This window comes from Acidovorax sp. Root568, from assembly GCF_001427445.1.
GTDB classification, from domain to species: Bacteria; Pseudomonadota; Gammaproteobacteria; order Burkholderiales; family Burkholderiaceae_C; genus Acidovorax; species Acidovorax delafieldii.
On record NZ_LMGP01000017.1, the window covers coordinates 111,083 to 223,485 of the forward strand.

At 65.3% G+C, this 112,403-nt stretch carries 104 protein-coding genes, 2 tRNA genes and 1 pseudogene (2 of these 107 running past the window's edge); 63 read left to right on the forward strand and 44 right to left on the reverse strand.

What is annotated here, in order from left to right; genetic code table 11:
* On the forward strand, window positions 1-73 hold the 3' portion of the coding sequence (locus ASD75_RS16695) for a phosphatidylserine/phosphatidylglycerophosphate/cardiolipin synthase family protein (RefSeq protein WP_056747207.1). The gene continues 1,190 nt to the left of window position 1, outside the view; 73 of the gene's 1,263 nt are visible here — the last part of the coding sequence; its start codon lies off the left edge, out of view; the stop codon is at window positions 71-73.
* A gap of 152 nt (window positions 74-225) precedes the next feature.
* Here the strand turns inward: ASD75_RS16695 and ASD75_RS16700 are convergent, their stop codons facing one another.
* The gene (locus ASD75_RS16700) at window positions 226-474 is read right to left on the reverse strand and encodes a hypothetical protein (RefSeq protein ID WP_056064732.1); all 249 of its coding nucleotides are present in this window, start codon (window positions 472-474) and stop codon (window positions 226-228) included.
* 353 nt (window positions 475-827) lie between these two features.
* Between ASD75_RS16700 and ASD75_RS16705 the strand changes: the two genes are divergently transcribed.
* A complete protein-coding gene (locus ASD75_RS16705) occupies window positions 828-1,613 on the forward strand; it encodes a transporter substrate-binding domain-containing protein (RefSeq protein ID WP_200947614.1) in 786 nt (261 codons plus the stop codon).
* Window positions 1,614-1,653: 40 nt separating this feature from the next.
* Here ASD75_RS16705 and ASD75_RS16710 read toward each other — a convergent pair whose 3' ends face one another.
* From ASD75_RS16710 to ASD75_RS16730, 5 genes are all read right to left on the reverse strand, one after another.
* Entirely contained in the window at window positions 1,654-2,127 is a 474-nt protein-coding gene (locus tag ASD75_RS16710) for an SRPBCC family protein (protein WP_056747056.1), read from the reverse strand.
* A gap of 166 nt (window positions 2,128-2,293) precedes the next feature.
* Complete coding sequence (locus tag ASD75_RS16715; protein ID WP_056747057.1) at window positions 2,294-2,611, reverse strand: DUF2322 family protein; 318 nt, start codon at window positions 2,609-2,611, stop codon at window positions 2,294-2,296.
* Window positions 2,612-2,763: 152 nt separating this feature from the next.
* Window positions 2,764-3,093, reverse strand: a complete 330-nt coding sequence (locus ASD75_RS16720) for a hypothetical protein (protein ID WP_015014990.1) — start codon at window positions 3,091-3,093, stop codon at window positions 2,764-2,766.
* 45 nt (window positions 3,094-3,138) lie between these two features.
* A complete protein-coding gene (locus ASD75_RS16725; RefSeq protein WP_056747058.1) occupies window positions 3,139-4,137 on the reverse strand; it encodes an FHA domain-containing protein in 999 nt (332 codons plus the stop codon).
* Window positions 4,134-5,561, reverse strand: a complete 1,428-nt coding sequence (locus ASD75_RS16730) for a serine protease (protein ID WP_056747059.1) — start codon at window positions 5,559-5,561, stop codon at window positions 4,134-4,136. The genes ASD75_RS16725 and ASD75_RS16730 overlap by 4 nt, the downstream gene beginning before the upstream one ends.
* 224 nt (window positions 5,562-5,785) lie before the next feature.
* Here ASD75_RS16730 and ASD75_RS16735 point away from each other — a divergent pair, with 224 nt between their 5' ends.
* Window positions 5,786-6,727: a M14 family metallocarboxypeptidase gene (locus ASD75_RS16735; RefSeq protein WP_056747060.1), complete on the forward strand. Its 942-nt coding sequence runs from the start codon at window positions 5,786-5,788 to the stop codon at window positions 6,725-6,727.
* A gap of 56 nt (window positions 6,728-6,783) precedes the next feature.
* Here the strand turns inward: ASD75_RS16735 and ASD75_RS16740 are convergent, their stop codons facing one another.
* Together ASD75_RS16740 and ASD75_RS16745 are read right to left on the reverse strand one after the other, a co-directional pair.
* Entirely contained in the window at window positions 6,784-7,083 is a 300-nt protein-coding gene (locus tag ASD75_RS16740; protein ID WP_056747061.1) for a hypothetical protein, read from the reverse strand.
* A 115-nt stretch (window positions 7,084-7,198) separates the two neighbouring features.
* Complete coding sequence (locus tag ASD75_RS16745; protein WP_056747062.1) at window positions 7,199-7,738, reverse strand: DUF924 family protein; 540 nt, start codon at window positions 7,736-7,738, stop codon at window positions 7,199-7,201.
* Window positions 7,739-7,784: 46 nt separating this feature from the next.
* On the opposite strand from ASD75_RS16745, the gene ASD75_RS16750 reads away from it, so the two are divergent.
* Window positions 7,785-8,534, forward strand: a complete 750-nt coding sequence (locus tag ASD75_RS16750; RefSeq protein WP_235511647.1) for an NYN domain-containing protein — start codon at window positions 7,785-7,787, stop codon at window positions 8,532-8,534.
* Between the two features lie 253 nt (window positions 8,535-8,787).
* Here the strand turns inward: ASD75_RS16750 and ASD75_RS16755 are convergent, their stop codons facing one another.
* The 3 genes from ASD75_RS16755 to ASD75_RS16760 form a co-directional block, all read right to left on the reverse strand.
* Entirely contained in the window at window positions 8,788-9,078 is a 291-nt protein-coding gene (locus ASD75_RS16755) for a nucleotidyltransferase family protein (protein ID WP_056747064.1), read from the reverse strand.
* Window positions 9,079-9,327: 249 nt separating this feature from the next.
* Complete coding sequence (locus tag ASD75_RS23770; RefSeq protein ID WP_156401040.1) at window positions 9,328-9,951, reverse strand: hypothetical protein; 624 nt, start codon at window positions 9,949-9,951, stop codon at window positions 9,328-9,330.
* 233 nt (window positions 9,952-10,184) lie between these two features.
* Complete coding sequence (locus tag ASD75_RS16760) at window positions 10,185-12,020, reverse strand: glutamine--tRNA ligase/YqeY domain fusion protein (protein WP_056747065.1); 1,836 nt, start codon at window positions 12,018-12,020, stop codon at window positions 10,185-10,187.
* A 171-nt stretch (window positions 12,021-12,191) separates the two neighbouring features.
* Between ASD75_RS16760 and ASD75_RS16765 the strand changes: the two genes are divergently transcribed.
* From ASD75_RS16765 to ASD75_RS16790, 6 genes are all read left to right on the forward strand, one after another.
* The gene (locus ASD75_RS16765; RefSeq protein ID WP_056064701.1) at window positions 12,192-12,527 is read left to right on the forward strand and encodes a hypothetical protein; all 336 of its coding nucleotides are present in this window, start codon (window positions 12,192-12,194) and stop codon (window positions 12,525-12,527) included.
* Window positions 12,528-12,719: 192 nt separating this feature from the next.
* On the forward strand, window positions 12,720-13,193 hold the full coding sequence (aroQ, locus tag ASD75_RS16770; RefSeq protein ID WP_056064698.1) for a type II 3-dehydroquinate dehydratase: 474 nt from the start codon (window positions 12,720-12,722) through the stop codon (window positions 13,191-13,193).
* A 27-nt stretch (window positions 13,194-13,220) separates the two neighbouring features.
* On the forward strand, window positions 13,221-13,634 hold the full coding sequence (gene arfB, locus ASD75_RS16775) for an alternative ribosome rescue aminoacyl-tRNA hydrolase ArfB (RefSeq protein WP_056747066.1): 414 nt from the start codon (window positions 13,221-13,223) through the stop codon (window positions 13,632-13,634).
* 170 nt (window positions 13,635-13,804) lie between these two features.
* Window positions 13,805-14,635: a class III extradiol ring-cleavage dioxygenase gene (locus ASD75_RS16780; protein ID WP_056747067.1), complete on the forward strand. Its 831-nt coding sequence runs from the start codon at window positions 13,805-13,807 to the stop codon at window positions 14,633-14,635.
* Between the two features lie 58 nt (window positions 14,636-14,693).
* Window positions 14,694-15,365, forward strand: a complete 672-nt coding sequence (locus ASD75_RS16785) for an alpha/beta hydrolase (RefSeq protein WP_056747068.1) — start codon at window positions 14,694-14,696, stop codon at window positions 15,363-15,365.
* 161 nt (window positions 15,366-15,526) lie between these two features.
* On the forward strand, window positions 15,527-16,417 hold the full coding sequence (locus tag ASD75_RS16790) for a DUF3014 domain-containing protein (protein WP_056747069.1): 891 nt from the start codon (window positions 15,527-15,529) through the stop codon (window positions 16,415-16,417).
* A 14-nt stretch (window positions 16,418-16,431) separates the two neighbouring features.
* On the opposite strand, the gene ASD75_RS16795 is transcribed toward ASD75_RS16790, so the two are convergent.
* The gene (locus tag ASD75_RS16795; RefSeq protein ID WP_056064679.1) at window positions 16,432-16,899 is read right to left on the reverse strand and encodes an Lrp/AsnC family transcriptional regulator; all 468 of its coding nucleotides are present in this window, start codon (window positions 16,897-16,899) and stop codon (window positions 16,432-16,434) included.
* Between the two features lie 102 nt (window positions 16,900-17,001).
* Here ASD75_RS16795 and mdeB point away from each other — a divergent pair, with 102 nt between their 5' ends.
* Window positions 17,002-19,668 (forward strand): alpha-ketoglutarate dehydrogenase, encoded by a 2,667-nt coding sequence (gene mdeB / locus ASD75_RS16800; RefSeq protein WP_056747070.1) that lies wholly within the window; start codon window positions 17,002-17,004, stop codon window positions 19,666-19,668.
* A 142-nt stretch (window positions 19,669-19,810) separates the two neighbouring features.
* The gene (locus ASD75_RS16805) at window positions 19,811-20,044 is read left to right on the forward strand and encodes a hypothetical protein (RefSeq protein ID WP_056747071.1); all 234 of its coding nucleotides are present in this window, start codon (window positions 19,811-19,813) and stop codon (window positions 20,042-20,044) included.
* Between the two features lie 133 nt (window positions 20,045-20,177).
* On the opposite strand, the pseudogene ASD75_RS24310 reads toward ASD75_RS16805, so the two are convergent.
* From ASD75_RS24310 to ASD75_RS16860, 11 genes and pseudogenes are all read right to left on the reverse strand, one after another.
* A pseudogene (locus tag ASD75_RS24310) lies at window positions 20,178-21,167 on the reverse strand (pyridoxal-phosphate dependent enzyme).
* Between the two features lie 47 nt (window positions 21,168-21,214).
* Window positions 21,215-23,437 (reverse strand): hypothetical protein, encoded by a 2,223-nt coding sequence (locus ASD75_RS16815; protein ID WP_056747072.1) that lies wholly within the window; start codon window positions 23,435-23,437, stop codon window positions 21,215-21,217.
* Between the two features lie 148 nt (window positions 23,438-23,585).
* Window positions 23,586-25,751, reverse strand: a complete 2,166-nt coding sequence (locus tag ASD75_RS16820) for a hypothetical protein (protein WP_162251094.1) — start codon at window positions 25,749-25,751, stop codon at window positions 23,586-23,588.
* A gap of 696 nt (window positions 25,752-26,447) precedes the next feature.
* On the reverse strand, window positions 26,448-28,304 hold the full coding sequence (locus ASD75_RS23775; RefSeq protein ID WP_235511653.1) for a hypothetical protein: 1,857 nt from the start codon (window positions 28,302-28,304) through the stop codon (window positions 26,448-26,450).
* Between the two features lie 426 nt (window positions 28,305-28,730).
* The gene (locus ASD75_RS16830) at window positions 28,731-30,836 is read right to left on the reverse strand and encodes an SBBP repeat-containing protein (protein ID WP_056747075.1); all 2,106 of its coding nucleotides are present in this window, start codon (window positions 30,834-30,836) and stop codon (window positions 28,731-28,733) included.
* A gap of 269 nt (window positions 30,837-31,105) precedes the next feature.
* Window positions 31,106-31,951: a zinc-dependent peptidase gene (locus ASD75_RS16835; RefSeq protein ID WP_056747076.1), complete on the reverse strand. Its 846-nt coding sequence runs from the start codon at window positions 31,949-31,951 to the stop codon at window positions 31,106-31,108.
* Window positions 31,952-31,997: 46 nt separating this feature from the next.
* On the reverse strand, window positions 31,998-32,798 hold the full coding sequence (locus ASD75_RS16840; protein WP_200947615.1) for a UDP-2,3-diacylglucosamine diphosphatase: 801 nt from the start codon (window positions 32,796-32,798) through the stop codon (window positions 31,998-32,000).
* Window positions 32,799-32,880: 82 nt separating this feature from the next.
* On the reverse strand, window positions 32,881-33,387 hold the full coding sequence (locus ASD75_RS16845; RefSeq protein ID WP_056064668.1) for a peptidylprolyl isomerase: 507 nt from the start codon (window positions 33,385-33,387) through the stop codon (window positions 32,881-32,883).
* Window positions 33,388-33,416: 29 nt separating this feature from the next.
* Complete coding sequence (locus ASD75_RS16850) at window positions 33,417-33,998, reverse strand: peptidylprolyl isomerase (protein ID WP_056747078.1); 582 nt, start codon at window positions 33,996-33,998, stop codon at window positions 33,417-33,419.
* Window positions 33,995-35,302 carry a L,D-transpeptidase family protein gene (locus ASD75_RS16855; RefSeq protein ID WP_156401042.1) on the reverse strand — a complete coding sequence of 436 codons (1,308 nt, stop codon included), beginning with the start codon at window positions 35,300-35,302 and terminating at the stop codon, window positions 33,995-33,997. The genes ASD75_RS16850 and ASD75_RS16855 overlap by 4 nt, the downstream gene beginning before the upstream one ends.
* 70 nt (window positions 35,303-35,372) lie before the next feature.
* Entirely contained in the window at window positions 35,373-36,437 is a 1,065-nt protein-coding gene (locus ASD75_RS16860) for a tetratricopeptide repeat protein (protein WP_056747080.1), read from the reverse strand.
* A 218-nt stretch (window positions 36,438-36,655) separates the two neighbouring features.
* Here ASD75_RS16860 and cysS point away from each other — a divergent pair, with 218 nt between their 5' ends.
* The 7 genes from cysS (at window position 36,656) to ASD75_RS16895 (ending at window position 44,504) form a co-directional block, all read left to right on the forward strand.
* Window positions 36,656-38,038, forward strand: coding sequence for a cysteine--tRNA ligase (cysS, locus tag ASD75_RS16865; RefSeq protein ID WP_056747081.1), 1,383 nt, complete (start codon window positions 36,656-36,658; stop codon window positions 38,036-38,038).
* Window positions 38,039-38,085: 47 nt separating this feature from the next.
* Window positions 38,086-38,760, forward strand: coding sequence for a DNA-3-methyladenine glycosylase (locus tag ASD75_RS16870; RefSeq protein WP_056747082.1), 675 nt, complete (start codon window positions 38,086-38,088; stop codon window positions 38,758-38,760).
* 79 nt (window positions 38,761-38,839) lie between these two features.
* Window positions 38,840-39,817 (forward strand): acetyl-CoA carboxylase carboxyltransferase subunit alpha, encoded by a 978-nt coding sequence (locus tag ASD75_RS16875; RefSeq protein WP_056747083.1) that lies wholly within the window; start codon window positions 38,840-38,842, stop codon window positions 39,815-39,817.
* A 199-nt stretch (window positions 39,818-40,016) separates the two neighbouring features.
* The gene (locus ASD75_RS16880) at window positions 40,017-41,867 is read left to right on the forward strand and encodes a methyl-accepting chemotaxis protein (protein ID WP_056747209.1); all 1,851 of its coding nucleotides are present in this window, start codon (window positions 40,017-40,019) and stop codon (window positions 41,865-41,867) included.
* A gap of 170 nt (window positions 41,868-42,037) precedes the next feature.
* Window positions 42,038-42,988, forward strand: coding sequence for a tRNA lysidine(34) synthetase TilS (tilS, locus tag ASD75_RS16885; protein ID WP_056747084.1), 951 nt, complete (start codon window positions 42,038-42,040; stop codon window positions 42,986-42,988).
* Between the two features lie 341 nt (window positions 42,989-43,329).
* A tRNA-Ser gene (locus ASD75_RS16890) sits at window positions 43,330-43,422 on the forward strand.
* A 395-nt stretch (window positions 43,423-43,817) separates the two neighbouring features.
* Window positions 43,818-44,504: a hypothetical protein gene (locus ASD75_RS16895; RefSeq protein ID WP_156401043.1), complete on the forward strand. Its 687-nt coding sequence runs from the start codon at window positions 43,818-43,820 to the stop codon at window positions 44,502-44,504.
* An 86-nt stretch (window positions 44,505-44,590) separates the two neighbouring features.
* Here ASD75_RS16895 and ASD75_RS16900 read toward each other — a convergent pair whose 3' ends face one another.
* Genes ASD75_RS16900 through ASD75_RS16910 form a run of 3 tightly spaced genes read right to left on the reverse strand, consistent with a single transcriptional unit; the run spans window position 44,591 to window position 47,159 of the window.
* Window positions 44,591-45,022, reverse strand: a complete 432-nt coding sequence (locus ASD75_RS16900) for an RNA-binding S4 domain-containing protein (RefSeq protein ID WP_056747086.1) — start codon at window positions 45,020-45,022, stop codon at window positions 44,591-44,593.
* 17 nt (window positions 45,023-45,039) lie between these two features.
* Window positions 45,040-46,479, reverse strand: coding sequence for a sensor histidine kinase (locus ASD75_RS16905; protein ID WP_056747087.1), 1,440 nt, complete (start codon window positions 46,477-46,479; stop codon window positions 45,040-45,042).
* Window positions 46,476-47,159, reverse strand: coding sequence for a response regulator transcription factor (locus tag ASD75_RS16910; protein WP_056065161.1), 684 nt, complete (start codon window positions 47,157-47,159; stop codon window positions 46,476-46,478). Before ASD75_RS16910 ends, ASD75_RS16905 begins: the two co-directional genes overlap by 4 nt.
* A 129-nt stretch (window positions 47,160-47,288) precedes the next feature.
* Here ASD75_RS16910 and ASD75_RS16915 point away from each other — a divergent pair, with 129 nt between their 5' ends.
* From ASD75_RS16915 to ASD75_RS16985, 15 genes are all read left to right on the forward strand, one after another.
* Window positions 47,289-48,248, forward strand: a complete 960-nt coding sequence (locus tag ASD75_RS16915) for a tripartite tricarboxylate transporter substrate binding protein (protein WP_056064618.1) — start codon at window positions 47,289-47,291, stop codon at window positions 48,246-48,248.
* A gap of 83 nt (window positions 48,249-48,331) precedes the next feature.
* Window positions 48,332-48,850 (forward strand): tripartite tricarboxylate transporter TctB family protein, encoded by a 519-nt coding sequence (locus ASD75_RS16920; protein ID WP_056064616.1) that lies wholly within the window; start codon window positions 48,332-48,334, stop codon window positions 48,848-48,850.
* A 12-nt stretch (window positions 48,851-48,862) separates the two neighbouring features.
* Complete coding sequence (locus tag ASD75_RS16925) at window positions 48,863-50,368, forward strand: tripartite tricarboxylate transporter permease (RefSeq protein ID WP_056064614.1); 1,506 nt, start codon at window positions 48,863-48,865, stop codon at window positions 50,366-50,368.
* 222 nt (window positions 50,369-50,590) lie between these two features.
* Window positions 50,591-51,229, forward strand: coding sequence for a DUF2325 domain-containing protein (locus ASD75_RS16930; RefSeq protein WP_056747088.1), 639 nt, complete (start codon window positions 50,591-50,593; stop codon window positions 51,227-51,229).
* 119 nt (window positions 51,230-51,348) lie between these two features.
* Entirely contained in the window at window positions 51,349-52,860 is a 1,512-nt protein-coding gene (locus ASD75_RS16935) for a sigma-54-dependent Fis family transcriptional regulator (RefSeq protein WP_056747089.1), read from the forward strand.
* Between the two features lie 151 nt (window positions 52,861-53,011).
* The gene (locus ASD75_RS16940) at window positions 53,012-54,205 is read left to right on the forward strand and encodes a substrate-binding domain-containing protein (protein WP_056064604.1); all 1,194 of its coding nucleotides are present in this window, start codon (window positions 53,012-53,014) and stop codon (window positions 54,203-54,205) included.
* A gap of 185 nt (window positions 54,206-54,390) precedes the next feature.
* Window positions 54,391-55,875: a PHB depolymerase family esterase gene (locus tag ASD75_RS16945; RefSeq protein WP_056747090.1), complete on the forward strand. Its 1,485-nt coding sequence runs from the start codon at window positions 54,391-54,393 to the stop codon at window positions 55,873-55,875.
* 82 nt (window positions 55,876-55,957) lie between these two features.
* Window positions 55,958-56,740: an ABC transporter ATP-binding protein gene (locus ASD75_RS16950; protein WP_056064596.1), complete on the forward strand. Its 783-nt coding sequence runs from the start codon at window positions 55,958-55,960 to the stop codon at window positions 56,738-56,740.
* Window positions 56,737-57,474 (forward strand): ABC transporter ATP-binding protein, encoded by a 738-nt coding sequence (locus tag ASD75_RS16955; protein WP_056064594.1) that lies wholly within the window; start codon window positions 56,737-56,739, stop codon window positions 57,472-57,474. Before ASD75_RS16950 ends, ASD75_RS16955 begins: the two co-directional genes overlap by 4 nt.
* Before the next feature lie 115 nt (window positions 57,475-57,589).
* A complete protein-coding gene (locus ASD75_RS16960) occupies window positions 57,590-58,576 on the forward strand; it encodes a branched-chain amino acid ABC transporter permease (RefSeq protein WP_056064590.1) in 987 nt (328 codons plus the stop codon).
* A 16-nt stretch (window positions 58,577-58,592) separates the two neighbouring features.
* Window positions 58,593-59,666: a branched-chain amino acid ABC transporter permease gene (locus tag ASD75_RS16965; RefSeq protein ID WP_056640192.1), complete on the forward strand. Its 1,074-nt coding sequence runs from the start codon at window positions 58,593-58,595 to the stop codon at window positions 59,664-59,666.
* A gap of 93 nt (window positions 59,667-59,759) precedes the next feature.
* Window positions 59,760-61,916 carry a D-(-)-3-hydroxybutyrate oligomer hydrolase gene (locus tag ASD75_RS16970; RefSeq protein ID WP_082565061.1) on the forward strand — a complete coding sequence of 719 codons (2,157 nt, stop codon included), beginning with the start codon at window positions 59,760-59,762 and terminating at the stop codon, window positions 61,914-61,916.
* 99 nt (window positions 61,917-62,015) lie between these two features.
* Window positions 62,016-63,182: an ABC transporter substrate-binding protein gene (locus ASD75_RS16975; protein WP_056747091.1), complete on the forward strand. Its 1,167-nt coding sequence runs from the start codon at window positions 62,016-62,018 to the stop codon at window positions 63,180-63,182.
* A 48-nt stretch (window positions 63,183-63,230) separates the two neighbouring features.
* Complete coding sequence (locus ASD75_RS16980; protein WP_056747092.1) at window positions 63,231-64,097, forward strand: alpha/beta fold hydrolase; 867 nt, start codon at window positions 63,231-63,233, stop codon at window positions 64,095-64,097.
* Window positions 64,098-64,142: 45 nt separating this feature from the next.
* Window positions 64,143-64,610 (forward strand): DM13 domain-containing protein, encoded by a 468-nt coding sequence (locus tag ASD75_RS16985; protein WP_056747093.1) that lies wholly within the window; start codon window positions 64,143-64,145, stop codon window positions 64,608-64,610.
* Between the two features lie 169 nt (window positions 64,611-64,779).
* Here ASD75_RS16985 and ASD75_RS16990 read toward each other — a convergent pair whose 3' ends face one another.
* Window positions 64,780-65,022, reverse strand: a complete 243-nt coding sequence (locus tag ASD75_RS16990) for a glutaredoxin (protein WP_056747094.1) — start codon at window positions 65,020-65,022, stop codon at window positions 64,780-64,782.
* Between the two features lie 116 nt (window positions 65,023-65,138).
* Between ASD75_RS16990 and ASD75_RS16995 the strand changes: the two genes are divergently transcribed.
* The 8 genes from ASD75_RS16995 (at window position 65,139) to ASD75_RS17025 (ending at window position 73,318) form a co-directional block, all read left to right on the forward strand.
* Window positions 65,139-65,705: a lipocalin family protein gene (locus ASD75_RS16995; protein WP_056747095.1), complete on the forward strand. Its 567-nt coding sequence runs from the start codon at window positions 65,139-65,141 to the stop codon at window positions 65,703-65,705.
* 11 nt (window positions 65,706-65,716) lie between these two features.
* Window positions 65,717-66,724, forward strand: coding sequence for an NAD(P)/FAD-dependent oxidoreductase (locus ASD75_RS17000; RefSeq protein WP_056747096.1), 1,008 nt, complete (start codon window positions 65,717-65,719; stop codon window positions 66,722-66,724).
* A gap of 23 nt (window positions 66,725-66,747) precedes the next feature.
* Entirely contained in the window at window positions 66,748-68,319 is a 1,572-nt protein-coding gene (locus ASD75_RS17005; protein WP_056747097.1) for a cryptochrome/deoxyribodipyrimidine photo-lyase family protein, read from the forward strand.
* A 3-nt stretch (window positions 68,320-68,322) separates the two neighbouring features.
* Window positions 68,323-68,496 (forward strand): DUF2256 domain-containing protein, encoded by a 174-nt coding sequence (locus ASD75_RS23450; RefSeq protein WP_082565062.1) that lies wholly within the window; start codon window positions 68,323-68,325, stop codon window positions 68,494-68,496.
* Window positions 68,493-69,809 carry a DASH family cryptochrome gene (locus ASD75_RS17010; RefSeq protein WP_056747098.1) on the forward strand — a complete coding sequence of 439 codons (1,317 nt, stop codon included), beginning with the start codon at window positions 68,493-68,495 and terminating at the stop codon, window positions 69,807-69,809. Before ASD75_RS23450 ends, ASD75_RS17010 begins: the two co-directional genes overlap by 4 nt.
* Window positions 69,806-71,368, forward strand: a complete 1,563-nt coding sequence (locus ASD75_RS17015) for a cryptochrome/photolyase family protein (protein ID WP_056747099.1) — start codon at window positions 69,806-69,808, stop codon at window positions 71,366-71,368. Before ASD75_RS17010 ends, ASD75_RS17015 begins: the two co-directional genes overlap by 4 nt.
* 52 nt (window positions 71,369-71,420) lie before the next feature.
* A complete protein-coding gene (locus ASD75_RS17020; RefSeq protein WP_056747211.1) occupies window positions 71,421-72,158 on the forward strand; it encodes an SDR family NAD(P)-dependent oxidoreductase in 738 nt (245 codons plus the stop codon).
* A 134-nt stretch (window positions 72,159-72,292) separates the two neighbouring features.
* Window positions 72,293-73,318: a phosphotransferase enzyme family protein gene (locus ASD75_RS17025; RefSeq protein ID WP_056747100.1), complete on the forward strand. Its 1,026-nt coding sequence runs from the start codon at window positions 72,293-72,295 to the stop codon at window positions 73,316-73,318.
* 43 nt (window positions 73,319-73,361) lie between these two features.
* Here the strand turns inward: ASD75_RS17025 and ASD75_RS23780 are convergent, their stop codons facing one another.
* The 3 genes from ASD75_RS23780 to ASD75_RS17035 form a co-directional block, all read right to left on the reverse strand.
* Window positions 73,362-73,529, reverse strand: coding sequence for a hypothetical protein (locus tag ASD75_RS23780; protein ID WP_156401044.1), 168 nt, complete (start codon window positions 73,527-73,529; stop codon window positions 73,362-73,364).
* Between the two features lie 128 nt (window positions 73,530-73,657).
* Window positions 73,658-73,906, reverse strand: a complete 249-nt coding sequence (locus tag ASD75_RS17030) for a DUF2805 domain-containing protein (protein ID WP_056747101.1) — start codon at window positions 73,904-73,906, stop codon at window positions 73,658-73,660.
* Between the two features lie 113 nt (window positions 73,907-74,019).
* Window positions 74,020-74,901: a LysR family transcriptional regulator gene (locus ASD75_RS17035; RefSeq protein ID WP_056747102.1), complete on the reverse strand. Its 882-nt coding sequence runs from the start codon at window positions 74,899-74,901 to the stop codon at window positions 74,020-74,022.
* A gap of 144 nt (window positions 74,902-75,045) precedes the next feature.
* Between ASD75_RS17035 and ASD75_RS17040 the strand changes: the two genes are divergently transcribed.
* From ASD75_RS17040 to ASD75_RS17055, 4 genes are all read left to right on the forward strand, one after another.
* Entirely contained in the window at window positions 75,046-75,744 is a 699-nt protein-coding gene (locus ASD75_RS17040) for a class I SAM-dependent methyltransferase (protein ID WP_056747103.1), read from the forward strand.
* 216 nt (window positions 75,745-75,960) lie between these two features.
* Window positions 75,961-76,386 (forward strand): hypothetical protein, encoded by a 426-nt coding sequence (locus ASD75_RS17045; protein WP_056747104.1) that lies wholly within the window; start codon window positions 75,961-75,963, stop codon window positions 76,384-76,386.
* A gap of 174 nt (window positions 76,387-76,560) precedes the next feature.
* Window positions 76,561-77,361 carry an alpha/beta fold hydrolase gene (locus tag ASD75_RS17050; protein ID WP_056747105.1) on the forward strand — a complete coding sequence of 267 codons (801 nt, stop codon included), beginning with the start codon at window positions 76,561-76,563 and terminating at the stop codon, window positions 77,359-77,361.
* Between the two features lie 71 nt (window positions 77,362-77,432).
* Complete coding sequence (locus ASD75_RS17055) at window positions 77,433-78,317, forward strand: alpha/beta hydrolase (protein ID WP_056747106.1); 885 nt, start codon at window positions 77,433-77,435, stop codon at window positions 78,315-78,317.
* 176 nt (window positions 78,318-78,493) lie between these two features.
* Here ASD75_RS17055 and ASD75_RS17060 read toward each other — a convergent pair whose 3' ends face one another.
* Window positions 78,494-78,826 (reverse strand): hypothetical protein, encoded by a 333-nt coding sequence (locus ASD75_RS17060; RefSeq protein WP_056747107.1) that lies wholly within the window; start codon window positions 78,824-78,826, stop codon window positions 78,494-78,496.
* A gap of 174 nt (window positions 78,827-79,000) precedes the next feature.
* On the reverse strand, window positions 79,001-79,465 hold the full coding sequence (locus ASD75_RS23455) for a GFA family protein (protein WP_082565063.1): 465 nt from the start codon (window positions 79,463-79,465) through the stop codon (window positions 79,001-79,003).
* 329 nt (window positions 79,466-79,794) lie between these two features.
* Between ASD75_RS23455 and ASD75_RS17065 the strand changes: the two genes are divergently transcribed.
* Window positions 79,795-80,571 (forward strand): FRG domain-containing protein, encoded by a 777-nt coding sequence (locus ASD75_RS17065; RefSeq protein WP_056747108.1) that lies wholly within the window; start codon window positions 79,795-79,797, stop codon window positions 80,569-80,571.
* Window positions 80,572-80,746: 175 nt separating this feature from the next.
* Here ASD75_RS17065 and ASD75_RS17070 read toward each other — a convergent pair whose 3' ends face one another.
* On the reverse strand, window positions 80,747-83,230 hold the full coding sequence (locus tag ASD75_RS17070; protein ID WP_056747109.1) for a Lon protease family protein: 2,484 nt from the start codon (window positions 83,228-83,230) through the stop codon (window positions 80,747-80,749).
* Window positions 83,231-83,437: 207 nt separating this feature from the next.
* A complete protein-coding gene (gene hemH / locus ASD75_RS17075) occupies window positions 83,438-84,550 on the reverse strand; it encodes a ferrochelatase (RefSeq protein WP_056747110.1) in 1,113 nt (370 codons plus the stop codon).
* 202 nt (window positions 84,551-84,752) lie between these two features.
* On the opposite strand from hemH, the gene ASD75_RS17080 reads away from it, so the two are divergent.
* The 12 genes from ASD75_RS17080 to ASD75_RS17135 all read left to right on the forward strand — a co-directional run bounded on the left by ASD75_RS17080 (window position 84,753) and on the right by ASD75_RS17135 (window position 95,067).
* Window positions 84,753-85,424, forward strand: a complete 672-nt coding sequence (locus tag ASD75_RS17080) for an amino acid ABC transporter permease (protein ID WP_056064535.1) — start codon at window positions 84,753-84,755, stop codon at window positions 85,422-85,424.
* A gap of 12 nt (window positions 85,425-85,436) precedes the next feature.
* Window positions 85,437-86,090, forward strand: a complete 654-nt coding sequence (locus ASD75_RS17085) for an amino acid ABC transporter permease (protein ID WP_056747111.1) — start codon at window positions 85,437-85,439, stop codon at window positions 86,088-86,090.
* A gap of 61 nt (window positions 86,091-86,151) precedes the next feature.
* Window positions 86,152-86,958 (forward strand): transporter substrate-binding domain-containing protein, encoded by an 807-nt coding sequence (locus ASD75_RS17090; RefSeq protein ID WP_056747112.1) that lies wholly within the window; start codon window positions 86,152-86,154, stop codon window positions 86,956-86,958.
* Window positions 86,959-86,985: 27 nt separating this feature from the next.
* The gene (locus tag ASD75_RS17095; RefSeq protein WP_056638118.1) at window positions 86,986-87,765 is read left to right on the forward strand and encodes an amino acid ABC transporter ATP-binding protein; all 780 of its coding nucleotides are present in this window, start codon (window positions 86,986-86,988) and stop codon (window positions 87,763-87,765) included.
* Window positions 87,766-87,843: 78 nt separating this feature from the next.
* The gene (locus ASD75_RS17100; protein WP_056747113.1) at window positions 87,844-88,599 is read left to right on the forward strand and encodes a sugar phosphate isomerase/epimerase; all 756 of its coding nucleotides are present in this window, start codon (window positions 87,844-87,846) and stop codon (window positions 88,597-88,599) included.
* The gene (locus tag ASD75_RS17105; protein ID WP_056747114.1) at window positions 88,596-89,546 is read left to right on the forward strand and encodes a sugar kinase; all 951 of its coding nucleotides are present in this window, start codon (window positions 88,596-88,598) and stop codon (window positions 89,544-89,546) included. The genes ASD75_RS17100 and ASD75_RS17105 overlap by 4 nt, the downstream gene beginning before the upstream one ends.
* Before the next feature lie 2 nt (window positions 89,547-89,548).
* Entirely contained in the window at window positions 89,549-90,568 is a 1,020-nt protein-coding gene (locus ASD75_RS17110) for a D-glycerate dehydrogenase (protein WP_056747115.1), read from the forward strand.
* A complete protein-coding gene (locus ASD75_RS17115) occupies window positions 90,565-91,641 on the forward strand; it encodes a LacI family DNA-binding transcriptional regulator (protein WP_056747116.1) in 1,077 nt (358 codons plus the stop codon). The genes ASD75_RS17110 and ASD75_RS17115 overlap by 4 nt, the downstream gene beginning before the upstream one ends.
* Window positions 91,642-91,741: 100 nt before the next feature.
* Window positions 91,742-92,449: an HAD-IA family hydrolase gene (locus tag ASD75_RS17120; protein ID WP_015014902.1), complete on the forward strand. Its 708-nt coding sequence runs from the start codon at window positions 91,742-91,744 to the stop codon at window positions 92,447-92,449.
* 112 nt (window positions 92,450-92,561) lie between these two features.
* The gene (locus ASD75_RS17125) at window positions 92,562-93,425 is read left to right on the forward strand and encodes a DUF2189 domain-containing protein (RefSeq protein WP_056064512.1); all 864 of its coding nucleotides are present in this window, start codon (window positions 92,562-92,564) and stop codon (window positions 93,423-93,425) included.
* Window positions 93,422-93,634 carry a DUF2788 domain-containing protein gene (locus ASD75_RS17130; RefSeq protein ID WP_056064510.1) on the forward strand — a complete coding sequence of 71 codons (213 nt, stop codon included), beginning with the start codon at window positions 93,422-93,424 and terminating at the stop codon, window positions 93,632-93,634. The genes ASD75_RS17125 and ASD75_RS17130 overlap by 4 nt, the downstream gene beginning before the upstream one ends.
* Window positions 93,635-93,777: 143 nt before the next feature.
* Window positions 93,778-95,067 carry a hypothetical protein gene (locus ASD75_RS17135; RefSeq protein ID WP_156401045.1) on the forward strand — a complete coding sequence of 430 codons (1,290 nt, stop codon included), beginning with the start codon at window positions 93,778-93,780 and terminating at the stop codon, window positions 95,065-95,067.
* 46 nt (window positions 95,068-95,113) lie between these two features.
* Here ASD75_RS17135 and ASD75_RS17140 read toward each other — a convergent pair whose 3' ends face one another.
* The 10 genes from ASD75_RS17140 to hpnC all read right to left on the reverse strand — a co-directional run bounded on the left by ASD75_RS17140 (window position 95,114) and on the right by hpnC (window position 106,720).
* Window positions 95,114-96,163 (reverse strand): tripartite tricarboxylate transporter substrate-binding protein, encoded by a 1,050-nt coding sequence (locus tag ASD75_RS17140; RefSeq protein ID WP_056747212.1) that lies wholly within the window; start codon window positions 96,161-96,163, stop codon window positions 95,114-95,116.
* 35 nt (window positions 96,164-96,198) lie between these two features.
* On the reverse strand, window positions 96,199-97,587 hold the full coding sequence (locus ASD75_RS17145) for a sensor histidine kinase (protein ID WP_056747118.1): 1,389 nt from the start codon (window positions 97,585-97,587) through the stop codon (window positions 96,199-96,201).
* A gap of 3 nt (window positions 97,588-97,590) precedes the next feature.
* Window positions 97,591-98,259 carry a response regulator gene (locus ASD75_RS17150; RefSeq protein ID WP_015014896.1) on the reverse strand — a complete coding sequence of 223 codons (669 nt, stop codon included), beginning with the start codon at window positions 98,257-98,259 and terminating at the stop codon, window positions 97,591-97,593.
* 226 nt (window positions 98,260-98,485) lie between these two features.
* Window positions 98,486-99,496 (reverse strand): tripartite tricarboxylate transporter substrate binding protein, encoded by a 1,011-nt coding sequence (locus ASD75_RS17155; protein WP_056747119.1) that lies wholly within the window; start codon window positions 99,494-99,496, stop codon window positions 98,486-98,488.
* 169 nt (window positions 99,497-99,665) lie between these two features.
* Window positions 99,666-100,961: a hydroxysqualene dehydroxylase HpnE gene (hpnE, locus tag ASD75_RS17160; protein WP_056747213.1), complete on the reverse strand. Its 1,296-nt coding sequence runs from the start codon at window positions 100,959-100,961 to the stop codon at window positions 99,666-99,668.
* A gap of 51 nt (window positions 100,962-101,012) precedes the next feature.
* Entirely contained in the window at window positions 101,013-101,852 is an 840-nt protein-coding gene (gene hpnD / locus ASD75_RS17165; protein ID WP_056747120.1) for a presqualene diphosphate synthase HpnD, read from the reverse strand.
* Window positions 101,853-101,963: 111 nt separating this feature from the next.
* Complete coding sequence (locus ASD75_RS17170) at window positions 101,964-103,475, reverse strand: TRAP transporter large permease subunit (RefSeq protein ID WP_056747121.1); 1,512 nt, start codon at window positions 103,473-103,475, stop codon at window positions 101,964-101,966.
* A 10-nt stretch (window positions 103,476-103,485) separates the two neighbouring features.
* Window positions 103,486-104,019, reverse strand: a complete 534-nt coding sequence (locus ASD75_RS17175) for a C4-dicarboxylate ABC transporter substrate-binding protein (protein ID WP_056747214.1) — start codon at window positions 104,017-104,019, stop codon at window positions 103,486-103,488.
* 66 nt (window positions 104,020-104,085) lie between these two features.
* Window positions 104,086-105,495 (reverse strand): L-serine ammonia-lyase, encoded by a 1,410-nt coding sequence (locus tag ASD75_RS17180; protein ID WP_056747122.1) that lies wholly within the window; start codon window positions 105,493-105,495, stop codon window positions 104,086-104,088.
* Window positions 105,496-105,811: 316 nt separating this feature from the next.
* Window positions 105,812-106,720 carry a squalene synthase HpnC gene (gene hpnC, locus ASD75_RS17185; RefSeq protein ID WP_369817499.1) on the reverse strand — a complete coding sequence of 303 codons (909 nt, stop codon included), beginning with the start codon at window positions 106,718-106,720 and terminating at the stop codon, window positions 105,812-105,814.
* A gap of 243 nt (window positions 106,721-106,963) precedes the next feature.
* Here hpnC and ASD75_RS17190 point away from each other — a divergent pair, with 243 nt between their 5' ends.
* The 4 genes from ASD75_RS17190 to tig all read left to right on the forward strand — a co-directional run.
* Window positions 106,964-108,187 (forward strand): efflux RND transporter periplasmic adaptor subunit, encoded by a 1,224-nt coding sequence (locus tag ASD75_RS17190; RefSeq protein ID WP_056747215.1) that lies wholly within the window; start codon window positions 106,964-106,966, stop codon window positions 108,185-108,187.
* A gap of 8 nt (window positions 108,188-108,195) precedes the next feature.
* Window positions 108,196-111,378 (forward strand): efflux RND transporter permease subunit, encoded by a 3,183-nt coding sequence (locus ASD75_RS17195; protein WP_056747124.1) that lies wholly within the window; start codon window positions 108,196-108,198, stop codon window positions 111,376-111,378.
* Window positions 111,379-111,468: 90 nt separating this feature from the next.
* Window positions 111,469-111,555 (forward strand) — tRNA-Leu (locus ASD75_RS17200).
* 75 nt (window positions 111,556-111,630) lie between these two features.
* Window positions 111,631-112,403, forward strand: partial view of a trigger factor gene (gene tig, locus ASD75_RS17205; protein WP_056064489.1) — the 5' portion only. It continues 541 nt past the right edge of the window; only the first 773 of its 1,314 coding nucleotides appear in the window; its start codon is at window positions 111,631-111,633; its stop codon lies beyond the right edge, outside the window.

The following is a 112,403-nucleotide window of genomic DNA, read 5'->3' on the forward strand; positions in this document are numbered from 1 at the left end:
GGCCTGGCGGGACCGCCCGCTGCGCGAGAAAGTGCACGAGACCTTGACCGGCTGGATGCGGTCGCAGCTGTGACGATGTTTGAATGAAATCAGCCGCTGGCGCTGGTGAATAATGCGCCAGGCGCTATCAAAAGTGTAGTTGCTGGTAGTGGATGCGCGGCGGCGGTTGCGGTGCGCCGCCGGGGCAGTGTTTGCCCTGGCGGGCATCTCCGCCTTGCTTATGGATCAGTGCGTCACGAACTCGTAGGTCACGGCTTCGCTATCCACCATGTCGAGGATGTCGTCCAGCACGTCTTCGTCTTCGGTGCTGGCCCACAGGTCTTCGGGGTCTGTGGCAAACAGGGGTTCGATGGCGATGTCCATGAACTTGCCATCGGGCAGCTTGATGACCGGCGTGCCCTCAGAGGTATCGACCAGCTCCCAGTTGTCGGGCACGGTCATTTCGAGCTGGATGGTGACGTTGAGTTTTTTCATGGCGAATCCTTGTTGCAGAACCGGTCAGGGTAACCCAGTTTGGTGCCAGATGGATGTCTGGCGCCGAACGGATATGCCTAATGCGCTATAAAAATTAGAGCATCCGAAGAATTCTCCACTGCAGGCGCTCATGCCTGCGCCGGGCGAACTCCGTGCTCTCGCGTCTGGCATGGGCTTTGCGTCATGCAGGGCGCAACGTGTCGCGATGCGGACCGTGGGCCGCCGATGTGCCCTTGTACTGCGCGCCGTTTGTTGTAACGTGTCTGGCCCAAGCCCCTGTGCGTCCGCATTCGCTGCGGGCCGCGGAAATGCCTGTTCTTGTCCCATCTTCTGACCCACTGGAGAACCTGCCCATGATCATCAAGAAAACCCTGGCCCTTGCCGCAGCCGCCGCCGTGGTCGCCAGCCTCGCCTTCAGCCCGGCCGCGCAGGCAGGCCCCCGGCTCGACAAGATCATGGAGGCCAAGGTCATCCGCGTGGGCACGCCCGGCGACTACCGCCCGTTTGCCATCAAGACCGACGCGGGCTACAGCGGCCACGACATCGATGTGATCGAAACCATGGCCAAGGAGCTGGGCGTGAAGATCGAATACGTGCCCACCACCTGGCCCAACCTGGTGAAGGACCTGCAGGGCGACAAGTTTGACGTGGCCGTGGGCGGCATCACCCGCAACGTCAACCGCATGCGCATTTTTGACATGCTGCCCGGCTACGCCCCGTTCGGCAAAGTGGCCCTGGTGCGCGCGGCCGACAAGGCCAAATACACCAGCGTGGACGCCATGAACCAGCCCACCGTGCGCGTCATCAAGAACCCCGGCGGCACCAACGAAACCTATGTGCTGGCCAACCTCAAGGCCGCCCAGGTCAGCACGCATGACAAGAACGCCGAGATCCCCGCGCTGATCGCCGAGGGCAAGGGCGACGTGATGATCACCGAAACGTACGAAGCCCTGCACTACGCCAAGGCCGACCCGCGCCTGCACGCCGCATTTGTGGACGCGCTGCTCACGCCCAAGAACTACCTGGGCTTCATGCTGCCCACCGACGACGCCGACTACGTGCGCGTGATGGGCTTTGTGTGGGGCCTGGTGGACAGCCGGGGCACCATCAAGCAGGCCGCTGACAAGTGGTTGAAGTGACGGCTTCGAAGTAACGTGGGCTTGGCGCGGGGGCAGTGGGTTACTCGCCCGGAATCTCCGGCTCCACCAGCAGCGCCAGCAACTGCAGCGACTCCTGCCAGCCCAGGTAGCACATCTCGGTGGTGATCACCGCCGGGATGCCTGCCTGCACGATGGACACCTCGGTGCCCATCATCACTTTTTTGAGCTGGATGGTGGTGCGCATCTCGCCGGGCAGGTTCGGGTCGTCAAACCGGTCGGTGTGCACGATGCGCTCGCCCGGCACCAGCTCCACATACTCGCCGCCAAACGCGTGCGTGCCGCCGCTGCTCAGGTTGGTGAACTGCATGCGGTAGCTGCCGCCCACGCGTGCGTCCAGGCTCAGCACCCGGCCGGTAAAGCCATGGGGTGGCAGCCATTTGCACATGGCGTCGGCATCCAGAAACGCACGGTAGATGCGCTCGGCCGGTGCGCGCAGCACACGGTGCAGGGTGACGGTGCCGGTGGTGGCTGCGGAGGGGTTAGGGGTGGTCATGCAGGGTCTCCTTGCGGGAATCGGGGTGGATGGATGACAGCGTGCGCCCCAACGCCATGGCGGTCAATGGCCTGGGGCGTCAACGCGTTCACACCTCTACGACGAACGGGCCGGTGCGTTTTCGACAACCGGCCCTTTGCATCACCACTTTTTTTGCGGCGCTGGCTCAGACTGCGACGGTGCGTACCGCAAAGCGCTCACTGCCCTGCGCCCAGGCCAGCAGCCGGTCGATGTTGGGGTGCTTGCCCGGAAAGGCGCGCGCATCCGCCACATGCTCCGCATACCACTCCAGCCCCAGGCTGGCGGCTGCAGGCGTGATCTGCCCGCCATACAGCGCCGCCAGTGCGGCATACACCACCAGCGACCCGGTCTGGCCGTGCTTGTTCTCGATGGTGGCCTGCACCTGGCCGTCCGCGCCCAGCAGTTGCAGGGCGGCGAGGTGGCTGGCGGAGGGGAGTTGCTTCAGGCGGTCTGCGAAGTTCATGGCAGTCAAATTCAAGTGAAATGAGCCGCAAGCGCTAGAAGATCATGCGCGAGCAGCTATAAAAAAGTGAGTGAGTGAATCAGCGGGGCGGAATCTTAAAGGATGCGCGTGGGGCCCTGACTTTGAACAGGCGCCTCCCCTTGAGCAGGCGCTCACGCCTGCCACACCCCAAACCCGGCCGAGCGCAGGTCGATGCCAATCTCGATCTCCCGGTCCACCGCCTCCTCGTAGGTCATGGGGTTGAAGCCCTCGTACAGGTCCGGCAGCAGCCGCAGGCCGTACTGCGTCACAAACCGGTTGGCTTGGATGCCCGCCTTGTGCTTGTCAAACCGCACATCCGGGTCCAGCCCCGTCATGCCCACGTACACGCAGGGCTTGCCGTCGATGTAGCCGGGGTTGCACTTGCGAAAGCGCGGCTCCAGCAGCACGTCTTTGGAGAGTTCGACCACGTAGACGTGGTGGTGGGGCTTGCGGCGGCGCATGGGTAATGGTGGGGTGGGGCAGCTTTGCGCAGTCCGTCTGGCGGCCTACTCGTCGTCCTCATCCGCCAGCCCGTCATCCCGCAGGCGCCGGTCCAGCTTGCCGCGCAGCGCATCGGCGTCTTGCAGGAACTGGTCCACCGGCACCGCAGGGGCCACGCGCAGGGCGGGCGGGAACAGGCTGCTCATGTACAGCTCGTTGCCCAGCCGCATGCGGTTGAGCCACTGCGCGCCCAGCCACGACGGCACGCCCAGCAGCACCACAGCCGCCATGGCCCAGGCCAGGCCCACGCGGCGGCGGGGCAGCACGGTGGCCAGGTGGGCGTACAGCGCGCCGGCCAGCACCAGCACCATCAGCACCGGGGCAAACCGCGACAGCGATTCCAGCGAGAACGTGAACGCCGTCAGATAGCTCAGCAGCTGCACCGCGTCGGCCACCAGCACTGCGGCGCACGCGATGCGCACGTGGCGCCAGAACCGCAGCTGGCTGCCAAACAGCTTGTTGGCCACGGACCACAGACCCGCCCAGGCCCCCACCACGGCCAGCGTGGTCAGCAGCAACAGGGGCAGCGACTTCAGGTATTGCGCGGCGTCGCGGGCCTCCAGCCACGACTCTCCCAGCCCGGCCAGCAGCACCAGCACCGCCAGCGCGGCCGTGGTGCCCACGGTGCGCCACGGAAACTGCGGCAGCGCCTGCTCCTCGGCAATGGGCGCATCGGCCAGGCGCAGATGGATGTGGGTGTGGCCCAGGTCGATGGGCATGCCATCGGGCCAGTCAAAGCGTTCGCCCTGGGCATGCTGCTTGCGCTGCAGGCGTGCGCCGTTGCGTGTCTCCAGCACCTCGACCTGCACGGTGCGGGGCTCGTCCACCGCGCGGTCAATGCGCAGGTGCCGGGGCGCCACAAACGGGTCGTCCAGCACCAGGTCGCAGTCCAGCGCGCGGCCCACCGTCACGGGCCAGCGGGTGATGGGCGCACGCGCCAGCAGCGCGCCGTGGCGGTCAAACGCCTCGATCAGCCCCAGGGTGGTGGTTGGCATCGCGCTCATGGTGCGGCCTCCCAGCGAAAGGCCTTGAGGTAGTGGCTGGCGAGCTTCATGCCGTTGTCAAACGCAATGCCTTGCACATCCAGGCGGCCCAGCACGCCCCGTGTGGGCTGGTTGACCGAGGTGGCCAGCACCGTCATGTTGTACAGGCCGGTCAGCTTGCGGTAGGCGGACAGGCACACCACCGCCCGCAGCGGCACGGTGCCGGGGTCCACAAACCGCTCGGTGCACTCGGCCGCCGTCTGGTGGCGGTTGCCGCGTGTGGGCAGGCGCTCATTGGCAAAACTTTGCGAGTACATGCGGGCAAACCGGGCTGCGCCCAGCGTGGGGGCGTTGTAGGCCTCATAAGACAGGCGCACCGCGCCGGTACTGAAGTCGCCCGCCACCACATCGCTGTCGGCCTGGCACTGCGTGCGCTCCAGGTTCAGCCCCGGGAAGGCCGGGTCACGCCCCGATCCCCAGCACCGCGCCAGCGCATCGTCGGGCACGGGCAGGCGGTAGTTGCCGTGGCGCTGCTCGCGAAACGGCGCTTTCAAGAACCGGTCCGTCAGCAGTTGCTGGTGCTCCATCAGCTGCCGCGTCATCTCGGCGTGCGCGGCCTGCGTGATGGGCTGGGCGTTGGCTGCGCGCTGCACCAGCGCCTGCGCAAACTCGGCCGGTATCAAGAAGCTCACCTGCTCGCCATCCAGCCGCTTGGCGACGTTGACGCCCAACACCCGACCTGCGTCGTCCACGGCGGGGCCACCGCTCATGCCTGGGTTGAGCGCGCCGCCAAAAAAGATGCGCGGGTAAAAGCTGCGCTTGACCAGCCCGTTGTAGGTGCCCTCGGTCACGGCAAAGCCAATGTCCAGTGGGTTGCCCAGCGAGTAGATGCGCTCGCCCTGCGCCAGTGGGTCGGTGGTGGGCCGAAAGCCCAGCACCGGCGCTGCTGCCGTACGCCCCTTGGCGCGCAGCACGGCCAGGTCGCGCTGCACGTCAAACGCCAGCAGCTCCACCTCGCCCTCCTGCCCCTCCATCGTCACGTACACGCCCCGGTAGCGCTCGGGCTCCAGCGCGAGCTGGCTGGCCACGTGAAAGTTGGTGACGATCAGCCCATCGGCCGACACAAAAAAGCCCGAACCAATCGACGCTTGCGTGTTGGCGTTGCGCAGCAGCGTGCGGATCTGCACCAGCTTGTCGCGCGACAGCTCGTAAATGCGCCGCGCATCGCGCGACAGCAGGGCCGCATCGGCCGCTGTGGGCGCGGCGGTTGTAGCGCCCCCCGGTGTGGGTGTTGTGCCATCCACAGGGGCACTGCCTGCCGGGCGCGTAGCCGGGGTGCTGGCAGTTGCGGGTTGGGGGGCGGGCTGTGCGTGCGCCAGCGCACACAGCAGCAAGAGCAGCGACGAGGTCGCCAGCCGCAAGGGCCGAATCGAAGGGAAGGGCATCGCGGTATTCTATGAACGCCCTGCGACAAGCCTTAGAGCGGCTAACAAAACTCTTCTGGCGTCGTTGCTGTGTCTTGTCGTACTGCTCGTACTGCCTGCGACACAGCGCCTAGCCAGAACCGCTTCGCTGAGTTTTGTTAGCCGCTCTTATTGGCGTTGTACGTTCCGTCGGCCCCGTTTGCCGCCGGGCCTGCCATTCACCTGCCACTCCATCCCAAGCACCCATGCAACCCACCTCCACCTATCCCATCGGCACACCCGGCCAGCCCTGGGGCGCGGCAGAACGCGACCAGTGGCGCGCACGCCAGGTGCGCCAGCGCAGCTACGCCGACGACGTGCTCACGGCCATCGAGGCACTGCGGGGCCGGTTTGACGTGGAGATGTATGGCGACGTGATTTATGGCGACGCCCAGCACCCGGCAGAGCGCTTTCCCCTGCGGGCCCTGCGCAGCCGCGATTGGCAGCCCGGCCTGCCCACCGTGCTGGTGACCGGGGGAGTGCACGGCTACGAAACCAGTGGCGTGCACGGCGCACTGCGGTTTGTGGACACGCACGCCGAGCGCTTTGCCGGCCGCGCCAACCTGCTGGTGGTGCCGTGCGTGAGCCCCTGGGCGTACGAGCGGTTTCAGCGCTGGAACTTTGACGCCATCGACCCCAACCGCTCGTTCCGCGACGGCTCGCCTGCGCAGGAGTCGGCGGCCCTCATGCGCCTGGTGGCGCCACTGCACGGCCAGTTTGCCGCCCACATCGACCTGCACGAAACCACCGACACCGACGAATCCGAATACCGCCCCGCCGTGGCCGCGCGCGACGGCAAGGTGTTCGAGCCCGGCAGCATCCCCGACGGCTTTTACCTGGTGGACGACGCCGACAACCCGCAGCCCGCCTTCCAGCAGGCCATCATCGAGGCCGTCAGCCGCGTCACGCACATTGCGCCAGCGGACGAGAAGAACGAAATCATCGGCACGCCCGTGGTGGCGCCGGGCGTCATCCACTACCCGATGAAGCAGTGGGGCCTGTGCGCGGGCATCAGCCGCGCGCGCTACACCACCACAACGGAGGTCTACCCCGACAGCCCCCGCGCCACGCCCGAGCAGTGCATTGAGGCGCAGGTGGCGGCGGCGTGTGCGGCGGTGGAGTTTGTGCTGGCCGACGCGCAACTCTGAGAGTTGCGGCCCTGTGCGGCGCGGCTTCGTATTTTTTGGTGCTTTCTTGGCGCTCGTTACCCAGCGCTTCCCAAAGCGCCCAGCAGCCGGGCGCTCACCTCGGCCTCATCCAGGGCCGCGAACGCCATGTTGTGCTGCTCCGTCAGCGGCCCATGGCCCGGCTCCATGCGGCCTGCGGCGTCGTAGCCCATGGCCTTGAACTTCCACACCCCGCCGACCAGCTTGAGCGAGCCCACATGCGCGCCATCGGCCGTGTGCACGGACACCACGGCGGCGTTGACGGGCAATAGCTGCAATGGCCCTGCCAGCGGGCCGGGCGGGATGTGGGCGAAGGTGGGGGTGAACGGAGGCTTCATGGATGGGCTTTGCTGCTGCGGGAGCACTTTGGGATGAAATTGACCTGTAGCGATAGAAGGATATGCGCTTGCAGCTATCAATAGAAGAGCGTTTTGGGCCGAGATAGCGCCCGAGTCAGAACGACGACCCCGGCTCGTTCAGAAACGCCAGTTCTTCGGCCGTGGAGGTGCGTCCCAGCAGCGCGTTGCGATGCGGGTAGCGCCCAAAGCGGTCGATGATGGCCTTGTGCCGTCGCTCAAAGTCCAGGTTGTTTTCCATGCCCGGCTGCGCGAACAACTCCAAGGCTTGCTCATGAATCACGGCAGATTCGCTGTGCATGTACGGCATGTAGGCAAACACGCGCTGCGCCGTAGGCAGGCTGCGGTCCTGCCCGCTGGCCACCAGCTCTTGCGCCAGGGCGAGGGCCAGTGCGTCTTGCGCAAAGGCGCGGGCGGTGTCGCGGTGCACATTGCGCGAGAACTGGTCCAGCACCAGGATTTCTGCCAACCGGCCTTCTGGGGTAGCGCGCCAGGGGAACAGTTCACAGCGGGCTGCTGCCTCCAGCGTGGGGCCGAAGCGGGTGCGGATGGATTCGTCGAGGGCAGCGTCTTTGGCGAAGTGCTGCTGGGGAGTGAGTTCGGTGAACCAGAAATCGAGGACGCTTTGAGGGTGCATTCCGCGAGGATAGCGCTGTAGCATGCGATCCAGGAGGGACAGTTCATTGGCTAACGGCAACAATCAAAAACTCGCAGTTCTCATTGATGCAGACAACGCGCAAGCGTCCGTCATCCAGGAGCTTCTGGCAGAAGTGTCTCGTTATGGCACGGCCACCATCAAGCGGGCTTATGGCGACTGGACCACGACCAACTTGAAGGGGTGGAAAGAAGTGCTCCACAAGTTGGCGATTCAGCCCATCCAGCAGTTCAGTTACACCAGCGGTAAAAACTCCACGGATGCATCGCTCATCATCGACGCGATGGACGTGCTGCATGACAACACGGCTGATGGTTTCTGTTTGGTCAGCAGCGATAGCGATTTCACCCGCCTTGCTACCCGCATCCGGGAGGAGGGCAAGGTGGTCTACGGATTTGGTGAGCGCAAGACGCCTGAAGCGTTTGTGGCTGCGTGCGACAAATTCATTTACACCGAAATCCTCAGGACAGAGCCCACGCCAGCCAAGGATGCACCCAAGGCAGAGGCTGTTGCCGTGGCAGATGTGCGGACCCTACAGCCCTTGATCATTGCGGCCATCGATGCCAACGCACGTGAAGACGGCTGGGCCGCGTTGGGTGGCGTAGGAAGCCACATCAGCAAGATCAACTCCGCTTTTGACGCCCGCAACTACGGCTTCAAAAAACTCAGTGAGTTAGTACGTTCGCTGACCTATCTGGAGGTCAAAGAGCTACCAATGGTCAGGCCGGACGGGGTGACCGTGTCGAATGTGCAAATCCGGATCAAACGGGTTACGTAACGGTTTTGGAGAGTTGCTTTGCGTGGACGCTCGGGCCGATGAACTCCTCGCGGAGCGCACCGCTATGCACAGCCAATTCACCGCCACAGACCAAATCGGAATCTAGCGCTTGATGGATAAGCGCTACCAGCTATCGAAATGAAAGCAAACTAAAGCGAGATTGCTTCTACTTGCGCTCGCAGCGCAGGCAGGTCGTTCTGCTCGTTTCGCCAGCCGATGCCCAGGTCTAATGTGAAAAAGCCTGGCGCCCGGTTCAAAGAGCGATCGCCTCGCGCAGCACGTGGTCCCGAATGGCGGCGGGCAGGCTGTTGGGGCTGAGCACATCCACCTCCACGCCCAGTAACTGCTTCAGTTCAAACCGGATCGCGCCAATGTCCATCAGTGTGGTTTGCGCGGTGGGCTCTACCAACAGGTCGAGGTCGCTGTCGGCTGTGTCGTCCCCATGCAGCGCCGAGCCAAACAGCCGCACGCTGCTCACGCGGTGGCTCAGTGCAATCTCGCGGATTTGCGAGCGGTGTAGGGACAGGGCTTCGGAGGGGCGCATGAATTGGAGTTTAGCTGCGCAGCGTGCTTACTTATCGGATTGGCTGATAGCGCGCTTGTACAGCCGCTCAAGTAGTTACTAGAGTGTAGCTAATCGACGAAAAAAGCTTTCGTGGCTGCTGTCGCTGTTTGCGGACACGCAAGGATTTCGAGCCTCTTCCCGTTCCATTAAGCCCGAGGTGATATACGCAAAATTCCAGACCTGACTTCCAATGTACGCACTTCAGCGAGGCGCACGCATGATGTCAAGCTAGGTGACAATCGAGCATAAGCCTGTACGAAAAGCATTTCGAATTTCATTCAAAGAGAAGGTTACGTGTGATTCAACTTCTCCGGCTGGAATAAATGCCAAGCGAAACTCTTGGTCACCCTGAAAATTTGATGACTTAAAAAATGGATCTGGTTCTATGCCAGGGTGGTTCATTGCGGCGTACACTTGCTCTTTGTAATTAACAAGGCCAGAGTGGTAGCCGTTAAAAAGGTCTCTTCGACAATCCACTATGATGCGGCCAAACAACTCAATGTCTTCAATGCGAATTATGGTGTCATATTGAGGAAAGCGTCCAGGGGCGTTAATCAAGGTTGTGGAGTAAATGTATACAGGGGGTAGTGCTCTGATGAATGAACTATTTGACACGTCAATTGTTCCTCCCGTGTCGGTAACAAATTTTAGACCTGCAACAATGGTTTCTTGGTATGTGGCTGAGGTTATTACGGCATCATGCGTCAGTCCTGTGGTTATTCCCTCATGTTCATCTCGGATAGATGCATGGTGCTCAGCGTCGCGATAGTATGAGAATGATCCAATGCGTATTTCTCCTCTGGATAGTCGCTGTGCATTTTCTAGTGTCATGTGTTTGAAAACAGTCGTCATGATTGTTTTTGAAATAAAATTCCTGAAAAATTAATATGCCTTTAAATTATGTTCGGCTGCATGTAAATTAAAAACACTCACGCCGCGTATCCGTTTTTTGTTAATTTATGTGTCACAAAGGCTGTTTTAGAGAATTTTTATTCAGCTGTTCATGATTGCGGCATAACTAGCAATCGCAAGCAAAAAGGCCAGCAAACCTCACAGTTCGCTGGCCTTTTTTATATAGTGAGAAGTTACTTCCCCCAAGAATCCTTCAACCCCACCGCCAAGTTAAACACCGGCTTCTCCGCCTTGTGGTCAATACGGTCCGCCACAAAGTACCCGTGCCGCTCAAACTGGAACTTGTCGTCCGGTTGGGCGTTGGCCAATGACGGCTCCACGATGGCCGTCACCACCTTCAGGCTGTTCGGGTTCAGGCTTTCGATGAAGTCCTTGCCGCCCGCATCGGGCTGGGCGTCCAGGAACAGGCGGTCGTACATGCGCACTTCGGCGTTCACGCCGTCGGCCACGCCCACCCAGGTGATGGCGGCTTTCACCTTCACGGAGTCGGCGCCGGGGGTGCCGCTCTTGGTGTCGGGCACCACGGTGGCCAGCACTTCGGTGATGGTGCCGTTGGCATCCTTGGTGCAGCCGGTGCATTCAATGACGTAGCCGCCCTTCAGGCGCACCTTGTTGCCGGGGAAGAGGCGCTTGTAGCCCTTGGGGGGCACTTCTTCAAAGTCTTCGCGTTCGATCCACACTTCCTTGCCGATGGTGAAGTGGCGCACGGGGCTTTCCACGCCCTCAGGTGGGTGGGGCAGGGCGGGCAGGCTGCAGGGTTCCAGGTGGCCTGCGCCCATCACGTCGTCCCAGTTGGTCAGCACCAGCTTGACGGGGTTGAGCACGGCCATGCCGCGGTGGGCCTTCAGCTCCAGGTCTTCGCGCAGGCAGCCTTCCAGGGTGCTGTAGTCGATCCAGCTGTCGGATTTGGTCACGCCAATGCGTTCGGCAAAAGTCTGGATGGCGGCGGGGGTGTAGCCACGGCGGCGCAGGCCGACGATGGTGGGCATGCGGGGGTCGTCCCAGCCGCTGACCTTGTGGTCGTACACCAGCTGGGCGAGCTTGCGTTTGCTGGTGATGACGTAAGTGAGGTTCAGGCGCGCAAATTCGTACTGGCGGGGGGGGGGGCTGGCCAGCAGGCCGCCTTCGGTCAGCCGCTCCAGCAGCCAGTCGTAGAAGGGGCGCTGGTCTTCAAACTCCAGCGTGCACAGGCTGTGGGTGATTTGTTCCAGCGCGTCCTCGATGGGGTGCGCGTAGGTGTACATGGGGTAGATGCACCAGGTGTCGCCCGTGTTGTGGTGCGTGGCACGGCGGATGCGGTAGATGGCCGGGTCGCGCATGTTGATGTTGGGGCTGGCCATGTCGATCTTGGCGCGCAGCACCATCGATCCGTCTTCGTGCTGGCCGTCCTTCATCTCGCGGAAGATGCGCAGGTTCTCTGCAGGGGTGCGGCTGCGGAAGGGGCTGTCCACGCCGGGCTTGCTGAAGTCGCCCCGGTTCACGCGCATTTGTTCGGCGGTCTGTTCGTCCACGTAGGCGTGGCCGGCTTCGATCAGGTATTCGGCCGCGCGGTACATGAAGCCGAAGTAGTCGCTGGCCTGGTAGGGGGCGGCGCTGCCGGGGGCCTGGCCGATCTGTGTCCAGTCAAAACCGAGCCATTTCACGGCGTCGATGATGCTGTTGACGTATTCGGTGTCTTCTTTTTCGGGGTTGGTGTCGTCAAAGCGCAGGTGGCACACGCCGCCGTAGTCGCGCGCCAGGCCAAAGTTGATGCAGATGCTCTTGGCGTGGCCCACGTGCAGGTAGCCGTTGGGTTCGGGCGGGAAGCGGGTGCGGATCTTGGCGGGGTCGGGCTGGCCTGCCGTGTGGTGGGCGGCGTCGCCGGGGGTGCCAGCCCAGCGGCGGGTGGCGTAGGTGCCTTTGTCCAGGTCGTGTTCGATGATCTGGCGCAAAAAATTGCTGGGCTTGACGGTTTCAGGGGCCGCAGAGGTGGCAGTGGCGGCGGTATTGGCGGGGGAGGGGGTGCTCATCCAGCCATTTTAGGCGGCGGTTTCGTGACGGTTTACGCATTAAAACCAGCGGGTGTACGTTCAGACACAACGTAAAGACGATTTTGTGCCATCCTTTTAGGCACTTGGTGCGTTGTGTACCGGTGAGGCGTGTCCTTTTGGCTGGCCGCCCTCATTCACTAGGAGATTTCCATGACGAAAACCCGTTCTGTTTCTACTGCGGCCGCTGTGGCGGGTGTGGCGCTGGCCCTGTTGGCCGGTGCTGGCTCCGCCCAGGCCCGCGATGTCAATTGGTCTGTGGGCATTGGCGTGCCCGGCGTGGTGGTGGGGGCCAGCAATGGCTACTACGCCCCCGCCCCGGTGTATGTGGCACCGCCCCCACCGGTGTACTACGCTCCCCCTCCACGCCCTGTGTACTACAACGCTCCCCCGGTGTACTACACGCCTCCCCCAGCGGTGTACTACGGCGGTTATGGTTACGGCCACCGCCACCATGGGCACGGCCACGGTCGCCACTGGGACCGTTGATCAGCCCCCAGCGGCTGGTCTGTCACCAACCTCTTGGGCGCGAGTCGCTCACAGGCAGCGTTGCACAGGCTGCCTTTTACAGCGGTCCTTCGGGGCCGCTTTTTTATTGGGGCGGCCCCTGCGCTGGGGCGCCGCATAATCCCGCACTCTGGCCTGCCAGCGTGGCAGGCGCATTGCCCCGGAGACTTGTCTGTGACTGCCAATAAAACCGTTTTTGTCCTCAATGGCCCCAATCTGAACCTGCTGGGCACGCGCGAGCCTGCCGTTTACGGCGCGGCCACCCTGGCCGATGTGGAAAAGCTCTGCACCGACGCCTGCAACCGCCACGGTTTTGCGCTGCGTTTTCACCAAAGCAACCACGAAGGCGCGCTGGTGGACTGGATTCACGAGGCGGGCCGCCTGCACGCAGCGGGCGAACTGGCGGGCGTGGTGATGAACGCCGGGGCCTACACCCACACCAGCATTGCGCTGCACGATGCCATCAAGGGCACAGGCATCACCCTGATCGAGCTGCACATCAGCAATGTGCATGCGCGTGAGGCCTACCGCCATCATTCGTACATGGCTGCCGCCGCCAAGGCGGTGATGTGTGGCTTTGGCGTGCTGGGCTATGGCCTGGCGATTGACGGGCTGGCGCAGTTGCTGGCCCAGCAACCAGCGGCCTGATGGCTGGGCGCGGGGGATTCCACGGCCATGGCCCCGCTGCCCCTGCAGGTCTCTGAGGACGAGGTTGAAATCACCGCCATGCGCGCGCAGGGCGCGGGCGGGCAAAACGTCAACAAGGTGTCCAGTGCCGTCCACCTGCGGTTTGATGTGGTGGCGTCGTCGCTGCCCGAGGGCGTGAAGGAGCGCCTGCTGGCCCTGCGCGACACCCGCATCACGCAAGACGGTGTGCTGGTCATCAAGGCCCAGCAGTACCGTAGCCAGGAGCAAAACCGTGCCGATGCCCTGGAGCGGCTCAATGCGCTGGTCAACAGCGTGGCCGTGCCGCCCCGCGTGCGCCGGGCGACCAAGCCCACCTATGGGTCGAAACAGCGGCGCTTGCAAAGCAAAACGCAGCGGGGCGAGACCAAGGCGCTGCGGGGCAGGGTGCGCGACGGCTCCTGACCTTCGGGCCAGAGCAGGCCTGCGTAGGGGCTGGAGGGCGTTGCTTGCTGTGCGCCAAGGGGCTGTCAATGTTTGATTGGCATCATCCGTAGAACAATCTGTCTGCCTTGCAGGGCTTGGTATCACGGGCTATCAGTCCTACATTCATGGTGTTCCTTGTTGGAGTTGTCATGTCTGCCTCTGCCCAAGCCCCGGTTCCAGTTTCTGCCGCAGTCCCCGCGCTGTTTGTGTCGCATGGTGCGCCCTTGTTTGCGCTGGATGCGGGCACCACCGGCCCGGCGCTCACGCAATGGGGCGAGAGCCTGAAGTCGCAGTACCCCGGCCTGCGTGGTGTGGTGGTCATGTCGCCACACTGGATGGCGCGCTCGGCGCAGGTGATGACCGGGCCGCAGCCTGCCACATGGCACGACTTTGGCGGATTCCCTCCCGCGCTGTACCAGCTGCAGTACCCCGCTCCAGGCTCGCCCGCTTTGGCGCAAGAAGTTCTGGGTCTGTTGCAGGCCGCTGGCGTGGCGGCCCAGGGCGATGCCGCGCGTCCCTTTGACCACGGCGCCTGGGTGCCGCTGATGCACTTGTTCCCGCAGGCCGACCTGCCTGTGGTGCAGGTGGCGCTGCCCGTGGGCGCGGGCCCGGCCGATGTGTATGCACTGGGCGCCGCCTTGCGCAGCCTGCGCAGCCAGGGCGTGCTGGTGGTGGGGTCGGGCAGCATGACGCACAACCTGGCCGAGTTTTTTGGCGGCGAGCGCGCGCCCGCGCCCTATGTGCTGGAGTTCAGCCGCTGGATCGAGGACGCTCTGGCCCGTGGGGACATGGCAGCACTGCTCAACTACCGCAGCCAGGCGCCTCACGCCCACCGTGCGCATCCGACCGAAGACCACTTTTTGCCGATCTTCTTTGCACTGGGTGCAGCAGGCGACGACCTTCACGCAAACTACTTGAGCCGCGAGGTGATGTACAGCATGCTGTCGATGGACGCTTTTGCCCTGGAGCCGGCGCACTGACACGGAGCTCCTCGCATTCCACCCGTTTTTGGCCCTAAACCATTCGAGGCGCACATATATGCTTACCTTGCCGCTCACATTTTTGCAGCGTCCCGCTGCCTCCACCGCACCCCGGCCCTGGCTGCTGGTGCTGATGCATGGCGTGGGCAGCAACGAGCAGGACCTGTTCAGCCTGGCCCCGCAGATCCCGGACCGGTTTCATGTGCTGAGCCTGCGGGCGCCGTTTCGCATGGGGCCGGGCTCACACGCGTGGTTTGATTTCTCCATCGAGCCCAGCGGCGAGCGCACCATCAACGAAGAGCAGGAGGCGCAAAGCCGCGCCCTGGTGGCCCAGGCGGTCGAGTCTGCCGCCGAGCAGCTGGGCATTCCGCCCGAGCGGGTGGTGGTGGGCGGCTTCAGCCAGGGCGGCATCATGGCGCTGTCGCTGTTGCTCACCCGGCCCGCGTTGATGCATGCAGGCCTGGTGTGGCACAGCCGCCTGCTGCCGCAGGTGGTGCCGCTCACCGCACCTGCCGATGCGCTGCGTGGCAAGCAACTGTGGCTGAGCCACGGTACCCACGACAACGTGATCCCGCTGGCCAACGCCCAGGCCATCGCCCACCACATGGCGCCACTGCCGGTGACGGTGACGTACCGCGAGTTCCCCAGCGCACACGAGATTCGCCCCTCCGAGCTGGCCGCCACGGTGGCCTGGCTGGAGTCGCTGTCCACCACGCCCACGGCGTTTTAGGCAGATTTGTGGGCGGGCCAGCCCGATGCTGGCTACATCGCGTTACCAGGTCCTGGGCGCATGACGATCCAATCGTGCAAGCCGCCCTTGGGGGGCTGGCAGGGAACGCCTGACGCTGCATAGGCTCGGACAAGGGTTGTTCCTGTGTTGAAGGAGAGTCCATGCCCGATCAAGACACCGCAGAATTCCGCCCCGCGCCAGAGCGCACCTCCGCCGCACTCTGGGTCTTGCTGGCCGCGCTGGTGTGCGCCGTGGCGGCTGGCGCGGCATGGTGGTTCTGGCTGCGGCCGGTGGAGCTCGCATTGGCGCCACCCCCTGTGGAGGCCGCTCCACCAGCACCGGCAGCGCCCACGCCCGCTCCCGAGGCGTCGGGGCCGCAGAACCCGGTGGATGTGCTGGCACCGCCTGACGCTGCCTTGCCTGCGCTGGCCGAGTCCGACGCCAGGGTGACAGAGCTGTTGGCCGAGCTGCTGGGCCGCGACAAGCTGGCGGTGTTTCTGCAGACCGATGGTTTTGTTCGCCGCGTGGTGGCCACCGTAGACAACCTGGGGCGTGCCCATGCCCCCTCGCGAATGTGGCCCGTGCAGCCCACGGCGCAGCGGTTTGTGGTGGATCGCACTGGCAACGCGCCCACCACCATCGCGGCGGCCAATGCCGCGCGCTACAGCACCTTCTTGGCGTTTGCCGAAGCGGTACCGATGGAGGCCGCCGTTGCGCTGTACGCGCGGCTGTACCCGCTGTTTCAGCAAGCGTATGAAGAGCTGGGCTATCCCCGGCGCTACTTCAACGACCGCCTGGTGGCGGTGCTGGACCAGCTGCTGCAAGCGCCCGAGCCCGCGGGCCCGCTCCAGGTCAAGCTCACGCCCGTGAACACCGAAGTGCCCAACCTGCGGCCCTGGGTGCGCTACGAGTTTGTGGACCCCGCGCTGGAGGCGCTGCCCAGCGGTCAGAAGATCCTGCTGCGCATGGGCCCCGCCAACGAGGCGCGTGCCAAGGCGCTGATCCGCGAGCTGCGCAAGCGCGTGGCGACGAGCGACGTGGCGCGCAAGTAAGGCCCTCTAGCCTGTCATGGGGTGGGAAGTGGCAGAGCCGTCTTGTAGCGCACCTGCTTGAGTGCGAAGCTCGACCGGATCTTCTCCACGCCCGGAATGGGCGACAGCTGCTCCAGAATGAAACGCTCCAACGCCCCAATGTCGGCAAGCGCTACGCGGATCAGGTAGTCGCTGTCGCCGCTCATCAGGTAGCACTCCATCACCTCATCGTGCTCGGCGATGCGGCGTTCAAAGTCGGCCAGGGCTTCCTTGCTTTGCGCCTTGAGGCTGATGCTGATGAACACATTCAGGCCCAGCCCCAGCGCCGCCGCATTGGCCAGCGCCACATAGCGACTGATGACGCCTGCTGCCTCCAGTGCCTTCACCCGCGCCAGGCAGGGCGAGGGCGACAGGTGCACGCGCCGCGCCAGTTCCACGTTGGACAAAGATCCATCGGCCTGCAGCTCGGCCAGAATGCGCAAATCGAGGGTATCCAGTTTCATATGCCGCAGTTTATGACTTTGGCGGCATAAAGTGCTATAGACGCGCGTTGCGAAAGGCAAAACGGCAACTCATTTGGAGCCAGCCTCGCTACAGTGGCCTCCATGAACGCCCTCACCCCCCACGCCCTGCTGCAACAAGCCACCGGCGCCCCCCTGGACGCCGATCCCGAAGAAACCGCCGAGTGGCGCGATGCCTTCCTGGCACTCGTCGCCACCGAAGGCCCCGAGCGAGCGCGGCACATGCTGCAGGAGCTGGTGCGGGTGGCGCGTGCGCAGCGCATTGGCTGGCAGCCCGACCTGAACACGCCGTACGTGAACACCGTGGCGGTGCAGGACCAGCCTGTGTTCCCGGGTGACCTGGCCATCGAGGAGCGCGTGGCTTCCATCGTGCGCTGGAACGCGCTGGCGATGGTGGTGCGCGCGAACCAGGCGTATGGCGAGCTGGGTGGGCACATTGCCAGCTACGCCAGTGCTGCGGATCTTTTCGAAAGCGGGTTTAACCATTTCTTTCGTGCCCGTGAAGGCCTGGGCGAAGGGCAGCACCGGGGCGATCTGGTGTTTTTCCAGCCGCACAGCGCGCCCGGCGTGTATGCCCGCGCCTTCCTGGAAGGGCGCCTGTCCGAGCAGGACCTGATGCACTACCGCCAGGAACTGACGGCGCCGGGTGCAGGCGCGCAGGGCCTGTCGAGCTACCCGCACCCCTGGCTGATGCCCGACTTCTGGCAGTTCCCCACGGGCTCGATGGGCATCGGCCCTATCAGCAGCATCTACCACGCGCGCTTCATGCGCTACCTCACGCACCGCAATCTGCTCGATTGCACCCACCGCAAGGTGTGGGGTGTGTTCGGCGATGGCGAAATGGACGAGCCCGAGAGCATGAGCGCGCTGACCCTGGCCGCGCGCGAGGGCCTCGACAACCTGGTCTGGGTGGTCAACTGCAACCTGCAGCGCCTGGACGGCCCGGTGCGTGGCAACGGCCGCATCATCGACGAGCTGGAGCGCCTGTTCGCCGGCGCGGGCTGGAACGTGGTCAAGCTGGTCTGGGGCAGCGACTGGGACGGCCTCTTCGCCCGCGACCTGACCGGCGCGCTGGTGCGCACGCTCGAAGGCACGGTGGACGGCCAGATGCAGACCTTCGCGGCCAAGGACGGTCGTTTCAACCGCGACAACTTCTTCGGCCAGAACCCCGAGCTGGCCGCGCTGGCCCAGGGCATGACCGACGAGCAGATCGACCGCTTGAAGCGCGGCGGGCATGACCTGGTGAAGATCCACGCCGCCTACGCCGCCGCTGCCGCCCACCAGGGCCAGCCCACCGTGATCCTGGCCCACACCAAAAAGGGCTACGGCATGGGCACTGCCGGCCAGGGCAAGATGACCACGCACAGCCAGAAGAAGCTGGACGAGACCGACCTCATCGAGTTTCGCAATCGCTTCAACCTGCCGCTCAGCGACGAGCAGGCCACCAGCCTGGCCTTCTTCAAGCCCGCCGAAGACAGCTCGGAGATGCGCTACCTGCGCAGCCACCGCGACGCACTGGGCGGCTACCTGCCGCGCCGCGAGACGGCGTGCGACGCGCTGCCCGTCCCATCCATTGATAGCTACGCGCAGTTCGCGCTGCAGGCCGATGGCAAGGAGATGAGCACCACCATGGCCTTCGTGCGCATGCTGGGCACGTTGCTCAAAGACGCCACGCTGGGCCCGCGCATCGTGCCCATCGTGGCCGACGAGGCGCGCACCTTCGGCATGGCCAACCTGTTCAAGCAGGTCGGCATCTACAGCAGCGTGGGCCAGCGCTACGCGCCCGAGGACATCGGCTCGGTACTGAGCTACCGCGAGGCGCTGGACGGCCAGATCCTGGAAGAGGGCATCAGCGAGGCCGGCGCCATTGCCAGCTGGACGGCTGCTGCAACGAGCTACAGCGTGCACGGCCTGGCCATGCTGCCGTTCTACATCTACTACTCGATGTTCGGCTTTCAGCGCGTGGGAGACGCCATCTGGGCGGCTGCGGACCAGCGTGCGCGGGGCTTCCTCTTGGGCGCGACCTCGGGCCGCACCACGCTGGGCGGCGAGGGCCTGCAGCACCAGGACGGCAGCAGCCACCTGGTGGCCGCCACCATTCCCAACTGCAAGGCCTACGACCCGGCCTATGCGGGCGAGATGGCCGTCATCATCGACGCCGGCATGCGCGAGATGGTGACCGAGCAGCGCGACGTCTTCTACTACGTCACGCTGATGAACGAGAACTACGCACAGCCCGACCTGCCCGCCGGTGCGGCAGAAGGTGTGCTGCGTGGTTGCTATGTTTTCAGGAGCTATTCAGGCAATATGCACCAGCGCGACAGCGCGATTTCGTCCCAAAGCGTCACCCTGATGGGCTCTGGTGCCATCCTGACCGAGGTGGTTAAAGCCGCAGAACAACTTGTCAGCGAGGGCGTGGATGTGACTGTGCTCAGCGTTACCAGCTGGAGCGAACTGGCCCGCGACGGTGTGGCCTGCGAGCAGCGCTGGCTGGCGGGCGATGCCCAGCCTGCACCCGCATGGCTGACTCAACAATTGGCCACGACCCGTGGACCAGTGATCGCCGCCACCGACTACGTGCGCGCCGTGCCGGAAACCGTGCGCGCCTTGGTGCCGGAGGGGCGGCGGTTCGTCACCCTCGGCACCGATGGTTTTGGCCGCAGCGACACCCGCGCGGCGCTGCGCCAGTTCTTTGGCGTGGATGCGCAGGCCGTGGCGCACGCAGCGCGACGCACACTGTCTGCGGGCTGACGGCCGCACGGGACACCCGCGCGCCGCGCCAGCGCCACCTTGCAGGCCCACGTTGTGGCGCTGGCGCTGCTGCCAGGTGATGTCCCTGTTGCGCAGCGGCATCCCCTTCCTACAATGGGTTACATACTGATTGGAGGGCGCCATGGCCGACATCACCTGGGACCACAGTCCCCCGACCACCTGGAACGCCATGGTCAACGGCCAGGCCGTGTGCTCTGTCAAACGCAAGGACATTGGCGGGTGGACGGCTGCCTGGACGGACGACCGTCTGTGGCCCGCGCCCACCCACCTGCCCAGGGCGACGCCGCAGCCCACGCGTTTTTTTGGCAGCCTTGAAGAAGCCAAGCTGGCGGTGGAGCAGGTGCTGGCAGCCTGAAATTGGCCACGGCTGCGGCCAGGGTGCCGCAGTGTGAACCAATGCTATTTGTTTGATAGCTTATTGCGCAATACCAGCAAGCGCTGGAGGCTGAAAATTGCCAAAGTATGGCGCGTGAGGCATGGAGTTGCCTTCAGCCGACCAGCAACGCGCCCAGGCGTGCCAGGTTCACGCCGCCGCTGCTGATGACCACGCCCACACGCTGGCCGCGCAGCTCGACGCGCATCGCGCTTGCCGCTGCAAAGCCCAGGCACCCTTGGGTTCCACCACCGGGTGCATGCGCTCGGCAAAAAATGGACATGCCGTCCACCAGTTGCTCGTCCGTCACCGTGAGGATGTCGTCCGTATCGCGCCGGATGATGGCAAAACTGATTTGCCCCAGGTGCTACGTCTGCGCGCCATCGGCAATCGTCATGGTCGTATCGATGTGCGCGATGGCCCCGGTGCGCCAGGACTGTTGGCCGTCGTTGCCCGCAGCGGGCACTACGCCGTAGAGCTTGCAGCGGGGTGGCAGGGCCCGCGTGGCCAGCGCCGTGCCCGACAGGAACCCGCCGCTGTCCAGGCACACGAACAGCGCGTCGAGTGCGCCGACTGCCTCGAACAGCTCCTTCGCCGCCGTGCCGTGCCCTGGCCTGCCAGCACGTCGGCATGGTCGAACGGGGGAATCACTTTGAGGCCGTACTGCGGCGCCATGGCGCGGGTGCTCTGTTCGCGGTCCTCGATGTAGCGGCCATAGAGCACCACCGTGGCGCCATACCCCTGAGTGGTGGCGACCTCGGCGGCGGGCACCTCCCGCGGCATGACGATGGTGGCCGGAATGCCCAGCTCTCGCGCTGCGAGAGCGAAGCGCTGGGCGCGGTTGTCGGACGAAAGCGCCACCACACTCGCCTTGCGCTGGGCTGCATCGAAGTGATAGAGCACGGTGAACGCCCCCCGGAACTTGAAGGCGCCCATGCGCGGCATGGTTCTCGCACTTGGAGAGCACCTGCGCACCCCATTCCGCGTCGAGGCTGCGCGAGGCGAGCATGGGGCGGTGGGCGTGCCCTGCGATGCGGCCGGCTGTGGCCACCACGTCGACGTAGGTGTGCAGGGCCGTGGGGGCGCGATGGGAGTCTTCGTTCAGGGGGCTCAGCGCGAGTGAAGAAGGCGTTGGCGGCCGCGCCTAGCGTGTCAGGGCAGCTTCACGGCCGCCAATGCGTTTGAGGTGGAGAGGTACAGCGTAGACCCATTCACTGCGATGCCCGTGGGTTCGTCGATGAAGCCCGGCAGCGGGCCGGCCGCGAAGCCCTTGTTCCAGCGCTGGCCTACTAGGGTGCTCACCTGGCCGTCGGCGCCGATCTTGCGCACCACGCGGTTGCGCGGATCGGTCACGTAAACGTTGCCGCTGGCATCGGCGGCCAGCCAGGCGTGGGAGTCCGAGATGGCTGCGCCGGTGTCCACGGTCAACTGCGCCGAGGCCACCGGACCGTTCACCAGCGCTGGCGGCAGGTCCGGGCGCCCCGCAATCGTGCTCACCACCCCGGCGGGCGTAATCTTGCGGACGGTGGGGCCGATGCCCGTGATGTTGTGATAGCGGCCGTCCACCACATAGACGTTGCCCGCGGCATCGATGGTCATCTGGCCCAAGGCCGAGAACTGCGCCGAGGCTGCCGGACCATCCGCGTGTCCGCGCGCGTTGGGATTCCCCGCAAACACGCTGACGGCGCCGGCCGGGGTGACCTTGAATACCACGCCCTGCAGGGAAACCGCATAGACGGTGCCGCCAATGTCGGTGACCATGCCAGTCAGTCCCTGCAGCAGAAAGCCCGGTATCGCGTCTAGCTGGGCGGAGAGGTCGGCATGCACAGTAACGTTGCCTGCAGGGGTTGTCTTGAGGATGCGCTTGAAGTCGAAAGAATAGATGTTGCCCGCTCCATCGATGGACAGCGGAGCCGAGCCGCAGAAGGCCACGTCGTTGATCGGACCTGTCATCTGTGCGCACGGGTTCTTGGCGCGGCCGAGGGTGGCCACCGTGCCATCGGATGTGACGGTGCGCAGCGCGGCGTTGTTGCGGTCGCGCACGTACAGCGTGCCTGCCTTGTCCACCGCCAGTGCGCCAGGGCTGTCAAAGCGCGCGGCGCTGCCGCGGCCATCAGTGTGCCCTGCCAGCGAGGCGGTGCCCACCTGCAGGTCGGGCGCGCCGGCGCGCGGAGTGCGGTAGACAACCGCATACGTTCGATAGGCGTCGGAGGGACCGTTTTCCGTGACGAGGAAGCGGCCTTCGGCGTCCACCGCCAGATGTTTGCCCGCACAGAAGGGTTGGGGCAGCATGTTGGGTCCAAAGCTGCAGTTGTCCGCGCGCCGCACGGTTGTGACGGAGCCATCGGTCGCGATCTCGCGCACGGGCGTGCCCTCATAGCGGTCCAGGACGAACACTCGGTTGGAGCGGTCTATCGCGATGGCCTGCAATGCACCAAATTTGGCCGCGCTAGCCGCTCCATCCACGTAGCCCGCGTTATTGAGAGCCACCGTGCCCGACAGCACAGTGGCCTGTCCGTTGGGCGCGTACTTGCGCACCACATGATCGTTGGGGTCTGCAGCGTACAGGGTTCCTGCAGAGTCGGTCGCCAGGTTGACGGGGTACAGGCGGTCTGGGTTGTAGCTCCCGAAGCCCGGAGTTGCGTACTGGCTGGCCCTGAAGATGACCGTTGTGACCACCCCTGCGGGCGTGATTTTGCGAATGGGATTGCCTGTCGGCGTCTGGGAGATGTCTTGCAAGGTTGGAGCCCATTCGGACACAAACACATTGCCCTCCCGGTCCACCGCAATGCTGGTCGGGCTACACAGCGTGGCCGCCGTACCGGTGCCATCGGCGTTGCCGCACACGCCCACCTTGCCGGCCAGCGTGGTGACGTTGCCCGCGGCATCGATCTTGCGCACCAGGTGGTTGCCGGCGTCTGCCACGTAGGCGTTGCCGGCCGCATCCACCGCCACCGCCAGAGGGACATTAAAGCGGGCTGCAGTGCCCGCGGCATCCAGGTAGCGCGGCCCTTCGCTGCTGGCGTCGCTGCGGGTGGGACCACCGCCCGCCCAGGTGCTGAGCTGCCCGGTGGGCGCTAGCCGGCGAATAGTCTGGTTTCCCGGGTCGGTAATGAGTACATCGCCGTTGGGTGCCAGTGCCATGCCGCCGCTGTCGGTACTGATCTTGGCCGCAGTGCCCAGGCCGTCCTGTGTTCCTGGCCCCTCGGTAGTGCCAGCCAGCAACGCCAGGGGCGTGGCGGGCGGAGGCGGAGGCGGCGGCGGCGGCGCATCACCCCCTGACCCTCCACCGCACGATACCAGCGCAGACATGGCCAGCGAGGCCCAGAGCGAGCGGGGCAGCCGACGGCGGCTGCACATGGATGCATCGGGCATGGTTGCGTACCTCAGGAATAACAATGAACGGGTGGGGCGCCGCCGCTGGCTAGCGTGCCGCAGCGATACTGCACAAGGATTGGCGGTGGCGCCATGGCTGCGGCACGCCCAGCGCGAGCGCGGTGCACGGCAGCTGGCTGCGGGTTGATCACGGCAACTGCACCTGCACCACAGCGTTCGGCATCGATATGTACATCATTGAATTGCGCACCGCGATTCCGGCCGGGCGATTGATGATGCCGGGCAGATCGCCTGCTGCAAATCCGTTCTTCCAGAGCTGCCCCACCAAGGTGCTGACCTGACCGTCAGGGGCAATCTTGCGGATCACGCTGTTGACCGGATCTGTGACATACACGTTGCCCTTGCTGTCCACTGCTAGGCTGGCTGTCTCACCGGACGATGTGGAGCCCACCGTGAATTGCGCAGTTGCCGCGGGGCCATCAGCGTAGCCAGCAGCGGCGTTGGGATTGCCTGCCAACGTACTGACCAGCCCGGCTGGTGTGATCTTGCGGATCGTGGGCCCCACTTTGACGTTGATATCGGACAGGCCGTCGACCACATAGAGGTTGTCTGCCGCATCGATGGTCATGTAGCCCGGCGCCGCAAATTGTGCTGCGGCCCCTTGCCCGTCAACATGGCCTACCGTGGCAACTCTACCTGCGAACAGCGTGACCGCGCCATTCGTGTCAATCTTGAAAATCGCGCCCCTGAGCGTGGAAACGTAGACATTGCCCTTGCTGTCCGCCGCAATTCCGGATGCGTTGTAGCCCATGAATATGTAAGTGGACGTTGTCAGCAGCGACGTCAGGTCTGCCAGGAGGGTCACCTCGCAATTGCGCATCTTGAGGACGAGCGTCTCATGGACGGTATACAGATTGCCAGCACCGTCGGTGGCCAGTGGGCCACTGTTGTACCCCAAGGACCCACTGGTCGGACCTGAAAGGGACAGAAATTCGCTGGCCAGGCCGGTGACTGCCGTGCAATGCCCGCCCGGTTTGCCCAGCGTGCGAACCAGGCCGTCTGCTTGCACTGTTCGGATGTTGTTGGTTCCTTTGTCCCGCGTCCACATGTTGCCGTTGTCCCGTACGTACAGAGATCCAGATGGGTTGAAGGCCAATGCACCGGGCCGGTCAAAGCGAGCGCTACTACCCTGTCCATCTTCAGAACCTTCGGCGGAAGGCCGTCCCGCGACCATGGTGGAAGTGCCTTGCGGTGTGTAGCTGCGCAGCTGTGCGTACCTGTACGAGCCATCGTGGTACCCATATTCGGTGACGAGAAACTCGCCGCTGGCCTTGACGGCCAGTTGGGCTGCAGTACACAGAGTTCCTGGGGCGCCCACAGCTAAACCAGTTTGGGTGGTGCAAGACTTCGCACGAAAGAGCGTCGTCACAGCGCCATCGCTTGCAATACGACGGATGGTCGGGTAGCCCGTGTTGTCGGGGCCCAGGACGTGCAGGTGGTCTGCGGCGTCGAATGCCATGGCGCGGAAGGTGCGGAACTGCGCGGCAGAAGCCGTGCCGTCCGAATCCCCTTCATTGCTCTGAGTTGCGTTACCAGATACCAAGGTGGCTTGCCCGTCGGCTGTGTACTTGCGGATTACGTGGTCGTTGGGGTCTGCGGCGTACAGCGTTCCCGTCGAGTCGGTCCCCAAGAGCACAGGGTCGTAGTAGTAGGTCGGTCCCCAAGGACCGGGCCGGGCGGTTGCGTACAAACTGGCTTTGCTGACCAACGTGCTCACTTCCCCTGCGGCAGTAATCTTGCGAATGGCGTTGGCTGCGGAGTTACCTTGTGCCACAAATACATTGCCAGCCTTGTCCACAGCGATGCTGCTGGGATTGCACAAGGTCGCGATGCCAGTGGGGCCATCTTGGTTGCCGCAGACGCCCGGTTTACCGGCCAGCGTGGTGACTTTGCCCGCTGCACTGATTTTGCGGACCAGATTGTTTCCTGTATCGGCAACATAGGTGTTTCCTGCCCCATCGACGGCGACTGCCATGGGTCTGCGGAAACGTGCGTCAGGGCCGTTACCGTCGGCAAAATTGACGCCAACCTCAGGTGCTGGACCTCCACCACCGGCCAAGGTGCTGATCTGGTCCTGGGTGGCACTCAGTTTGCGGATGCGATGGTTACCTGTGTCCGCTATGACGACGTCGCCTGATGTGGTCACCGCCATCCCACCCATGTCGACGTTGAAACGGGCTTCGCTGAGCGCTGCGCCATCCTGATTGCCGTCGCCATTGGGATCTCCAGCCAGGACTGATAGGGCTGTAGCCGGAACGGCTGGCGGCGGTGGCGGCGGTGCAGGCGTTTCCACGGAGCCGCCAGAGCCCCCCCCGCAAGCGGTGACAGTGGTGGCTACCAACGCAACCAGCAGGCTGATGCGTCGCAGTCGTTCGTTGGATCTGATGTGCCCCATGAATCTCCCGTGGATGAATATTGATTGCTGAAAAAATGTAATGAAGCGAGTCTATGGGGCTTGTATTACTACTGCCAAGTAACAGTTGGTTAGTGCATATCGTTCACCAAGACTTGGCATGCCTGCAGCGGGTCGTTGCCCTATGTGCCATCAACGGTGCAGGCTTCGCGTAGCGCGCTGAAACGGGCCAGCCCAGGGGCTAGTGGCTATCGGTAGCGTTTGCAGCTGTGTCATACCTGCGTCGGTTGCGTCTGCGACTGGCCCACCCAACGCATCCATGATGCGCACGGGCAATGCCCGAGGAGATGAGGCCACAGGTACCCGAAGGTCGCCCTCGCATAACCTTAGGCACCGGAGGCTGGCGCCAAAGCTGTGCATGGGCGGCCGCGTGGGAGTCGATGAGGCAGGCGACTGTGGCCTGTCTGCTCGCTTATCGCCAAGCCCGCTTCCTGATGGCGGTATGGCCCCGCAATGGCATCAGGGCAGCTTGATAGCGGCCACCGCGTTTGACGTTGTCACGTAGAGTGTGGAGCCTTGCGCCGCAACCCCAACGGGCCGGTTGACCATGCCTGGCAAATCGCCGGGGGTAAAACCCTAACGAGTCCGTTGCCCCGCCAGCGTGCTCACACTGCCATCCGCGACGGCAATTTTACGCACCACACTATGAACGGAGTCCCTGACGTACACATTTCCTTGGTCGTCTAGTCTCAGGCGAGCACTTTGCATTGAACCGAAGCCAGGCTGAGATACCGTCAGGCGGGCATCTGCACGGCTCCCGTCCACCAGGCCCGGTGCTTCGGTCGCAGAGCCAGCGATGGTACTGACCACTCCGGCAGGCATGATCTTGCGCACGGTGGGGCCAACACTGTTATCGTCACCCATGCCGTCGATGACGTACAGGTTGTCTTTGGAGTCGATGGCCATGTCGCCGAGCCTGGAAAAACGGGCGGTGTTCCCTTGTCCATCGGCGTGCCCCAATGCGCGCAGGGCCCCTGCAAACACCACAGGCTCGCCAACCAGGGGAATCTTGACAATGGCACTCCCCGAAGCGGCCGCCGCGTACACGTTACCAACGCTGTCGACAGCGATGCCTGCGATGTTGTCGTTGGCTCGCATCTGCGGGTCGTACATCAGGGCAGCAAGATCTGCTACCAAAACGACATCGCCGGCCGGTGTCGCTTTGACGAAGCGGGCGGCATTGGGCACATAGAGGCTTTCAGCGGCGTCTACCGCCAGCATTTGAACAAAGCAGACGCTCAATTCGAAAACCTTACCACCCGATGACGCGCAAGGCTTGCCCGATGCTCCCAGGGTACGAGTGACCCCTGTGGGTGAAACAACGCGGATCACATTGTTCCCAGTGTCCGCTACATACAGCTTGCCTGCCTTGACTGCGGCAAGTCCCGATGGCATATAGAACCGAGCCGCCGCGCCTGTGCCATCAGCGAAGCCGACGCCCGTCGTGGAACCGGCTACCACACTGGAAGATGCTCCATCGGAGGTGAAACGGCGGATGAGCGAGTATTGCTGAATCGGACTTCCAGTGATGGATGGCGACTCGTTCACCAAAAAATTACCAGAAGCGTCGATTGCAAGATCCTGACCCCAGCATAAGTATGGTGCATTTGAATCGTCGCAGGAGGGGGTCGGACCCACAACGGTGGATACGGAGCCATCGCTTTCTATGCGGCGTATACGCTTTCCACCGATTCCTGCGTCCAGCACGTACAGCCGGTCTTTTCTGTCAAGGGCAATGGCGTCCATGGTCCCGAACTTGGCGACGTTGGCCGGTCCATCGGCATAGTGGTATCCGTAGTCTTCGGCCACCGTGCCGGAGACGATTGTTGCCGATCCCTGAGGAGAGTATTTACGTATGACCTTGTCGTTTGGGTCTGCTGCGTAAAGGGTGCCTGAGGTGTCGATGGCCAAGCGAACAGGCGCATAAAAATAAATGTATGTACCTGCTGAAAAGTGAATCCGGCTTGTCTTTTGGCTTGCCTTGGAAGTCACGGTGCTGACGGCACCCGCCGCCGTGATTCTTCGAATGGGGTTGCCGGTGATGCCGTTGAGCCCCATGCTCTCAGAGATGTACACGTTGCCTGAGCCGTCTACTGCGATGCTTGTTGGTAGGCAGAACGTTGCCGAAGAGCCGAATCCATCTGTGTTGCCGCACACCCCTGGCTGACCTGCGAGGGTGGATGTGTTGCCAGCCGGATCGATCTTGCGTACGACATGGTTGTCTGTGTCTGCCACATAGGTGTTGCCCGCTGCGTCCACAGCCACCGCTTGAGGCGCCTTGAATTTTGCAGCTCCACCCGTTCCGTTCGAGTGGTTCGCGGCGGGCGTTGCAACGGGTATCTGTGGCAATACATCGCTACCCCCGGCCAGTGTGCTCACCTGCCCTGCGGTAGACAGCTTGCGGATGGCGTTGTTGCCGGCATCCGCTATCACCAAGTCTCCATTAGGTGCAACAGCTAGGCCGCGGACCGAGAGGCTGAAGCGGGCGGCAGAGGCCGGCCCATCCTGGTTGCCCGGTCCATCGGTGTTGCCTGCCAACAAGGATAGGCCCGTGGCGGGCGGCGGTGGCGGGGCTGGTGTATCGCTGGAACCTCCGCCGCAGGATCCAAGCACAGGGATTGCCAGCGAGGCAAGCAGCCTCCAGCGACCTCGGTCTGGAGTGCATGGTTTGCTTTGCATATAACTTCCCTACAAATCTGCGCCTGGATCGCAGTTTGGCAAGGATGGCCATCAGCCCGTTGAAGACGTGTGTCGGGATCGCCAGAGCGGTGCCACGGATAGAAACGTGCTGGGGCCTCAAATGCTCGCTGATTGCGCAGTCACAGCGAATACCAACCTCTCATCGGACATGCGGTGCGTTCACGGCAAGTGCACCTGCACCACAGCGTTGGGCATCGAGATGTACAGCGTGGAGTTGCGCACCGCAATACCCACGGGGCGGTTGACCATACCTGGGAGGGGGCCCGCGGTGAAACCGTAGCGCCCCGGCTGGCCCACCAGCGTGCTGACCTGACCATCGGCCGCCGCGATCTTTCGGATGACGCTGGTGATCGGGTCGGTGATATACACATTGCCTGAGCCGTCCACCGCCAACTGGGCGCTCTGCAGCGAAGATATGAGAGGTTCGTCGGCAACCCTGAAACGTGCAACGTCCCTGGCACCGTCCACCCAGCCGGGGGCGGCGTCCGCCTTGCCCGCGATGGTGCTGACCACGCCTTCGGGCGTGATCTTGCGCACGGTCGGGCCGATACCCTGGCTTGGGTAGTCCTTGCCGTCGACCACGTAGAAGTTGCCGCTAGCGTCGGTCGTCATGTTGCCGAGGGCCGAGAACCGTGCGGCACTGCCTTGCCCGTCCGCATGCCCTCGTACATGCAGACTGCCCGCGAACACCACAGGTTGCCCGGTGGGGCTGATCTTGAAGATGACCCCGCTGGTTTCCATCGCGACATACACGTTGCCGGCACTGTCCAAGGCGATGCCCTGCACCTGGTCGTAGCCTGCCCCGCCCGGGCTGTAGACCCAGGCCGTCAGGTCGACGAGGAGGCTCACGTCCCCGGCGGGCGTGACCTTCATGATCCTGTTGCCGGTGGGTACATAGAGGTTTTCAGCACCGTCCAGCGCCAGCGTCGTTACGTAGCAGAAGCTGGTTTCGGTGACCCTGCCGGGCTCAGCGCGATAGCAGGATTGGGTCGGCACACCGAGAGTGCGCGTCACCCCCTCGGCAGAGATGGTGCGAAGGGTGTGGTTGAGGCTGTCCGCCACGTACAGCGTGCCGCCCTTGCCGAAGGCCAGTCCGGTAGGCAGTGCAAAGCGCGCAGCGCCGCCCGTGCCGTCGAGGGCTCCAAAGCCGGAGAGTGAACCTGCCACCACACTGGATGTAAGCCCGTCGGCGGTAAACCGCCGGACCGAGGAGTAGGTAACGTAGGCGCTGCCGTCCATTGAACCGAATTCGTTCACCAGCAGGCCGCCGGCAGCATCAACGGCCAGGTGAGTTGCCGAGCAGGGGCTTTGGCCCAGGGTTTCAAACATGCTGCATCGGGGGGACTGCACGATTGTGGACACAGTGCCATCGCTGCCGACCCGGCGGATCCGTTTGTTGACGCCATCGCCGTCCAACACATACGCTTGGTTCTGGCGGTCCAGCGCAATGGCATCCAGGCTGTGGAACTTGGCGGCTGTCCCCGCGCCGTCCATGTAGCCTGCGTTGTTTTCACTCACTGTGCCAGCCAGCACTGTGACCTGGCCATTCGGTTCGAACTTGCGCACGACGTGATCGTTGGGATCCGCTACGTAGAGCGTCCCACCGGCATCGACGGCAAGGCGCACGGGTATGTAGAAGTAGACGTAGGCACCGCCCGAAAAGTGTTGCCGGCTTGGCATCTGGCTGGCTTTGAAGACCACCGTAGTCACTTCCCCGGTAGCGCTGATTTTGCGGATGGGATTGCCCGAGACTTGGGAAATTCGACCATTGGCACTGCCCATCTCGGCCACGTACACGGTGCCTGCGCCATCCACGGCGATGCTTGATGGATTGCAGAAGGTCGCGGCCGGTGCCGACCCATCGGCATTGCCGCATTTTCCCGGCTGGCCGGCCAGGGTTGTGGCTTTGCCCGCAGCATCGATCTTGCGCACCACGTGGTTTTTCGTGTCCGCTACGTAGGTGTTGCCTGCGCTGTCCACTGCCACGGCTTCGGGCGCGCCGAACTGGGCTGCCGTGCCAGTGCCATCCGCGTAGTTCACGATGGGGGTGGCATAGATGCTGATGTTTGTCACGCCGCCGCCCGCGACCGTGCTGACTTGCCCCGTTGTGGAAATCTTGCGGATGGCGTTGTTGCCCGCGTCAGCGATCACCACATCACCGGACGGCGACACAGCCAGTCCTTTGATGTCTTTGCTAAAGCGTGCCACAGTTGCAGCACCGTCTTGGTTACCCAGACCATCGGTACTGCCTGCGAGCAGCGACATGGTCGCGGGGCGGGTTGGGGGGGCTGGCGTATCGGAGGAGCCTCCTCCACACGCAGACAAAACCAGCAGTGCGACGGTGACGGGCAGCAGGGCCAGCGCAGGCCGACTCTTGAAAACGTTACGTTGCATAAACTCCGGTTTCCCTTCCTTGCGTGTCAGGACTATTGTTTGGACTCATTGAAAGCCGCCCCAGTCTAGTCCACGAGTGGGCGCAGTTGGAGGTAACGAAATGCAAGTGCAACAGACTGCGCAAATGGGAGGGGAACGGGTCAAGACATGGTCTTATGGGTTGGCGTTGTTTGCGTTGCGAAGAACGCATCCAGCACCGGCATCAACCCCGGAAACTCCTTGGCAAACCGTTCGCGATTCACAAAGTACGCCTCGCAGGCCACAGCAAAAAACTCGGACTGCGAGGTGGCGCCGTATGCGTCCAGCCAGGGCCGTTCGGCGCCGAAGCGCTCGGCCATGATCACGCGTTCGCGAAACTGTTCGTAGGCGGGCTCCCAGGCTGCCCACCACGCCTCATACGCCGCACGGCCGGTGTGTGTGCCCATGAAGCCTGCAGGCAGGGGAGGGCAGCCGTTGGGTTGGCCGTTCTTCATGTCGAGCTTGTGCACGAACTCGTGCACCACCACGTTGTGGCCGCGCGCCGTGTTCTCTGTGGCGTTACTCACATGCTGCCAGCTGAGCATGATGGGGCCGCGCTCCATGGCTTCGCCCAGCAGCACCTGGGTGTGCTCGTGCACCACGCCCGCTTCGTCCATTGTCTGGCGGCGTGCGACGGCTTCGCCGGGGTGCAGCACGATGCCCACGAAATCGTCGTACCAGCCAAGCGCCTTGGCGGGGTCGCCCCAGTGCAGCAGGGGCAGGCAGGCCTGCGCGGCAATGTCGATGGCCATGGCGTCGGTCACCGTGAGGCCATGGGCGCCGTGGAATTCCTTGTGGTGCAAAAAGAGTGCGCTCAGCACGCGCAGCTTGGCCTGGTCGTGCAGCGACAGCGCGGCCAGGAACGGGTAGCGCTGGATGGTCTGCAGCCACAGCGTGGCAGAGATGTCCGGTACCGGGGCCACGGTGGCGCGCACGCGGCGCCAGAGGCGGTTGAGCAAGGGGGGCATGGCGATCGGGCTGCGGGAGGTGGGCCCGCTCAGTTCATGACCGCTGTTACTTGGGGGCCAGGGGCAGCCGTTCCAAGCCCGCGCTGGACAAACGCAGTGTTTCCAGCCGGGGGGGCAATGCTGCGGCATCCCAGTCGCTCAGCACCACGCGTTGCAGACCCGGAGCCAGCACATGGTCGGCTGGCCGGTGGGTGTGGCCGTGGATGAGGGTGTGGGCGCCTGCGGCCTGCAGCCAGGCGATGGCGGCGGGGCTGTCCACATCGGCGTACGTGGCCCCCGACTGCTTGCGCGCCTCGCTCTCCTGGCGGATGCCGCGCGCCTGCACGCGGCGCGTGGCCAAAGGCTGGGTCAGAAATTGCTGCTGCCAGGCGGCGCTGCGGGCCTGCAGGCGAAAATGCTGGTAGTCCACATCGTCCAGGCACAGCAGGTCGCCGTGGCTCAGGACATACCGCTGGCCACCAAAGACCAGGACTGTGGGGTCTGCCAGGCCGGTGATGCCGCACCCAGCCAGGAAGGCAGGGCCCGCCAGAAAGTCGCGGTTGCCATGCATGAAGTACACCGGCAGGCGCTGCGCGGCGGCCCGAAGGAGGGCGCAGCCCCGGGCTTCGAAGCTGCCGGGCTCGCTCATGGCATCGTCGCCCACCCACACTTCGAACAGGTCGCCCAGGATAAAGAGGGCGTCTGCCGTCGTGCCTTCCAGATACTGCTGGAATGCGGCCACCGTGGCGGGCTCGCTGGCCTGCAGGTGCAGGTCTGAAATGAAATCGACCGTGCGCCAATGCGAGGGAGCGACAAGCTCCTCGAACCGGGGCACGGTCGTGGTCACGGGGGGGGCTGGGTGGTTCATCCCTTGCGCTGCGGCCTGCAATGGGCGGCCGACATTGGTGTGGCCTCAGCGGGGCGCGCAGCGCCACAGGGGGATGCCATGCTCAGAGGGCGACGGCCTTCTCGATGATCACGTCTTCCTTCGGCACGTCGTCATGGAAGCCCTTGCGGCCCGTCTTCACGGCCTTGATCTTGTCCACCACGTCGGTGCCCGACACGACCTTGCCGAACACGGCATAGCCCCAGCCCTGGGCCGAAGGTGCGGTGTGGTTCAGGAAGCCGTTGTCGGCCACGTTGATGAAGAACTGGGCGGTGGCCGAGTGCGGGTCGCTGGTGCGGGCCATGGCCACGGTGTAGTTGGCGTTTTTCAGGCCGTTGTTGGCTTCGTTTTCGATGGGCGCGTCGGTGCCCTTTTGGGTCATGCCGGGCTCAAAGCCGCCGCCTTGCACCATGAAGCCGGGGATCACGCGGTGGAAGATGGTGTTGTTGTAGTGGCCCTTGTTCACGTAGGCCAGGAAGTTCTCGACCGACTTGGGTGCCTTGGCGGCGTCGAGTTCGAGGGTGATGACGCCGTAGCCGGCGATGTGCAGTTCGACTTGGGGGTTGCTCATGGCTTTGCTTCTTTCAAAAAATGGGCGCTTCACTTCACCACGGTGGCGGAGTTGATGGTGATGGGGGTGGTGGGCACGTTCTGGTGGCCGCCCTTGTTGCCGGTGGCTACGGCCTTGATCTTGTCGACCACGGCGGTGCCTTCGACCACCTTGCCGAACACGGCGTAGCCGTGGCCGTCAGGGTTGGGGGCGTTGAGCATGCCGTTGTCCTTCACGTTGATGAAGAACTGCGAAGTGGCCGAGTTGGGATCGCCGGTGCGCGCCATGGCGATGGTGTACGTGTCGTTCTTGAGGCCGTTCTTGGCTTCAAGCGGGATGGGGGCCTTGGTGGGCTTTTGCTGCATGTCAGCCGTGAAGCCGCCGCCCTGGATCATGAAGCCGTCCATCACGCGGTGGAAGATCGTGCCGTCGTAGTGTTTGCTGTTCACATAGGCCAGGAAGTTCTCGACCGTCTTGGGGGCCTTGGCGGCGTCGAGCTGCACGACGATGTCGCCCATCGACGTGGCCAGCTTGACCTTGGGGGCATCTTGCGCCTGTACGGGTGCTACTGTAAACATAGCAGCCAGGGCAATACTTGCTAGCGCTAACGTCGAATTTCTTCTGGAAATCATCCAATCACTCCTTCGAAAAAGATCTGCCATTGTTGGCCGCGGCGCGTCCAGTACTGGCGCTTGACCGGGCCTGTGCGGGCGCCTTCGGCGACTTCGCCGAACGTTACCACCATGGTGTCGGCCGAGTCTGTCCACCGCAGGTAAGACTTGTCCTTGAGCTGGAGTTCCCGGCCCTTGAGGGCGCGGGCCTCGGCCTGCAGCACCTGGGTCCATTCCTCCAGCGGCTTCTTGCGGTAGCTCTGGAAGTCGGGCGCATAAAAGCCCAGCAGGCGCTTCATGTCGCCCTCGGTCTTGGCGGTGCGCCAGGCGTTGAGCACCGCTTCGAACGATTTGCGGTCGGCCGCCACGCTGTGAGGCTGCACCCATTGCAACTGGCGCGCAATGACCACGGGGGTGGAGCGGGGCTCCACCGTGCGCAGGATGCGTTCGAGGTCGGGGTTGGCCAGCACGAGGCAACCGTCGGTCGCCAGTGGCGCGCGCGAGAACTGGTCGGGCGGCGTGCCATGCAGCCAGATGCCGCTGCCCGTCTTGCCCCGGCTCTGGTCCAGGGGGTTGGGATAGTTGATGGGCAGGGCGCCCGCGCCGTAGAAGTCCTTGAGCTTGGCCGGGTCCAGGCGGCTGGTGATGAAGTACACCCCCAGCGGTGTGCGCTGGTCACCCTCCACCTCTTTTTCGATGCCGAGCTTGCCCACGGAGGCATAGTAGTCGGCCACCAGCCGCAGGCCCTGGGCGGTGTTTTCAAAGAGATACAGGCGAGAGCGCGAGGTATCTACCGCAATCGCGTGGCGCGAGCGAGGGGACAGCTCCAGGAACTGTGCGGGGATGGCATTGACCGGGGGGCGGCTGCGTTGTGCATCCACACGCTGGCGCGATTCGGCGCGCAGTTCGGCCAGTGCCGCAGCGGCCTGGATGCTGCGGGCCGAGTCCGGCTCAGGGGCCACATCGCCCATATGCCGCAGTGGCCGGGTTCGCGACATGAGCAGGTCACCGACCGCCAGTTGCGCCAGCTGGAAATTGGGGTAGTCGCGCGCCAGGCTTTCGGCCTGGGCCAGCGCCTCGCGACCCCGGCCTTCGGCCACCAGTTTGTAGACCGCCATGAGGCGCGTCTCCGCTTGGCCATCGCGCAGCTCAGCAGGTGTGGGCGCCACCGGGGGTGTGGTGGATGCCGCATGCGCAGCAGCCGCCCGGCGGGCCTTGGCACCCTGCGGCAGGGCTGGCGTGGCCAACGAGAGGCCCAGCAGCAACAGCACCGCGGATGCTGCCCTGCGGCCTGCGTTGGTCAGGGGCACAAACATGCAAACCATCTATCAGCTGACTGTCAGGGCAAAAAAAAAGCCCGCGCGGAAGGCGCAGGCGCCGCATCGGAGGCCATGGTTAACCGCCTGTGGATTCGCGAACGATGGTCCAGCGGCCGTTGTTATTGACGAGGTCCAACGTCTTGCGGCTGCTCACGTTGAGCGCGTCGGCACTGTATGCCTGGCGAAACCGGGCCGTGGCCTTGTCACCTTGTACGGACACGGTGATGTCAGAAAGCTTCACGCTGATCTTGGATTTGCCGACGATGCGCGCCTCGCGTTCCTTCTCCCAGGCAGCGCGGCCTTGGCGACCAGGTGGATCGAACGACTTGTCGTACGCGCCCAGGTACCCCTTCATGTCCTTGGACGACCAGGCCGCAGCCCAGGCCTGTACGGCAGAGGTGACGGCCTGGGTGGATGCGTCGCTGGCAGCTGCAGGAGCTGGGGCCGGTGCAGGAGCCGTTGCAGCGGGAGCGGGGCTGACAGTTGGAGCTGGAGCGGCGGCAGGCGCTGGCGCCGGGGCTGCAGCTGCTGGCGCTGGAGCGGGTGCAGGGCGTTGGGTTACCACCACGGCGGGCGCGGGCGCTGCGGCGGCAGGGCGACCGGTTTTGCTGCCGGGTTCGTTGGAGAACAATTCGCGGATCAGTGCCAGCTTGGGCTTGACCGAGTTGGCGTTGTTGGCATCCAGTTGCAGCGCCTTGTTGTAGGCTTGGCTGGCCAGCTTGGCGTAGATGTCGCCCAGGTTTTCCTGTGCGGTGGCATAGCTGGGGTTGGTGCGGATCGCCATTTCCAGCGCCGTGCGGGCCTTGTCCAGCTGGTTCTGGTTGGCGTACAGCACAGCCAGGTTGTTGTAGGGCTCGGGCAGCTCTGGGTACTCTTCGGTGAGCTTGGTGAAGGTGGCGATGGCGTCGGCCTGCTTGCCCGAGTCGGTCTGGGCCACGCCGCGCAAGAAGCGCAGCTGCGGGTCGCGTGGGTTGGCGGCCAGGCGCTGGTCGGCCTTGGCCAGCGCCTCGGACGCCTTGCCAGCCTTGAGCAACTGGGTGATGTCGGCATAGTCGTCCGCGTGGACCACGCCCGTGCCCATCAGGGCGGTCAGTGCCAGAAGGCGCAGTAGGCGTGGGAGTGTGCGTCGGACTTGCTTCATGGGGGTACAAAGGAGTTGGGCGGCAGCCAGCCCGGGCGGGGGCTTATACTGCGGCGGATTGTAGCTGAGGGGGTTGTCATGACGGTACGCTGTTGCCGCTGGTGATTTTGCTGGACGCCCCTTGCCGGGCCACCCCCTGTCAAGGGCCGAGTTCCGCTGCTGCCGGGTGAGTTTCTTTGCCTCGCCCACCCCATCAAGTCTCCCGTTACTGAAATCCCATGAGTTTGCGCATCTACAACACGCTGTCGCGTGCATTGGAAGACTTTTCCCCGCTCGAACCTGGCCATGTGCGCATGTATGTGTGCGGCATGACCATTTATGACCTGTGCCATATCGGCCACGCGCGGATGATGATGGCGTTCGACGTGGTGCAGCGCTGGCTCAAGGCCAGCGGCCTGCGCGTGACCTACGTGCGCAACATCACCGACATCGACGACAAGATCATCAAGCGTGCGCTGGAGCGTGGCATCACCATCCGCCAGCTCACTGACGAGATGATTGCCGCCATGCACCAGGACATCGGCCTGCTGGGCATCGAGCCGCCGTCGGTCGAGCCCCGCGCTACCGAATATGTGCCCCAGATGCTCTCGCTCATCGGCCAGCTGGAAGGCAAGGGCCTTGCCTACCGGGCGAGCAACGGCGATGTGAACTACTCCGTGCGCAAGTTCGATGGCTACGGCAAGCTCTCGGGCAAGTCGCTCGACGAGCTGCGCGCCGGCGAGCGCGTAGCAGTGCTGGACGGCAAGGAAGACCCGCTCGACTTCGTGCTGTGGAAGTCCGCCAAGCCCGAGGAACCCCCCGAGGCCAAATGGGACAGCAGCTTTGGCTCTGGCCGACCCGGCTGGCATATCGAGTGCTCGGCCATGTGCGGCGCCACGCTGGGCGAAACCTTCGACATCCACGGCGGCGGCGCGGACCTGCAGTTCCCCCACCACGAGAACGAAATCGCCCAGAGTGAAGGTGCCACGGGCAAACCGCTGGCCAAGTTCTGGGTGCACAACGGCTTTGTGCGCGTGGACAACGAGAAGATGTCCAAGAGCCTGGGCAACTTCTTCACCATCCGCGACGTGCTCAAGACGTATGACGCAGAAACCGTGCGCTTTTTCATCGTCCGCGCCCACTACCGCAGTGCGCTGAACTACAGCGATGCGCACCTGGATGACGCGCGACAGGCGCTCAAGCGGCTGTACACCGCGCTGAGCCTGGTGACTCCCTCACAAGCGGCTTCCATCGACTGGACCAACCCTTACGCGGCCCGCTTCAAGGCCGCGATGGACGAGGACTTTGGCACTCCCGAGGCCGTGGCCGTGCTGTTTGACTTGGCCAGCGAGGTCAACAAGACCCGCTCGGTCGAGCTGGCGGGGTTGCTCCAGGCGCTGGGTGGCTGCCTGGGGATCTTGCAGGGTGACCCCAAGGCTTTTCTTCAGTCCGGGGCCGCCGGTGTGGATGAGTCTGAGATTCAGGCACAGATTGCTGCCCGGGCCGCAGCCAAGGCGGCCAAGAACTTTGCCGAGGCCGACCGCATCCGCAACCATTTGCTGGCCCAGGGCATCGTGCTCAAGGACTCTGCCGCCGGCACCACATGGGAAGCTGCCCAATGAGCATTGTTTTGATGCTAAATATGCCAGTAGTGCAGGTGGAATAAGCGGTGGCAGCTTCTAAAAAGATAGCGGGTGACGCTGTGGCGCCGTCGCTGGTGCTGGCCACGCCCGACTACTGGGCCGAGGCCTGCAAGCACCTGGTGAAAAAAGACCGGGTGATGAAGCGCCTGATACCGCAGTTTGGCGACGCCGCGCTACAAACCAAGGGCGACCCCTTCATCACACTGGCGCGTTCCATCGTGGGACAGCAGGTGTCAGTCGCGTCAGCACAGGCCGTATGGGAGCGTTTTGTGGCGCTGCTGCCGCGCGGCATGAAGCCCGCCAGCGTGCTCAAGCTCAAGATCGACGACATGCGGGCCGCAGGCCTGTCTGCCCGCAAGGTGGACTACCTGGTGGACCTGGCCATGCACTTTGAAGGAGGCAAGCTGCACGTCAAGGACTGGGCCGCCATGGACGATGAAGCCATCATTGCCGAGCTGGTGGCCATCCGTGGCATCGGCCGATGGACGGCCGAGATGTTTTTGATCTTCTATTTGATGCGGCCCAATGTTTTGCCCCTCGATGACGTGGGGTTGATCAGCGGCATCAGCCAGAATTACTTCTCTGGCGACCCCGTGAGCCGCAGTGACGCCCGCGAGGTGGCCGAGGCCTGGAAGCCCTGGTGCAGCGTCGCGACTTGGTATATTTGGCGGTCTCTGGACCCCCTGCCTGTAACCTATTGACACCACTGCAGGCACGCCGGTTACAGTGCGTGCCGTTCGTGGCAACCCCGCCGGGTGCGATCCCCCTAGGAGAAAAACGTTGGCGAAAAAGACCTTTCTGGATTTCGAACAGCCCATTGCCGAGCTGGAGTCCAAAATTGAAGAACTGCGCTACGTGCAGACCGAGAGTGCCGTCGATATCTCGGAAGAGATCGACCAGCTGAGCAAGAAGAGCCAGCAACTCACCAAAGACATTTACAGCGAACTGTCGCCCTGGCAGATCACCAAGATCGCCCGCCACCCTGAGCGTCCCTACACGCTCGACTACGTGCGCGACATCTTCACCGACTTCGTCGAGCTGCACGGCGACCGCCACTACGCGGACGACCTGTCCATCGTGGGCGGCCTCGCGCGCTTCAACGGCCACGCCTGCATGGTGCTGGGCCATCAGAAGGGCCGCGACACGAAGGAGCGCGCCATGCGCAACTTTGGCATGAGCAAGCCCGAGGGCTATCGCAAGGCCCTGCGCCTGATGAAGACGGCCGAGAAATTCAAGCTGCCCGTGTTCACCTTTGTGGACACGCCCGGCGCCTACCCGGGCATTGATGCCGAAGAGCGCGGCCAGTCCGAGGCCATTGGCCGCAACATCTTCGAGATGGCGCAGCTCGAAGTACCTATCATCACCACCATCATTGGCGAAGGCGGCTCCGGCGGCGCCTTGGCCATCAGCGTGGCCGATCAGGTTGTGATGCTGCAATACGCCATCTACTCGGTCATCAGCCCAGAAGGCTGTGCGTCCATCCTCTGGAAGACCAGCGACAAGGCGCAAGAGGCCGCTGACGCCCTGGGCATCACCGCCCACCGCCTCAAGGCCCTGGGCCTGGTGGACAAGATCGTGAGCGAGCCCGTGGGCGGCGCCCATCGCGACCACAAGCAGATGGCCGCATTTTTGAAGCGCGCTTTGGGCGATGCCTTCCGCCAGGTGGCAGACCTCAAGACCAAAGACTTGCTGGACCGTCGCTACGAGCGTCTGCAGAGCTACGGCCGCTTCAGCGACACCAAGGCGGACGCCCGCTAAGCCCGCTGAGGCAGGTTCAGGCCTGTCGTTGCTGGCACCAAATGCACCAGCTTGGTGCGGTTCCAACGGCCCTTCGGGGCCGTTGTTGTTTTTCTGGCCGACGCCTTGCAGGGGCGCACAAACCCGCACTGGCGCATGGACTGCTACCGGATGTAACATGCCTGCAGACCGCCTGCGCGGGCGGTTCAAGGAGGGCTTCATGTCGCTTCTGAAGACGCTCAAGGGCCAGATCCTGGTCCTCTCTGCCACCTGCATGGTGGCTGCCCTGATGGTGTTGACGTTGGTCAACTACCTGTCGGCGCGTGCACAGGCGCAGGTTTCGCTGGCCGAAGAGGGCATGGCGACCGCCAAGAGCCATGCAGAAACCATCGAGGAGTGGGCGCGGGCCAAGGCCACGATCATTGCGGCCTCCGTCGCCGCCTTTGAAGATCCCGAACCTGCCAAGTCTCTGGCCATGCTGCGCGACGCGGGCAAGTTCAGCACGGCGTATTTTGGCTACGCGGACAAGAAGTACGTATTTTCAGAGACTCGCAGCCTGCCCGCCGACTACGACCCCACCGCACGTCCTTGGTACAAGCAGGCCGCGCAAGCGGGCGGGTCTGTGGTCACGCCGCCCTACATCTCGGCGTCCGATCAAAAGCTGGTGGTGACTTTTGCGACCCCGGTGGGCGCCGGCGCAGCGCTCAAAGGCGTGGCGGCTGGTGATGTCTACATGGAGTCGGTGGTTGCCAATGTGGCTTCCATCCAGCCCACGCCGCAGAGTTTCGGGTTTCTGGTGTCTGCCGACGGCAAGATCATCGCCCACCGCGACCAGGCGCTGACCCTCAAGCCCATTGCCGATTTGTCCAAGGACCTCGTGACCGACAAGCTGCTCGCTGCATCCAAGGACAAAAGCTTGCTGCAGGCGGACATTGCGTCGCGCAGCCGGTTACTCAGCGTGGTGCCGATCGCGGGCACCTCATGGATGCTGGTGGTGGCCCTGGATGAAAGCGAGGCCATGGCACCGATCCGGGCCATGCTGGCCACATCGCTGATCTCCAGCGTTTTGGTGTTGGTGGTGGCCGTAGGGCTGCTGGGCGTGGTTCTGACGCGGCGCCTGCGCCAGCTCACGTTGGTGCGTGACGCGATGCATGAAATCGGCGCCGGTGATGGCGACCTGTCGCGCCGCATCGACGCCCACGGTGAGGACGAGCTGGCCCAGATCGCCGGTAGCTTCAACAGCTTTGCGGGCAAGCTCTCCGGTGTGCTCTCGCAGATCCGTGACGCCAGCAGCTCGGTACGCGTGGCCGCCGAAGAGATTGCCACCGGCAACCATGACCTGAGCGGGCGCACCGAACTCACGGCATCCAGCCTGCAGCAGACATCAGCCTCCATGCAGCAGCTGACCGAGACCGTCCGGCACAACGCAGACTCGGCACGCCAAGCCAACCAGCTGGTAGCCCAGGCGTCCAGCGTGGCGCAACATGGTGGGCAGGTGGTGGGCAATGTGGTGACCACCATGGACCAGATCAATGCGGCCTCGCGCAAGATCAACGACATCATTGGCGTCATCGACGGCATTGCCTTCCAGACCAACATCCTTGCGCTCAATGCTGCGGTGGAAGCCGCCCGCGCGGGCGAGCAGGGCAGGGGCTTTGCGGTGGTAGCAGGCGAGGTGCGCAGCCTCGCCCAGCGCAGCGCCGAGGCGGCACGCGAGATCAAGACCCTGATCAATACCTCGGTCGAGCAGGTGGAAAACGGCTCGCGGCTGGTGCACGACGCGGGCACTACCATGACCGAGATCGTGACCTCGGTGCAGCGTGTGACGGACATCATGGCCGAGATCACGGCGTCCACCAATGAGCAAAGCACCAGCATCAACGAGGTCGGCCAGGCCGTGGCCCAACTCGACCAGATGACCCAGCAGAACGCAGCGCTGGTGGAGGAGAGCGCTGCTGCGGCACAGAGCCTCAAGGACCAGTCGGTGCGGCTGTCGGAGGTGGTGGGCACTTTCCGCCTGTCGACCGACCCTGCCCACGCTGCGCCGCGGCTGTCATCGCCGGGCGGTTAAGGTGCAAGGGGCGGAGCGTCGCGGCGCCCCCCATGCACCTTACTGCCGGAGTGCGGGGCACCGTGATAATCGGCGCCCATGTGCCGCCATTTCTCCCTCGTTCTCTACGCCCTCCAGGCACGTCCGGCGGTTGTGACGGGTCTAGGTGCAGGGCCTGAAGGGCGGATGCGATGACGCAATCAATGGACGCCGCCCTGCGGGCCTTTGCGCCCGCGTTGCCGATGGCTGTGGCGTTGAGCGGGGGCGCAGACTCGACCGCATTGCTGTTGGGCTGTGCACGCCGCTGGCCCGGGCAGGTGCTGGCCATCCATGTGCACCATGGGCTGCAGGCGGCTGCCGATGGGTTTGAGCAGCATTGCGTGGCCTTGTGTAGCAAGCTGGGCGTGCCCTTGCGTGTGCAGTGGCTGGACGCGCGCCCCGCGCCCGGCCAGAGCCCCGAGGATGCCGCTCGGCAAGCCAGATACCAGGCTTTGACGGCAGTAGCGCTAGAAGATCATGCCTTGGGTGCTATTCAATCCATAGCAATTGCACAGCACGCCGACGATCAGGCCGAAACCCTGCTACTCGCCCTGTCGCGCGGAGCGGGCGTGGCCGGCCTGGCCGCCATGCCTGCCCAGTGGACGCGTGCTGGTCTGGTCTGGCACCGCCCCTTGTTGCAGGTGTCTGCGGCGGACGTACGCGATTGGTTGAAGGCACAAGGCCAGGCGTGGGTGGAAGACCCCACCAACTCCGATGAGCGCTTCACGCGCAACCGCATTCGGGCGCAACTGCTGCCTGCGCTGCATGCCGCATTCCCGTCCTTTCGCGATACCTTTGCACGGTCGGCCGCCAATGCAGCCCAGGCTGCCGAGCTGCTGCACGAGATGGCACAGCAGGACCTGTCCTTGGTGGGCGTGCCCCCCGGTATCAAGGCGCTGCAGGGGCTCACCCGCGCCCGCCAGGCCAACGTGGTGCGCCACTGGCTGCGCCATGCCCACCAAACCACCCCGGGAGCCGCGCAATTGGGCGAGCTGCTGGATCAGATCCAGGCCTGTACCACACGGGGCCACCACATCCGCATCAAGGTAGGAAGCGGCTTTGTCGTGCGGTCTGGTCTTACGCTGGAATGGCTCAGGCAGTAGCTCTCAGGTGTCTTTTTGCCCGCGTCGCGGGACGACACCCACAAATACGGGAGTAAACCGCCGCATCCGGCACGCTGGCCAATCGCGAAGATTGCCAGCTCTATGAGCTCGGTGCGTCCAATAGAAAGCCCGAGTCCGTCCTTGCCCCCTGCCCAACAGGCTCAGCACACAAGCCATCCGCGCTCGGATGGCCTCCATGTCGACATCAAAACCTGGGCGGCAATCGGCAAAAAAGTGACTCCAGCTATCAGCGCCCGGCGTGCACGAGGACTTTGGATCAGCCCACCTATGCTGCTGCAACCAGCGGAACAGCCCCTGAAATGAGGCATAATAGTGGGATTGGAAACGTGACCGAGTGGCCGAAGGTGCTCCCCTGCTAAGGGAGTATGGGGTGTAGAGCCTCATCGAGGGTTCGAATCCCTCCGTTTCCGCCAAGATAAGCCCCAAGTGCTCAATGCGCTTGGGGCTTTTTCTTTGTCAACTCTGTCTGTTCGCCGCAGTTCGGTTGAGGAATGACCTTGCGCATAGGTGATTCCCGAATACCCAACCGATCACGTTTCGCGCCCAATCGGAGGGTCCTAAGAGCCTTGCTCGCTTTCTTGGGGACATGGATCAGATTCCGCCCGCTGTTTGTTGTGGAGGGCCTGTGTCCTGGTGAACTCTGGCAAGGTTTCAGCCCGCCCTGTGCGGGCTTTTTTTTATTGTGTACTTCAAGCCGAGGGCGCTGCGCCGTGATAGCGGCCCAAAGCCGACATGGAGCGCGCAAGTGCTGGCCAGTGGCCCTGTATGCTGACACTGGTACTGATGCCTGCAGGGAAGAAGGGCCCCCATGACGCACCATCGTGACGTGCAAGTTCGCGAGCTCAGCCTGGCATTCAACGATCTCGACTTTTGTTATCTACCCAGGGCTGCGGGCTCCGCGCCTTCTCATTGCGCCGATTTTTTATGCACGGTCGATGCTTCCAGGTTTTTTTCCAACGGAGGCCATCACATCGTTTTTGCGCTCGATTGCGAGGGTGGGCAGGGCGGCTACAACCCCCACTGCGGGCCCATCTTGCGGTACGGCAAGAACCTGTGGTCGGCTGCGCGTGGTTTCATCATTTTTGGCGATGGTGCGGTGATGGCGGAGGGGTGGAACGGTACCGCCATGCCGGCATTGGCCGTCATTGCCGATACCGTAGGCGCGGGTTTCGATCCAGTTCGACACCCGGTGTTTACGCTGCGCATCACCGCAGGTTATCGGCGCGGTGCTTTTGCCAACAGCATGCGGATTGAGATCCGCTTGGGTGAATCAGCAAAGGGCGCTTTGCTGTTTGCTGGAGGCATTGACGGGGCCGCGTGGGGGTGGAGTTGGAGGGGCGGCTCCAAGGCTGCCATGGGGGGCATCGCTGCCGGCTTTGTGCCTCCAGTTGCCACCGGTTGCGTGGAAGAATTGCTGCCACGCAGTGCGTCTCATGCTGCGCTGGTGATGTCCCGTTTCAAATTCAGGATACATCCACCCGGTACGGCCCCCTAGTCAGTAAATCGCAGGCGTGAGTGGCTCAGCATGGACACGCGCAAGCACCTATCTCGGTGCCGTGAAATGGTCGGCGCCTTCGTTACTCACTCGTCGATCGAAGCACTCCACCGGCTGCCCCAATCGCCTCCCTTGTTGCTCACCTTGTCGATCTCGCGACGGTCGCGTTTGGTTGGGCGACCTTCTTGCAATGTCGCCGCTGGCTCGGGGGCCAAGCGGCGCAGTTCTGCGGCCTTTTCGCGGGCGGCGATGCTGTCCGGGGTTTCTTCGTACAGTTGCTGGGCCACTGGCGCGGGGCCCCGGGCACCGCTCAGGCCCCGTACGAGCACGGTGCGTGCCACGGGGCCCTGGCGCAGCGCTACGGTGTCGCCGCAGCGCAGGTCGCGTGCGGGTTTGGCCAGCTGGCCATTGACAGTGACCCGGCCCTTGCCGATCTCTTCGGTGGCGAGGCTGCGGGTCTTGTAAAAGCGGGCGCACCAGAGCCACTTGTCCAGGCGCATCGTCTCCAAGGTATTCATGGGCGAGATTGTGCCGTCTAGGCCACGGGTGTGCTGTCGGTCAAGGGCGCAGGCAGTGGCAGGCGAACCACGGCGTTCAACCCTGTCACCTTGTGGCCTTGCACCTGGTTTGTCAGTGTGATGTTGCCTTCCAGGGCCTGCACGATCTCATGGCAAATGGCCAGGCCCAGGCCGCTGCCGGTGCGCACGTCTCCTGCAGAAAAGGGCTGGAACAGGCGTGCCGCCAGCTCGTCATCAATGCCGGGGCCGTGGTCGCTGATCGTCAGCGCCGCATGCCGCCCGTCGCTGCGCAAGTCCACGGTCAACTCACTGCCGGGCGGTGCGTGGCGCACGGCGTTGTGCAGCAGGTTGCGGCTCAGTTCGCGCAGCATCCATTCATGCGATTGCACCAGGGTTGGCTCGGTGTGGATGCCAAAGTCCAGATCGCGCTGAGCAATCAGTGGCGAAATCTCCAGCGCCACGGCACGCAGAATGTCATCAAAGCGGGTGGCTGGTGGAGCGCTTTGTTGGCGCAGCTGCTCCACCTTGGCCAGGGCCAGCATCTGGTTGGCGAGCTGGGTGGCGCGGTCCACGGTGTCGCTGATCTCGTGCAGGGCTTGTTGCGGCTCCACGTCGCCGCGCAGGGCCGATTGCACCTGGGTCTTGAGCACGGCCAGCGGTGTGCGCAGCTGGTGGGAGGCATCGCGCACAAAGCGCTTTTGGTGCCGCAGCAGGTGACGCAGGCGCTGCATGACCTCATTGGTGGCGTCCACCAGCGGCTGTAGCTCGCGTGGGGCGAGCGGGGCCGCGATGGGGCTCAGATCGCCCTCGCGCCGGGCCTGCAACTGCTGGCTGAGCTGCCGCACGGGCTGGGTGGCGCGCTGCACCACCAACACCACGGTAAAGGCCACCACGGCGATCAACAGCGCCTGTCGCAACAGGGTGTTCCACAGGATCTGCAGTGCCAGGGTTTCGCGCACCTCCAGCGTCTCCGCCACCTGGATCACGGCCATCGCCCGGCCGTCGGAGCTGGCCACCGGTTGCAGCAGCACCGCCACGCGCACATCGCGGTCACGAAATCGGTCATCGTAAAAGTCCACCAGAGCCGCATAGGGAGGGCGGGCAGGGATGCTGCCGTGCCACACCGGCAGGTCCTCAAAGCCCGACACGATCTCGCCCTTGAGGGTCGAAACGCGGTAGAACATCTGGCTCTGGTTGTCGGCCTCAAAGGCCTCCAGGGCCGAATAAGGAACGATGGCGCGCAGCTGCGCTGCGTCGTCAAAGCCTTTCACATCGAGCTGTTCGCTGATGCTTTTGGCGGATGCCAGCAAGGTGCGGTCATACGCGGTGTTGAGCGAGGCCAGCGTCTGGTGGTACAGGCTCCAGGTGTTGAAACCGATGAACAGGGCTACAGGCAGCAAGATGCCCAGCAGCAGGCGCCGCCGCAACGAGTGGTGGCGCACTCCATCCTCGCTCATGCGTCGGCCCGCAGCAGGTAGCCCAGGCCGCGCAGTGTCATCAGGGTCAGGCCTGTGCCCGCCAGCTTCTTGCGCAGCCGGTACACCACGACCTCGATGGCTTCGTACTGCACGTCGAGCTGGCCCGGAAACACCAGCTCATACAGTCGCTCCTTGGTCACGGCATGCCCCGGCTGTGCGAGCAGGGCGTGCATCAGTGCCAGCTCGCGCGGGGTCAGCTCCATCACCTCGCCGTTCAGGTACAGCGCGCCGCTGTCCTTGTCGTAGCGGATGGCTCCGATCTGCACGGTGCTGGGTGCCAGCGGCGCTACGGCGGGATCTGCGCTGCGGCGCACCAGTGCGCGCAGGCGTGCCTCCAGCTCGTCCAGATCGAACGGTTTGGGCAGGTAGTCGTCGGCGCCAGCGTTCAGCCCCACTACGCGGTCGCCCACGGTGCCACGTGCCGTCAGGATCAGTACGGGGGTGCGCAGGCCACGTGATCGCGCCTGCTGCAGCACCTGCAAGCCGTCCAGGCCCGGCAGGGTGAGGTCCAGGATGACGGCGTCGGGCTGCAGGGCGGTCCATTGGCTCAGCGCTGCGCGTCCGTCGCCCACAGCGGTCACTTCCATGCCACGCCGGGTCAGTGCGCGGTGCAGCGTGGCCTGCATGGTGGGGTCGTCTTCTACAAGGAGCAATTGCATGCGCGGCACCATAGCACCGTCTCATTGGGCCGGGTGCATGAGTGTTTTCCCTGAGTCTGAGGACAGCCGTTTGACAGGCAGCGCGCGCATCATCGGGCGGTTCGCAAACCTTATCAGGAGACAGACACCATGCGTCGCGATACCTTTCTGAAATCACTGGCCGCCCTGGCCGCTGCGGGTGCGTTGCCCGTGTCGGCCCAGACGGCAGCGGCCCTCAAGATGATGATTCCCGCCAACCCCGGGGGCGGTTGGGATTCCACCGGTCGCGCGCTGGGCAAGGCGATGCAGGATGCGGGCGCCGCATCGTCGGTGTCCTACGACAACAAGGGCGGCGCAGCGGGCGCGATTGGCCTGGCCCAGTTCGTCAACGCCAGCAAGGGCGACCCGAACGCGCTGATGGTGATGGGCGCTGTGATGCTGGGCGGCATCATCACCGGCAAACCACCGGTGGGCCTGGACAAGGTCACGCCCCTGGCGCGCCTGACCAGCGAATACAACGTGTTTGTGCTGCCCGCCAACTCGCCTTTCAAGACCATGAAGGATGTGGTGGAACAGCTCAAGAAGGACCCCGGCAGCGTGAAGTGGGGTGGCGGCTCGCGCGGCTCTACCGAGCACATTGCCGCCGCCATGATCGCCCGTGAAGTGGGCGTGGACCCCGCCAAGATCAACTACGTGGCGTTCCGTGGGGGCGGTGAGGCCACTGCCGCCATCCTGGGTGGCAACGTGACCGTGGGTGGCAGCGGCTACAGCGAGTTCTCCGAGTACATCTCTGCCGGCAAGATGCGCGCAGTGGGCGTGACCTCGGGCACCCGCCTCAAGGGCGTGAACGTGCCCACGCTCAAGGAGCAGGGCATCAACGTGGAAATCGGCAATTGGCGCGGCGTGTACGGCGCGCCTGGCATCACGCCAGAACAGCGCAAGGCCTTGATCGATGCGCTGGCCAAGACCTTCAAGCACAAGGCCTGGCAGGACGCGATGGAAAAGAACGGCTGGACCCCCGCATGGATGGCCGGCGACGAGTTCGGCAATTTCGTGGATGCCGAGTTCGCCAGCATGCGCGCCACGATGGCCAAGTCCGGAATGATCTGATCCCGAAGCAAGGCGCGGCAGCCGTCATTTCTGCCTCTGGGCAGGCGGCCTGGCCGTGCATTGGTTGGTGCGAAGGAAAAAACATGACACAACAACATTCATCGCGCTCCAAGCCCTTGCAGACCCTGATCGGGGTCGGGCTGGTGGTGCTCGCGCTGGGTCTGGCCTGGGGGGCCAGCTCGGTCAGTTCAGAAGCGGGCTACGGTGGCGTGGGCCCCAACTTCTTTCCCTGGGTGGTCAGCATTGCCATCCTGATCTGCGGCGTGCTGTGCGTGGCACATGCGCTGAGCGGGGGGTTTCGGGAGCTGGAAGAGGGCTCCGGCGACGAGCGCGCCCACTGGAAGGGTTTCATCTGGGTGTCGGCAGGGCTGCTGCTCAACGCCCTGCTCATCACCACGCTGGGCTTCATCCTGAGCTGTGCATTGTGCTTCGTGCTGTCGGTACGGGGTTTCAAGAGCTCGGAAGGTGAACTCGACCTGCGCCTGCAGGCCTGGATCAAGGATTCCTTCATCGGTATCGCGGTAGCGGCCCCGGTGTACTGGATGTTTACGCAACTGCTGGCCATCAACCTGCCCGGCCTGACCAACACGGGGTGGCTGTAAAGCCTGCACGCCATGGAAACCTTAAACCTTTTGATGCAGGGTTTTGCCACCGCGGCAACACCCATCAACCTGATGTGGGCCTTTGTGGGCTGCATGATCGGCACCGCCGTGGGCGTGTTGCCAGGCATCGGCCCCGCAGTGGCTGTGGCCATGCTGCTGCCCATCACCGTCAAGGTCGAGGCCACGGCCTCGATGATCTTCTTTGCGGGCATCTACTACGGCGCCATGTATGGCGGCTCCACCACGTCCATCCTGCTCAACACCCCGGGTGAGGCCGGTTCCATGGTCACGGCCATGGAGGGCAACAAGATGGCCAAGCATGGCCGCGCCGGTGCGGCCCTGGCCACGGCCGCCATCGGTTCGTTTGTGGCGGGCACCATCGCCACGGTGCTGGTGACCTTCTGCGCGCCGCTGGTGGCCGAATACGCCATCCGCCTGGGCCCACCTGAGTATTTCATGCTGATGGTGCTGGCCTTCACCACCGTGAGTGCGGTGCTGGGCAAGAGCACGCTGCGTGGCATGGTGGCGCTGTTTGTGGGCCTGGCCATGGGCTTGATCGGCATCGACCAGATCACGGGCCAGGCGCGCTACACCGGGGGGGTGCCTGAGCTGATGGATGGCATCGAAGTGGTGCTGATCGCCGTGGGCCTGTTTGCGGTGGGCGAGGCGCTGTACAACGTGATGTACGAAGGCAAGTCCGACGAAACCCAGAACCGCCTGACCAGCACCCACATGACCAAGGAAGAGTGGAAGCGCTCCTGGCCCGCATGGTTGCGCGCCACGGCCATCGGGTTTCCGTTTGGCACCGTGCCTGCCGGTGGCAGCGAGATTCCAACCTTCCTGAGCTATGCCGCCGAGAAGAAACTGAGCAAGCACAAGGAAGAGTTTGGCACCACGGGCGCCATCGAAGGCGTGGCAGGCCCCGAGGCCGCCAACAACGCGGCCATCACGGCCACGCTGATCCCACTGCTGACGCTGGGCATCCCCACGTCGAACACCACGGCCATTTTGCTGGGCGCGTTCCAGAACTATGGCATCCAGCCCGGCCCGCAGCTGTTCGACACCAACGGCGCGCTGGTGTGGGCGCTGATCGCGTCGATGTACATCGGCAACGTGATGCTGCTGATCCTGAACCTGCCGCTGGTGGGCCTGTGGGTGAAACTGCTGAACATCCCGAAGTCGTACCTGTACGCGGGCATTCTGGTCTTCTCCACCCTGGGTGTGTATGGCATGCGCCAGAGCGCATTCGACCTGGTGCTGCTGTACGCGATCGGCCTGCTGGGTGTGGTGATGCGCCGCTTTGACTTCCCCGCCGCGCCGGTGGTGGTGGGCATGATCCTGGGCCCCTTGGCTGAGGCACAGATGCGCAATGCGGTGTCGATTGGCGAAGGCAAGTGGACGATTTTCCTAGAGCGCCCCGGTTCGGTGACCCTGATCGTCATCGTGCTGGCCGTGCTGATCGTTCCGCGCCTGCTGCGCCGTTGGGCTGCCCGCAAGATGGCGCTGGCAGAGGCCTGAAACCGTGGCGAGGCCCCAGGCTCGCACCCATAAAAAAACCGCGCCATCGGGCGCGGTTTTTTTTCGTCCAGACGGCGCGGGCAGATCCGTGCCGACGATTTTCTTGGCAAGCCAGGCCCCCAGGCGCTGTGCTCCCGGAGCCCTCCCCACCAGGTGGCTTGCTGTGAACTCAGGCTGAATCGTACCATAAAATGCGAATAGTTCTTATTTGCAGGATGGTGCATGTCTTCATTTCCGCAGGAGTTTCTGGTGCTTTGTCGTCAGTGGGGCGAAGCCCAGCGGCGTTGCAGCGCGGCCCTGACGGCGCAGGCCGCCGAGATCCAGGCGCTGCAGGCCGAGGTGGTGCGGCTGCGTGGGGCACTGGTGGTGCGCGATACGCGGCTGGCCATGGCGTACGACGAGCTGGCGCAGCTACGGGCTGCTGTGCCGGGGCTATCCCGCCGTCAGACCATGGCACGCCACATCGCTGTGCTGGCGGAGCGCATTGCCACCTTGTCGCGGGAATGCTTGCGCTGGCGACTGGCGGCGCAGGCAGACACCAGGGCAGTGAGCCACCCGGAGCAGGGTGGGGCAACCAGCTCCGCGCCCCCGGATGCTTCGGCACACCCCCGCAGGGTGCGCGTGCCCGTGGTGGTCAAGGCCCATCCGGACGCAGACGCGGGCGCGACGTTTGACGCCAGCCTGGCCGCCGCTGATCTGGTGATTTGCCAGACGGGCTGCATCAGCCATGACGCCTACTGGCGGGTGCAGGGCCAGTGCCGTCGCACGGGCAAGCCCTGCATCTTGGTGGACCAGCCGCTGGCAGCATGTGAGGCATCCCTGCACACCTCTTTGACTCCGGTTTTGGATAAAAACGCCTGATAGCGCTAGGGCCATTTGCCTAGGTAGCTATCTAATTTGTAGCGCCATGACTCCATGCCGGGCGTCTGCTGCCTGTGGGGGACAGATCCTGCGCCCCGCCAGCGCGCTACCATCCGCGGATGCCTTTGCTCGCTGATGACGCCCCCGCACTGCCGCTGGATGCCCAGGGCATTCTGGAACTGGCGGCACGCTCCATGTTCCAGCTGTTCTCCAGCGTCAGCCAGGGCATGTTCCTGGTGGATCGCAGTGGGCGCATCGTGTGGGTGAATGAGGGCTACCAGCGCTTTCTGCCGGACCTGGGTTTTTCGTCGGTGGACCAGTTCGTGGGCCGCACGGTGGAAGAGGTCATCCCCAACACCCAGATGCGCCGCGTGCTCGAAACGGGCCAGCCCGTGCTGATCGACCTGCTCACCAACAAGGCGGGCACCTTTGTGGTCAGCCGCATTCCGCTGCGCGACGACGCGGACCGCGTGATCGGCGCCATTGGCATCGTGCTGTTCGACCATCCCGAAACCACGCTGCAGCCCCTCATCAGCAAGTTTGCGCTGCTGCAGCGCGACCTGGACGACGCCCGGCGCGAGCTGGCCAGCCAGCGCCGCCGCAGCCTGGCGGTGGCGGGCGACGGCGAGCGGCGGTCCAAGTACACCTTTGCCAGCTTCATCGGTTCCAGCCCCGCGGCAGCCGAGGTCAAGCGCCAGGCGCGCCGAGCAGCGCAGTCGAGCAGCCCCGTGCTGCTGCTGGGCGAGACGGGGACCGGCAAGGAGCTTCTGGCCCACGCGATCCACGCAGCGTCCAGCCGCGCCAGTGGCCCGTTCGTTAGCGTCAACATCGCCGCCGTGCCCGACACGCTGCTCGAGGCCGAGTTCTTCGGCGTGGCGCCTGGCGCCTACACCGGCGCCGACCGCAAGGGCCGCGACGGCAAGTTCAAGCTGGCCGATGGCGGCACGCTGTTCCTCGACGAAATCGGCGACATGCCCCAAAGCCTGCAGGCCAAGCTGCTGCGGGCGCTGCAAGAGGGCGAGATCGAGCCGCTGGGCAGCAACAAGCTCGTGCCCTTCAATGTACGCATCCTGGCCGCGACGTCGCGCGATTTGGCGTCCCTGGTGCGCGAGGGCAAATTCCGCGAGGATTTGTTCTACCGCCTGCATGTGCTGCCGGTGCGTGTGCCGCCGCTGCGCGTGCGGCGCAGCGACATCCCTGCCTTGGTCGAAGCATTGGGCGAAGACCTGGCCCTGCGCAACGGCACCGCGCCGCCCGAGTTGCTGCCCGATGCGATGGCCCTGCTGGCGGGCCAGCCCTGGCGCGGCAACATCCGCGAGCTGCGCAATGTGCTGGAGCAGGCGGTGATGCGCAGCGACTCGCAGTCCATCGACGCCGCGCAGCTCGAACGCATCCTGCGCGAGGCGGGCGTGGAGCCCGCCGCCCCCGCCCCGGTGCAGGACCCAGGCCACGCCGCCGACGCCGGGGACGAAAGCCGATACCTGCGCCCGCTGGCCGAGCAGGTGGCGGAGCTGGAGCGCAAGGCCATCGCGGCTGCGCTCAAAGCCCATGGCGGCAACAAGCTGGCCACTGCTCGCCAGCTGGGCATCTCGCGCGCCACGCTCTATGGACGTCTGGAAAACCCTGAATAAAAATCAGGCAAATGTCTAAAAATTAGACATTCAATGTGTATTGAAATCAGGCAGTGTCGCCAGGGTGTCAGCAAAAGTATCTTTGAAATCAAGCACTTGGCTGCTGGCACAGACTGTGCAATAAAGAAGCATCACAACAGGAGACATCGCCATGCACCGTCGCACTCTGGTCGCCCTCGCTTCCGCAGCCGTTACCGCCGCCGCACTTTCTGCCCCCGCGTTCGCGCAGACCGGTGAAATCCGCATTGCCCACGTGTACAGCAAGACGGGTCCGCTGGAGGCCTATGGCAAGCAGACCCAGACAGGCCTGATGATGGGCCTGAACTACGCCACCGGCGGCAGCATGACCGTCAATGGCAAGAAGCTCGTCGTGATCGAGAAGGACGACCAGGGCAAGCCTGACCTGGGCAAGAGCCTGCTGGCCTCGGCCTACTCGGATGACAAGGCCGACATTGCCGTCGGCCCCACCTCCAGCGGCGTTGCCCTGGCCCTGCTGCCCGTGGCCGAGGAATACAAGAAGATCCTGCTGGTGGAGCCCGCCGTGGCCGACGCCATTACCGGCGACAAGTGGAACAAGTACATCTTTCGCACCGGCCGCAACAGCAGCCAGGACGCGATCTCCAACGCCGTGGCCATCGACAAGGCGGGCGTGACGGTGGCGACGCTGGCGCAGGACTATGCCTTCGGCCGCGATGGCGTGAAGGCCTTCAAGGACGCGCTGAAGAACGCCAAGCTGGTGCACGAGGAATACCTGCCCACCACCACCACCGACTTCACCGCCGGCGCCCAGCGCCTGATCGACAAGCTCAAGGACGTGCCGGGCCGCAAGGTCATCTTCATCATCTGGGCCGGTGCAGGCAACCCGTTCAAGATCGCTGACATGGACCTCAAGCGCTATGGCATCGAGATCGCCACCGGCGGCAATATCCTGCCCGCCATGGCCGCCTACAAGAACTTCCCCGGCATGGAAGGCGCCACGTACTACTACTTCGGCATCCCCAAGAACCCCGTGAACGAAGCCATGGTGGCTGCGCACTACAAGGAGTTCAAGACCCCGCCAGACTTCTTCACGGCCGGCGGCTTCAGCTCTGCCATGGCGCTGGTCACGGCCCTCAAGGCCACGAACGGCGACACCAACACCAACAAGCTCATCAAGACCATGGAGGGCATGAGCTTCGAGACGCCCAAGGGCAAGATGACCTTCCGCAAGGAAGACCACCAGGCCATGCAGAGCATGTACCACTTCAAGATCAAGGTGGACCCGGCGTTTGCCTGGGGTGTGCCCGAGCTGGTGCGCGAGATCAAGCCTGAAGAAATGAACGTGCCGATTCGCAACAAGCGATAAGCCGGTCTTTTGATTCCGTTAGTGAGTTAGCGAGGCCCGTCGGACAGGACCCCCGTCCTGCTCCTTCGGGGTCCATCCCGCAGGGGCGGCCGCCCCTCTTTTTCCAGTGAATTGATGCATGAACCCCCGGGTGTACACGGGGGCTGGGTCGGTTTTTCTCAAAAATTATTTGGAGACAAGACAACATGGCTTTCAATTTCATCCGGGCGGCAGCAGCAGGGGCTGCGATGGCACTGTGTGGCGTGGGCAGTGTTCACGCTGCCGTCAACCTGCCAGCACTCAAGATCGACAGGACACAGACCACGGTATCGGGCCTGTCCTCGGGCGGCTTCATGGCCGTGCAGCTGCACGTGGCGTATTCGGCAACGTTTGCCAAGGGCGCCGGTGTGGTCGCGGGCGGCCCGTTCTATTGCGCCGAGGGATCGGTCGTCAACGCCACCGGACGCTGCATGGCCAGCCCGGCAGGCATCCCCACCAGCACCCTGGTCAGCACCACCAACACCTGGGCGAGTCAGGGAGTCATCGACCCCGTGGCCAATCTGCAGAACTCCAAGGTCTACCTGTTCTCGGGCACGCTCGACAGCGTGGTCAAGACCGGGGTGATGGACGCGCTGCGCACCTACTACAACAGCTTCGTGCCCGCCGCCAATGTGGTCTACAAGAAGGACATTGCGGCCGAACACGCCATGGTCACGGACGACTACGGAAACGCCTGCTCCACCAAGGGCGCGCCCTACATCAGCGACTGCAACTTCGACCTCGCCGGTGCCATGCTGCAGCACCTGTACGGCACGTTGAACGCCCGCAACAACGCCACCCTGCCCACCGGCAATTACATCGAGTTCAACCAGAGCGAATTCATCACCAACCATGGCATGGCCACCACGGGCTGGGCCTATGTGCCCCAGGCCTGCCAGGCGGGCGGCACGGCCACCTGCAAGCTACATGTGGTGCTGCATGGCTGCAAGCAGAACATCAGCGATGTGCAGCAGCAGTACGTGCGCAACACCGGCTACAACCGCTGGGCTGACACCAACAACATCGTGATGCTGTACCCGCAGACCAGCACCGCAGCCACCAACAGCTGCTGGGACTGGTGGGGCTATGACAGCGCCAACTATTCCAAGAAGTCGGGCCCGCAAATGGCGGCCGTCAAGGCCATGGTGGACCGCGTCTCCAGCGGCACGGGCGGCACCACGCCTCCCGACCCTGTGGCCCTGCCAGCCCCCACGGGCGTGAGCACGTCGGGCGCCACGGCCAGCAGCATGGCCATCGGCTGGGCCGCCGTCACGGGCGCGGCCAGCTACAACGTGTACCGCAACGCCAACAAGGTCAACGCGCTGCCTGTGACTGCCACCAGCTACACCGACACCGGCCTGGCCGCGTCCACCACCTACAGCTGGACGGTGCGCGCGGCCGATGCCAATGGGGCCGAGGGCGCCACATCGGCCGCAGCTTCGGGCACCACGCTGGCCGCATCGGGCGGCGGCACGGCCACCTGCACCACCGCCAGCAACTATGCACACACGCTGGCCGGGCGCGCGTACGCCGCCGGGGGCTACACCTATGCGCTGGGCTCCAACCAGAGCATGGGCCTGTGGAACGTGTTCGTCACCAACACCCTGAAGCAGACCAGCACCAACTACTACGTGATCGGCACCTGCCCCTAAAGTGCCGGGGCGCGCTGCCGCAGGGCAGGGCGCCCCACCCATTTCATCGATTGACTCAGACCGTGAAAGTGAACACCCACCCATGAGCACCTTGGCCACCAAGGACTTGACCATCCGCTTTGGCGGCCACGTGGCGGTCAACGGCGTGACCTGCTCGTTCGAGCCCGGCACGCTGACCGCCATCGTGGGCCCCAACGGCGCGGGCAAGACCACCTACTTCAACCTGATCTCGGGGCAACTCAAGGCCACCAGCGGCAGCGTTACGCTGGGCGGGCAGGACCTCACGGGCCAGTCCGTCTCGGCACGCACCCACGCGGGCCTGGGCCGGGCGTTCCAGCTCACCAACCTGTTCCCCAACCTCAGCGTGCTGGAGAACGTGCGCCTGGCCGTGCAGGCCACGCAAGAGGGCAAGCACCGCCGGGGCATGAACCTGTGGAGCATCTGGAGCGACCACAGCGCGCTGACCCAGCGCGCCCGCGTGATCCTGCAGGCCGTGGCCATGACCGACCGGGCCGATACGCCCGTGGCCAGCCTGCCGCACGGCGACCAGCGCAAGCTGGAAGTGGCGCTGCTCATGGCGCTGGAGCCGCAGGTCTACATGTTCGACGAGCCCACGGCCGGCATGAGCCACGACGAGGCGCCCGTGATCCTGAACCTGATCCGCGAGCTGAAGAAGGACAAGACCAAGATCATCCTGCTGGTGGAGCACAAGATGGACGTGGTGCGCGAACTGGCCGACCGCATCATCGTGCTGACCAACGGCACGCTGGTGGCCGATGGACCGCCAGCCGAGGTGATCGCATCGCCCGTGGTGCAAGAGGCTTACCTGGGCGTCTCCAAGGACGCAGAGAAGGAGGCCGCATGAGCACGACACCAACGACCAACCTGCTCGAACTCAAGGGTGTGCACACGCACATCGGCGCGTACCACATCCTGCACGGCGTTCATCTCGCCGTGCCCAAAGGGCAGCTCACCATGCTGCTGGGCCGCAACGGCGCAGGCAAGACGACCACGCTGCGCACCATCATGGGCCTGTGGCATGCGTCGCAGGGCTCCATCCACTTTGGTGGCAAAGACATCACCGCGATGAATACGCCGGCCATCGCGGGCCTGAACATCGCCTATGTGCCCGAGAACATGGGCATCTTTGCCGACCTCACGGTGAAGGAAAACATGCTGCTGGCCGCACGCAGTGCCCGCAACGCCGCGCAGATGGATGAGGCGCGCTTGCAGTGGATCTTCAAGCTCTTCCCCGCCGTGGAGAAGTTCTGGAACCACCCCGCCGGCAAGCTCAGCGGCGGCCAAAAGCAGATGGTGGCCGTGAGCCGCGCCATCGTTGAGCCGCGCGATCTGCTCATCGTGGATGAGCCCAGCAAGGGCCTCGCACCCGCCATCATCAACAACATGATCGATGCGTTCGACCAGCTCAAGAAGAGCGGTGTGACCATCCTGCTCGTCGAGCAGAACATCAACTTTGCCAAGCGGCTGGGTGACACCGTGGCCGTGATGGACAACGGCCAGGTGGTGCATGCGGGCAGCATGGCCGCGCTGGCGCAAGACGAAGAACTGCAGCGCTCGCTGCTGGGGTTGGCGCTATGAGTCGTGTGAGTAATTTCAGATGTTTTCGGGCGGTAGCGCAGGTATCTATTGCCCTGTTAGCTATCAAATGTGTAGCTGATGTACGTGGTGCGGCGACAGCCGCTGGAGGTCGGGCATGAGCGTCACCCGCGATTTCGACTGGAAGCCCCTGGCGTTGGTGCCGGCGCTGGCGCTGCTGGTGCTGCCCTTCATCGGCTCGCCCAGCACCTGGCTCACGCTGACGGTGGCGGGGCTGGCCATGGGCATGATCATCTTCATCATTGCCTCCGGCCTCACGCTGGTGTTTGGCCTGATGGATGTGCTGAACTTTGGCCATGGCGTGTTCATTGCGCTGGGTGCGTTTGTGGCCACCAGCGTGCTGGGCGCGATGGGCGACTACACCCAGAGTGCCGAGCTGTGGCGCAACCTGATGGCCGTGCTGCCCGCCATGGTGGTGGCCATGGCAGTGGCAGGGGCCGTGGGCCTGGCGTTCGAGCGCTTCATCGTGCGGCCCGTGTACGGCCAGCACCTGAAGCAGATCCTCATCACCATGGGCGGCATGATCATTGGTGAAGAGCTCATCAAGGTCATCTGGGGCCCCGCGCAGATCCCGCTGCCACTGCCCGAGGGCATGCGCGGCTCGCTGCTGGTGGGCGATGCTGCCATCGAAAAATACCGCCTCGTCGCCGTAGCAGTGGGCCTGCTGGTGTTTGGCGTGCTGGCCTGGACGCTGTCGCGCACCAAGGTCGGCCTGCTGATCCGCGCTGGCGTGCAGGACCGCGAGATGGTCGAAAGCCTGGGCTACCGCATCCGCCGCCTGTTTGTGGGCGTGTTCGTGGTGGGCTCGGCCCTGGCGGGCCTGGGCGGCGTGATGTGGGGCCTGTACCAGCAGAACGTGGTGCCCCAGATGGGCGCGCAGGTCAACGTGCTGATCTTCATCGTGATCATCATCGGCGGCCTGGGCAGCACCGGCGGCGCGCTCATCGGTGCGCTGCTGGTGGGGCTGATGGCCAACTACACCGGCTTCCTGGTGCCCAAGGTGGCGCTGTTCTCCAACATCGCGTTGATGGTGGCCATTCTCTTGTGGCGCCCGCAGGGCGTCTATCCCGTGGCCAACCGCTGATGAGGAGCCGACTGACATGCTGAACCGACTTCTCTCCGGCGACTACCCGCGCAGCAAGGTGCTGGCGGTGATTCTGGTGGCCATCTTTGTGGGCCTTGCTTTTGCACCTTTCCTCTTCCCCGGGGTCAAGGCGCTGTCCGTGGCGGCCAAGGTGCTGATCTTTGTGGTGCTGGTCGCGAGCTTTGACCTGCTGCTGGGCTACACCGGCATCGTGAGCTTTGCGCACACCATGTTCTTTGGCATCGGGGCCTACGGCATTGCCGTGGCCACCACCCGCATGGGGCCCACGTGGTCGGCGCTGCTGGTGGGGCTGGCCGGGGCGCTGGTACTCTCGCTGCTGCTGTCGCTGGCGGTGGGGCTCTTCTCGCTGCGCGTGCGGGCCATCTTCTTTGCGATGATTACGCTGGCCGTGGCGGCTGCGTTCCAGACGCTGGCCTCGCAGCTGTCGGACATCACCGGCGGCGAAGACGGCTTGACCTTCAAGGTGCCCGAGTTCCTGTCGCCCAGCTTCGAGCCGTTTGACGACCCGTTCCTGGGCGTGAGCATCGATGGGCGGCTGATCTGCTACTACCTGCTCTTCGTCACGGCCGTGGCGCTGGTGCTGGCGCTGCTGCGCATCGTCAACTCGCCCTTCGGCCGCGTGCTGCAGGCCATCCGCGAGAACGAGTTCCGCGCCGAGGCCATTGGCTACCGCGTGGTGGTGTACCGCACCACGTCCAGCGTGCTGTCGGCGTTGTTTGCCACCATGGCAGGAGCCATGCTGGCGCTCTGGCTGCGCTACAACGGGCCGGACACCTCGCTCAGCTTCGAAATCATGATGGACTGCCTGCTCATCGTGGTGATCGGCGGCATGGGCACCATCTACGGCTCGGCCATTGGGGCCGTGCTCTTCCTGGTGGCGCAAAGCTACCTGCAGGATCTGCTGCGCCTGGGCAGCGAGGCCACGTCGGGCCTGCCCTGGCTGTCGGCCCTGCTGTCGCCCGACCGCTGGCTGCTGTGGCTGGGCGTGCTGTTCGTTCTGTCCGTTTACTACTTCCCCACCGGTGTGGTGGGGCGCCTGCGCGCGGCAGCTGCGCGCAAGGTGGGGTGAGTGGCCCAGCCGCGCCGCTTGACTGGCGTGGCCTGGGTGTGTGGGTGAGCTGTGCAACAAAGACGCAAAGAAAAAACTCCAGGAGACAAGCACATGAAGATGAGCATGAAGAACCCGCGTTTTCGTCCCTTTTCTCGTCCGTTCGTTCCCGCCGTGCTGGCTGCAGCCGTGCTGGCCGCCTGCGGCGGCAGTGATGGCGACAGCGCCGCACTCAACACCAAGCCCGCTTACCTGGGTGCGATCAGCGAGGCCACGTACGACGGCAGCAGCAACGACCTGCTCACCGCGGGTCTGGGCGCCACGGGCCTGGCTGCCGCCGTGCCGCCGGCCTACGCCGACCCGCTCAAGCCCACTGCGGCCGAGCTGCGCCGCACCGCCATCCACACCAACTACCGCGCCATGCTCGACATGACGGCGGCCGGCGGCTACGGCACGCTGTATGGCCCCAATGTGGATGCGCAGGGCAAGGTCACCACCGGCGAGGGCAAGGTGGCGGGCACCGAATACATCGCGTTTGCCGACGACGGCACGGGCCGCAAGAACGTCACCCTCATGGTGCAGGTGCCTGCCATCTTCGACCCCAAGAAACCCTGCATGATCACCGCCACGGCTTCGGGGTCGCGCGGCGTGTACGGCGGCATCTCCACGGGCGAGTGGGGCCTGAAGAAGGGCTGCGCCGTGGCGTACTCTGACAAGGGCACGGGCGGTGCTCCGCACGACCTGCAGAACGACACCGTGCCGCTGATCGACGGCACCCGCACCACAGCCACGACAGCGGGCAAGGCGGCGGCCTTCAACGCAGGGCTCACCGCTACCGAGCTGGCAGCCTTCAACACCGCCACCCCCAACCGCTTTGCCTTCAAACACGCGCACTCGGGTCAGAATGCCGAGAAGGACTGGGGCACCACCACCCTGCAGGCGGTGGAGTTTGGCTACTACGTGCTCAACCAGCGCTATGGCGCCACCGATGCAGCGGGCCAGCGCCTGAAGACGCTGACCCCGGCCAACACCATCGTGATAGCGTCCAGCATCTCCAACGGTGGCGGCTCCGCGATTGCTGCGGCCGAGCTGGACACCCAGGGCCTCATCAGCGGCGTGGCCGTGTCCGAGCCTGCCATCGAGATGCCCGCCAACCCCGGCATCACGGTGCGCCGTGGCAGCGCCGATGTGGCCGTCACCGGCAAGACGCTGGTGGACTTCACGACCTACGCCAATCTGTACCAGGCCTGCGCATCGCTCGCGCCCTCGGTCAGCACCAGCCCCTACGCAGCCGCTTTTGCAGCGGGCTTCGGCAGTGCGGCCCTGCCGATTGCGCCCAATCGCTGTGCGTCGCTCAAGGCGGCAGGCCTGCTCACGGCCTCCACCACGGCCACGCAGGCCGAAGAGGCTTTGCAAAAGCTGCGCGCCTACGGCTGGGAGCCGGAGTCCAACGACCTGCATGCATCGCTGGCTGCTTTTGAAGTCGCTCCGGCGGTGGCCGTCACGTTCGCCAACAGCCTGTCGCGTGCCAGTGTCAAGGACCACCTGTGCGGCTTCAGCTACGCGGCCACAGCGGCTACGGGCGCGGTGACATCACTGGCACCCGCAGCCCTGGCTGGCATGTTTGCCACCGGCAATGGTGTGCCTCCATCGGGCGGCATCAACCTGGTCAACAACCTGGGCAAACTGGGGCCGGCACGCGACTTCCTGTCGGTGTCGGACGCTGGCGTGGCCGACTGGAACCTGAGCGGTGCGCAGTGCCTGCGCAACCTCGTCACCGGCAATGACGCTGCTGCCAAGAAGCTGCAGGCCGGTGTGGACGAAACCCGCCGCAACGGTAACCTGCGCGGCAAGCCCGCCGTGATCGTGCATGGCCGTGCCGATGCACTGCTGCCCGTGAGCCACACCTCGCGCCCCTACGCTGCGCTGAACAAGAAGGTCGAAGGCGCCGCCAGCAAGCTCAGCTATGTGGAAGTGGCCAATGCCCAGCACTTCGACAGCTTCATCGGGTTGCCCACCGTGCTGCCGGGTTATGACAGCCGTTATGTGCCGCTGCACGTGTACCTGAACCACGCGCTCGACGCCGTGTACGACCACCTCGCCAACGGCAAGGCGCTGCCCGCCAGCCAGGTGGTGCGCACGGTGCCACGTGGCGGCACACCGGGCAGCGCCCCGGCCATCACCGCCGCCAACGTGCCGCCGCTGGCCGCCACGCCTGCTGCCGCCAACGCCATTGCCATCACGGCGGGCGCCATTTCCATCCCCGACTGACCCGGACGCTGAACGACCTATGTGGAAGCCCGGGACTCGTGCACTGCCGGTGCATGTCCCCGGGCCAATCCATGCGCAGTCATCACAAGGATGGAACCAATGAACACTGTGAAGAGTTGGGCACGCCGCGCGTCGGCCGCCCTTAGGTGGAGTGGCGCGCTGATGGTGGCACTGGCCGCAGGCGTTTCGGTGCCAGCGAGGGCTGCCGATGTGGTGGTGGGGCAGGTGGCCCCGCTGTCTGGCGTGCTGGCCAGCACCGGTGCGCAGATGGTGCTAGGCGGCAAGATTTATTTTGACTGGGTCAATGCACAGGGTGGCGTGCACGGCGCCAGCATTCGCCAGGCGGTGGCCGACGATGGCTACAAGGTGGCAGACACGGTGGCCCGCACCCGCGAGCTGCTGGCCAAGCCCGAGGTGGTGGCGCTCTACGGCTTTGCAGGCACGGCCAACATCACCCAGCTGCTGTCCGATGGCGTGCTGGAGCAGGGCGGCGCCGCGCTGGTGGCGCCTTACACCGGTGGCGAGTCGTTGCGCAGCCCGTTCAACCCCTGGATCTTTCATGTGCGTGCGGGTTATGTGGACGAAACCGAGCACATGGTGCAGCAGCTCACCACCCTGGGCATGAACCGCGTGGCGGTGATGTACCAGGACGATGGTTTTGGCAAGGCGGGCCTCGCGGGCGTGGAGGCGGCGCTGGCCAAGCGCGGCCTCAAGCTCGTGGTGTCAGCAGGCTATGAGCGCAATACCGACAAGGTGGATGACGCCGTCAAAGCCATCAAGGCTGCCGATGTGCATGCGGTCATCATGATTGCGGTGAACAAGCCTGCGGCGGCCTTCATCCTGCGCTACCGCGAGCAGGGCGGCGGCGCGCAGCTGTACAACATCTCGGTGGTGGACCCGACGGAGCTGGTGAAGCTCGCGGGCCTGAAGAACGCCCACGGCCTGGGCATCAGTCAGGTGGTGCCGTACCCCTACCGCCCGCAACTGCCCGTGGTGCGCGAGTACCAGACGTTGCTGAAGAAGTACGCGCCTGAGGCCGAGGTCAACTACACCAGCTTCGAGCAGTTTTTGGGCGCCAAGGTGCTGGTCGAGGCTCTGCGCCGCGCCGGGCCTGCGCCCACACGCGCCAAGGTGGTGAAAGCGCTGGAGTCATTGCAAAGCTATGACCTCGGCGGCATCACGCTGGGCTATTCGCCCACCAACCGCATCGGCTCGCGCTATGTCGAGGTTACCGTCATCGGCAGCAACGGCCGCCTCATGAAGTGAGCCGCCGACGCTTCACTTTTTTCTTCTCTGTTCCACAAGGTCGCCATCATGTCCCCCACCTCGCACTACGCCACCTGTGCTGGCTATGAAATCCACTACATGGAGTGGGGTGCGCGTGACGCGCCGGTGGTGATTGCATGGCATGGTCTTGCGCGCACCGGGCGCGACATGGACGAGCTGGCCGCGCACCTGGCACCGCGCTACCGCGTGATCTGCCCCGACACCCTGGGCCGGGGCCTGAGCCAGTGGGCGCGCGCGCCGCACGACGAGTACCGCCTGTCGTTCTACGCGCGCATTGCGGCCAGCCTGTTTGACCAGTTGGGGATCGAGAAAGCGCACTGGGTGGGCACGTCGATGGGTGGAGCCATCGGCACGGTGTGCGCATCGGGTCTGTTCGAGCCGCAGCTCAAGGGCCGCATCACCAGCCTGCTGCTCAACGACAACGCACCGCGCCTGGCCGATGCCGCGCTGGAGCGCATTAAGGCCTACGCGGGCCACCCGCCGGCGTTCGATACGGTGATGGAGCTGGAGGCGTTCTTCAGGCAGGTGTACAAGCCTTACGGCTGGCTGAGCGACGCGCAGTGGCGTCGGCTGACCGAGAGCAGCACGCGCCGCCTTGCCGACGGACGTGTGACGCCGCACTACGACCCCGCCATGGTGCAGCAGTTCACACACCATGCCAATGACTACCTGATCTGGGACCACTACGACGCGCTCAGCATTCCGGTGCTGTGCCTGCGCGGGGCGGAGTCTGACCTGGTGCTCCCGGATGTCACCGCCGAAATGCTCACCCGCGGCCCGGGTGCCCGGGGGCTGGCCCAGGTGGTCGAGGTGCCCGGTTGCGGCCATGCGCCAGCACTGAACGTGCCCGAGCATTTCGCACTGGTAGACGGGTTTTTGGCTCGGGCGGGGTGACGCGACTGGCGGTACATTGGCTCCAACTGTTTGTTGCCTACCGCCATGAAACCGTTCTTGTTGATCGCCTCGCATTTGCTCACCCTGGCTGTGGGGTTCGCTGCGGGTGTGTACTGGTTGCCGATCCTGATCGCGCCCGCAGCCCCTACGCTGCAGGAGGTGCAGGCAAGCCTGCCCACGGCAGCATGGAAAGCCACCTTTCGCCGCGATCTGAAGGACAGCGACGCCCTGCACTGGGGCGAGGGCGTGGTGTCGATTGGCCCGCAAGCCATCAGCCTGGCAGGCAAGCTGGCACCGGGGCCCGACTACAAGCTGTACCTGTCGCCTGCGTTTGTGGAGACAGAGGCGGACTTTCAGCGCCTCAAGCCACAAATGCTGCGGGTGGGGGATGTGAAGACGTTTAACAACTTCATCGTTCCGGTGCCGCAGGGCGTGGACCCCGCACGGTTCAACACCGTGATCGTGTGGTGTGAGACCTTCGGCCAGTTCATCACGGCCGCGCAGTACCGGTAGAACGACTGTTCAAGGTCATGCCAGGTGTGTGCAAGTGCTCTGCCGGAAGGCGTGGAGCCACGAAGGGGTAATGGGCGCCCCGGCTAGTGGCATGTGCATCAGCCCATGCGGGGCGTCCAGGGCATCCACGCCCCCCGATTGCACTGCCCGCAGATGTCGGAAAAGGCGTTCAGGCGCCCAGCTGCGCCAGCGCGGCTTGCAACCCGGCGAGTCCGCCCACACGCTGGTCATTGATGAAAATTTGTGGCATCTGCCGCACCGATGGCCCGCACTTGGCATAGAACGCCAGGCGCTCGGTTTCGTCATCGATCTTGATTTCCTCGTAGGGCAGGGAGCGGGATTTGAGCAGCATCTTGGCCGACTCGCACTGCGGGCAGGCAGACTTGGAATACACAGTGATTTGAAGGGTCATGGTGCGAGTTTACGGGGCGTGGAGTGGGTCATGAGACCGCGCCGACCTCAGGCTTGTGCCGTTGCTGTGGTGGAGTGGTTTACTATTCGGTTTGTTTTGTGACTGATTGGTAATTTATGGCTCTGCTATTTCCTTGGGTCCGCCGTTCGGTGCTGCTTTTAGCGGTGTCTTTTGTCGTGGCCTTGGTGGGCTGCTCATCCACCACGCCGCCTCCCGGTGTCACCCCCGTTACCCCGTTTGATCTGGCCCGGTACGAAGGCCGCTGGTACGAGGTGGCGCGGCTCGACCATTCTTTCGAGCGCGGCATGACGGACGTGAGCGCCACCTACCAGCGCCAGGCAGATGGCAGCGTGCGTGTGCTCAATCGCGGTTTTGATACGGGCAAGGGCGATTGGCGTCAGGCGGAGGGTAAAGCCAAGTTCACCGGCGACACCAACACTGCCTCGCTCAAGGTCTCGTTCTTTGGCCCGTTCTACGGCGGCTACCACGTGGCCGCGCTGGATGCCGATTCCCAATGGGCGCTGGTGGTGGGGCCGGACCGCAGCTACTGCTGGATCCTGTCACGGACGAAGCAGCTGCAGCCTGCTGTGCGCGAGCAACTTGTGGCGCGCGCACAGGCATTGGGCATCGATACCCAGGCGCTGATCTGGGTAGCCCAAGAACGCACCGACCCGCAGCCATGAGTGTTTTGACGATGTCACAACCCATCGCCGTCATCGGTGCAGGTCTGGCGGGTCTGTCGTGTGCACAGGCGCTGCTGCAGGCGGGGCATACGGTGCATGTTTTCGACAAGAGTCGGGGACCGTCGGGCCGCATGAGCACTCGGCGCGCGGAGGACGACAACGGACCCTGGCAGTGCGACCACGGCGCGCAGTATTTCACCGCACGTGACGCCGCTTTTCGCTCCGAAGTGGCCCGGTGGCAGCAGGCCGGTGTGGCCGCCCCATGGGGCGCACGCCTGGCAAGTTTTGATGGCACGGCGTGGACCACCCCGCACACGGCCCTTGAGCGTTTTGTGGGTACACCGCGCATGACATCGCCCGCTGCTTGGCTGGTGCAGGGCCTGGCCCAGGCCGGTGAGCGTGCCCACACCCAGTGGCAGACCACCGTGCAGCGGCTGGAGCGGCACCCCGAAGGATGGGCCATCACTTGCGCAGAGCAGGGGCTGCATGCGCAGCGCTACCGCGCTGTGCTGTTGGCTGTGCCCGCGCCTCAGGTGGCGCCGCTGTTGACCCAGGTGGCCCCCGCCGGCGCTGCGGTAGCAGGCAGCGCCTGCATGCGGGGCAGCTGGGCCGTCATGTTGCGTTATGCCTCGCCCGTGACCTTGCCGTGGGACGGAGCCTTCGTCAACACCGGCCCGCTGCGCTGGGTGGCGCGTGATAGCAGCAAGCCCGGCCGTACGGGGCCAGAAACGTGGCTTTTGCACGCCAGTGCCGAGTGGAGCGAGGCGCATATCGAAGACAGCGCGGACAGCGTCACCGCTGCCTTGCTCGCCGCCTTTGCGGCCCTGGGCGGCCCCACACCCCTGGCTGCCGCGGCGCACCGCTGGCGCTATGCGGATACCGAACCCGCACTGACCCTGGGCTGCTGGTGGGACGCCAATGCCCGCCTGGGGCTGTGTGGTGACTGGCTGAATGGCGGCAAGGTCGAGGGCGCCTGGCTCAGCGGCCTGGCGCTGGCGCGACAGGTCGCAGCCGCCTGATCTGTGCGCACAGGGCTTGTGCCATGAGCTACACCGTGGTCTGGTTCAAGCGCGACTTGCGCGTGCACGACCACGCCCCGCTGCAGCACGCCATCGCCCAGGGCCCGGTGCTGTGTCTGTATGTCGTCGAGCCCAGCCTCTGGGCGCGGCCTGATGCCGCCCTGCAGCACTACCACTTTCTGCAAGAAAGCCTGCACGATCTGGCCCAGGCCCTGCAACGGCGCGGCGCCACGCTGCAGGTGGCCGCGGGCGGGGTGGTGGACGTACTGGCCCGCCTGCATGCACTGGCCCCGTTCCACACTCTTGTGGCGCACGAAGAAACCGGCAACGCCCACACCTATTCCCGCGACTTGGCCGTGGGCCGGTGGTGCCGCACGCAGGGCGTGGCATGGCGCGAATGGCCGCAGCACGGCGTGGTGCGCCGCCTGCGCTCACGCGATGATTGGCAGGGACACTGGCTGGCCCACATGCACGCACCGGTGGTGCTCGCCCCCGGGCCTGATCTCTTGCAGGCCCGTACGTTGCCGTGGCCTGCACAGCCCTGGCCCAGCGGGGCTGAACTGGGCCTGCCCGCGCATGACCCACCCCAGCGCCAGCGCGGGGGGCGCAAAGAAGGCCTGCGCGTGCTGCAAGACTTTTTGGCGGAGCGCAGCCAGGGCTACCGGGGCGGCATTTCGTCGCCGCTGACAGCGCCCAGCGCCTGCTCGCGCCTGTCGCCCTACCTGGCATTGGGTTGCCTGGGCATGCGCGAGGTGGTGCAGGCCACCCAGCGCCGCCAGCAGCAACTCAAGGCCAGCACCGACTTTGGAGCTGCGTGGCAGCGCAAAGGCTTGACGGCCTTCATGAGTCGCCTGCACTGGCATTGCCATTTCATCCAGAAGCTTGAATCGGAACCCGCACTGGAGCACCACAACCTGCACCGGGGCTACGACGGCCTGCGCGAAGCGGAATGGAACCCCGCTCACTTCGAGGCCCTGGTGGCCGGGCGCACCGGCTGGCCCATGGTCGATGCCTGCGTGGCGATGCTGCGCGAGACGGGATGGGTCAACTTCCGCATGCGCGCCATGCTGGTGTCGGTGGCCTCGTACCCGCTGTGGCTGCACTGGCGGCCCGTGGGCGAATGGCTGGCCCGCCAGTTTCTGGACTACGAGCCCGGCATCCACTGGAGTCAGATGCAAATGCAGGCGGGCACCACGGGCATCAACACCACCCGCGTCTACAACCCCATCAAGCAGGCGCAAGACCACGATCCCCACGGCCACTTTGTGCGCCAGTGGCTGCCCGCCTTGCGCCGCGTGCCTGATGCCTGGCTGCTGGAGCCCTGGCGCATGCCGCCCGATGTGCAGGCCCGCTGCGGCGTGCGCGTGGGCCACGACATTGCCGTGCCCCTGGTAGACCTGGACACCGCCACCCGCACCGCCAAGGCCCGCGTGCACGGCCTGCGTGCCCAGCCCGCCGTGCGCGCCGCCCAGGCCGCGATTGTGGAAAAGCACGGCTCCCGGCAGTTTCGGGATGGCGGCAGCGCGCAGGCGCGTGCCCAGGCCCGCGCACTCAACGCCGCCCAGCATCCCCAGCAGCAAACCCTGGACTTTTGAACCATGCGCATGCGCAAAAAAACCGACCTGCCGCAAAAGACCTGCCAACACTGCGGCCTGCCCTTCACCTGGCGCAAGAAGTGGGAGAAGGTATGGGACGAGGTGAAGTACTGCTCCGACCGCTGCCGCAGCGAACGTAAACGCACCGACAAGGCCGCAGGGGAGGGCGTCGCATGAGCACCGTGCTGTTCTGGTTTCGTAACGACCTGCGCCTGCACGACCAACCCGCGCTGCGTTCAGCCCTCACCAGCGGTGCCACGCACCTGCTGCCCGTGGTGTGCTTGCCTGCGCCTGATGAATCCACGCCGTGGGGCTTTGCCCGCGTGGGCGCTCACCGCCGCGCCTTCACCGCCGCTGCGCTGCGCGGGCTGCATCAACAAACGAGCGCGCTGGGCAACCCACTGCTCATCTGCCAGGCCCCGCCTGCCACCGCCTTGCTGCAACTGGCCCAGGCCGTGGGTGCCACCACCGTGGTGTGTGAAGACATTGCCGCCCCCTACGAACAGGCCGAGGTGGCCGCACTGCGCGCAGCAGGTCTGCAGGTGCGCGCTGTGTGGCACAGCAGCTTGCTGCCCCCGGCGCGCATGCCCTGGCTCGCGGACCAGCTACCGGGTGTGTTCACCAGCTTTCGCCAGAAGGTAGAGCGCGCGGGCATTACCCCCGCCGCACCATTGCCGCTACCGACCAAATTGCTCCCGCCACCTGATGTGCCCGCGCACGTGCTGCAGGCCGTGGGGGCAGAGCAGGGCACCGCAGCCATCCTGCAACCCGCGCCGCCGCAGGGCAGCGATGCCCGCTCGTCCTTCCCCTACGGCACCGCTGCCTGTGATGGCAGCGAGGCCGCTGCGCTGGCCCACCTGGCGCAGTACCTGGCCCGCAAGTTGCCCCACAGCTACAAGGACACGCGCAACGGGCTCACGGGGCTGGATTACTCCAGCAAGTTCTCGCCCTGGTTGGCTACGGGCGCGCTGTCTCCGCGCCAGATCTATGCCGATCTGAAAAATTTTGAGCGCGACCATGGCGCCAATGACGGCACCTACTGGCTGTGGTTTGAGCTGCTGTGGCGCGATTACTTCCGGCTGCTGCACCTGCAATACGGTGCAGCGCTGTACCGGGCGCGCGGGCTGTCAGAACTGCCGCCCGCCCCGCACAACCCGCGCGGTTTTGATCGCTGGTGCCAGGGCGATACGGGCCAGCCCCTGGTCGATGCCGCCATGCGCGAGCTGGCTGCGACCGGCTACCTCAGCAACCGCCTGCGCCAGGTGGTGGCCAGCTACCTCATCTACGACCTGCGCGGCGACTGGCGCGCGGGTGCTGCGTGGTTTGAATCGCAACTGGTGGATTACGACGTGTACAGCAACCAGGCCAACTGGCTCTACATTGCGGGGCGCGGCACCGACCCGCGCGGGGGGCGGCGCTTCAACCCCATCAAGCAGGCGCAAGACCACGACGCCGACGACAGCTACCGCCGCATGTGGGGCACGGCATGACCACGCCACAACCCTCCACCCTACAGCGTGCCCACACCCTGCGCCTGCTGCTGGGCGACCAGCTCAACCCCGAGCATTCATGGTTTGCCACGCTGGACGAAGGCGTGGTCTACGTGCTGATAGAAGTGCGGCAAGAGACCGACTATGTGCTGCACCACGCGCAAAAGATCCTCGCCATTTTTGCCGCCATGCGCGACCTGGCCCGCCACCTGCGCGAGGCCGGGCACCGCGTGCGCTACGTGGCGATTGATGACGCCAGCAACCGCCAGTCGGTGCCCGACAACCTGGCCGCCCTCATGGCCCACTACGGTGCGCACACGCTGCAATACCAGCACCCCGACGAATGGCGGCTGGACGAGCAACTGCGCACCTGGGGTGCAGAGCAAGCCTTTGCCGTGCAGGCCGTCAGCAGCGAGCACTTCTACACCACCCGCACTGAAATGGCCGAGGTGTTCCAAGGCCGCAAGCAGTGGCTCATGGAGCATTTCTACCGCCGCATGCGTCAGCGCTACAGCGTGCTGATCGATGAAGCGGGCGAGCCTGAAGGCGGCCAATGGAACTACGACCACGACAACCGCAAACCTTGGGCCGGCACGCCCGAATTGCCGCCCGACGCGCGCCCCACGCACGACCACAGCGCCCTGTGGGCCACCATCCAGGCCGCAGGCGTGCAAAGCTTTGGCAACCCGCAGGCCCATGCACTGCGCTGGCCCCTCAACAGGGCCGAGGCACTGGCGTGGCTGGACCATTTCATCACCACCACGCTGCCCGACTTTGGCGCGTACGAAGATGCCATGAGCACCAAGAGCGCGCGGCTCTTTCACTCCCTGCTGTCTTTTGCGCTCAATACCAAAATGCTGCGCCCGCACGAGGTGGTGCAACGCGCCCAGGCCGCCTACCACGCAGGCGCAGCGCCCCTGCCAGCGGTGGAGGGCTTCATCCGTCAGATCCTCGGCTGGCGCGAATATGTGCGCGGCATCTACTGGGCCCACATGCCCGGCTACGACGAGCGCAACGCCCTGGGCCACAGCACGCCGCTGCCAGAGTGGTTCTGGACGGGCAACACCCGCATGCGCTGCATGCAGCACGCCGTTGGCCAGTCGCTGGAGCATGCGTATGCCCACCACATCCAGCGCCTCATGGTCATTGGCAACTTTGCGCTGCTGGCGGGGCTCGACCCTGCCGCCGTGCACCGCTGGTACCTGGGCGTGTATATCGATGCCTTTGAATGGGTGGAAGTGCCCAACACCGTGGGCATGAGCCAGTTTGCCGACGGCGGCCTACTCGCTACCAAACCCTATGTGAGCAGCGCCGCCTACATCGACCGCATGAGCGACTACTGCAGCGGCTGTCACTACGACAAGAAGCAAAAAGTGGGTGAGCGGGCCTGCCCTTACAACGCGCTGTACTGGGACTTTTTTGCGCGCAACGAAGGCACGCTGGGCAACAACTTCCGCCTTGGCATGGTGTACCGCCAGTTGCAGAAGATGCAGGGCCCGCAACTCGATGCACTGCGCGAGCATGCGGCCAGCCTGCGCACGCGGCTGGACGCTCTGTAAAGCGCTTGCAGAAGCACCCAACGACACCCTCACCGCAGGACAGTACCGCGCCATGTCTCAAGTACAACCCGCCGCAACACCGTTCACATCTTTGCAGTCGCTGCCTGATGGCTACCGTGCCCTGGTCATCGGCTCCACCGGCGCCATCGGCAGTGCCTTCCTCGCCCACCTGCAGGCCGATCCGCGCTGCGCCCTGGCCGTGGGGCTGGGCCGCCACACCCACCCGGCGGTCGATTTGGATGACGAAGCTACCATCGCCGCCTCCGCCCACCAGCTCAAGGCCCAGGGGCCGTGGCACTGCATCATCCACGCCGCTGGCCTGCTGCACGGTCCCCACGGCATGCCTGAAAAGCGCCTGGGCCAGTTGAACTACGCGCAGATGGAAGCCACCTTCCGCATCAACACCTTGGGCCCCGCGCTGGTGCTGGCCCACTTTGCACCCCTGTTGCCCAAGCAGGGCCGTGGCCTGCTGGCGGTGCTCTCGGCCAAGGTGGGCAGCATTGGCGACAACCGCCTGGGCGGCTGGTACAGCTACCGCGCCAGCAAGGCCGCGCTCAACATGCTGGTCAAAACGGCGTCCATCGAAGTGGCCCGCACCCACCCGCAGGCCGTGCTGGTGGCGCTGCACCCGGGCACCGTTAACTCGGCGTTGTCGGCCCCTTTCAATGGCGCAGAAATAGGCCGCCCGGCGGCGGATGCGGCGGGCGACATGCTGCGGGTGCTGGATGGGCTCGCACTCGAGGAGACGGGCAGCTTCTATGCCTACAGTGGCGCGCCACTCCCCTGGTAAGCGTGGCGCGCGGTGCTATGGTTTTGATACTGCTTTCGTACCAGCAGTAAGCGCTGGCGGGCCTTTTGCTCAAAGGCACGCCATGTGCCACTGTCCGTGCGCATCCGTCGTATGGCTTGCATGCAGAATGCCGCATGCATTCAACCCAATCGCCCGACACAACACTGGTTGCCTCCCACACCACGGCCGCAGCCGCGTCTGTGGCGCAGTGGGTAGAGCGCCACTACGGCCTGCCCGTGCAGCAGTGCTACCTGATCCGCCGCAACCTCAATGACAACTACGCTGTGCGAACAGCGGACGGCAGCCGCTACGTGGCAAGGCTCTGCGCCATAAGACCGCGCGGTCCGTTCAACGTGGATTTTGAGCTGGCATTGTTGGCCCACTTGGAGGCGCAGGGCGTGGGTGTGGCCTCTCCGGTGTTGGCTGCGAACGGCACGACCAGCGTGACCCTGTCGTTCCCGGAGGGCCCTCGTGTGCTGGTCCTGTTCCGCCACTGCGAAGGCGCTGTGCCCGATACCCCCGAAGACCTGCACCTGACCGGCGCCACGCTGGCCCAGATTCACAGCGCCGCGCAAAGCTACACCGGCCCCGCAAGCCTCTACGTGCTGGACGGCCACCATCTGGCGGGCCGCACGCTGGACTACCTTGCCGCCCATCCCGAGCTGGCCCCATCCGTGCTGGATGCCTACCGCGAACTGATCCATCGCCTTCTGGGCCAGTTGGCGGATGTTGAAGACACTTTGACCCGCGTGATGTGCCACGGCGACACGCATGGGTTCAACAACCATGTGTACACCGATGCCGATGGAGTGCGCCGCGCGGCCTTCTTCGACTTTGATGACGCCGGGCCAGGGTTCCTGGCCTATGACCTGTGCGTGTGGCTGTGGTCGAACCTGCCCCGCAAGGCCCCCATGGAGCCCGACGAAGCCTTGCTGAAGCGTTGGCAGCAGTACCTGGCTGGCTACCGCGCAGGCGGCGGCCATGTCACCGATGCTGACCTCGCCGCCCTGCCGCTCTTCGTGCAATTGCGGCACCTGTGGAACATGGGGGAGGGCGTGGCGCGCATCCACCACTGGGGCGCCAACATGATGTCTGCCGACTGGATCAAGAAGCAGCCGGATGTGATGGGCGCCTGGGCCCGCCTGGATTTGCCCGCTTGATGGGCCTTGGCCGAGCCCCGATGGGTTGCGCTGGCACCCAGGCTCAGGTCATGTGGCGTGGGGCCACTGGATGCGTCAGTTGCTGCGCATCGCTGGGGTCTTGCTCCAGGCTGTACGGGACCGAGAGGAAGGCCACGCTGAACACAAAAAACAGCGTGGCGGACACGGTCCGGGCGATGGGGAGCACAAAGTTCTTGAGGTCGGTGTTCATGGTGGTTCCTGCAGCGGCTAGAGGTGGAGAAGGGTCGGGGTCAGATGCCGCCTTGACCCTTGCCGCCATGTTGCCGGTACCAGACTGAACGGGTGCTGAACAGGTGGCGAGCGGCGCTTGCTCATCGCCTACTTGTAGTTCTCCCGGCGCTCCCCAAACTCCCTCACCCGCTTGCGCCACGCCCTGTAGCTGCCCGGCGCCAGGTGCGTGCGCATCAGCACCTTGACTTGATCATGGTGCAGGCCGTGGACGGCGCGGATCTGCGCAAAGCTCACGTGGTCGCTCAGCGCCATCTGGATGATCTCGCCCACGGTGGCGGCGTCCAGCGGCGCGCTAGGGTGGGTGCTCGGCAAGTCGGCGGCGCGCGGTGTGGTCATGGTCAGTGTGTTCAGGTGGTGACGCGAGGTTAGTGCGCCTGCTTTCACCTTGCGCTGCGGTGGCCCTTTCACCCTTGCCATGCAAGCCCTCCACGACCCCTTGGCGCGGGCGTTCAGCGGTCTAACGACAGCCCCTCGGCCAGCGCCTCAAACACCACCCGAATCCGTCGCGATGTGCGCAACTCGCGGTGCGACACCAGCCAGACGGGAAAGCGCACCGGCGCCACATCGTCCAGCACGCGGACGATGCCCGGCGTTTCGCGGGCGATCTCATCCATCATGGCACCAATGCCCATGCCCTGGCGCACCAGCGCCCAGTGGGCGGCGGTGTGGTCGGCGTAGCAGGTGAAGTTGTCTTCGCTCAGGCTCAAACCGTACTGACGCAGATACGCAAGGTACTGGCCGTTGCGGTCTGACCCCACAAACTCCGCATTCACAGCGTCCTCCGCGCTGCGCGGGTGGCCGTGGGCCTGCACCCAGCTCTCCGACGCGTAAAAGCACGCCCGGGCCTCGCGCACCAGGCGGGCGATCAGCTCCGGCTGCTCGGGCTGCACGTGGCGGATGGCAATGTCGGCCTCGCGGCGCAGCAGGTCGCTCAGCGCGTTGGAGGCGATGACTTCCACGGCAATGCCTGGCTCCTGTGCCCGCAGGCGTTGCAAGATCGGGGGCAGCAAGTGCGTCGCCACTACATCGGTGGCTGACACCGACACCACGCCCCCCACCGCCTGCGACCGCCCGCTGGCGGCCAGGCCCAGGGCCTCTGCAGCAGTGCCCATGGCGCGGGCATGTTCCAGCAGGTCCAGCCCGGTGGGCGTGAGCACCATGGATTTGCCCACGCGCTCAAACAGCGTCACGCCCATCTGCTGCTCAATGGCCGCCACCTGCCGGCTCAGTGTGGGCTGGGTGAGGCCCAGCTTGCGTGCGGCGGCAGACAGCGAGCCGGTCTGCGCCGTTTGCAAAAAAGCCTTCAGTTGGTTCCAGTCGAGGTTATCCATGCGTAAACGTATATGTTCACTGCAATTTACCGCAGTTTCCTGAGCTTCAATGCATGGATAGCATCTGGGTGTTGCTCATTGCACTTGCCTCCACAAACTGCCTCTTTACCTCGCCGCTTCAGCACTTCACCCGGTCTGCACACCATGTCGTCTTCTGCCATTGCTCCCGTCTCTCGCGCATTGCCCTCCGCCGCCACCCCGCCGGCTGCGTCAGCCAAAGCGCGCTTCTGGGACCGCATTGCACCCAAGTACGCCGCCGACCCCATTGCCGACCTCGCTGGGTACGAGGCCACGCTGCAGCGCGTGCAGGGCCTGCTGTCGCCCCAGCATGACGTGCTGGAGATTGGCTGCGGCACCGGCAGCACGGCGCTGCGCCTGGCGCCGTTCACTCGCAGCCTGCTGGCCACCGATGTGTCGTCGCAGATGATCGCCATCGCCCACCAGCGGCTGGCCGCGCAACCGTCAGCAGCCTTACGCTTCGCCGTGGCCGACGCAGAGGCCATGGCCCCAGGGCCTGAGGTGTACGACGCGGTGCTGGCTTTCAATGTGCTGCACCTGATGACCGACCTGGACGACGCGCTCAGGCAACTGGTGAAGGTGCTGCGCCCGGGTGGGCTGCTGATCTCCAAGACCGCCTGCATCGCAGAGATGAACCCGCTGATCCCCTACCTGGCCGTGCCCCTGATGCGCGCCATCGGCAAGGCCCCTCCGGTGTTGTCCTTTGACGAACAGCGGCTCCGCTCGGCCATGGTGCAGCAGGGCCTGCAAATCGTTTGCACCGAGCGGCACGGCACGCGCGGCAAGGACATCCGCGCCTTCATCGTGGCCCGCAAACCGGGCTGAGTTCTACCCATCCCCTGCACACAAGCTGGCGGCTTTACAGGGCCGCCTAGCGGAGCTTTGCCTACGCATGCGCTACCGGTCCCCTGCGTTCATCCCATGGACTGCAGAAGGGCTCACTCACATTCGCTTTGCTGCGGCCCTGCCGTCATCACCCACCCTGTTGCCCACACGGCTTCGCCCGCTCACCCACAACCTCTCATCACCGCCACTTACACCATGAACCATCGCAACCACCCCCTGTCCCCCACCTCCGTTGCCGGCCTCGTCGCAGCCGTGGCATTCCTCACCGGCTGCGCGTCCACCCTCGACCAGGCGGGCCTGGAGCAGCGCACGGGGCAAGCCATTGGCCGCACGGCAGGCCAGTTCACCATCACCGACCGGCAGGAGGAAACCGGCGGCCGCATCAACTACACCGTCAACACCCGTGACGGCGCCAGCTACCGGTGCTATCTGTACGGTGCAACGGGCTTTCAGAAGGCCATGAGCTTCGGCCAGACACCCCATTCCGACGCCGTCTGCACCGCCATGGTGGGCGGCGCGGGCAATGGTGGCGCCCAGGCACCGGCAGCGGCCGCTCAGCCACAGGGCCGCGCTGCGGCCAAGGAATGCAATGCGCTGCTGCACACGGCGGGCCGCTGCTAAGAGCGGCTCACAAAAATCTTCTGGCGTCGTTGCTGTGTCTTGTCGTACTGCTCGTACTGCCTGCAACACAGCGCCTGGCCAGAACCGCTTGGCTGAGCTTTGTTAGCCGCTCTCAATGGCACCGCGCTGCTTTGGCCTGCGGGCCATGAACCTGTATGCAAAGGATTTGAGACCATGAACCGATGGCACTGGGCCAGCCTGCTGCTGGCAGTCTGCTTGAGCGGTTGCGCCAGCTTGCCCGGCGCCACCACCGACACGGTGGACGGGCGCACGGTCGAATACGTTCAGGCAGGGCAGGGCACCCCGGTGGTGGTGTTCGAGAACGGCCTGGGCGCCCGGCTGGACTGGTGGTCCAAGGTCTGGCCCGACACCGTGGCAGAAACCCGTGCGCTGGCCTACAACCGCGCGGGCTATGGCCGCAGCGATGCGTCCTCCCAGCCGCGCGATGGGGCGCAGGTGGTGCAAGAGCTGCGGGCCTTGCTCAGGGCCCGCCAGCTACCGCCGCCCTATGTGCTGGTCGGCCACTCGCTGGGCGGCCTGTACATGCAGCTGTACGCGCGCCAATACCCCGCCGAGGTGGCTGCGCTGGTGCTGGTGGACTCCACCCACCCCGAGCAGATGCGCGGGGCTGGCAACCCCGACCTGTGGCCGACCTGGCTGAAAGTGGCCTTCCGCCTGGGCACCTCTGACGTGGTCAAACAAGAGCTGGCAGCGCTGGACTCCACCGGGCAGCGCGTTGCCAGCCTGCCGGTGGACCCATCGGTGCCCGTGTTTGTGCTCAGCGCACTGCAAACCCCTGGGGCTTCATCTGCGCTGGCCGAAGACGTGCGCCAAAAGCGCGCCGACTTCGCACACCTCTACCCCGGCTCCACCCAGGTGTGGGTGGACAGCGGGCACGGCATTCCGCTGGAGAAGCCCGAGGCGGTGGTCAGCGCGATTCGCGCAGCACTGCAAGCGGCTCGCGCGCTTCGCTGAAGGCGGAGGCAGCCACGCCTGTGGCAATTTCATCGTGGCGTGGCAACCAAACCCCGTGCCAGAATGAAACGATGAGCACCACCACCTCCTCCTTCAAGTCCAACGCAGATGGCACCCAGGTCACCACCTACACCTGGGCCCAAACCCCGGGCCAACCGGTGGGCGTCGTTCAAATCTCCCACGGCCTTGCCGAGCATGGCGAGCGCTACGACCGCTTTGCGCGGGCGCTGAACGCCGCAGGCTTCATCGTCCACGCCGTGGACCATCGCGGCCACGGGCGCACGGCCGGTGGCAAGCTGGGTGACTTTGGCAGCGCAGGCTTCGGCGGCCTGATTGCCGACGTGGCCCAGTTCGGCGCACTGCTGCGCGCGCAGCATGGGCAGCAACTGCCCGTGTTCCTGTTCGGCCACTCCATGGGCTCGTTCGCAGCGCAGGCGGCCATCCTGGACCATTCTTCCACCTGGTCCGGCGTCATCCTGTCAGGCTCCACCGCCCTCGATCTGTTCGCCGCTGCCATGGCCAACGCCCCCGCCGATGCGCCCGCCGGGCTCGCGGCATTCAACGCGGGCTTTGAACACCGCACCGGCTACGAATGGCTGTCGCGCGATGCCGCAGAGGTCGATGCCTACATGGCCGATCCTTGGTGTGGCTGGGACGTGCCGCCCGACGTGATCCCCTCGCTCTTCGCCCCCGCGCCCCGGCTGGCCGACCCCGCACAACTCGCGCGCATCCGCAGCGACCTGCCCACCCTCATCGCATCCGGCGACGCAGACCCGCTGGCCGCAGGCGGGGTCTTGTTGGAGCAACTGGGGCAGCGGTATCGGGATGCGGGCGTTGCCGATGTCACGGTCAAGCTGTACCCGGCGGCGCGGCATGAAATCTTGAATGAGACGAATCGGGATGAGGTGACGGGGGATGTTGTGGGGTGGATGAAGGCGCGTGTGAACGTAGCGTAGGCGAGCCGCAGTTCCACAGCGGCGATTTGGCTAGTCTACGCCTGCTTTCACCAGTACTTGTGGACGGAGGGTGAAGGGGCCGACTGTCAACGTTTTGCACAAAGGGGAGGCCTAGACTCCGCTGTTCGATCGGCTTTTCTCCGATGAACTTTCTCAGAGCCGGTTGAATGACTGCGTCAGCGATAGGCGTAGAGCTTTATCCCTTTGTCACGGCGCTCCAGCTCGAAATGGCCAACAGCCTTCAGTTTGAGGACGATGGATTCAGCATTCTCTCCCTCTGTAGAAAGGTCAATCCACTCCACCTCTTTGTACTTATAAAAACCGCGCGGTGTCCCAGAGATCATTCCCTCCATCGAACTCCGATAGTAAGAAAAGCCGAACGAACTGGATGAAGGAATCCACATGTCTCTCGTGGATTCATCCCACACAAGTTTTACTTTGCAGAATTCGAAGAGGGCACGAACGCTGACAAGTGCTTCTAGCAAACGAACCCATTTGGCGTCGCTCATGAAAGACGAATTGAAGCGCTCGCGTATGAGAGCGTCTGTGTGTTCTCTCTGAAATTGCACTGGAATGCTAGAAGTCTCGATCAAGATTGAAATACGCCTCTGTTAACGCGCATCAACGACCGCTAGTGTGTCTCGCCGTGAGGCAAAAACGGCCACAGCCGGACGCAGAACTTGCTACTCAGAGGCTCTCTCGCGGGATTCGCGGTTGGCTTCGTATCTAAGCCATCCTGCAATCGCAGAGCCTCCTCCAATTCGATCTTTCGGATGTGTTCTGCCTTCGTTGACTGGCACTTCCGCGAAGTCGAAAGGACTCATCCCTTCGATGCACGCCACATTGACTCCGTATTGGTCTGGCGCTGAGCGACGCTGGTGGAAGGTGTAGATGCCGCACTTTGAGCAGAAATAGTGCTTGGCCTCTCCCGTATTAAACGTATACAGGGTGAGTGCTTCACTACCATGCGTGACCTGAATATCGTCTAGGTTGGCCGATACCGCTACTGCCCCTCGCATCCGACAATAGGAGCAGTTGCATCTCCGGGCTGTTTTCAGGCTATCGCTTAAACGCAATAAGAAGCGCACAGCACCGCAATGACATGCGGCTTCATACAAGGGCCGTTCTGGGAGATTGCTATCGGTCATTCCTCATTCTCACCTACAGAGTGCGCGTCTGGAAATGACTGTATTGGGCCCTGAGGCACCGTTCAAAAGTACCGCCCGGAGCTGCCATAGACTTGCTGCACGCTACTGTTGGAAATCCGGTGTCTGCCCGCGGCGAAATATAGTGTGCGAACTTAACGCGTGCCGGGCTTCATGGAGTTTTTACCTGGATATTTTTGAACAGGTCATCTCTTGCAAACTTATGCGGCAAGCCGCCTCCCGGAGAATTCAGTGTCCAGAATACCTTGCACGGTCCAGTTTGTCCCGCCGGTTTTGCGGTCTGATTTACGTTTTGTGGCAGGGGAGACCGCATGAGCGCCTGGCACGAGTTCCTGTCCCAGATTCAGAGTCACCTCTCCGAGCTTGAGGACAACGGGTGCGACTGCCCGTTTTTTCGCGGTCACGTGGATTCCCGATGGAAGCTACTCTGCGGCCTTGGTCGACGCGATCCGGACGACTTCAAGAAGCAGAACATCGAGTCGATCCTCTACTACGATTTTCTCTCGCAGGCTGGGCCCCTTCTTCAGCGACCTGACTCAAGCTGGGATGTCCTCTTCTCGATGCAACATCATGGCCTGCCTACTCGACTCCTTGATTGGTCTGCAACGTTCGCAGTCGGGCTGTACTTTGCTTTGAAGCCGTACATCTCGCTGGCTTCGTCTGTTCCAGAAGCGTTCAACGCGCTGGATCGGAATCCCTGCGTATGGGTGTTGAACCCTTTCGAATTGAATCAAGCGATGGCAAGTGAAGCCGTCGTTCTGAACCCGGAGATCGATCTCCTTGGTTCGTATCAGGAAATCTTCATCGAAGAGTCGAAGACCCTTGACGGCAAGGTAACGGCTGTTAACCCCACGCAAGCCGGAAAGCGCCTGGCGGCGCAGCGCGGTTGCTTCACGCTCCACGCCGACCTGTTCTCCCCGCTGGAAAGCGGGAGCCCTTCCTACTTAAAACAGTTCGTTCTGCCCACGGAGGCTGTCGTTGACGGAGTCGGCTTTCTGAAGTTGGCGGGGATGAATGAGTACAGCTTGTTCCCGGATCTAGATGGATTGTCAAGACATTTGAAGAGCATTCACGTTGACTGGATATGAAGCGCGCGCTGCCACATAACGTGTCGGTCACCTCTACGTTGGACGTCCGCTTCCATTTGCGGTGAACAGCGGCTTATGGCCGACAGTACGCGTTCGGTAGCACCGCGTGGTTTGGCGCAATCGTTACGAAAACGTCAGAACTCTGAGCAGTCGATTTCGCGGTCCACCAACCCGTCTACCGCCCCCGCGCTCCTCGCCCCCTTCGCGCGCCCCCCGCCACCTGACAAGCCCTCCGATACGCCCGCAGCGTCACCTCCGCTCGCTGCATCACCGTGTCTTCCACCGTGGCCGCGCCTCCGGCCAACTCATCGGCCTGCGCCTGCAGCAACTCCGCCGGGCTCATTCCCGACGCCTCCCCCGTCAGCAGCGCAATCCCCTCGCTCACATGCCCCATGGTGTAGACGTGGAACAGCCCGCGCTCCACCGCGTCCAGCACGCTGCGGTCCAGCATCAGGTGGCGCTGGTTGCGGGCGGGGATCAGCACGCCGTGGGTGCCGTCCAGCCCTGCGGTTGCGCAGGCGCGGAACCAGCCTTCGATCTTTTCATTGATGCCGCCGACGGGCAGCACCTCGCCGTGCTGGTTCAGTGCGCCGGTGACGGCGATGCCCTGGCGCAGGGGCAGGCCTGACAGGCTGGACAGCAGCGCATACAGCTCGGCGCACGAGGCCGAGTCGCCTTCCACGCCGCTGTATTCCTGCTCGAACACGATGGACGCGTTGAGCGCCAAGGGCGCTACATGGCTGAACAGCGCGGTGAGGTAGCTGTGCAGGATCAGCACGCCTTTGTCGTGGATGGGGCCGGACATATCGACCTCGCGCTCGATGTTGAGCAGGCCCTCTTGCCCGGCAAAGGTGCGCGCGGTGATGCGCACCGGAAAGCCAAACCGGTAGTCGCCCAGGTCAATCTGCGTCATGGCGTTGATCTGGCCGGTGATGGAGCCCTGCAGGGTGATCAGGCGCTCACCTTCGGTGATGGACTCGTGCAGTTCTTCTTCGGGCTGGTTGTGGCGCAGGGTGCGGGCGGCCAGGGCGGCTTGTACGTCGACGGCTTGCACCAGGGTGCCTGCGCGGGCCTGGCACAGGGCGGCGCTCTCGATGGCGAGTGCTTCGGTGTGGGCAAAACGCGCGCTTTGGCGGCCTTGGTCGTCGGCCTCGCGGTGCGATTGCTCCAGCAGCAGGGCCACGGCGTCGGCGGCAAAGTGGGGCAGGCCGCGCTTTTTGCAGCAATGCGCGACCAGGATGGCCGAGGACTGGTGGGTGCCGGGGGTGGCGATGAAGCGGTCTGAAAAGTCCACCTTGACGCGAAAGCGCCGCGCGGCGTCGGGGTCGGCCTCTTGCAGGGCGTAGTACTCCTCCACCGATCCGATCAGCACGATCTTCACATCCACGTCCACCGGCTCGGGCTGCAGTGCCACGGCGCCGCCTGGCGCATGGGCGGGGCCGCCACCGCCGCCGTCCTCGATCTGCAAACGCCCGCAGCGCAGAAAGCGGCGCAGGCGCGGCCACAGGCCTTCTTCGGCGGCCAGGTCGTGCAGGTGCAGCAGGATGAAGCCGCCATGCGCCTTGAGCAGGCTGCCCGCGTGAATGCTGGCGTGGTCGGCCTGCACGGTGTCGGCGTCTGCGCCGTGTTCGATGCTGCCGAACAGGGTGCGGGCCGTGGGGTTGTCTTCCACCACCACCGGGGCGCTGGTGCGGCCGTGGTTGTCCACCACCACGTTCACCTGGCAGCGGGCCAGCAGGTCGTCCAGCGCGTCCTTGCGGTCGTCTTCGGCGTCCTGGCCTTGGTCAGCGTCGCCGGGCTCGAACAGGTCGATGTGGTCCAGCACGGCGCGCTCCACCTGGTCCAGCCACTGCGTGAGCTTGACGGCGTCCTTGATCTGCTTGCGCAGGCCCTGGCGGATGCCGTGCAGCGCGTGCTCCACCAGGGGCTTGATGGTCTGGCGGCGCAGGGCGGCCAGGGCGTCGTCGCGCGCGCGCTCCTGCGGGCGGGTGGTTTCGAGAAACTTGGCGATCTCGGCGCGCAGCTCCTGCTCCGCGGCGTCGATCTCGGCGCGGCGCTCGCGGGGCAGGGCGCGCGCCTCGCCTTCGGTCAGCGGCTGGCCCTTGGGGCCGGTGAGGGTGAACACCATGTGCCCGGCCTCGCGGCTCAGGCGGAACTGGCGCGCCTCGGCAAAAGCGTCCAGCGTTGCAAAGGCTTCGCTCTCTTGCGTTTGCCAGGTCTTCTCGATGCGCTCGGCCTCGGCCTTGAAGTCGGGGCTGGTCAGGCGTTTGGGGATGTCGGCCTGCAGGCTGCGCGCCATGTCGGCAAGGCCCTGGCGCAGCAAGCGGCCCTCGCCTGCGGGCAGGCGCAGCGCGCGGGGGCGGTCGGGCTGGTCAAAGTGGTGGAGGTAGCACAGGTCGGGCGGCACCGCGCGTTTTGCGGCCTCGGCCTGCATGGCCTGGCGCAGCAATGACGCCCGCCCGCTGCCCACTTCGCCGAGCACAAACAGGTGGTAGTCCGGCTGCTGCATCGCCAGACCAAATTGCGCAGCGGCCTGGGCACGCTCCTGCCCGATCCAGGGCAGGGGTAGGTCTTGCAGCTCGGCGGTGCTGGCAAAGCCCAGCGTGGCGGGGTCAATGGTCAGACGCAACTGGTGGGGGGCAAGGGCAAAAGCGGGCATTGATGTGGGTGTGGGAAGGGGCGGTGCGGAGTGCGTGGCAGGCAGCCGTGCAGCACCTGGCAACCAAAATATGAGCCAAAACGGGCAGATGCGCTAGTGCAATATGCCCTGGGTGCTATCAATAGTGTAGTGAATGACCATGGGCGCGCAGGCCGCCCGGTGCCATTCGCTTTTGCGTTCGCATGCGTAATGGCATGGGCATGCGTATCAGTGCGCCACCGGGCAAACCCCGGCAGGCGCACCACCGGCCAGCGCGTGGCTGCGCGCATCGGCCAGTGCGGCTGCGGTGGGGGCCTCGGTGGGCCAGCCCGCCAGGTGCTGCTGGGCCACGCGGCTCAGCGCGGTGATCCAGTGGCTGTTGTCATTCAGGCAGGGGATGTAGTGAAACTCTTTGCCCCCTGCGTGCAAAAACGCCTCGCGCACTTCCATGTTGATCTCTTCCAGCGTCTCCAGGCAGTCGCTGGTGAAGCCGGGGCACACCACGTCCACCCGCCGCGTGCCCGCCTTGCCCAGCGCCTCGATGGTGGGCTGGGTGTAGGGCTCCAGCCATTTGGCCTTGCCAAAGCGCGACTGGAAGGTGATGCGGTAGCGCTCCTCGCGCAGGCCCAGGCGCTCGGCCAGCAGGCGGCCTGTTTTGCGGGCTTCGCAGTGGTAGGGGTCCCCCAGGTGCAGGGTGCGCTCGGGCACGCCGTGAAAGCTCATTACCAGCTGGTCGGGCTGGCCGTGGTGCTTCCAGTGCGTTTCGATGGTACGGGCCAGGGCGTCGATGTAGCCGGGGGCGTCGTGGTAGTGGTTGACGAAGCGCAGTTCGGGCACGTTGCGGGTGGCGGCAGCCCAGGTGTAGACGGCGTCAAACACGCTGGCCGTGGTGGTGGCGGAGTACTGCGGGTACAGCGGCAAGATGAGGATGCGCGTGGCGCCCTCGGCCTTCAGCGCATCGAGCTGGCTGGTGATGGACGGGTTGCCGTAGCGCATGGCGTGGCGCACCAGCACCGCGTGGCCTGCCTCGCCCAGCCAGCCGCGCAGCAGCGTGGCCTGCTTGGCGGTCCAGTGCGCCAGGGGCGAGCCCTCGGGCGTCCAGATGCTGGCGTATTTGGCGGCCGACTTGGCCGGGCGCGTGCGCAGGATGATGCCGTGCAGGATGGGCATCCACAGCAGTTTGGGAATCTCCACCACGCGGTGGTCACCCAGAAACTGCGCCAGATAGCGGCGCACGGCCGGGGCCGTGGGTTCGTCGGGCGTGCCCAGGTTGCACAGCAGCACAGCGGTGCGGTCGGCCTGGCCGTGGGTGAAAGGGGGTTCGGGGTGGAAGGAAGGCATGCGGCATTTTCACCCACGCGCCGGGCCAGTGCGGGCTGGGAGCCTATTTGCCGCCCGGCGCACCACTGCCTGCGAGATCAGCGCCGGGCATGGCGTCTTCAGGTGTTTGCGGCCTTGTTTTTGGGCGCATCGGGTATTCCCTGATGTGGTTATGAAACCGGTTTCATAAACTGGCGCCACTTTGGAATAACGACTGTCCACCGTGAATTACCAGTTCCAGTTCGATGCCGTGTTCGCCGCGTGGCCCTTGTTGCTCAAGGGCACCTGGATCACCGTGCAGCTGTCGCTCACCGCCACCTTGCTGGGGCTGGTGGTGGCCATCTTTTGCGCCTGGGGCAAGACCGGCGGGCCGGGCTGGCTGCGGTTTTTGATCAATGCGTACATCGAGGTCATCCGCAACACGCCGTTTCTGGTGCAGCTGTTTTTCTTCTTCTTTGCGCTGCCATCCATCGGCCTGCGCTGGTCGCCCTACACGGCGGCGCTGACAGCCATGGTGGTCAACCTGGGGGCGTATGCGGCCGAGATCGTGCGGGCGGGTATCGAGTCCATCCCCAAGGGGCAGATCGAGGCGGGCAAGGCGCTCAACCTCAAGCCGTGGGAGATCTTCCGGTTTGTGATCCTCAAGCCCGCGCTCAAGGCCATCTACCCGGCGCTCACCAGCCAGTTCATCTTGCTGATGCTCAGCTCGGCCGTGGTGTCGGTGATCTCGGCGGACGACCTGACCTCGGTGGCGGCCAACCTGCAGTCGCAGACCTTCCGCAGTTTTGAGATCTACATCGTGGTGACGGCCATCTACCTGGCGCTGGCGCTGAGTTTCTCGGCGCTTTTCAAGCTGATCTATCAGCGCATGCTGAATTACCCAGACCGTCGCTGAGGAAAGCCTGCCATGCGTACCTTCGGACTCTCCGAGTTTTTATTCATCGTGCAGGCCGCGCAGTGGACGCTGGCGCTGTCGGCCATTGCCTTTGTCGGCGGTGCGCTGCTGGGGCTGGTGGTGGCGCTGTCGCGCACCTCAGAGAACGCTGCGGCGCGCAATGCGGCGCGCGTGTTCATCCAGGTGTTCCAGGGCACGCCGCTGTTGCTGCAGCTGTTCCTCATCTTCTTTGGTGCGCCGGTGCTGGGGTTTGACATCAACCCCTGGGTGGCGGCGGGCGTGGCGCTGGTGCTGAACAGCGCGGCCTTTCTGGCCGAGATCTGGCGCGGGTGTATCGAGGCCGTGCCACGCGGTCAGTGGGAGGCCGCCCAGGCCCTGAACCTCAAGTACGTGGCCCGCATGCGGTTTGTGGTGCTGCCCCAGGCTTTCAAGATCGCGCTGCCGCCCACGGTGGGCTACATGGTGCAGATCATCAAGGGCACATCGCTGGCCGCCATCATCGGCTTTACCGAGATCACGCGGGCGGGGCAGATCATCAACAACGCCACCTTTCAGCCGCTGCATGTCTTCACCACCGTGGCCGCGCTGTACTTCGTGATCTGCTGGCCGCTGTCGCTGATGGCCGCACGCATGGAGCGCAAGCGCGCCCGTGCTCTGGCGCGCTGACCCACGCGCAGCAACCTTCCTTTTTTGTTTCTCGTTCACACCAACCACCAGGAGACATGCGATGACTTTTTCTTTGCAACGCCGCACCGCTACCGCCGCTTTGGCCGCCTTGGGCCTGGGCGCAGCCCTCACGGCCTTTGCGCCGCTGGCCTCGGCCCAGTCCGTGGCGGACATCAAGAAGAAGGGTGAGATCACCATCGGCATGCTGGTGGACTTTCCGCCCTACGGCACCACCAACGCGCAAAACCAGCCCGACGGCTACGACGCCGACGTGGCCAAGCTGCTGGCCAAGGACCTGGGCGTGAAGGCCAACATCGTGCCCGTCACCGGCCCCAACCGCATCCCGTTTTTGTTGACCAACAAGGTCGATGTGCTGGTGGCCTCGCTGGCCATCACGCCCGAGCGCTCCAAGCAGGTGCAGTTCTCGCAGCCCTATGCGGCCGCGACCATCGTGCTGTACGGCAAGACCGGCGCCAATATCAAGAGCGCGGCAGACCTGAAAACCGTGCGCGTGGGCGTGGCCCGTGCCAGCACCCAAGACGTGGCCGTGACCAAGGCCGCGCCCGAGGGCACCGAAATCCGCCGCTTTGACGACGATGCATCGGCCATGCAGGCACTGATCTCGGGCCAGGTGGATGCCATTGGCTGCTCGGTCACCGTGGCCGCGCAGATCGCCAAGCGCGTGCCCGCCAACACGTTTGAGAACAAGTTCAACCTGCTGCAGCAGGCCATGGGCATCGCCCTGCGCCCCGGCCAGGACGAGCTGACCAAGGCCGTGAACGACTTTGTGGCACGCAACACTGCCAATGGCGAGCTGAACAAGCTGTACCAGAAGTGGCTGGGCGCTGACCTGCCCAAACTGCAGTAAGCCTGCCTGAACGATAAGGAGCCATTGATGAGCGACGCAGTCACGACCGCCCCCGGCACACCGCCGATCATCCGCATGGAAGGGGTCAACAAGTGGTACGACAGCTTCCAGGTGCTCACCGACATCAACCTGTCGGTGCGGCCCGGCGAGCGCATCGTGATCTGCGGGCCATCGGGCTCGGGCAAGTCCACGCTGATTCGCTGCATCAACCGGCTGGAGACGGTGCAAAAGGGCCGCATCGAGGTCGATGGCATTGACCTGACCGCTGGCGGCAAGAACGTGGATGCCGTGCGCGCCGAAGTGGGCATGGTGTTTCAGCAGTTCAACCTGTTCCCGCACCTCACCATTCTGGAAAACTGCACGCTGGCTCCTATGCGTTCGCGCGGCATGAGCAAGGCCCAGGCTGAAGAAGTGGCCATGAAGTACCTGACCCGCGTGCGCATCCCCGAGCAGGCGCATAAGCACCCTAGCCAGTTGTCGGGTGGGCAGCAGCAGCGCGTGGCCATTGCGCGGGCGCTGTGCATGGCACCCAAGGTGATGCTGTTTGACGAGCCCACTTCGGCGCTCGACCCCGAGATGGTCAAGGAAGTGTTGGACACCATGATCAGCCTGGCCGAAGACGGCATGACCATGCTGTGCGTGACGCATGAGATGGGCTTTGCCCGCAGCGTGGCCGACCGCGTGATCTTCATGGCCGACGGCAAGATCCTGGAGCAGGCGCCGCCGCAGCAGTTCTTCGGCCAGCCGCAGCACGACAAGACGCGGCAGTTCCTGGGCCAGATCCTGAGTTCCCACCACGCACATTGAGACCCACGCACATCGAGACCTGACAGGTCGTGCGGTTGATGGACTTCGCCCCGTAGGGGCGCGGCCTGAAAGAAACACATGAAGGTATTGATTTCCCTGTCCTCCTTCGGCGCGGCCGAAACTGGTCGCCACGGCCAGCTGTGGTGCACCGACCTGGCCCAGCAAGCGGGCGCGGACGGGGTGGAGGTGCGTGGCGAGCTGCTGCGCGATGCGGCCACTGAGCTGCCCGCGCTGGCGGGCCGGGCGGCGGTGTACTCCAGCCCCGAAGGCCTCTGGACCGCGCAGGGCGAGCTGGATGAAGCAGCCCTTGCACGTGGCGTGCAGGCCGCCCAGGTGCTGCGTGCTCCGCGCCTGAAGATGTCGATTGGCGGCTTTGGCGCAACCCTGCCGACATCGCATACGTCGCTGCAACGCCTCCAGGCGCTGCTGCAGGCCGCTCCGCAGGTGGAGTTGGTGATCGAGAACGACCAGACCGCCACCGCCGGCACGCTGGCCGCCATGCAGGCGTTTTTTGCAGCCCAGGCGCAGGCGGGGCTCGACCTGGGCATGACCTTTGACATGGGCAACTGGCACTGGCAGGGCGAATGCCCGCTGCAGGCCGCGCAGGCACTGGCACCCTATGTGCGCTATGTGCACTGCAAGGGCGTGCAGCGCCTGCCCGCCAAGTGGGTGGCGGTGCCGCTGGCCGATTCGGTGGCGCCCTGGCGCGCCGTGTTGCGTGCCTTGCCAGCCGATGTGCCGCATGCCATTGAATACCCGCTGGTGGGTGACGACCTGGTGGCTGTCACGCGCGAGCAGGTGGCCTTCGTCCGCGCTGCACGGGAGGCTGCATGAGCGATTCAGTCTTCGACGTTGCATTGTTTGGCGAGGCCATGCTGCTGCTGGTGGCCAATGAGCCCGGTCCGCTGGAGAACGCCACCGGCTTCCACAAGCGCACGGCCGGGGCCGAGACCAATGTGGCCATTGGCCTCGCGCGCCTGGGCCTGAAGGTGGGCTGGGCCAGCCGCCTGGGCACCGACTCCATGGGCCGCGCGCTGTTGGCCGCCATGCAGGGCGAAGGCATCGATTGCTCGCACGTGGTGTGTGATGCCACGCAGCGCACGGGCTTTCAGTTCAAGGAGCGCGTGACCGATGGCCGCGACCCGCAGGTGGAGTACCACCGCAAGGGCTCCGCCGCCAGCCAGATGGGCCCCGCCGATGTGGACGAGCCCTGGCTTCGGTCTGCACGCCACCTGCATGCCACAGGCGTGTTTGCCGCCATCTCCGACACCAGCCTGCAGGCCGCCATCCGCACGCTGGAGGTGATGCGTGCTGCAGGCCGCACCATCTCGTTCGACCCCAACCTGCGCCCCACGCTGTGGTCGTCGCCCGAGACCATGCGCCACTGGATCAACACCCTGGCGACCTATGCCGACTGGGTGCTGCCGGGCATGGAAGAGGGCGTATTTCTGACCGGTGAAACCACCCCTGAGGGTGTGGCGCGCTTTTACCGTGAGCGGGGTGCCAAGCTGGTGGTCGTCAAGCTCGGCCCCGAGGGCGCTTACTACGACAGCGACGTGGCTGGCACCGGCCGCGTGCCCGGCGTGCCCGTGGCCCAGGTGGTGGACACCGTGGGCGCGGGCGACGGCTTTGCCGTGGGCGTGATCAGCGCGCTGCTGGAAGGCTTGACCGTGCCTGCCGCCGTGCGCCGTGGCGCCTGGATTGGTGCGCGTGCCGTGCAGGTGCTGGGCGACACCGAGGGGCTGCCCACCCGCGCCCAGCTGCAGGAGGCGGGCCTGTGAGCATGGCGCTACCTTCTACAGACGGCAGCACAAGCCCAGCGCGCAAACAGGTGCTGGTGTTTCGCGAACTGCCGCCCGACCAGCTCGCGCGGTTGACCGCCGTGCACGACGTGACGGTGGCCGACCCGCGCAAGCCCGATGAACGTGCACGATTCGATGCCGCCCTGGCGCAGGCGCACGGGCTCATCGGCTCCAGCTTTCCCATCGATGCGGCCGTGCTGGCGCGTGCGCCCCGGCTGCAGGTGGTGTCCAGCATTTCGGTGGGCGTGGACAACTACGCGCTGGACGTGCTGCAGGCGCGCGGCATCATGCTGTGCCACACCCCCGGAGTGCTCGACGAAACGGTGGCAGACTCGGTGTTTGCCCTCCTCATGGCCACCAGCCGCAGGCTGGTGGAGCTGTCGCAACTGGTGCGCGAGGGCCGGTGGACGAAGAATATTGGAGAAGACCTGTTTGGCAGCGATGTGCACGGCAAGACGCTGGGCCTGCTCGGATTTGGCCGCATTGGCCAGGCCGTGGCGCGCCGCGCCGCACTGGGGTTTGGCATGCCCGTGATGTACCACGCCCGCCGCCCGGTGGACCTGGCGACCCAGGCCCCTGAGTTGCAGGGCAAGGCCATCCACACGCCGCTGCCTGCGCTGCTGGCGCAGTCGGACTTTGTGGTGGCCATGCTGCCTTTGTCGGACAGCACACGGGGCATGGTCAATGCCGAAATGTTTGCGACCATGAAGCCCGGCGCCATCTTCATCAACGGCGGCCGGGGTGCCACCGTGGTGGAGCAAGACCTGCTGCACGCGCTGAACCATGGCCCGCTGCGCGCAGCGGGGCTCGATGTATTTGCCACCGAGCCGCTGCCGCTGGCGTCGCCCCTGCGCACCCACCCGCGCGTGACCCCGCTGCCGCACATTGGCTCGGCCACGCACGACACGCGCCATGCCATGGTCGCGTTGGCCACCACCAACCTGCTGCAGGCCCTGGCGGGCGAACGGCCCGCTGCCGTGTACAACCCCATACCCGCATGAGCCCGCCGACACCTGCACCCTCCGCCACGCTGCGCGCCCGCCCCACCATTGCCGATGTGGCGGCCGAGGCCGGTGTGTCCAAGGCCACGGTGTCGCGTTACTTCAACCACCGTGAACGCCTGCTCAGCCCCGACATTGCAGCGCGGGTCGAGGCGGCCATCGCCAAGCTGGCCTACGTGCCCAGCCCCATGGCCCAGGCGCTGAGCCATGGCCGCTCGCGGCTCATTGGCCTGGTGGTGGCCGACATCACCAACCCCTATTCGGTGGCCGTGTTGCGGGGCGCCGAGAAAGCCTGCCAGGACGCGGGCTACCTGGTCATGCTGTTCAACCTGGGCAACGACCGCGAGCGCGAGCGCGCGGCCATCGACGCGCTGGCCAGCTACCAGGTGGATGGCTTCATCCTCAACACGCTGGGGCAGGGCGAGGGGCAGGCGGATGTGAACACCTTGCACGGCAAGCCCGCCGTGCTGGTGGACCGGCGCCATGCCGGGCTGGCTGCAGACTTCGTCTCGCTGGACAACCAGGGCGCCATGCGCGAAGCCTGCGCCCATCTGCAGCAGCAAGGTTGGCAGCGCCTGCTCTACATCACCCAACCCTTGCTGGGTGTGAGTTCCCGCATCGAGCGCACGGAGGCCTTTCGTGCGCTGGTGTCCTCCAAGGGCTCGGCGGTGCGCGGCGAGGTGCTGGAGCTAGCGGCGGAGCAGGGCGATGAGGTGCTGGACCAGGCACTCACCGATCTGCTGCGGCAGGCCCGGCCCGGCGAGCGCTGCGCGGTGGTGGCGGGCAATTCGGTGGTCACGCTGCGGGTGGCTGCAGCCGTCTCGCGCATGGGGTGGACGTTTGGGCAACAGCTGGGTTTTGTGGGCTTTGACGACCCCGAATGGGCGTCGCTGATCCGGCCCGGCCTGAGCGCGGTGGCCCAGCCCACCGATGCCATCGGGCAACGTGCTGCGCAGTGCCTGCTGGAGCGTATCAACGGCCTGGAAGGCCCTGCACGCGAGAGCCTGCTGCCCGGGCTGCTGGTGGTGCGCGGATCTTCGTTGGGGCCTGGGGGCGCACCAGACCCGGGTTGAACGCACTGCATTCCGCAAAGGCCTGCGGTATGCTTTGCGGCCCTCGCCCTGGCGCATCGCCGGGGCCTCTTTTTTCGCCTTCATCCTTCAGGTGCGCCCTGTGCCAAATCCCTCTCTGGACACCTCCCGCATCCGTGCGATCTCCATCGATCTGGACGACACGCTCTGGCCCATCTGGCCCACCATCACGCGGGCCGAAAGTGTGCTGCTGGACTGGCTGACCCATCACGCTCCTGCCACGGCGGCACTCTTCTCGGACACCGAGGCGCTGCGCGCCATCCGCAACCAGATGGTGACCCTGCGCCCTGACCTGAAGGGCGACCTGAGCGCGCTGCGGCGCGAGTCCATCCGGCTGGCACTGACGCAGGCCGGTGACGAGCCCGCGCTGGCCGAACCGGCGTTTGATTTGTTCTTTGCCGAGCGCCAGCGGGTGGAGCTGTTTGACGATGCACACGACACGCTGGCTTTCTTGTCAGCGCGCTACCCGGTGGTGGCGGTGTCCAACGGCAATGCTGATATCCACCGCATTGGCATCGGCCACTACTTTCGCCACAGCATCAGCGCGTCGGACTTTGGCATCGCCAAGCCCGATGTGCGCATCTTCCATGCGGCCGCCACGGCCGTGGATGTGCTGCCCCACGAGGTGCTGCACGTGGGCGACGACGCCACACTGGATGCGCAGGGCGCGCTGAATGCAGGCATGCAGGCGGTGTGGATCAACAGTGCCAACCACCCCTGGCCGCACGACGACACACCGCCCCATGCCACGGTGGACAGTCTTACCGCGCTGTGCCGGCTGTTGGCCTGACCGGTTTCGCTGGGTTCGGTTTCTTGCCTCAGGTCAAGGTTTGGGCGCGCGGCGGTTGAAGCCGTGGCCCGATCAAGTCACACTCCATCGTCGCTCAGCGACCCCTCCCACCATGCCCCGTACTCCCCCCCCGTTGCCCGCCATCCGCACCATCGGCATGATGCAGCCCATGACCTGGCTGGTGCTGGCCTGGCGCGACATGGCACGGGCGGGCTGGATCAGCTTTGCGCATGGCCTGGCGCTCACCCTGTTTGGCGCCGCCATCTTTGCGGTGGCGCACCACCGCTTCTGGCTGCTGGCGGGGGCTCTGTCGGGCTTTCTGGTGGTGGCGCCGGTGCTGGCCACCAGCCTGTATGCGCTGAGCCGCGCGCTGGAGCGTGGCGAAGCCGCCAACCTGGGCGTGGTGCTCAAGACCTGGCTCAACTGGCAGAACAGCCATGTGAACAAATGGGGCAGCGACTACTGGTGCATGCTGCAGTTCGGGGCCCTGCTGGCGCTGGCCGCCTCGGGCTGGGTCGTGACATCTGCGGCGCTCATCACGCTGCTGGCGCCCGTGCCCATCGAGACACCGCTCGACTTTCTGCGCCATGTGGTCATGGCGCGTGACGGCTGGTTGTTTGAAGTCTGGCTGGCGCTGGGCAGCCTGATGGCCGCGCCCATTTTTGCGTCCAGCGTGGTGGCCATGCCGCTGCTGCTGGACCGCCGCGCCACGCTGCTGCAGGCGGTGCTCACGGGCTGGCAAGCGGTCATCACCAACCCGCTGCCGATGGCGTTCTGGGCCGCGATCATCCTGGGCTTTACCTTGCTGGGCCTGGGTTCCCTGCTGCTGGGCCTGATCGCTGTGATGCCCATGCTGGGCCACGCCAGTTGGCACGCCTACCGCGACCTGGTAGATGCATCCAGCCTGCCCGAGCGTGACCTGGTGGCCCCTGGTGTACCGGCGGCCCCTGTGCGCCGGCCTGGAGGGACATCGTGATTTTTGGATTTACCGAGGCGCAGATCTCGGGCTTCTTCCTCACCTACGGGGTGGGGGCGTTCATCGCCTACATGCTGTTCATCATCGGGCAGCTCGCGTGGGAATCGAAGGCCGGACGCTTTGGCACCTTCGTGCTCTTCCTGGGCCTGGGCGTGGGTTTTCTGGGGTTCCTGGCCAAGGTGGTGATCCAGTGGTGGCTGGAACGGTAGCGGGCCACACGGCCCGTTGCTCAACGCCAGGCGCACCCAACCGCGATCTGTCCGGGGTCTGGCACTGAGGCCTGCGCATTCATTTCTTTCCGTTGTGTTTTGTTTCCTGTAGAAACTAATTGCAATGGCTGGAGGTGGTTGTGATGCTTCGTAACTCCCTGATCGTCGTCGTCCTGGCGCTGCTGGCCGAGGCGGCGGAAGCCCTGTCCCTGGGCGCGCCGCAAGGCAAGGTGTGGCTGGGACAGCCCATCGACCTGGGCTTTGAAGTCCAGCTGGACCCCGGCATGTCGGTGGACGCCTTGTGCCCGCAAGCGCGGCTGGTGTCTGGCGATGTGGCCGTGCCGGCAGGCCGAGTCCAGGTGAGCGTGCGGCCGGGCGAACCGGAGCGTAACCCGGTGCTGCGGGTGCAGTCCTCCCATCTGGCCGACGAGCCGGTGCTGACCGCCCAGGTCTCCGTGCATTGCACGGGCCGCGTGACGCGCGAATACACCTTTCTGGCCGACCTGCCCGCCACCGTTGCGGCCGGGCTGAAGCCAGTGGCGATTCCCTGGGAGGTGCCGTTGGCAGATGCCTCCCCCTCGCGGGCGGCCGGGGTGGCTGCCGGAGAGGCCTCTTCTGCAACCTCAATGGGCCCCTCGCGGCCGCGCAAGGCGTCGGCCGCCAGCCGGGTAGCCCGCAAGGGCACGAAACTGGCCGCAAAGTCTGCGGGGGCTCCCGTTGCGCGCGGCCCGTCCGCTGACACAGCGGCAGTGGCTTCCGCGACCAGCACTGCGCAGACGGCGCCTCAGGAGCCACCCAGCACCGCGCCCAGCATGGCGCCCGCGGCCGCAGCAGCGCCCCCCGCACAGGCGTCGGCATCGTCCACCGCCTCGTTGGCTCCAGCAGCGGCACCTGTTGCGCCTGGACCTTCCAAGCCCCGGTTGGTGATGGAGCCGTTGACGGCGCTGGTCACGCCGCCCGCTTCGGGCGAAGGGGCTCCGTCCGACGGCGCAACATTGATGCCGGTGGCGGCTTCGGCTGCGGATGTCAACGCGCCGGACGGCGCGGGATCCCCCGGCGCGCGCATGCAGGCCTTGCAGGTGGAAGTGGATCGCATGCGCGCGCAGGCCGAGCAAGACCATCAGGCCACGCTCGCATTGCTGGCCCGTGTGGAACAGCTGAATGCAGGGCATTTCCCGGCGTCCTTGGTGTATGGGCTTCTGGCTATGCTGGCCTTGACGGTCGGGGCAGCAGGCTGGCTGCTGGCGCGCATGCGACACGCCATGGACGCATCGAACGAAGAGTGGCGCAACACCCTGACGGCCTATGTGGCGCAGTCTTCCTTGCCCGCAGCGGGAGACGCCGAGGCCGAGCGCCGCACAGCAGTGCTACCTGCCGATGACCGGCCTGCCGGGTTGCCCGGACTACAAGGAGTGGGTGCCTTGCCCGCGTAGGGACGGTCAGCGGACCAATTGCTCAGGAGCTGGTGCGCAGCGCAGATCAACGCGGCCAGGACCGCAGCCCCAGATCCTGCGCCAGGCGGCGATAGTCGGCCAGGCTGCGCTGCACATAGTCGTCCAGGGCTGGGCCACTCAGCGCAAAGGGGTAGAGCCCATGGCGGGCGCACAACGCTGCATACCCGGGCGCCGCTTGCGCTTCCTGCAGGGCGGTCGTCCAGGCGTGGGCAGCCGCGTCCGGCACGCTGGCAGCCATGTAGAGGCCGCGCACGGTGGTCCATTGCAGGTCAATGCCCTGCTCGCGTGCCGTGGGCAGGGCGGCCAGTGTGCCGGGTAGCCGCGCGGGTGCCAGCACCGCCAGGATGCGCACCGGCAGGCCTTCTGCAGCGGCCCGGGTGGCCTCGGCCGCGTCGCCGGTGAAGATGTCGATGTGCCGGCCGCCCAGCGCCTTGAGCGCTTCGCCGCCGCCTTCAAACGATACAAAACGCATGCGCTTGTGGTCTTGCCCCGCTGCGCGCACCAGCAGCGCGGCCTTGACCCAGTCCTGGCTGCCCAGCGTGCCGCCGGCGCCAAACACCACGCGGCCCGAATCTTTTTGCAAGGCGGTGACCACGTCCTGCAAGCGCTGGTAGGGGGCGTCGCGGTGCACAGCCACCACGCCGTAGTCGTTGCCCAGCGTCGCTATCCAGCGCACGGCGCTCACCGGGTGAGGGCCGAAGCGGCCCTGCGCCATGTTGAGCAGCGAGCCGCTGGAGAACGCCACCAGCGTGCCGGGCCCTCCCAGGCGGCCTGTGGCCACCTGGTCAAATGCCACCGCGCCAATGCCGCCGGGCAGGTAGCGGGTGCGCAGCGGCGTGCGGCCAGGGCGCACGGCCTGCAGTGCCTGTGAGGCCAGACCGCAGGTCAGGTCAAATCCGCCGCCGGGGCGGGAAGGCGCAATGCATTCCGCCGGCTCACGGGATGCGTCGGCCGTCGCCGGGAAGGGAGCCAGGCCCGCGCCAGCGCTGGCCGCGGCCGCGAGCGTTTGCAGCAGCTGGCGGCGGCTGCAAGGCGCTGTCAGCGGGCGGTCTGTGGTGGGCAAGGGCTGCGGCATGGGGTGTGGAGCGTTCACTTGTTCAGCAGACTGTGTCAGGCGCGGGGCCACCAGAGTATTGCCAGGAGCCCTGGCCCTTCAGCGCGCGCCTGCAGCCGCAGGCTGCCCCGGTGCCGCTCGGCAATCGACCGCGCAATGGCCAGCCCCAGGCCGGAGCCGCCTGCCGTGGCCTGCGAGCCGCGCCGGTAGCGTTGGCCCAGGGCGTCGCGCTCCTCGGCGGGCAGACCGGGGCCGTTATCCTCCACGCAGATGCTCCAGCCCAGGCTGTCACCCGCGGCCGACACGGTGACGGTGCCCTGCGCCGGGGTGTAGGCGATGGCATTGGCTGCCAGATTGGTCAGGGCCTCGCGCAGCAGGCCACTGTCGCCCACGGCCTCGATGCCAGCGGAGGGCGTATGGATGCCAAAGTCGATCTGCTTGGCGCGCGCCTGGGGCAGCAGCTCCAGCGCCACCGTGCGCAGCAGCGCGGCCAGGTCAAAGGGCGTCAGCTCCACCGCCGCTGTGTCGCTGCGGCCCAGTGCCAGCAGCTGCTGGGTGCTGCGCGTGGCGCGGGCGATCTCGCCTCCGATGGCTGCCAGCGTGTGCTGCACCTGCGTGGTGTCGCCCTCGCGGCGTGCGTAGTCGATCTGCATCTGCAGCGTGGTGAGGTGGGTGCGCAGCTGGTGCGAGGCATCGTCCAGAAACTGCCGTTGCTGTGCCACCAGATCTTGCGTGCGCGCCATCTGCTGGTTGACCGCGTCCACCAGCGGGCGGATGTCAGCGGGCAGGTCGTTGGATGCCAGCGGGGTCATGTCGTCGCCGCTGCGGGCCTGCACCTCGCGCGCCAGTCGCGCCAGCGGGCGCAGCGCCACGGCCAGCAGCGCTGCGGTGCCCAGCACCATCAGGGCCAGCACCAGCGCATCGCGCTGTACCGCGCGGCGCACAAAGCGGGCTGTGAAGTCCTGGCGCGATCGCGTGCTTTCGGCCACCTGCACCAGCACGGTGGATGCGGGCTCCGCACGGTCCAGCGCGCGGCGGTAGGCGGCCAGCCGCACGGACTCTCCAAAGTAGGTGGCGTCATAAAAACGCGGTACGCCGGGCTCCAGCGCGCCAGCAGGAAGGGGCAGGTCGGCATTGCCCAACTCCACCAGCCCGTCGGACGACGCCACGCGAAAGTACACATTGCCGCTGGCCGTGAGCTCAAAGAATTCGAGCATGCTGTACGGCAGCTCGGCCGACAGGCCGCCCGAGGCGGTGGAGATGTTGGCGTCGATGGACTTGAGCGCGCCCAGCAGCGAGCGGTCGTAGGCTGCGTTGGCGGCCTCCAGCGCATCGTGCCGGGTCATCCACAGCTCCACGCCCGTCACCAGGGCCAGCAGCGGCAGCAGCAACATGGCCAGCAGCCGCCACAGGCTGGCGCGGCGCAGGCGTGCGGTCAGGCCCATCGGTCAGTCTGCCTCCAGCGCATAGCCCAGGCCACGCAGCGTGGTGATGCGCACACCACTGCCATCCAGCCGTTTGCGCAGGCGGTGCACAAACACCTCGACGGCTTCGGGGTGCACATCGTCATCGTCGGTGAACACGCGGTCCAGGATCTGCTGCTTGGAAAACGGCTCGCCGCTGCGCTGCACCAGCACGCGCAGCACGGCATGTTCGCGCGGGGACAGGGCCAGGGGCTCGCCGCGCAGGGTGAACTGCTTGCGGGCGCTGTCGTACACCAGCGCACCGCAGGCCTGGCGCTGGTGCTCGTTGCCACGCGCGCGGCGCACCAGGGCGTGCAGGCGTGCCTCCAGCTCGGCAAGCTCGAAGGGCTTGGCCAGAAAGTCGTCGGCCCCCGCGTTGAGCGAGCGCACGCGCTCGTCCAGCGAATCACGTGCCGTCAGAATCAGCGCGGGCAGGCGCTGGTCGCGGTCGCGCAGGCGTTGCAGCACTGCCTGCCCGTCCAGCCCGGGCAGGCCCAGGTCCAGCACCAGTGCGTCGTAGTTGTCGTGCTGCTGCAGCGCGCGGTCGGCCAGGCGGCCGTCGTTCACCCATTCGACCTGGATGCCCGCATGCTCCAGCGCGCGGCTCAGCCAGGTGCCCAGGTTGTGGTCGTCTTCGGCCAGAAGGATGCGCATGGAGGGATGCTACCGTTTGTGCGGAAGGCGCAGGGCTTGTATTCAGCGTTGAGCCATTCAATGCGGAGCGGTGAGGGCGCGCAGGCACCAGCAGCCAAACTGTGCGCACGCGCTGCCCAGGCCAGGCAGCCGTGCAAGGGCCGCCCCGCCGCACTGGCTGCGTCCCCCTTCCCGACCCGTGCAGCGGGGCGAGAGAAAGGGGGAAGACGCGAAGCGGCTCAGGGGGTTAGTCTGGCTTCACCTTCGCGCGCAGCAGCACTTTCTTCCAGCGCTCCTGTTCGGACGCGATGAATTGCGCGAACTGCGCTGGCGTGCCGCCAATGGCCTCGGCAGCATCCGCGTTCAGGCGCTCCAGCGAGCCGGGGGCCTTGACGGCCTTGGCGGTCTCGGCCGCCAGCTTGTCGAGGTTGGCCGGGGCCAGGTTGGCGGGCGCCAGCATGCCGTACCACTGCGTCATCTCAAAGCCCGGAAAGCCCTGTTCGGCCACCGTGGCCACGTCGGGCAGCTGGGGCAGGCGCTTGGCCGAGCCGGTGGCAATGCAGCGCACCTTGCCGGCCTTGATGAAAGGCAGCAGGGCGGCAGCGCCCACGGCAGCGGCATCAAGGCGGCCCGAGAGCAGGTCGGTCATCATGGGGCCGGTGCCACGGTAGGGCACGTGCAGCATGAAGATCTCGGCGGTCATCTTGAGGTATTCAAACGCCAAGTGGCCTGCGCTGCCGTTGCCCGCCGAGCCATAGCTGAGCTTGGCCGGGTTCTTCTTGGCATAGGCGATGAACTCCTTGAGGTTCTTGGCAGGCACGTCGGGGTGCACCACGTACAGGCTGGGCACCTTGGCCAGCAGGCTCACGGGCTTGAAGTCCTTGTTGGCGTCGTAGGGCAGCTTGTCGAAGATGAAGGGGTTGACGGCCAGCGTGCCGATGTGGCCCAGGATCAGCGTGTGCTGGTCGTCCGAGCGTGCCACTTCACCCATGGCGATGTTGCCTGCGGCGCCCGGCTTGTTGTCCACATACACGCTCTGGCCCAGCGTCTTGCCCAGCTCGGCAGCGGTGGAGCGGGCCACGATCTCCGAGCTGCCGCCCGGCGCGAACGGCACCACAAACCGCACCGACTTGGACGGCCAGGCCGCCTGGGCCGATGCACCGGTGGGCAGCAGGCCGCCCTGGGCCAAGGCGCCGCTGGCTCCCAGCAGATGGCGACGGCTGGGGGACCAGAGGGCGGGGTGTTCGTGTGAAAGCATGGGGGGTGTCTCCGTCAAAACAAAAGGCCGAAAGGCCGAAAGGCCAAAGGGCGAACAAGGCGCATGCGGCATGCGAGTGGCGCCATGGTGCCTGGGTCGTGCTTTCGGAATGCTGTCAGCGGGCTTGGTAGTTACCCGGGGGTGGCCTGCTGGCCCGGGTGGTGTTGTGTCAGCCCGCTGCCGCGCAGGCCGCCACGGCGGTGCCGCTGAGCACCGCGCCTTCGAGTGTCGCCGGGTAGGGGCCCTCCACATAGTCGCCGCAGGCCGTCAGCCCCGGCAGCACCTGCATGGCGGGCCGCTGTAGGCCGGGGGTGCACGCAAACGTGGCGCGCTTTTCGACCACGGTCTGCACAGGGCGCAGGCCGGGCAGGCCCAGCTGCGCGGCAGCCTGCTGCAGCACCTGTTGCTCGATGAGCGCCCGGTCGCCATCGCTGGCGCTCACCACAAAGGCCAGCAAGCCCTGCTGGCCGTCAAGCTGGCCCCGGTCGAACACGAACTGCGCTGGGTGCTCGGCCGTGTTGCGCAGCGCCAGCATGGGCAGGGGCAAGCGCGCGCCGCTGGCGTGGGCGTATACGGTGGTGATGGCTTCAAACCGAAGGGCACTGGCGGTGGCGCTCCAGCGGGCGGCAGCGGCCAGGCCCGCCGTGCTGGCAAGGCTATCGACCAGGCGCGCGGCCTCCCACGAGGGGCACGCCAGGGTGATGTGGTCGAAGGAGTCGGCTGCTTCGGCGCCCTGCGCTGTACCGACGGCATCCACAGCCCCGACCAATTGCCAGCGCCCGCTGGGCAGGGGCACAAGCTGCTGGATGCGTTGGCCGGTGACCACCTGGCCGCCTTGCTGCACCAGCCAGCGCACCGCAGCCTCGGGGAACAGCGCGCCCAGGTCGGCGCGGGGCAGCAACAGGTTGGAGCCGCCGCGTCCGCTGAACAGGCTGTCCTGCAGCACCCGCAAAAACACCTGGCCGCTGGCCTCGCGTGCGGGGGTGTTGAGTGCAGACACGCACAGCGGGTCGATGAACTCGGCCATCAGCCGGGGCGTGAGCGGGGCACACAGGTCTGCCACCGAGGTGTGGGGCGCGCAGCGAAAGCCGCGCAGCTGCCAGGCCGTGGCCGTGCGCAGCAGAGCGATCTTGTCTTGCCAGCCCCAGCCTTTGGCGCGCGCGATGCCCAGCAGCGCATCGAGCGGCGGGGGCAGGTCGGGCAGTTGCAGGCCCTGGCCATCGGGGAACTGCAAGGTCAGCGGCAGGCGCAGCAGCGCGGTGGCAGGGTCCATGCCCACCAGGCGCATCAGGCGCAGGCTCTCGGTGTAGGCGCCAATCAGGATGTGCTGGCCGTTGTCCAGCGTGGCCGCTGTGCCATCGGGCAGCACGCCCGGCACGGCGCGGGCGCGACCGCCCACCGTGCGCGCGGCCTCGAACACGGTGACCTGGCGGCCGGCCTGCCGGTGGGCGATGGCTGCAGCCATGCCGGCCCAGCCAGCCCCGATGACGGCGACTTTTTGCGGTGCCACGCCGGGCTACATCCTGCCCAGGGCTTGCATCTTCCAGGCCAGCCAGAACTTGCGCAGTGGCGTGAGGCGGATGCGCTGGTGCAGCACCTGGAAATTTTCGTGCTCGATCTCGCGCAGCAAGGTGCGGTAGATGCTGGCCATCATCAGGCCGGGCTTTTGGGTGCGGCGGTCCGCGTCGGGCAGCATGGCAAAGGCCTCGTCGTACAGCCGGTGCGCACGCTCGGCCTGAAAACGCATAAGTGCGGTGAACCGGTCGGAGTACTGGCGCTTCAAGATCTCGTGTGCCTTCACGTCGAACTGCTGCAGCTCGCTGACCGGCAGGTAGATGCGGCCCAGCATGGCGTCTTCGCCCACGTCGCGGATGATGTTGGTGAGCTGGAACGCCAGGCCCAGCCGGTGGGCGTATTCGGTGGTGCGCGGGTCGGTCTGGCCGAAGATGCGCGCTGCGACTTCGCCCACGACGCCCGCCACCAGGTGGCAGTAGCCCTGAAGACCTGCAAAGTCGAGGTAGCGCGTCTGCTCCAGGTCCATCTGGCAGCCGTCGATCACGGCCTGCAGGTGGCGCTGTTCGATGCCGTAGTCGGCCGCCAGCGGCATCAGCGCCAGCATCACGGGGTGCGTGGGCTGGCCCGCGTAGGCCTTGGTCACTTCGGCCTGCCACCAGGCCAGCTTGGTGCGGGCCACGCCAGGGTCGCTCACTTCATCGACCACATCGTCCACTTCGCGGCAAAACGCATAGAACGCCGTGATGGCCGCGCGGCGCGGGGCAGGCAGAAAGAGAAAGGCGTAATAGAAGCTGCTGCCCGAGGCCACGGCTTTTTGCTGTACGTACTGCTGCGGTGTCATGGGGCGAGATTGTCCCATGGCGCACCGGGGCGGGCCGGTTGTCGGGGTTTGAGGTGTTTTCGGGCGGATGCGCTAGTGCCGCATGCCCTGGTTGCTATTCAAATGATAGCTTCAGGGAGGTGTTGCGGAGGCGGCGGGTGCAGGGGCAGGCGCCTCGGGTTGCGACATCTCGCGCATCAGCGCATCCAGGTCGTCGCCCTGGATCGACATCTCGGGCAGCGTGGCGGGCGTGCTGCGCAGCCACTGCGTGGTGGCGGGCACGGCCATCACGAGGACGATCACGCCAGCCAGGCAGAGCAGGTAGGGCGCCAGTGCACGCGCCACCGCGCCCATGACGGGCCGGGGCGCCACATGGGCGCTGGACAGCACCAGCGCGTAGCCCAGCGGCGGCAGCAGGAACCCTGCCTGCAGCACCAGCAAGGTGAGCGCGGCCACCCAGGCCGCGTCGTCCACCAGCGCCAGCAAGGGAGGCATGATGATGGGAATGATCAGAAAGATCAGCTCGAATGCATCGAGCACAAACGCCGAGCCCAGCAGCACGGCCAGTACCACCCCCATGGCCAGCAGGGGCTGGCCCTGCAGGGCGCGCATCCATTCGGCCACCAGCACGTCGGTGCCGTAGGCGCGCAGCACCAGCGAGAACGTGACCGCCGCCACCAGCAGCGCAAACAGCGCACCGGTGAGCGCCATGGCATCGTCCAGCACCTGCGCCAGCCGCCGCAGCGTGAGCTGGTGCGACGCCATGCCCCACACCAGCAGCAGTACCCCGGCGGTGGCGGCGGCCTCTACCGCCCGCACGCGGCCGGTGGTGACCAGTGCCAGCAGGGCCACGATGAGCATAGGCACCACGCCCAGCGTCCAGCGCTCGCTGCGGGTCAGGGGCGTGGGTGCTGAGGATGTGGCCCCTTGATCTGCGATGCCGACAGCGCGGCGCTGGGCCAGCCACCAGGTCACGCCCATCCACAGCACCAGCAGCAAGGCGCCCGGCGCCAGGGCGGCCTGCAGCACATCCTGGGTATTGATGATGCGGGTGCCCGCGCGGGTGCTGGCCAGCCCCAGCTGCGTGGCCAGGGTCAGGCCCTCGGTGTGGGCGCGCAGCATGGCATCACCCAGCAGCAACAGCACCAGCGACGGCGGCACGATGATGCCCAGCGTGCTGGCCACGGCGACCAGGGCGGTGCGGCGGGCAGGCGGCATGCCTTCATGGGCCCAGGCCTGCCCGGCGGTGTGCGACAGGGTCACCAGGCTGGCCCCCACCGATCCGTTCATGGGCGCCATCAGCATGCCCACGCCCAGGCCCGCCATGTCGGGCGCGGCCCGTTGCCCCACCACGCGCGCCAGCAGCTTGCGCAGCCCGCTGTACAGGCCGTTGACCAGTGCCAGGTGGTTGAGCAGTGCACCCACCACGGCGTACAGCACCAGCGCTTGCAGCAGGTCATGTTCGAGCAGGCCCACCACGCGCTCCGGCAGGCTGCGCAGCACGGCGCCATCGAACGCGCCCAGCGCCAGGCCTGCCACCGCGCCCAGGGTGCTGACGCCCAGCAGCACGGCGTAGGTGGCCCAGCCGGTGGTCATCATCAGCACCAGGGCCAGCACCAGCAGCAACAGGCCGATGGCATTCATGGGATGAGACTCATGCAGGGTCCGCCGGTGCGCCACTGGGCGCGCGCAGCGTGTGCATGGCGCGCCACAAGTCGGCCAGTGCTTGCAGGGCCAGCAGCACGGCCAGCAGCAACAAGGCTAGCTTGATGGCGAAGTAGCCGGGGTTGGCGGTTTCAGGAAAACTCTCCAGCCCCCGCACCGACCGCCACACCGTGGGCGCGGCGTTGATGCACACAAACACCGCCCAGGGCAGAACGGCCAGGGGCGCGCCCAGCAGGCGCATGGCGCGCACCGGGCCCCGGCCCGCATGGGCGAGGTCGGGGCGGCTGACCAGGTGGGCGCCGCGCCGGTCGGCATGGCGCAGGGCCACAGCCACATACAGCGCAAACAGCACCTGCGCGAGGTCGTTGGCCTGGCTGGACCCCGCGCCCCACCCGTCGCGCAACGGCCATTGCAAAAACAGCAGCAGCATGACCAGCAGCGCCAGCGGCATCACCAGTGCGCCCAGGCGGTTGAGCCAGCGCTCCAGTGGCAAGGGGGTGGGCAGGTCAGGCGGCAAATCCATGCAGATGAAGGGGCGGCGGAATGGGCTGCGAAACAGGCTGCACAACGGGCCGCTGGGCGGCTCGGTTCAGCATTCGACCACATTCACCGCCAGCCCGCCGCGCGATGTTTCCTTGTACTTGACCTTCATGTCCGCACCGGTCTGCATCATGGTCTTGATGACCTTGTCGAGCGAGACCACGTGCTGCCCGTCGCCGCGCAGCGCCATGCGGGCGGCGTTGATGGCCTTGATCGCGCCCATGGCGTTGCGCTCGATGCAGGGGATCTGCACCAGCCCGCCCACGGGGTCGCAGGTCATGCCCAGGTTGTGCTCCATGCCGATCTCGGCCGCGTTCTCCACCTGCTCGGGCGTGCCGCCCATCACGGCGGCCAGCGCGCCAGCGGCCATGGAGCAGGCCACGCCCACTTCGCCCTGGCAGCCCACCTCGGCGCCGGAGAGCGATGCGTTTTCCTTGTAGATGATGCCGATGGCACCTGCGGTGAGCAAAAAGGTGGCAATGCCGTCGTCGTTGGCCGGGATGGGGCCCTGCAGAAAGTTGACGTAGTAGTGCAGCACGGCCGGTATCACGCCTGCCGCACCATTGGTGGGCGCAGTAACCACGCGGCCGCCAGCGGCGTTTTCTTCGTTCACGGCCATGGCGTACAGGTTCACCCAGTCCAGCATGGAGAGCGGGTCGCGCAGGGCGGCCTCGGGCGAGCAGCTCAGGTTCTTGTGCAGCTCGGCCGCACGCCGGCGCACATGCATGGGGCCGGGCAGGGTGCCAGTGCTGGCGCAGCCGCGCTGCACGGCGCCCGCCATGGTCTGCCAGATGGCCAGCAGCTGGCGCCTTACCTCGGCCGGGCTGCGCCAGTGCTGTTCGTTGGCGGCCATGAGCTGGGCCATGCTCAGGCCCGTAGTGCGGCACTGCGCCAGCAGCTCGGCCCCGGTGCGGAACGGGTGTGGCAGGCCCTGGCCATGGCCTGCTATATCGGCGCCGGCGCTGGCGGGCGTGTTGAGCACGCGCTGGCCTGCTGCATCGACCACAAAGCCGCCGCCCACCGAGTAGTACTCACGCATGGCGATGTCGTTGCCCTGCGCATCCAGTGCATGGAACGCCATGCCGTTGGGGTGCAGCGGCAGGCTTTTGCGGCGAAACAGCAGGTGGTCCTTTTGAACAAACGGCACGGCATGCTCGCCCAGCAACGCCAGCGTGCCGCTCTGGCGGATCTGTGCGATGGCGGGGGCGATCTGGTCGGGGTCGATGTGGTCTGGCTCGTGCCCGGCCAGACCGAGTAGCACGGCGCGGTCGGTGCCGTGGCCTACGCCGGTGGCCGAGAGGGAGCCGAACAGCTCCACGCTCACCTGGTGCACCGCCGCCAGGCCTACGGTGTCGCGCACATGGCAGGCAAACTGCCGGGCGGCAATCATGGGCCCCACGGTGTGGGAGCTGGACGGCCCGATGCCGATCTTGAAGAGGTCGAAAACGCTGACGGACATAGTGGGGGGTGACCCTGGGCTCTGAGAACCAGTTTTAAAGGTGCCCCTGCGCTTGTGGCGCGCGGGCACGGGCCGGCAGGGTGGGGGTGTTGGCCGCCGCCCTGCCACGGTGGCCGCGAGGCTAACCGGGTGCGGTGGCCGGGGCATGCTCGCAATCCCTGCCCCTGCCGGGTCAAGGGCGAGAGGCATTCCAATAATTTGCTATCAATTAAGTAGCTGTTAGCGTATATGAATCATGCGCTACAGGCCTTTTTGGAACTGGGTGCTGCGTTGGCAGGCCAATGTGTGAGCCCGCCTTGTGGCCCATGAATCTTTCTTACATCACCAGCGCGCGGCCCAGCATCACGCACCAGTCCCAGCCACGGAGCTTGGGCCGGGTGTGCAGGCTGCCCCCTTTGAGGGCCTCGACCTTGTCGAGGATGCGCAGGCCGCCTTGCACCACCAGCCGCAGCTCCCAGCCGGCGCGGCCCGGCAGGCGGTGCACCAAGGGGGCGCCGCTTTGCATCGTGGTGCGCGCCCAGTGAGCGCAGTCGGCAATCAGGCGGGCGTTCTCGCGGGTGCTTTGCAGCGCCAGCAGCTCGGACTGGCAGGCGCCATACGCCACGCAGTCGGCGCGCGGCAGGTAGTGGCGGCCCCGGGGGATGTCCACGGACAGGTCCTGCCAGAAGTTGATGAGCTGCAGCGCCGTGCAGATGGCGTCGCTCTGGCGCAGTGCCTCGGCGTCGTGCACGCCATACAGGTGCAGCAGCAGCCGGCCCACCGGGTTGGCCGAGCGGCGGCAGTAGTCCAGCAGCTCGTCGCGGTCGGCGTAGCCCTCGCCGTCACGGGTTTTTTCGACGTCCTGGGCAAAGGCACTCAGCAGGTCTTCCAGCAGCGGCACGGGCAGCTGGTGGCTGCGCAATACGCCTTGTAGCGGCAAAAAAACGCTGGCCCAGCGGGGCGAGGGTGCCTGGCCCTGGGCAATCGCGCGCAGATCGGCCAGGTAGGCCGCCAGGTCTGCCAGCCGGGCGGCGGGCAGGGCATCGCCTTCGTCGGCAATGTCGTCCGCCGTGCGCGCAAAGCCGTAGATGGCGGCAATCGGCTGGCGCAGGTGGGGCGGGCACAGCAGGGATGCTACGGGGAAGTTTTCGTAATGGGTGACAGGAGGCGCCACCGCATCAGTCGCAGTGGGCTGTGGCGCGGAGGCTGCGCCGGGGTGGGGAGAGGGGCTGGGACGGTCGTTCACACCCGGATTGTCGCTTGACAAGCTCAAGGGCTTCTCATAGATTACTAACCGGTCAGTCAGTAATCATAAAAACCAATCCAGTGGGGGGACAAGGCGGCTGGCCCCTGCATCTGTTCACAAGCGCCCTGCATGGCTGCGGGTGGCTGGTTGGCGGGTGTCTGGTGTACTGTCGCTGCGCGGGCACTCCGGCCTGCGTCTTGCTTGCTGATCCTTGTGGCCCCTTCTTTTTTCACCGGATTTCCCATGCGCACACCCTCCGCCCTGCGGCCCTCTTCACGGCATTCCAGGCTTTTGCTGGTGCTGGCCACCGCTACCGTGCTGGCCGCCTGTTCGCGTCCCGCACCGCCTGAGGAGCCCGTGCGCTCCGTCAAGCTGATGACGGTGGGCGTGGGCGCGCTGCAGTCCAGCCTGGAGTATTCGGGCGAGGTGCGCGCGCGGGTGGAGTCGCGCCTGGGCTTTCGCGTGGCGGGCAAGATCGTGCAGCGCCAGGCCGAGCTGGGCCAGCGCGTGAAGGCCGGGCAGGTGCTGGCGCAACTGGACCCCAAGGACTACCAGCTGGCGGCTGATGCGGCGCGTGCGCAACTGGCATCGGCCACCACGCAGCGTGATCTGGCGGCGGCGGACCTCAAGCGCTACCAGGCGCTCAAGGACCAGAACTTCATCAGCGGTGCCGAGCTGGAACGCCGTGAGGCCACGCTCAAGGCCGCCCAGGCCACGCTGGACCAGGCGCGCGCGCAGCTGTCGTCGCAGGGCAACCAGGCGGCCTACACCACGCTGGTGGCCGACGTGTCGGGCGTGGTGACGGGCATCGATGCCGAGCCGGGCCAGGTGGTGTCGGCCGGTGCGCCGGTGGTGCGCATTGCGCAAGACGGCCCGCGCGACGTGGTGTTTGCTGTGCCCGAGGACAAGGTGGCGCAGATCACGACGGGCTCCGAGGTGGCTGTGCGCGGCTGGTCTGGCGGCGCGACCCTGACGGGCCGCGTGCGCGAAGTGGCTGCCAGCGCCGACGCTGCGACCCGTACCTTCCAGGTCAAGGTGGCCATTGACGCTGCGGACGCCCCAGCGCTGGGCGCCACCGTGTACGCCACGCCCAAGGCACTGAGCCATGCCGGCATTGCCGCCATCAAGCTGCCCACCAGCGCGCTGCGGCAGGAGGGCCAGTCCACCGCCGTGTGGGTGTACGACCCCGCGACCAGCACCGTCAAGTCGCAGGTGGTGCAGATCGCCACGGCCGACGGCAACGATGCGGTGGTGGCAGGGGGCCTGACCCCCGGCATGCAGGTGGTGGCCACCGGCGTGCACGTGCTGTCTCCCGGGCAGAAAGTGACGGTATACCAGCCCAAAGTGGCCCAGGCGCCAGTGAGTAAAGCGCAGACAGCTCCTGAATCTGTAGCAATGCCGGCGGTGCCATCGGCTCCTGCGGCCGCTGCTGCACCCGCCACCGCCACGGCCTCTGCCGCCAACTGAGGCCCGCCATGACGCAAATCCAACCCAAAGAGGGGTTCAACCTCTCCAAATGGGCGCTCGACCATCCTGCGCTCACCCGCTACCTCATGGTGGTGTTGATGCTGCTGGGCTTTGCCGCCTACTTCCAGCTGGGGCAGGACGAAGACCCTCCGTTCACCTTCCGTGCCATGGTGGTGCGCACCTACTGGCCCGGTGCCACGGCCCAGCAGGTAGCCGAGCAGGTTACCGACAAGATCGAGCGCACGCTGCAGGAAGTGCCGTACGCCGACAAGATCCGCAGCTACTCCAAGCCCGGCGAGTCGCAGATCATTTTCCAGATCAAGGACTCCTCCAAGCCTGGCGACGTGGCCAACGTCTGGTACAGCGTGCGCAAGAAGGTGGGCGACATGCGCTACACTTTGCCCCAGGGCATTCAGGGCCCGTTCTTCAATGACGACTTTGGTGATGTGTATGGCGTGATCTACGCGCTGGAGTCCGAGGGATTCAGCTACGCAGAGCTCAAGCAGTTTGCCGATGACGCGCGCCAGCAGCTGCTGCGCGTGCCCGATGTGGCGAAGGTCGAGCTGTTTGGCGTGCAGGACGAAAAGCTCTTCATCGAGATCTCGCAAAAGCGCCTGTCGCAACTGGGCCTGGACATGAACCAGGTGCTGGCCCAGCTGGGCCAGCAGAACGCTGTGGAAAGCGCGGGCACCATCCAGACCCCGCAAGACCAGGTGCAGGTGCGCGTGCAAGGCCAGTTCAACGCCATCGAGGACCTGCGCGCGATGCCGATCCGTGGCCCCTCGGGCGCGCAACTGCGCCTGGGCGATATTGCCGAAGTGCAGCGCGGCTATGTGGACCCACCGGGCGTGAAGGTGCGCCACCAGGGGCGCGAGGTGATTGCGCTGGGCGTCTCCATGTCCAAGGGCGGCGACATCATTGCGCTGGGCAAGGCCCTGCACACCACCGCCGACCGCATCGCCGGCACGTTGCCGGCGGGCGTGAAACTGGTCAACGTGCAAGACCAGCCCAAGGCGGTGTCCACCTCGGTGAACGAGTTTGTCAAGGTGCTGATCGAGGCCGTGGTCATCGTGCTGGCGGTGAGCTTCATCAGCCTGGGTGTCCACAAGCGGCCCGGCAACAACCCGCTGTGGAAGCGCTGGTACATCGACCCCCGCCCGGGGCTGGTGGTGGGCATCACGATCCCGCTGGTGCTGGCCGTCACGTTCCTGGCCATGTGGTACTGGGGCATCGGGCTGCACAAGATTTCGCTGGGCTCGCTCATCATCGCGCTGGGCCTGCTGGTGGACGACGCCATCATTGCGGTGGAGATGATGGTGCTCAAGCTCGAAGAGGGCTATGACAAGGTGCGCGCCGCCACCTTTGCCTACGAGATCACGGCCATGCCCATGCTCACGGGCACGCTGATCACGGCGGCGGGCTTTTTGCCCATCGGCCTGGCCAAGTCCACCACGGGTGAATACACCTTTGCCATCTTTGCCGTGACGGTGATTGCGCTGGTGCTCAGCTGGTTCGTGTCGGTCTACTTCGTTCCTTACCTCGGCACGCTGCTGCTCAAGGTGCCGCCTCACGTCTTGGCAGCTCAGGCCAACAAGGGCATCACGGACGACCCGCACGAGGTTTTTGACAGCCCGTTCTACCGCAGCTTCCGCCGTCTGGTGGACTGGTGCGTGCAGCACCGCTGGCTGACCATTGGCGCCACGGTGCTGACCTTTGCCCTGGGCATTGTCGGCATGGGCAAGGTGCAGCAGCAGTTCTTCCCTGATTCCAGCCGGCCTGAGATTCTGGTGGACATCTGGTTCCCCGAAGGCACGTCGTTCGCAGGCAACGAGGCCGTCGCCAAACGCGTGGAGCAGCGCCTGCTGTCCGAGCCAGGCGTGAACACGGTGAGCACCTGGGTAGGCTCTGGCGTGCCGCGTTTTTATCTGCCGCTCGATCAGGTGTTCCCGCAGAGCAACGTGTCGCAGTTCATCGTGGTGCCCCAAGACCTGAAGGTGCGCGAATCGCTGCGTGTGAAGCTTCCCGCGCTGCTGGCGCAGGAGTTCCCGGAAGTGCGCGGGCGCGTCAAGCTGCTGCCCAACGGGCCGCCCGTGCCTTATCCCGTTCAGTTCCGCGTGGTGGGACCTGATCCGCTGGTGCTGCGTGAGCGTGCGGACGAGGTCAAGGCCCAGCTGCGCCAGAACCCCAACATGCGCGGGGTGAACGACAACTGGAACGAGTCCGTGAAGGTGCTCCGCCTGGAAATCGACCAGGCCAAGGCACGTGCCCTGGGCGTGACCAGCCAGTCCATCGCACAGGCGTCCAAGACCATTCTGTCGGGCACGCAGGTCGGCCAGTACCGCGAGGGCGACAAGCTCATCGACATCCTGCTGCGCCAGCCGCTGGATGAGCGCAACGCCATCACTGACATTGCCAACGCCTATCTGCCCACGGCCTCGGGCAAGTCGATCCCGCTCACGCAGATCGCCAAGCCTGTGTTCACCTGGGAGCCCGGCGTGATGTGGCGCGAAAACCGCGACTACGCCATCACCGTGCAGGGCGACGTGACCGAGGGCCTGCAGGGCGCCACGGTGACGGCGGCGCTGCTGCCATCCCTCAAGGAGATTGAGGCCAAGTGGCGGTCGGCGGGCCAGACGGGCTACCGCATCGAGGTGGCGGGCGCAGTGGAGGAAAGCTCCAAGGGCTCGGCGTCCATCGCGGCGGGTCTTCCCATCATGCTGTTCATTACCTTCACGCTGCTCATGCTGCAACTGCACAGCTTCAGCCGTGCCATGCTGGTGTTCCTGACCGGGCCGCTGGGGCTGGCGGGTGTGGCGGCGGCGCTGTTGCTGCTCAATCGTCCCTTTGGTTTTGTGGCGCTGCTGGGGGTGATCGCGCTCATGGGCATGATCCAGCGCAATTCGGTGATCCTGATCGATCAGATCGAGCAGGACCGCGCCCGGGGCGTGCCCGCCTGGGATGCCATTGTGGAATCGGCCGTGCGCCGTTTGCGCCCCATCGTGCTCACCGCCGCTGCCGCCGTGCTGGCCATGATCCCGCTGTCGCGCAGCGTGTTCTGGGGGCCGATGGCTGTGGCCATCATGGGCGGGCTGGTGGTGGCCACGGTGCTCACGCTGCTGGCACTGCCTGCAATGTATGCGGCCTGGTTCCGTGTCAAACGACCTGCGCCAGAGGTTCCTGGTGCTGCTTGACCGACAGGGCGTCCGCATCAGGTAAAATAGAAGGTTGACCGATTTCACACAGGCGGCAGCTGAGGTTGCCGCCTGTTTGTTTGTAGAACCGCGCGGGTGGCGAAATTGGTAGACGCACCAGGTTTAGGTCCTGACGCCAGCAATGGTGTGGGGGTTCGAGTCCCCCCCCGCGCACCACCCATGTGAGACTTTGCGGAACACGGCGCTGCTGCGCTGCAGCCAGCACGATCCACATTCATAAGAGGAATAGCCATGGCCGTTACTGTTGAAACCCTTGAGAAGCTCGAGCGCAAGATCACGCTGAGCGTGCCCGTCACCCTGATCCAGTCCGAAGTGGACACGCGCCTCAAGCGCCTGGCCCGTACGGTCAAGATGGACGGTTTCCGTCCCGGCAAGGTGCCCATGAACGTGGTGGCCCAGCGTTATGGCTACTCGGTGCAGTACGAAGTGCTGAACGACAAGGTGGGTGAGGCCTTTGCCGTGGCTGCGAATGAAGCCAACCTGCGTGTTGCAGGCCAGCCCCGCATCACTGAAAAGGAAGGCGCTCCCGAAGGCCAGGTGACTTTTGACGCCATCTTCGAAGTGTTCCCCGAAGTCAAGATCGCTGACCTGTCGGACGCCGAAGTTGAAAAACTGTCGTCCGAAGTGACCGACAGCGCCATCGATAAGACCATCGACATCCTGCGCAAGCAGCGCCGCAGCTTCGCCCAGCGCGCCATTGACGCCGCTGCGCAAGACGGTGACCGCGTGACCGTGGACTTCGAAGGCAAGATCGACGGCGAACCCTTTGACGGCGGCAAGGCCGAAGACTTCCAGTTCCTGGTCGGCGAAGGCCAGATGCTCAAGGAGTTCGAAGACGCGGTGCGTGGCATGAAGTCCGGCGAAAGCAAGACTTTCCCCTTGGCGTTCCCTGCCGAATACCACGGCAAGGACGTCGCTGGCAAAACCGCCGACTTCCTGGTGACCATCAAGAAGATCGAAGCGGCCCACCTGCCCGAAGTGAATGATGCTCTGGCCAAGTCGCT

Excerpts from the sequence above, each read along its gene's own strand:
- ASD75_RS16710 (WP_056747056.1), bottom strand. The coding sequence starts at position 2,127 with ATGACCACCCCTAACCCCTCCGCAGCCACCACCGGCACCGTCACCCTG.
- ASD75_RS17025 (WP_056747100.1), top strand. The coding sequence starts at position 72,293 with ATGCATTCAACCCAATCGCCCGACACAACACTGGTTGCCTCCCACACC.
- ASD75_RS17055 (WP_056747106.1), top strand. The coding sequence starts at position 77,433 with ATGAGCACCACCACCTCCTCCTTCAAGTCCAACGCAGATGGCACCCAG.
- ASD75_RS16900 (WP_056747086.1), bottom strand. The coding sequence starts at position 45,022 with ATGAATACCTTGGAGACGATGCGCCTGGACAAGTGGCTCTGGTGCGCC.
- ASD75_RS17155 (WP_056747119.1), bottom strand. The coding sequence starts at position 99,496 with ATGCTTTCACACGAACACCCCGCCCTCTGGTCCCCCAGCCGTCGCCAT.
- ASD75_RS16905 (WP_056747087.1), bottom strand. The coding sequence starts at position 46,479 with ATGAGCGAGGATGGAGTGCGCCACCACTCGTTGCGGCGGCGCCTGCTG.
- ASD75_RS16925 (WP_056064614.1), top strand. The coding sequence starts at position 48,863 with ATGGAAACCTTAAACCTTTTGATGCAGGGTTTTGCCACCGCGGCAACA.
- ASD75_RS17110 (WP_056747115.1), top strand. The coding sequence starts at position 89,549 with ATGGCGCTACCTTCTACAGACGGCAGCACAAGCCCAGCGCGCAAACAG.
- ASD75_RS16950 (WP_056064596.1), top strand. The coding sequence starts at position 55,958 with ATGAGCACCTTGGCCACCAAGGACTTGACCATCCGCTTTGGCGGCCAC.
- ASD75_RS23770 (WP_156401040.1), bottom strand. The coding sequence starts at position 9,951 with ATGACGACTGTTTTCAAACACATGACACTAGAAAATGCACAGCGACTA.
- ASD75_RS16760 (WP_056747065.1), bottom strand. The coding sequence starts at position 12,020 with ATGAGCACCCCCTCCCCCGCCAATACCGCCGCCACTGCCACCTCTGCG.
- ASD75_RS17150 (WP_015014896.1), bottom strand. The coding sequence starts at position 98,259 with ATGCGCATCCTTCTGGCCGAAGACGACCACAACCTGGGCACCTGGCTG.
- ASD75_RS16910 (WP_056065161.1), bottom strand. The coding sequence starts at position 47,159 with ATGCAATTGCTCCTTGTAGAAGACGACCCCACCATGCAGGCCACGCTG.
- ASD75_RS17000 (WP_056747096.1), top strand. The coding sequence starts at position 65,717 with ATGTCACAACCCATCGCCGTCATCGGTGCAGGTCTGGCGGGTCTGTCG.
- ASD75_RS16720 (WP_015014990.1), bottom strand. The coding sequence starts at position 3,093 with ATGCGCCGCCGCAAGCCCCACCACCACGTCTACGTGGTCGAACTCTCC.
- ASD75_RS16785 (WP_056747068.1), top strand. The coding sequence starts at position 14,694 with ATGCTTACCTTGCCGCTCACATTTTTGCAGCGTCCCGCTGCCTCCACC.
- ASD75_RS16855 (WP_156401042.1), bottom strand. The coding sequence starts at position 35,302 with ATGGTTTGCATGTTTGTGCCCCTGACCAACGCAGGCCGCAGGGCAGCA.
- ASD75_RS17145 (WP_056747118.1), bottom strand. The coding sequence starts at position 97,587 with ATGGGCCTGACCGCACGCCTGCGCCGCGCCAGCCTGTGGCGGCTGCTG.
- ASD75_RS16935 (WP_056747089.1), top strand. The coding sequence starts at position 51,349 with ATGCCTTTGCTCGCTGATGACGCCCCCGCACTGCCGCTGGATGCCCAG.
- ASD75_RS17085 (WP_056747111.1), top strand. The coding sequence starts at position 85,437 with ATGCGTACCTTCGGACTCTCCGAGTTTTTATTCATCGTGCAGGCCGCG.
- ASD75_RS17090 (WP_056747112.1), top strand. The coding sequence starts at position 86,152 with ATGACTTTTTCTTTGCAACGCCGCACCGCTACCGCCGCTTTGGCCGCC.
- ASD75_RS17010 (WP_056747098.1), top strand. The coding sequence starts at position 68,493 with ATGAGCACCGTGCTGTTCTGGTTTCGTAACGACCTGCGCCTGCACGAC.
- ASD75_RS17005 (WP_056747097.1), top strand. The coding sequence starts at position 66,748 with ATGAGCTACACCGTGGTCTGGTTCAAGCGCGACTTGCGCGTGCACGAC.
- ASD75_RS16745 (WP_056747062.1), bottom strand. The coding sequence starts at position 7,738 with ATGCACCCTCAAAGCGTCCTCGATTTCTGGTTCACCGAACTCACTCCC.
- ASD75_RS17105 (WP_056747114.1), top strand. The coding sequence starts at position 88,596 with ATGAGCGATTCAGTCTTCGACGTTGCATTGTTTGGCGAGGCCATGCTG.
- ASD75_RS16795 (WP_056064679.1), bottom strand. The coding sequence starts at position 16,899 with ATGAAACTGGATACCCTCGATTTGCGCATTCTGGCCGAGCTGCAGGCC.
- ASD75_RS17095 (WP_056638118.1), top strand. The coding sequence starts at position 86,986 with ATGAGCGACGCAGTCACGACCGCCCCCGGCACACCGCCGATCATCCGC.
- hpnE (WP_056747213.1), bottom strand. The coding sequence starts at position 100,961 with ATGGCTGCAGCCATCGCCCACCGGCAGGCCGGCCGCCAGGTCACCGTG.
- ASD75_RS16975 (WP_056747091.1), top strand. The coding sequence starts at position 62,016 with ATGAACACTGTGAAGAGTTGGGCACGCCGCGCGTCGGCCGCCCTTAGG.
- ASD75_RS16815 (WP_056747072.1), bottom strand. The coding sequence starts at position 23,437 with ATGCCCGATGCATCCATGTGCAGCCGCCGTCGGCTGCCCCGCTCGCTC.
- ASD75_RS16755 (WP_056747064.1), bottom strand. The coding sequence starts at position 9,078 with ATGCGCCCCTCCGAAGCCCTGTCCCTACACCGCTCGCAAATCCGCGAG.
- ASD75_RS17020 (WP_056747211.1), top strand. The coding sequence starts at position 71,421 with ATGTCTCAAGTACAACCCGCCGCAACACCGTTCACATCTTTGCAGTCG.
- ASD75_RS16845 (WP_056064668.1), bottom strand. The coding sequence starts at position 33,387 with ATGAGCAACCCCCAAGTCGAACTGCACATCGCCGGCTACGGCGTCATC.
- tilS (WP_056747084.1), top strand. The coding sequence starts at position 42,038 with ATGACGCAATCAATGGACGCCGCCCTGCGGGCCTTTGCGCCCGCGTTG.
- ASD75_RS16880 (WP_056747209.1), top strand. The coding sequence starts at position 40,017 with ATGTCGCTTCTGAAGACGCTCAAGGGCCAGATCCTGGTCCTCTCTGCC.
- ASD75_RS16995 (WP_056747095.1), top strand. The coding sequence starts at position 65,139 with ATGGCTCTGCTATTTCCTTGGGTCCGCCGTTCGGTGCTGCTTTTAGCG.
- ASD75_RS17170 (WP_056747121.1), bottom strand. The coding sequence starts at position 103,475 with ATGAATGCCATCGGCCTGTTGCTGCTGGTGCTGGCCCTGGTGCTGATG.
- ASD75_RS16705 (WP_200947614.1), top strand. The coding sequence starts at position 828 with ATGATCATCAAGAAAACCCTGGCCCTTGCCGCAGCCGCCGCCGTGGTC.
- ASD75_RS23780 (WP_156401044.1), bottom strand. The coding sequence starts at position 73,529 with ATGAACACCGACCTCAAGAACTTTGTGCTCCCCATCGCCCGGACCGTG.
- ASD75_RS17040 (WP_056747103.1), top strand. The coding sequence starts at position 75,046 with ATGTCGTCTTCTGCCATTGCTCCCGTCTCTCGCGCATTGCCCTCCGCC.
- ASD75_RS16840 (WP_200947615.1), bottom strand. The coding sequence starts at position 32,798 with ATGAACCACCCAGCCCCCCCCGTGACCACGACCGTGCCCCGGTTCGAG.
- ASD75_RS17045 (WP_056747104.1), top strand. The coding sequence starts at position 75,961 with ATGAACCATCGCAACCACCCCCTGTCCCCCACCTCCGTTGCCGGCCTC.
- ASD75_RS16930 (WP_056747088.1), top strand. The coding sequence starts at position 50,591 with ATGTCTTCATTTCCGCAGGAGTTTCTGGTGCTTTGTCGTCAGTGGGGC.
- ASD75_RS16945 (WP_056747090.1), top strand. The coding sequence starts at position 54,391 with ATGGCTTTCAATTTCATCCGGGCGGCAGCAGCAGGGGCTGCGATGGCA.
- ASD75_RS16830 (WP_056747075.1), bottom strand. The coding sequence starts at position 30,836 with ATGTCGCTGCTCGCAGGCAGTACCGATGGTCTGGGTAACCAAGACGGT.
- ASD75_RS16895 (WP_156401043.1), top strand. The coding sequence starts at position 43,818 with ATGACGCACCATCGTGACGTGCAAGTTCGCGAGCTCAGCCTGGCATTC.
- ASD75_RS17050 (WP_056747105.1), top strand. The coding sequence starts at position 76,561 with ATGAACCGATGGCACTGGGCCAGCCTGCTGCTGGCAGTCTGCTTGAGC.
- ASD75_RS17060 (WP_056747107.1), bottom strand. The coding sequence starts at position 78,826 with ATGAGCGACGCCAAATGGGTTCGTTTGCTAGAAGCACTTGTCAGCGTT.
- ASD75_RS17140 (WP_056747212.1), bottom strand. The coding sequence starts at position 96,163 with ATGCCGCAGCCCTTGCCCACCACAGACCGCCCGCTGACAGCGCCTTGC.
- ASD75_RS16955 (WP_056064594.1), top strand. The coding sequence starts at position 56,737 with ATGAGCACGACACCAACGACCAACCTGCTCGAACTCAAGGGTGTGCAC.
- ASD75_RS17070 (WP_056747109.1), bottom strand. The coding sequence starts at position 83,230 with ATGCCCGCTTTTGCCCTTGCCCCCCACCAGTTGCGTCTGACCATTGAC.
- ASD75_RS16725 (WP_056747058.1), bottom strand. The coding sequence starts at position 4,137 with ATGAGCGCGATGCCAACCACCACCCTGGGGCTGATCGAGGCGTTTGAC.
- ASD75_RS16780 (WP_056747067.1), top strand. The coding sequence starts at position 13,805 with ATGTCTGCCTCTGCCCAAGCCCCGGTTCCAGTTTCTGCCGCAGTCCCC.
- hpnD (WP_056747120.1), bottom strand. The coding sequence starts at position 101,852 with ATGACACCGCAGCAGTACGTACAGCAAAAAGCCGTGGCCTCGGGCAGC.
- ASD75_RS17175 (WP_056747214.1), bottom strand. The coding sequence starts at position 104,019 with ATGGATTTGCCGCCTGACCTGCCCACCCCCTTGCCACTGGAGCGCTGG.
- ASD75_RS17100 (WP_056747113.1), top strand. The coding sequence starts at position 87,844 with ATGAAGGTATTGATTTCCCTGTCCTCCTTCGGCGCGGCCGAAACTGGT.
- ASD75_RS16920 (WP_056064616.1), top strand. The coding sequence starts at position 48,332 with ATGACACAACAACATTCATCGCGCTCCAAGCCCTTGCAGACCCTGATC.
- ASD75_RS17135 (WP_156401045.1), top strand. The coding sequence starts at position 93,778 with ATGCTTCGTAACTCCCTGATCGTCGTCGTCCTGGCGCTGCTGGCCGAG.
- ASD75_RS17125 (WP_056064512.1), top strand. The coding sequence starts at position 92,562 with ATGCCCCGTACTCCCCCCCCGTTGCCCGCCATCCGCACCATCGGCATG.
- ASD75_RS16735 (WP_056747060.1), top strand. The coding sequence starts at position 5,786 with ATGCAACCCACCTCCACCTATCCCATCGGCACACCCGGCCAGCCCTGG.
- arfB (WP_056747066.1), top strand. The coding sequence starts at position 13,221 with ATGGCCCCGCTGCCCCTGCAGGTCTCTGAGGACGAGGTTGAAATCACC.
- ASD75_RS16740 (WP_056747061.1), bottom strand. The coding sequence starts at position 7,083 with ATGAAGCCTCCGTTCACCCCCACCTTCGCCCACATCCCGCCCGGCCCG.
- ASD75_RS23455 (WP_082565063.1), bottom strand. The coding sequence starts at position 79,465 with ATGACCGATAGCAATCTCCCAGAACGGCCCTTGTATGAAGCCGCATGT.
- ASD75_RS16960 (WP_056064590.1), top strand. The coding sequence starts at position 57,590 with ATGAGCGTCACCCGCGATTTCGACTGGAAGCCCCTGGCGTTGGTGCCG.
- mdeB (WP_056747070.1), top strand. The coding sequence starts at position 17,002 with ATGAACGCCCTCACCCCCCACGCCCTGCTGCAACAAGCCACCGGCGCC.
- ASD75_RS16765 (WP_056064701.1), top strand. The coding sequence starts at position 12,192 with ATGACGAAAACCCGTTCTGTTTCTACTGCGGCCGCTGTGGCGGGTGTG.
- hemH (WP_056747110.1), bottom strand. The coding sequence starts at position 84,550 with ATGCCTTCCTTCCACCCCGAACCCCCTTTCACCCACGGCCAGGCCGAC.
- ASD75_RS16850 (WP_056747078.1), bottom strand. The coding sequence starts at position 33,998 with ATGATTTCCAGAAGAAATTCGACGTTAGCGCTAGCAAGTATTGCCCTG.
- cysS (WP_056747081.1), top strand. The coding sequence starts at position 36,656 with ATGAGTTTGCGCATCTACAACACGCTGTCGCGTGCATTGGAAGACTTT.
- ASD75_RS16965 (WP_056640192.1), top strand. The coding sequence starts at position 58,593 with ATGCTGAACCGACTTCTCTCCGGCGACTACCCGCGCAGCAAGGTGCTG.
- ASD75_RS17030 (WP_056747101.1), bottom strand. The coding sequence starts at position 73,906 with ATGACCACACCGCGCGCCGCCGACTTGCCGAGCACCCACCCTAGCGCG.
- ASD75_RS16970 (WP_082565061.1), top strand. The coding sequence starts at position 59,760 with ATGAAGATGAGCATGAAGAACCCGCGTTTTCGTCCCTTTTCTCGTCCG.
- ASD75_RS17180 (WP_056747122.1), bottom strand. The coding sequence starts at position 105,495 with ATGTCCGTCAGCGTTTTCGACCTCTTCAAGATCGGCATCGGGCCGTCC.
- ASD75_RS16715 (WP_056747057.1), bottom strand. The coding sequence starts at position 2,611 with ATGAACTTCGCAGACCGCCTGAAGCAACTCCCCTCCGCCAGCCACCTC.
- ASD75_RS16835 (WP_056747076.1), bottom strand. The coding sequence starts at position 31,951 with ATGCCCCCCTTGCTCAACCGCCTCTGGCGCCGCGTGCGCGCCACCGTG.
- ASD75_RS16980 (WP_056747092.1), top strand. The coding sequence starts at position 63,231 with ATGTCCCCCACCTCGCACTACGCCACCTGTGCTGGCTATGAAATCCAC.
- ASD75_RS17195 (WP_056747124.1), top strand. The coding sequence starts at position 108,196 with ATGACGCAAATCCAACCCAAAGAGGGGTTCAACCTCTCCAAATGGGCG.
- ASD75_RS16985 (WP_056747093.1), top strand. The coding sequence starts at position 64,143 with ATGAAACCGTTCTTGTTGATCGCCTCGCATTTGCTCACCCTGGCTGTG.
- ASD75_RS17190 (WP_056747215.1), top strand. The coding sequence starts at position 106,964 with ATGCGCACACCCTCCGCCCTGCGGCCCTCTTCACGGCATTCCAGGCTT.
- ASD75_RS16915 (WP_056064618.1), top strand. The coding sequence starts at position 47,289 with ATGCGTCGCGATACCTTTCTGAAATCACTGGCCGCCCTGGCCGCTGCG.
- ASD75_RS16790 (WP_056747069.1), top strand. The coding sequence starts at position 15,527 with ATGCCCGATCAAGACACCGCAGAATTCCGCCCCGCGCCAGAGCGCACC.
- ASD75_RS17115 (WP_056747116.1), top strand. The coding sequence starts at position 90,565 with ATGAGCCCGCCGACACCTGCACCCTCCGCCACGCTGCGCGCCCGCCCC.
- ASD75_RS16860 (WP_056747080.1), bottom strand. The coding sequence starts at position 36,437 with ATGAAGCAAGTCCGACGCACACTCCCACGCCTACTGCGCCTTCTGGCA.
- ASD75_RS16730 (WP_056747059.1), bottom strand. The coding sequence starts at position 5,561 with ATGCCCTTCCCTTCGATTCGGCCCTTGCGGCTGGCGACCTCGTCGCTG.
- ASD75_RS17065 (WP_056747108.1), top strand. The coding sequence starts at position 79,795 with ATGAGCGCCTGGCACGAGTTCCTGTCCCAGATTCAGAGTCACCTCTCC.
- ASD75_RS16700 (WP_056064732.1), bottom strand. The coding sequence starts at position 474 with ATGAAAAAACTCAACGTCACCATCCAGCTCGAAATGACCGTGCCCGAC.
- ASD75_RS17015 (WP_056747099.1), top strand. The coding sequence starts at position 69,806 with ATGACCACGCCACAACCCTCCACCCTACAGCGTGCCCACACCCTGCGC.
- ASD75_RS23450 (WP_082565062.1), top strand. The coding sequence starts at position 68,323 with ATGCGCATGCGCAAAAAAACCGACCTGCCGCAAAAGACCTGCCAACAC.
- ASD75_RS16990 (WP_056747094.1), bottom strand. The coding sequence starts at position 65,022 with ATGACCCTTCAAATCACTGTGTATTCCAAGTCTGCCTGCCCGCAGTGC.
- ASD75_RS16940 (WP_056064604.1), top strand. The coding sequence starts at position 53,012 with ATGCACCGTCGCACTCTGGTCGCCCTCGCTTCCGCAGCCGTTACCGCC.
- ASD75_RS17035 (WP_056747102.1), bottom strand. The coding sequence starts at position 74,901 with ATGGATAACCTCGACTGGAACCAACTGAAGGCTTTTTTGCAAACGGCG.
- ASD75_RS16805 (WP_056747071.1), top strand. The coding sequence starts at position 19,811 with ATGGCCGACATCACCTGGGACCACAGTCCCCCGACCACCTGGAACGCC.